Consider the following 114,250-nt stretch of genomic DNA (forward strand, 5'->3'; position numbering starts at 1 on the left):
GCCTTCGACAGGATGCTGCAGGATCCGATCCCGCTCGATCTCGTCCGCACCATCAAGGATGTCGGCAAGAGCGAGAACGAAGCGCCCAAATCGGGTTTCGCCGCCATTCCGGTCTCGGCCGCCGCCCCGCGCCGCCCGCCGGCGTTCTGGCCGAAGGCACTGGCCGCATCGCTGGTGATCTTCATTGCCGGTGGCGCCGCCGGATATCTTGTCTCCGAACAGCAGGATGCCGCGGAAGCACCGCTCCAGATCGCCGCCGCCCGCACCTGGCTCGACGACATCGCCGACTATCACCGCATCTATTCGCGCCAGACGCGCCATCTCGTCGAAGTGCCGGCAAGCGAACAGGAGCACATTGCCGAATGGCTCTCGGCGAGCACCGGCGTAACCTTCACCCCGCCCGACCTTTCGGACAAGAACCTTACCTTCCAGGGCGCACGCCTGCTCGTCGCCGGCGGCAAGCCAACCGCACAACTGCTCTACCGCGATGCCGAAAACGAAATCTTCGCCATCTGTTTCCTGAAGAGCGACCCGGTCGAGGGCACGACGGCCCTGACGGAGAGCATGCGCAACGATATCGGCCTCATCTCCTGGCAGAAGGGCAACGCCTCCTTCGTCGTGGTCGGGCCTTCGGCGGACCCGGACCTGGAGCGTATCGCGGAAGCGGTTTCCGCGAGTATCTGACCCGCCGCCTGGCTACGAACGGACGCAAGCGCCCGTTCGTGCCGAAAACATCTTAGCCGCGCCGGGCCGCTTCGATCGCTGCCACGTCGATCTTCTGCATCGTCATCAGGGCGTCAAAGGCACGCTTCGCCTCGCTACCGCCTGCCTTGAGCGCTTCCATCGCGACGCGCGGCGTGATCTGCCAGGATACGCCCCATTTGCCCTTGCACCAGCCGCATTCACTTTCCTGCCCGCCGTTTCCGACGATCGCATTCCAGTAACGGTCGGTTTCCTCCTGATCCTCCGTCGCGATCTGGAAGGAGAAGGCTTCCGTCTGCTTGAATGTGGGGCCGCCGTTCAACCCGATGCACGGAATGCCTGCAACCGTGAATTCAACGACCAGGACGTCTCCCTGCTTGCCATCCGGATAGTCGCCGGGGGTGCGGATGACGGCACCGACGGAACTGTTGGGAAAGGTTGCCGCATAAAAGCGGGCAGCGGCCTCGGCGTCCTTGTCGTACCAAACGCAGATGGTGTTCTTTTCCATGACGGGATCCTTTCGACTGTGGTTTCGCTTCCAATACGTAGAAGACGAACCAACGGTCTCCAGTCCGACACGCCCCAAAACAAAAAAGCCCGGCAACATTGTCGCCGGGCTTTTTCATTCCGTCGGCGCGCAATCAGCCGCGCGCGGCCAGCACACGATTGGCGGCTGAAACGATCGCTTCGAGCGAGGCCGTAACGATATTGGTGTTGATGCCGACACCGAAGATCTTTCCACCCGGATGTTCGACCTCGACATAGGCGATGGCCGCTGCATTGGAGCCGTGCTGGAGCGAGTGCTCGGAATAGTCCGCCACCGACATCGGAATACCGAGATAGATCGACAGCGCGTTGATGAAGCCGTCGATCGGGCCGGTGCCCTTGCCTTCGATGCGCTTCGTCTCGCCACCGTCGGTCACTTCCGCAGCGACGATGCGCGTGCCCTTCTGGCCGGCATCATCGGGATAGGTGTGGTGGTCGACGAAGCGCAGCCGCGTGCCCGGCTGCGTCACGTAGCGCTCCATGAAGCTCTCATGGATGCGCTTCGAGGGCAGCTCCACGCCTTCCTCGTCGGTGATGCGCTGGATCTCCTCGCGGAACTCCACCTGCAGGTTGCGCGGCAGGTTGATGCCGTAATCTTCCTGCAGGATATAGGCGATGCCGCCCTTGCCGGACTGCGAGTTGATGCGGATGATCGCCTCGTAGGAGCGACCGACATCCTGCGGGTCGATCGGCAGATAGGGCACTTCCCAGAGCGACTTGTTGGCCTGTCTGATGGCCTTCATGCCCTTGTTGATGGCGTCCTGGTGCGAGCCGGAGAAGGCCGTGTAGACCAGTTCGCCGACATAGGGGTGGCGCTCCGGAATGGCCATCTCGTTGGAATATTCGTAAACGGCCTTGACGCGCTCGATATCCGAGCAGTCGAGCTTGGGGTCGATGCCCTGCGTGTACATGTTCAGCGCCAGCGTGACGACGTCGACATTGCCGGTGCGCTCGCCATTGCCGAACAGCGTGCCTTCGACACGGTCGGCGCCGGCCATCAGCGCCAGTTCCGTCGCGGCAATGCCGGTGCCACGGTCGTTGTGCGGATGCAGCGAGATGATGACGTTCTCGCGGTTATCGATGTTGCGGCACATCCACTCGATCTGGTCGGCATAGATGTTCGGCGTCGCCATCTCGACGGTAGACGGCAGGTTGAGGATCAGCTTGTTGTCCGCCGTCGGCTTGACGATCTCGACGACCGCGTTGCAGATTTCCAGCGCCACTTCCAGTTCGGTGCCGGTAAAGCTCTCCGGCGAATATTCGAAGCGGTAGCCACCACCGGCCTTGGCGGCCATGTCGGTGATCATCTTGGCGGCATCGGTCGCAATCTGCTTGATGCCGGAGACGTCCTTGGCGAACACCACGCGGCGCTGCAATTCGCTCGTCGAATTGTAGAAGTGGATGATCGGGTTATAGGCACCTTCCAGCGCCTCGAAGGTGCGGGTGATCAGCTCCGGGCGGCACTGCACCAGCACCTGCAGGGAGACGTCCCGCGGCACGTTGCCCTCTTCCACGCACCAGCGGGCGAAGTCGAAGTCGGTCTGCGAGGCCGAGGGGAAACCGATCTCGATTTCCTTGAAACCCATGTCGAGCAACAGCTGGAACATCCGGGCCTTGCGGTCGTGGCCCATCGGGTTGATCAGCGACTGGTTGCCGTCGCGCAGGTCCACCGAACACCAGATCGGCGCCTCGGTGATCGTCTTGCCGGGCCAGGTGCGGTCCGGAATGTTGATCGTCGGATAGGCCTGATACTTGACGGCCGCGTCGGGCATGCCCTGCTTGGGGGTGTGGGTCTTCAAAATCATCGTCTTCGTCTCTTCGTCGTCCCGGCATTCGCGAAAGCGTCTTAGCGCAAACATGCGCATTTTGCGACGGCGAATGGAGGCCACAGGCGGCCAGAACCGGAATTAATGCATAGGGTGAAACGAGGAGCTATTGCCGGGCGGGCTTTGTCGGCCGCCGGGCGCTCCTCAACGAACCCGGCAACCGCGCGTAAGGCCGAGAAGAAGAAGCGAGGAGAAGCCGCGCGAACGCTCTGCAACAGCTGCGCTGCCGCGAGAAACCCGTTCGATGATCTGTGCGCTGGTCTTCAACATAGGGCCGTCTATACCGGCGGGATGTCGAAAGCGCAAGCACCAAAGAGAAAGCCCTCCGCAATGGGAGGGCTTCATCCTGTTCAAAAAGGCTAAAAGGCTCAGATATCGCCCTGCGAGGTCACGATGCGCGAGACGAGGCCGTAGCCCTTGGCTTCTTCGGCGGAAAGCCAGTAATCGCGGTCCGTGTCCTTGGCGATCTTCTCGATCGGCTGGCCGGTGGCGTCAGCGAAGATCTTGTTCAGGCGCTCGTTCATCTTGATGATTTCGCGCGCCTGGATTTCGATGTCGGACGCCATGCCGCGGGTGCCGCCCGACGGTTGGTGCAGCAGGAAGCGGGTGTTCGGCAGGCAGATGCGGCGCTCTTTCGGCGCGGCGACATAGATCAGCGCGCCGGCGGAGGCGACCCAGCCCGTGCCGATCATCCAGACCTTCGGCTTGATGAACTTGATCATGTCATGGATCGAATCGCCCGATTCGACATGGCCGCCCGGCGAATTGACGTAGATGCGGATATCCTCGTCACCGGCGGCGGCAAGCGCCACGAGCTGCGAGCAGACCTTCTGCGCCAGTTCCTGGTTGATCGGCCCGTAGATGAAGATCGAACGCGACTTGAAAAGGTTCGCCTCCGTTTCCTTGCCCAGGGGCAGTTCCGTCTTCTTGTCGTCCTCGTCGCTCATCCAAAGTCTCCGGATTTGTCGTCAGAATGGTCCTGTCGCTGTCAGATAATGCGACTCACTGGCCAAGACAATGCAACAAAACCGATAAGCGGCGATAGAGGCCGTGCGCGACACCGGAAAACAGGGTAAACGCGCCCGCTGCCGCACCACGCCGCTCCCTGTCCATACGCAATTTGCGTATGGACTTGGCTTCGGGCGCGCTCCTAGTATGCGGTTCTCATTGACGGAATACGCTGGTGCGCTCCCGGCACCGGCGGAACAGGGGACCTCATGTTCAGACGCATCACGCTGGCACTCGCGGCACTTGCCGCCACGACGGCACCGGCCTTCGCCCATCTCAACCCGGACGAGCATGGCTCCTTCATGGCCGGCTTCTCACACCCGCTGTTCGGCCTCGATCACATTCTGGTCATGGTCGCCGTCGGCCTCTGGGCCGCGCAGATCGGCGGCAAGGCGCTCTGGGCGGTGCCTGCGGCCTTCGTCACCACCATGGCTATCGGCTTCGGCCTCGCGCTTGCTGGCATCGATCTGCCCTTCGTGGAACCGGCGATCCTCGCCTCGGTGGTCGCGCTCGGCCTGCTCGTCGCCATGGCGGTGAAGCTGGACACCATCATGTCGGCCGCAATAGTCGCCGTCTTCGCCCTCTTCCACGGCCATGCCCATGGCGGCGAACTCGGCTCGGCGGGTGCACTTTCGTTCGGCGTCGGCTTCGTCATCGCGACGGCCCTGCTGCACGGGTCCGGCATTGCTCTCGGGCTTGGCATCGCCCGGCTTTCTGGCGGGGCGATTGCAGCGCGCATCATCGGCGGCCTGACAACGATCGCCGGCCTGGTTCTCGCCTTCGGCTGAACCCGTCAAGGCGGCGGTCAACCCGCCGCCTTATCCGCGACCGCGATAGGGCTGAACACCCTGCTCAGGGATCCAGACACCCTTCGGCGCATCTCCCGTCTGCCAGAACACGTCGATCGGAATGCCGCCGCGCGGATACCAGTAGGCACCGATCCGAAGCCATTTCGGCGAAAGCAGATCGACCAGGCGCTTGGCGATGTCGATGGTGCAATCCTCGTGGAAGGCGCCGTGGTTGCGGAAGGAATGCAGGTAGAGTTTTAGCGATTTCGATTCGACCAGCCATCCATCCGGAATGTAGTCGATGACGATATGCGCGAAGTCCGGCTGGCCGGTCATTGGGCACAGCGAGGTGAATTCCGGCGCCGTGAAGCGCACGACAAAATCCGTACCCGCGTGATTGCTCGGCACTTTTTCCAGCACGGCCGTTTCCGGATTGGCCGGCAGATCAACCGCCTGCCCCAGTTGCGACAGTCCCGATACGTCAGTCTTGCTCATGATCACGCCTCCTCGATCTTCACACGGATGCCATGCGCCTTTTCCGTCTCCGGCTCAACATGGATGGCGATCTGCGCGCCGGGCTGCACGGTGCGGATGGCATCCTCCAGCCGGTCGCAGATGTCATGCGCCTGTCCAACCGGCATGGATGCCGGCACGACGAGGTGGAAATCGACGAAGGTCGCCGATCCGGCCCGCCGCGTCTTGAGGTCATGCACACCGAGCGACCCTGCGCCATGGGCGGCGATCGCCGCCTGAATGGCATCAGCCTCCCCCGGCTCCACCGCGTGGTCCATCAGCCCATCGACGGAATGCGCAATGACCTTCCAGCCCTGATAGAGAATGTTGAGCGCAACGAGCACGGCCAGCAGTGGATCGAGCACCGCATACCCCGTCACAATCGCCAGAACGAGGCCGACGAGCACGCCGATCGAGGTGACGACGTCGGAGAGAATGTGCTGGCCGTCCGCCGCAAGGGCCGGCGAACGATAGCGCCGACCGGCACGGATGAGCACGAAGGCCCAGATCGCGTTGATGGCGCCAGCGAGGAAGTTGATCGCGAGGCCGAGCGCCGGCGCTTCCATCGGCGTCGGTGCGAAGACGGCGGGAAGCGCCTCCTTCACGATGAGCAGCGCCGCAACGACGATCAACACGCCTTCGAGGACTGCCGACAGATATTCCGCCTTGTGGTGGCCGAAAGGATGCGTCTTGTCGGCGGGTTTCGCCGCATAGCTGATCGCCGCAAAGGCGACGATGGCAGCCACCACGTTGACGCTCGATTCCATGCCGTCCGAAAGCAGCGCCACCGAGCCCGTCACCCACCAGGCGACGAGCTTGAGGCCCATCACCCCCAAGGACAGCGGGATGCCCCAAAGGGCGAGCCGCTTGACGGTGTTGCTATCTGAGTTTTCCATACCGCTCTCCATGCGTATGCAACCGAGTTGCAAAAAGCCTGGCCATCAACGCAAAACCGCGCGCACGGGGACGTGCACGCGGTTTTTCTCTGTGGTTCCTATCGGCCAGTTCGGCCGGTTTGTCAAAGCATCAAGCGGCTTTTATCTTGGCTTTTTTGGACAGGTGCGCCACCACGTTTTCGATCATGCGCATGCCGGCATCCTGGCCGAGCGTCATGATCGATTCCGGATGGAACTGCACGGCGGCCACCGGCTCGCTGGCATGCTCGATGCCCATGATCGTGCCGTCCTCGCTTTCCGCGGTGATGATGAACTCGCGCGGCAGGGTGGAGGGATCGGCGAAGATCGAGTGGTAACGGCCGACCGTCACCTCCCGGCCGAGACCGGAGAAGACGATGCCGGGCTCCAGCACGCGAATGCGCGAGGGCTTGCCGTGCATGGGAATGGCGAGCTGGCGCAAGTCCCCGCCATAGGCTTCGGCCAGCGCCTGAAGCCCCAGGCAGACACCGAAGATCGGCAGGTTGCGGGCGCGCGCCTTCTTGATCGTCGCCTTGCAGTCGAAGTCCTTCGGCGTGCCCGGACCTGGCGACAGCACGACGAGATCCGGCTTGATGCGGTCGAACACCTCTTCCGGCACCGGCGTGCGCACGGTCGTCACAGTCGCGCCCGTCTGGCGGAAATAGTTGGCGAGCGTGTGCACGAAACTGTCCTCGTGGTCGACGAGCAGGATGTTGACCCCTGCCCCGACGGAGGCAACGTCGCGCTGCACCTTGGCGGCGTTGCCGGACTTCGCGTCACGAATGGCTGCAATCATGGCGGATGCCTTCAGTTCGGTTTCGGCTTCTTCTTCTTCGGGGTTCGAATCGTAGAGCAGCGTGGCGCCCGCGCGGACTTCCGCGATACCGTCCTTGATGCGGATGGTGCGCAGCGTCAGCCCCGTGTTCATGTCGCCGTTGAAGCCGACCATGCCGATCGCCCCACCATACCATGCGCGCGGGCTCTTCTCATGCGCCTCGATGAAGCGCATCGCCCACAGTTTCGGCGCGCCGGTGACGGTGACCGCCCAGGCATGCGAGAGGAAGCCGTCGAAGGCATCCATGTCGTCGCGCAGGCGCCCTTCGATGTGGTCGACCGTGTGGATGAGGCGCGAATACATCTCGATCTGCCGGCGGCCGATGACCTTGACCGAACCCGGCTCGCAAACGCGGCTCTTGTCGTTGCGGTCGACATCCGAGCACATGGTGAGTTCGGATTCGTCCTTCTTCGAATTGAGCAGCTTCAGAATCTGTTCCGAATCGGCGATCGGATCCTCGCCGCGCTTGATCGTGCCGGAGATCGGACATGTCTCGATGCGGCGACCCGACACGCGCACGAACATTTCCGGCGAGGCGCCGACGAGATATTCCTGGTTGCCGAGATTGATGAAGAACGAATAGGGCGACGGATTGATCGCCTTGAGGCGACGCGAGATTTCCGAAGGCTTGCTCTCGCAGCGCTCGAAGAATTTCTGGCCGGGCACCACCTCGAACAGATCGCCGCGGCGAAAGCTTTCCTTCGCCTTGACGACGAGTTCGGCATATTCGCCCGGACGGTGATCCCCGTGCGGCGGAATGACGTCGACGGTCTCGAAGGGTTCAGGGGCGATCGCCTCGCCCTTGCCCTCGGTCGAAAGCCCGTCCTTGGCGAAATCGTAGCGGTCGATCCAGGCCTTGGCGGCATAGTGGTCGACGACGAGGATTTCGTCCGGCAGGAAGAGCACCATGTCGCGCTGGTCGTCCGGCCGCTTGAGCTTGAGGTCGATTGCGTCGAACTGGAAGGCAAGGTCGTAGCCGAAGGCGCCGTAGAGGCCGAGGCTCGCATCCTGATCCGAATGGAAGAGATCGGTAATTGCGCGCAGCACCGTGAAGACCGTCGGCATCTTCGAGCGCTCTTCCTCGGTGAACACCCGATCGGGCAGTTTCACATCGAGATCGAGACGACCCGCGGTGCGGGCGCCGAGCGCTAGCTCGGGAACGGCGGCCAGACGGTCGGCGATCAGAGACAACAGCACTTCGCCGCGCGCATTGTAGGCTTCGATCCAGACGGCCCGGCCGAACGAGGAGATGCCGAGCGGCGGATCGACGACGGCGGTATCCCAGCGGGTATAGCGGCCCGGATACTCGTAGTTCGATGAGAACACGGCGCCGCGCCGTTCGTCGAGCTTGTCGATATAGGCGGAAATCGCGTTTGCGTAGTCTGCCGCGCGCCGACGGCGGGTGACGGTGACCCCGCCCCTCGTCTCGTAGGCTTCGCCGCCGTCTTCCAGAATTCTCGTGGCCATTCCCCAACTCCGTTTCAGGCCCGGTCTCCACAAGGCGGCCAAACACAAAAAAGCCGCCTCGAAGGTTCCGGGCGGCTTGTCGTCTCAATCACGCATGACTGGTCAAGGCCGCCTCAGCGAACCCACCACCAGCCGGCAATGTTGATCATCTTTTTCATGGAAGCGAGTGTTAGCGTGAAGTGCGGGCGCGCGCAAGACCGATTGCAAGCGCTTACGCCCGACTTTCGGGATGTTGCGCGGCCGCCTCACTTCCTGTTCCGCTTCATGCATTCCGCCATAGAGCGACGAAACAATCTGTCAATATCACGAAATTTCACCATGTCTGGACATTTGCCCCCTTCTTGAGCATGTGCTAATGGCACGCCTCGAATAATATTGATCCCAAGGCAAATACCCATGGTCGCCGGCATGGTGGAACAGTTTCGAAGCCTGCAGCTTCGGCTCGCAGATACGCTCGAACACTACGAAACGCCCGAGTTCAAAGCGCTGGATGGCAAGATCGCCAACGTGTTTGAGGCTATTTATCGTCACGAACCACAGGACGCCATGGAAGCGCGCGTGATCGTTGATCTGTTCCTCGACATCATCGAAAACAACGATGCAGGCGACAACATCCATCTCATCGGGCGTGTGCGCACGATCATCGACGATTGCGCCAATCGCTGCCCACCGGCCATGGAAATCATCCACGGCGCGGGCATCTAGGCCCTCAACGGCAACCAAATCCGTTCTCCGGCGTTTCCCTGCTGATTTTTTCAGCCGGGAGACGGACCGATCGCCATACTCCGCCACATAGCTCTCCTCGCCGCCGCCCTCGTGCTGGCCAGTGCCGCCGATCTGCCCAAAGAGGGCCCCCTTCCCGATTCCCGGCCCGAACAGCAGGCCGGAGAGGATGCTGGAAAAGCCACGAACAAGGCTGCCAAGGAGACGATTGACAGCGAAAAGGCCGAGGCCGAGCGCAGGGCGAAGGACGACGAAGTCAAGGCCAAGGAACGCCCCCACGAAGACGACAAGGAACAAGCCGCCTGCCGAACGGAACTGAAGGCCATCGGCGCGACCTTCGAGGAAGCCGCCGCCGTCAACGATGGCAAGGCCTGCGGCATCGACAAACCGGTCCTGCTCACGGGTCTGGCGGGCGACATCAAAGTCGAACCGCAAGCGACCATCCGCTGCGATACGGCGTTGCAGCTTGCCCGCTGGATGGACGGCGCGGTGAAACCCTCGCTCGAGGCTGCCATGCCGGGCGAGACGATCACCGGTGTGGCGCAGGCCTCCGCCTATGTCTGCAAGAACCGCAATGGCGCCGAGGAGGGTCGGATTTCCGAACACGCTTTCGGCAACGCCATCGACATTGCCGGTTTCTCGCTGAAGAGCGGCAAGACCATCACCGTTCGGCCGGCGGACAAGGATTCCAGCATCGAAGGCGCCTTCCAGCGCGCCATCACCGAAACCGCCTGCCTCTACTTCACCACCGTGCTCGATCCCGGCAGCGACGCGGCACACCAGAACCATCTGCATCTCGATGTGAAGGAACGGCGTGGCGGCTACCGTTACTGCTGGTAGACGCCGTTTATTTCAGACCACGCCTGAAAAGGCAGCACGGCGACACCTATCTGTGGGGCGGCCACTTGCGGCCCCATCATTCCGTTTTCAAAGGCCCCACCATGTCGATCTCCCCTTACGAACTCTCGATTCCCACCTTCCAGCGTGGCTTCGCCGTTTTGTCTAAACTGCTCGACAAGGCCGAGGCCTTTGCCGAGGAAAAGAAGATCAAGCCGGAAATTCTGGTGAATGCACGCCTGTCGCCCGACATGCTCTCGCTCGCCGGCCAGATCCAGCGCCTGAGCGACACCGCCAAGGGTGCGGCCTCCCGTCTCACCGGTACGGATGCGCCGAGCTTTCCCGATGATGAAACGACGCTTGCCGACCTGCGGGCGCGCATCGAAAAGACGACCACCTATCTCGCCTCCGTGCCGGAATCCGCCTTCGAGGGTGCTGCGGAACGCACCGTCGTGCTGAAAACGCGCGGAGGAGAGACGACATTCACCGGCAAGGACTATCTCCTGACCTTCGCCCTGCCGAACTTCTACTTCCACCTCACGACTGCCTATGCGATCCTGCGCCACAACGGCGTTGCCGTCGGCAAGCTGGATTTTCTCGGCCGGACGTAAGCGAAAAAGACTTAAGCGAAACGGAAGGGGCGCCGAAGCGCCCCTTCCTCGTTATCAGAACAATCCCTCGATATAGCCCTGCTCGTTCAGGAAAATCTTCTCCGACGACGGCACTTTCGGTAGCCCCGGCATGGTCATGATCTCGCCGGTGATGACAACGACGAAGCCCGCTCCGGCCGAGAGCCGTACCTCGCGCACCGGCACGGTGTGGCCGGAGGGCGCGCCGCGCAGATTGGGGTCGGTCGAAAACGAATACTGCGTCTTGGCCATGCAGACCGGCAGGTTGCCATAACCCTGCTCTTCCCAGATGCGCAGCTGGTCGCGCACCGATTTATCGGCGATGACCTCGCCGGCATGGTAGATATCCTTGGCGATCGTCTCGATCTTCTGGAACAGCGGCATCTCATCCGGATAGAGCGGCGAAAACTGCGAAAGGCCGGACTCGGCAAGCTCCACAACCTTGCGTGCCAGGGGCTCGATACCGGCCGAGCCTTCCGCCCAATGTTTGCAGAGAATGGCTTCGGCCCCGAGCGTCGCCACGAAATCCTTCACCGCCTGAATTTCCGCATCGGTGTCGGAGGTGAAATGGTTGATGGCGACGACCACAGGCACGCCGAACTTCTTGACGTTCTGCACATGCCGGCCGAGATTGGCGCAGCCCTTCCTGACCGCCTCGATGTTCTCCTTGCCGAGCTCGTCCTTCTTGATGCCGCCATTCATCTTCATGGCGCGCACCGTGGCGACGATGACCGCCGCATCCGGCTTCAACCCGGCCTTGCGGCACTTTATATCGAAGAACTTTTCCGCACCGAGATCGGCACCGAAGCCGGCTTCCGTCACCACATAATCAGCAAGCTTCAACGCCGTGGTGGTGGCGACCACCGAGTTGCAGCCATGGGCGATATTGGCAAACGGACCGCCATGCACGAAGGCCGGATTGTTCTCCAGCGTCTGCACGAGGTTCGGCTGCATGGCGTCCTTGAGCAGCACCGTCATCGCGCCATCCGCCTTGATATCGCGGGCAAAGACCGGCGACTTGTCGCGGCGATAGCCGATGATGATGTTGCCAAGGCGCTTTTCGAGGTCCTTGAGGTCCATCGAAAGACACAGGATCGCCATGACTTCCGAGGCAACGGTGATGTCGAAGCCCGTCTCACGCGGATAACCATTGGCGACACCGCCGAGCGAACCGACAATGTGACGCAGCGCCCGGTCGTTCATGTCCATCACGCGCCGCCAGGCGATGCGGCGGATGTCGATGTTCTGCTCGTTGCCCCAGTAGATGTGGTTGTCGATGAGCGCCGACAGCAGGTTATGCGCCGAGGTGATGGCGTGAAAGTCGCCGGTAAAATGAAGGTTCATATCCTCCATCGGCACGACTTGCGCATACCCGCCGCCGGCCGCGCCACCTTTGACACCGAAGCATGGCCCGAGCGAGGCCTCGCGAATACAGGTAATGGCCTTCTTGCCAATTCGGTTCAGGCCATCACCGAGCCCGACGGTCGTGGTCGTCTTGCCCTCGCCGGCCGGCGTCGGGTTGATCGCTGTGACGAGGATCAGCTTGCCGTTCTTCTTGCCCTTCTGCTCGGCAATGAACTCGGCGCTGATCTTTGCCTTGTCATGGCCGTAGGGCAGCAGATGCTCGGCGGGAATGCCGAGCTTTGCACCGATCTCCAGGATCGGTTTCTTTTTTGCAGCGCGGGCGATTTCGATATCGGATTTCACGTCGGCCATGCAGTGTCGCTCCCTCTTGGCGTGGTCACCGCGCCAGGTCTCCTCTCCCGGATACGGTGTTTCGCCTTATGTGTTGGCACCCCATTTCAGCGTGAAGCCGAACGCCGCGCCACGCTGGAATTTGCCGCATGCTAGATCAAAAACGACACGGGAGGATAAATTTGCGTCTGAAATGAAAACGGCGCGTGTTTCGCGAACACGCGCCGCTTTAGAAGCTTTTCCTGAATTACCGTGCCAGCACGTCGCGCATCTCGACGAGGTTCGAGCGCACGCGCAGGATATAGAAGCCCATCGTGGCGAGATGCGTCGGCATGATCCAGCCGTCCTCGCGTCCGTTCGAGATGATGGCAGGCTGGATGTTCAAGGCGGACCGGAGCTGCTTGATGGTCTCGACCCAGAGCGGCTCAATGCCGCGCGCCTTGATCACCGCATCGAAATCCGCTCCGGCCGCCGACAGAATGCCGTAGTAGCCGTAGAGCTGGCCATAAGCGAACCAGAAGCGATCGTCCGCCCGCGTGTCGAACCAGCCGCCATTGTGGAACTCCGAACGCTCGCGAATAATGGCCGACGTGGAGCCGATATCGTTGGCGATGCGGTCGAGGAACTCGATCAGGTTGTCTGAGCGGCCATCGAAGATCGCCTCGCAGGATTCGAGCGAGGTATTGAACTTGCGCAGGTCCACCATCGCCGTGCGATAATAGTTCGGTGTCGGTGTCTTCGGCAGCAGCGAATCCGAGCCGAAATACCAGGTCTCCTCATCGAACTGGATATTGCCGCGGGCGCGCTGGAGATCCGCATTGATGCCGGACGTGCCGCGCACGCGACCGAGCGAATCGACAAGCTCCACGGAGGTGCGCCGGATCGCCTGGTTGACGCCACGCTGGAACGACGCCTTGTTGTCGAACCACGGTGTGCTGTCCCAATCCAGCCCGAAGAGGCCGAGCTTGTAGAGCAGCATCGAGGAAATCCAGGCGTTCTGGTTGACGTTATAGTCAATCAGATCGGCCGTGACATCGACGATCGCCGAGCGAACGCAGGTCTTCGGCTCCGGCTCGGCTATCTCACCCGCCGCAGGCGTGGTCGCCGCGGCCCCCGTCGTGGCGGTGCCGGCATCCTGCTTGCGCTGGGCGAGGTTGTAGCGGTTTGCATAGTCAGGATCGAAACCGCTCCACGCCTGGGTCTGCCAGATGAAGTAGGCATAAAGGCCGAAGAGGACGAGGAGCCCGATGCCGATCGGCCCTTTGATGATCCAGCTACGCGCGCGATACCAGTTCGCCGCCGTGATGAACGGCCACAGGATCCAGGCGATCACCAGACCTATACCTCGGCCGATGGCCGCGAAGATGCGCTGGAAAAACGCGACGATCGGGTCAAGCATTGGTGTCGTCCTCTCTGATGCCGTAAAGTTTCCGGCGGAAGCCAGCCTTGTCTTGCAGATAAGCCCGCGTCAACGTCGCGACAACATAGGCGCGGAACTTTTCGCTGTATTGCTCGTAAGCCGCGTAGAAACCCTGCTTGTCGAAGACGAAGCGGGACACGAAGTCATAGGGAACCATTTGTGAAATCAGGCGGTTGACCAGCCACTGGTCCGGATGGTCGGGTGCCGCCCGCACGAGCTGGAAACGCCGCTCCGGCGCCACCTCGTTGATCTTGATCTCGCCCGTCGCCGCCACCGCGCGGATCGCCTCCTGCAGGAAGGGATAGGTGCCGTCGCGCGCGACCAGGGCTGCGTTGCGGTGCATCCATGTCTGCAGCCAGATGCGGTCCACCGTCTCGAGGTCCGTCGTCGGGTCACCCTGGTTGACGAGGTTGAGGATGGTCATCTCCGCCCGGTGCTGGAACAGGCCGGACTGCTCCACCCAGGAGGCGCGCGGCAGTTCCAGCCGCTTCGTCGATGCTAGGAATTCGAAGATGCGCTTGTGATCGTCGAGCGCGATATAGCTCACCTGCCATGGCCGCGAGCGCCGGAAACCGGGCACGGTCGGATCGCAGATCACCGTCGTCGTCTTGTCGTCGAGGAAGACATAGACGCCGCCGAAATGGTTTGCCCAATAGGCCTCGTGCCGGAAAACCAGTTGGTCGGGCACCAATGCGTTCTGGCGGATGTCACCCGTCTGCTTGGCAAGCTCGACCATGCGGTTGAGCATGACATCGTCCGACCAGGCATTCGGCACCGTCTTCAAGCGGTCGACAAGGCTGCGCAGTTCTCCCGCCTTGCCGAGCATGTCCTCAGCCGACAGCACCTTGAAGCGCACCTCGTTGATCGACAACAGGTCGTCGATATCGTTGACGACCGACACCGAGTCCTCGATCTCGCCATAGAGCGCATCGCGGATGGTGATCGCATTGATCGCCCGCGCATTGGCCGAAAAGAACTCATGCATCAGCGCGGCAGTGTTGGAGAAGCTCGTATGCACGACGGGCAGGTTCACCTGCTCGGGCGTCATGATGACGAAGCGCCGGTTGACCCGGTTCGGATCGAGATAATCCCGGTCGCCGAGCTCATCCGCGATCTCCGGCGAAAACCCGGTCATGTCGATGCGAAAGCTGGCGAGCGCCGTCCGCCGCATGCCAAACCCGTCCAGCGCCTTGTTGTAGCGCTCGACCAGATGCGGCTCATCAACCGGCAGCAACCGGCCATAAATCAATTCGGCTTCGAGGAGGCGTTTCATGCGTGCTCTTTCACCACCGCCCCTCCGCCTTCATCGTCTCCATCTCGCGGATCGCCTTTTCGCGCTGGCGTTCGCGGCGGATGATGTCGGTGACGGCAGCGTCGTCGGATTTGTCGGTGTAGCGGAATTCCGAGTCGGCATAGCGATTGATCTCCTGGAGAACCATCTCCATCGAGATCGGTCCGCGCAGCTCCTCGATCATCGCCTTCTTCTCGTCGTAGCCCTTGTGCATGAAGGCTTGCGGCGTGGCGAACCAGTCGTCCGGCAATTCCACATCCATGGCGCGCATCTTGATCGCGTCGGTGATGTTCTTGATGGCGCGGCCGGTGAAGCGCGGCTCGGCGATCTTGATGCGGTGAAGGTATGCGCCGACATCGGCAAGCGACTTGACCGCACCATGCTCCTTCTCATGCGCCTCCCAGACGGCGAGCAGGCCGTCTTCCTGCGGCTTGGCATGCTGCTCGTAGGAGGTGGACACCGCGCGCTTGATTTCCTGGCCCTCGAACAGTTTGTGCTCGCCGAGCGGGATCGAATGGTTCTTGCCCACCAGCATGGCGAAGATGTCGATATAGTCGTCCTCGGTCTGCGGCCCGTCCACCAGCCAGCGAGCGCCGGCGCGCTGGCGAAGCGCATCGTCGACATTTTCCGGATAGTTGGAGAACATACCGAAGGTGCAGTTGCCGCGGATCACCGTCGAGGCGCCGGCGAAGCTTTCCATCAGCACCGCCGTCACCTCGTGCTGGCCGGCGGAAGCACGATCGTCTGAGCGCTTGGCGGCGACCTGGTCCACATCGTCGATCGTGCCGAAGCCGATTGCCTTCGGATTGATGACATTGTTGACGAATTCCTTGCAGTTCTGGCCGGACTTGCCCTGGTAGGAGGAAATCTGGTCGACGCCGAAATTCTCGTAGTGGAAGGCGTAGCCGGCGATCTGGCAGTAGTCGTTGACGAGGCCGGCAAGCATCTGGATGAGGATGGTCTTGCCGGTGCCGGGCATGCCGTCGCCGATGAAGGTGAAGAGGAAGCCGCCGAGCTCGACGAAAGGGTTGAGCTGCCGCTCGAAATCATAGGCGACGAGCATCTTGGCGAGCTTCATCGCCTGATACTTGGCGATGTGGTTGCCGATGATCTCTTCCGGCTTCTTGAAGGTCATCACCAGCGGCTTGCGCTTCTGCCCGGGCGCCACGTCGAAGCCGGAGAGCGTAAAATCGTCCTGCTCGATGCGGATATGGGCATTCTCGAAACCGGCAAGGCCGGTAAAGCGCGCACGACGGCCGATCAAGCCCTCGATGGCGACCCGCGAAAAAGCACGGGCCCGGCTGACGAGCGCCGCATCATCAGGCGCGCCGGCAATGGTGCGGTCAAGGCCGGCGACCATGCTCTTCAGCGCATCCTGCGGCGTATCGAACAGGTAGTCCGGCTCGCCGCCATCCTCCACCGGCTCCCCCTCGCCCGGCAACGTCGCACCAAGATAGGCGGCGAAGGTGAAGGCGGCGATATAGGCGGAGGCAGAAAGCAGCGCCTTGAACTGGTTGGCCTCGTCGCCCGTCAGCGGCGAGGCAAGATTGCGTGATTGCAGGCCTTCGAGATTGGTCTGGCGGGAAAACGCGTCCGTCACCGCCAGCGCCACCTGCACCCCGCGCCGCGCGCGAAACAGCACGGCATGCTGCTGCGGCGAGAGCAGCGGATCGGCCGCCCGCACGGACTGGATGGTCCTTGCCAGCTCCACTTCGCGGGTACGCCGCGCGCCGGCGGTCGAAACCGTCGAGACGAATCGCCGGCCGGTGCCGGCAAGCGCCGTACCGCTCTTTCCGTCGTCGCTTTCGAGAATGACGAGCTTGGTGACAAGACTCTGCGCCGTCGCCTGATGCTTGGCGATGTCGTCTTCGTGGATCGTCGTCAGTCCGGCATTGAGGCTCATGGATTAGCCCTCGCTGATCACCTGGTTTCCGGAAATCACATGCACCTTGTAGGCGCCGAAGATGCCCGCTGTTTCGCCGGCCGCATACAGCGCCTGATAGGCATCGTGCGGCACAAGCGCGTGTTTTTCATAGGCGCTGACGCCCATGCGGGCGGCTTCGAGGTCGTCGGTCTCGATGTGGAATTCCTCCTGCGCCGGGGTGGAACTCCAGAAACCTTTCTGCGCCGGGCGCTCCGCCTTGGAGAACACCTCCTGCACCGTCCAGGTCAGCAGCCAGGCATTTTCCGGCTTGCGCACCTTGGAGAGGATTTCGTTGATGCGCGCGTTGTTCTCGGTGATGCCGGCCGAATAGAACGGGCCGAGCACGATGCGGCGCAGCTGCTTGGGATGCAGCGTTGGGAAATCCTTGTCGAGATTGGTGGCGATCGTCGCTGGCGTCAGCGAATAGGCGCTGTTCTTCAGCGTGAAATCGTCGAAGCGGCTGGCAAGCTCCGGGTTGAGCAGGCCACCAACGGGCAGCGGGATATCCACGTCCGGATTGAGCTTGCCATCCTGCCCGACCAGCATCTTTAGGACGTTGTCGCTCGAATCCTCGATCGTCGCCATGTAGACCATCGGCAGCGTCGCCGTGCCATCGAAGGCACCCCAGCAGACGACGTAATAGGGCCGCATGGTCTTGGGGTTCACCGCGACACGGATCGTCTCCGGCAGCACGAACGGCGAGAAGATGTCTCCCTTGCCGATCTGCTCCAGATAGAGCCGCTCGGCCATGCGCGTCTGCAGATCGGTCGGGAACGCCTTGTGGCGGAGAATGAAATCCGCCATCTCCGTCCGAAGCTGGTCGGCGTTCGGAATGGCCGCGAGGCGTTTTTCCGCGCTCTGCCGGTCGTTTTCCAGCTCCAGAACGTTCTGGAACACCGGAAAACCGCTTTCCGCCCGCGAGACACGGAACTGCTGGACGAAGCCGATGCGGTTTTCCCAGCAGGCAAAAGAAGCCTTCAGCCGCGCCAGATAGGGCACGACGACCTCGCCCACCACGCTGTTGCGGTAAAGCGGCGAGTTGCGATCAGCCAGGAAGATTTCGAGGCCGCCGAGGGCGGAGCGGATGGTGGAGAAATACTGCGCGACGGCGCTGTCTGCGGGGACGTTCATTGGGCATATACCCCGTTACCCGTGTGTGCGGGGAGTACCCCCCTCTGCCCTGCCGGGCATCTCCCCCACAAGGGGGGAGATTGGATGGGGCGAACGCCTCGCCGATGATTGACGTCGCGCTGGATGCAGTGCCTGCGCCTCCTGCCGATCTCTCCCCTTGTGGGGGAGATGCCCGGCAGGGCAGAGGGGGGTGACACGATACGCGACCTCGGCATGCAGACTATCACTGCTTCACGTAATTCGCAGTGTTGTGCTTGTCCATGACCGCCTGGAACCGCCGCGCGAAGGCATCGTCGGCGAGCTTCTTGCGGCGCTGGATATCCTGGGTCGACAGCATGTTCTTCTCGTGCATTTCGAGAAGGTCGCCGATATGGCGCTGGGCTGCCGAGCCGATGCCGGCCATGGTCTCTTCGGCAGCGGTATCGACCTGCGAACCGAGCGTATTGATCTTGTGCGCCACATCCTGCTGGGCGGCCGTCTTCAACGAATCCTCCAGCGCCTTGTAGAGCACGATGCGCTGTTCGGTATCGATCGTCAGCTTGTTGATCAGCGTGTTCTGCGCGGCGATCTGGTTGTTGAGCGAATCGACGAAGGTCTGGAACATCGAGGTGTAGCGCTCCAGCGTCTGGCTCTCCGCCAGAAGCTCCTGCTCCTTCGCCTGCATCTGGTTGTATTCGGTCGCCAGCGCCGAACGCTCGCCTTCCAGGTCGGTGCGTGCCTTCTGGTCGGTCGAGGCGGCAATGCGGTTTTCGAGGTCCATGAGAAGCGGGTTCAGCTCCTCGATGCGCTTCTGCGTCGCCTCCAGGTTCACCATCGTGCCCTTGCGGCGCTCGATCACCTGCACGAGGCTCGCCTCGGAGGTTTTGTAACGCTGGTCGAGGATCGACTTCTGTTCCTTCAGGATGCCGACGATCGTATCGGACTTCGACAGCAACTCCTGAAGATTGCCGGCAAGCGACATGTTGCGCACGCGGTCGGTGCGCATGCGCTGCATCTTCTGCTTGGAAAAGATACCGATGAACTTTTCGTAGCCCGTATAGCTCTTCATGCTCTCGAATTCGGTGCCGAAGATGTTGGTCGCGTCTTCGAGGCCGATGATGAGATCGGCAATATTGCCTTCCATCACCTTCTGTTGGTTGATGACGTCAGAGATACGGGCGTTCTCGATGTCGAAATTGACGTCGCCAAGCTTGGTGTCCGCCTTGGCGAACTGGTCGAGCACGGTGCTCGACTGATCCATCTTGGTGCGCATCTGGTTCACGACGCTGCGCGTCTTCTCGATTTCCGCATCGAAGTTCTGAAGTGTGGCCATGCCTTGTCCCCTTAAAACTCTCCACGGCAGACGTCTGCGTCGTCCGATTTATTCCATCGCGGCAACATTATACAATTTCAGACAGATAGGAACCTGCCCCGCACAAGATGTGGGACGCGCGGACACGCCCGCAAGGCCGGGCGTGAAATTTTCCACAAGCCGCTAGTAGCCCGCCGGTGCCCTCAGATAGGCGATGAGATTGGCGATATCCTCGATCTTCCTGAGGCCCGCGAAGGTCATGCGCGTACCCGGCACCATCGCCTTGGGCGACATCAGATATTCGGCGATCTGCGCTTCGCTCCAGATCTTGCCGTCCTCGCCGAAGGCCCGCATCGCGGGAGAATAAGTATAGTCCTCGATGGTTGCGACCGGCCGGCCGACAATGCCGGCAAGCGTCGGCCCGACACGATTGACCGGCTCGGTCGAATGGCAGGGCGCGCATTTCTTGAAGACAACCTTGCCGGCCACCGCGTCGCCCTCGGCAAAAGCCGGCGCAGCAAGACAGAGGAAGGCGGCAAGCGTCAGAAGCTGTTTCATCGTTCGTCCCCTCGCCGCCCGTCTCGCCTTAATCGGCGTTCATGATGTCGTCCCAGTGGCGGCGGCAGTAGGAAACGTACTTGTCATTGCCGCCGATTTCCACCTGGGCGCCGGACTTCGCCACCTTGCCGTCCGCGCCGAGCCGGACGACCATCGTCGCCTTGCGGCCGCAATGGCAGATGGTGCGCACCTCGCGCATTTCGTCGGCGATGGCAAGCAGCGCCTTCGAACCCGGGAAGAGCTTGCCCTGAAAATCCGTACGCAGGCCATAGGCCATGACGGGAATGGACAGCCGGTCGGCAACACGGGCAAGCTGCCAGACCTGCTCTTCGGAGAGGAACTGCGCCTCGTCGACGAAGACGCAGGCGATATCTCCCCCACCATCCCCCTTCAGCTCTTCGATATGCCGATAGAGGTCGTCTGTGTGGTCGAAGGCGATGGCATCGGAGGTCAGCCCGATGCGCGAGGAGATGCGGCCCTGTCCGGCGCGATCGTCGAAAGAGGCGATGAAGATCGCCGTTCGCATGCCGCGTTCCCGGTAATTGTAGGACGCCTGCAACAGCAAGGTGGACTTGCCGGCGTTCATCGTCGCGTAACTGAAATAGAGCTTGGCCATGATTTTCTCCGTCTCCGCCTCATGACGCGGCAGGAGGCGATTTTCCAGCCGAAAAGGGCGGAAAACCACAGAAAACAGCGCGGCCCATCCGTTGCGACATCCATGTGCACAATTGCGAACCGACGGGAAATTTATTGGACGATTCAGCAGCTTCCGGCTACGCCAAGGCGCTTGAAAGCATATCGTTTTGATGATTGGCTAAACGACCAGTTATAAGGGGAGCTATAAAATGAAGACTGCATCACCATTGAAGACCCTTCTTGCCGCCGCCGTATCCGTCCTGGCGCTTGGCGTCGCCCATGTCTCGGCCGCCGAAGCGGAGAGCTGTGGCAAGGTCCGTTTTTCGGATGTCGGCTGGACGGACATTACCGCCACGACCGCGACCGCGTCCGTCGTCTTGAAGAATCTCGGCTACGAAACGGAAACCACCGTGCTCTCCGTTCCGGTCACCTACACCTCGCTCAGCAACAAGGACATCGACGTCTTCCTCGGCAACTGGATGCCGACCATGGAAGCCGACATCAAGCCGTTCCGCGAGGACGGCTCGGTCGAGACCGTGCGCGAGAACCTGGAGGGCGCGAAGTACACGCTCGCGACCAACGCCAAGGGCGCCGAACTCGGCATCAAGGATTTCGCCGACATCGCCAAGCAGAAGGAAGCGCTCGGCAACAAGATCTACGGCATCGAGCCGGGCAATGACGGCAACCGCCTGATCATCGACATGGTGTCCGGCGACAAGTTCGGCCTCACCGGCTTCGAGGTCGTCGAATCCTCCGAACAGGGCATGCTGGCGGAAGTCGCGCGCGCCGAGCAGGAAGGCACCCCGGTCGTCTTCCTCGGCTGGGAGCCGCACCCGATGAACGCCAACTTCAAGCTCACCTACCTGACCGGCGGCGACGATGTCTTCGGCCCGAACTTCGGTGGCGCGACGATCTACACCAACGTTCGCAAGGGCTACACGACCGAATGCCCGAATGTCGGTAAGTTCTTGGCAAACCTCAAGTTCTCGCTGGAAATGGAAAACCAGATCATGGGCAAGATCCTGAACGACGGCCAGGATCCGGAAACGGCAGCGACCGAATGGCTGAAGGCCAACCCGGCCGCCATCGAGCCCTGGCTTGCCGGCGTGACGACCAAGGACGGCAGCGGCGAGGCCCTGCCGGCGGTAAAAACCGCGCTCGGTCTCTAATAGGCCAAAATAGGGCGGGGAGGAAACTTTCCCGCCCTTCTTGCCTCCGGATACTGCAAGTCCAGCGAAAGTGTGCGACGCTTTCGCTTGTCGCAATTGCAGAGCTAGCCGTGCATCGTCGAACTCCAGCCAGGGGCATATTCTCGTGGATTGGCTTACCGTCTCAAAAATTCCGATCGGCCCGATCGCCAAGGAAGTCGTCAGCTGGCTGACGACGAATGGCAAGGGACTGTTCGATTTCCTGAAAGTCTTCCTGCAGGCCGGCATCGATGCCGTGCTCTTCGTGCTGCAAGGCCCCTTCTCCAGTGCCGGCGGCAAATTCGGTTACGCCATCGCCCTCATCCTGCTCGTCACGGGCGCAAGCTGGTACTTCCGCCGCTCCGTCGGCGTCGCGGTCTTCACCTTCCTCGGCCTGCTGCTCATCGTGAACCAGGGCTACTGGAAGGAAACGACGGAAACGCTGGCGCTCGTGCTGGCGGCGACCGGCGTCAGCATGATCGTCGGCGTGCCGCTCGGCATCGCCGCTGCGCGCCGGCCCTGGTTCTACTCGATCCTGCGGCCGATCCTCGACCTCATGCAGACGATCCCGACCTTCGTCTACCTGATCCCCGCGCTCATTCTCTTCGGCCTCGGCATGGTGCCCGGCCTGATCGCCACGGTGATCTTCGCGATACCCGCGCCGATCCGCCTCACCCGCCTCGGCATCATTTCGACACCACCCTCGCTTGTCGAAGCGGCGCAAGCCTTTGGCGCGACGCCGAGCCAGGTGCTGCGCAAGGTGGAACTGCCCTTTGCCACGCCGCAGATCATGGCCGGCCTCACCCAGACCATCATGCTCTCGCTGTCGATGGTGGTCATCGCCGCCCTCGTCGGCGCCAAGGGCCTTGGCGTTCCCGTGGTGCGTGCACTCAACACCGTGAACATCTCCATGGGTTTCGAGGCCGGTCTCTGTATCGTGATCCTGGCGATCATCCTCGACCGCCTCTTCCGCTCCTCCGACGATGGAGACGCATGATGACTGACGCCGTCGTCTTCAAGAACGTTTCCATCATCTTCGGCGATAGCCCGCAAAAGGCGCTTGCCATGGCCGATGCCGGCAAGAGCCGCGACGAGATCGGCGCGGAAACCGGCCTCGTGCTCGGCGTCGCCGATGCTACCCTGTCGATCACCGAGGGCGAGATCCTCGTGCTGATGGGCTTGTCCGGTTCCGGCAAATCGACGCTGCTGCGCGCCGTCAACGGGCTTGCCCCCGTGGTGCGCGGCGATGTGCAGGTGAAGGCCGGCAGCGGCAGCGTGAACCCCTATACGGCGACCCCCAAGGCGCTGCGCGATTTCCGCATGCACACCGTCTCCATGGTGTTCCAGCAGTTCGCGCTGCTGCCCTGGCGCACCGTTGCCGACAATGTCGGCTTTGGCCTCGAGCTTGCCGGTGTGCCGGACAGCGAGCGCAAGGCACGCGTTGCCGAACAGCTCGAACTCGTCAACCTCGCCAAGTGGGCGGACCGCAAGGTGAACGAATTGTCGGGCGGCATGCAGCAGCGCGTGGGCCTCGCCCGCGCCTTTGCGACGGGTGCGCCGATCCTGCTCATGGACGAGCCGTTCTCGGCCCTCGACCCGCTGATCCGTACGCGCCTGCAGGACGAGCTGCTGGAGTTCCAGCGCCGACTGAAGAAGACGATCCTCTTCGTCAGCCACGATCTCGACGAGGCCTTCCGCATCGGCAACCGCATCGCCATCATGGAAGGCGGACGCATCATCCAGTGCGGCACGCCACAGGATATCGTGAAGAACCCCGCCAACCAGTATGTCGCGGATTTCGTGCAGAACATGAACCCGATCACCATGCTGACGGCGCAGGACGTCATGCAGCAGGGCGCGTCCGCCAATGGCGGCGTGACGGCAACCGCGGCACGGGAGACACCGCTCGTCGACATCCTCGACGCCATGTCCCGCACACCCGGCAATGTCGGCGTCGTCGAAAACGGCACGGTGATCGGCACGATCAGTGCACAGGATGTCGTGACCGGATTGACGCGGCACCGCCGCCGCGGCTGACAGACCGCTCCGTTCGCATTAGATAAGGCAGCGCCCCGAACGGGCGCTGCCTTTTTCATGAGAGCAATTTCGGCAAAAGTGCGCAGCGGTTTTGCATCCGAAATTGCGCAAAAACAAAGAGATGGAGCGTTTTCGCGATTCGAAGAAAAGCGAAAATGATCTAGGAAGACGACCGGAGCAAGCATGATGGCCGAGAAGGACAAACCAAGCGTTCTGCGCGAAACCGACGACGACGCGCGCCGCCTCGCCCGCACCCTGCTGCGCTCGGCCCGGAGCTGCGCTCTCGCCGTCATCGAGCCGGAGAGCGGCGCGCCCTTCGCCAGCCGCACCCTCACCGGCACGGACACGGACGGCACGCCCGTCATCCTCGTCTCGGCACTTTCAGTCCACACCCAGGCGTTGCGGCGTGACCCGCGCGCCTCGCTGCTCGCCGGCGAGCCCGGCAAGGGCGATCCGCTTGCCCATCCGCGCCTGACGGTCATCTGCCAGGCCGAGGAAGTCGCGCGGGACAGTGCCGCGCATGCGGCACTGCGCGAACGTTTCGTGCGCCGCCACCCGAAGGCGAAGCTCTATGTCGATTTTCCCGACTTCGCCTTCTTCCGGCTCGTGCCGCTGCGCGCCCATCTCAATGGCGGCTTCGGCAAGGCTTTCGTGCTCACCGCCGACGACCTGCTGATTCACTCGGCCGCCCGCGGCGCACTCGCCGAAATGGAAACCGGTGCCATCGAACATATGAACAGCGACCACGCGGAAGCCGCCGGCATCTATGCCCGCCACTATTGCGGCGCAAAAGACGGCGAATGGGTGATCGTCGGCCTGGATGCAGCCGGTATCGACCTTGCGAGCGGTGATAAATTAAGGCGCCTGGAGTTTTCACGCGAACTTGATCAGGCCGTGGAACTTCGCAGCGAGCTTGCGCGTTTGCTTAAAGAAACCCGGGCGGCCGGCTGAATAACCGGCACTTCCGCAACCGTCTGCTTGGACGCTTTCCGGGATTGGGGCTGCTATTTATCGCTATGCGTGCAGCATACCCCCATTTCTGGCTCTTGATGAGAGGTATTTTGTTTATATGCTAACAAGCGGATTGACATAAAATCATATGATTTGAAGCGGAAACGCCCGAAGGAGTTTCAGATGGACAAGATTTCAGACGCAGAACATGCGCAGGCCGAAGTTGCATCCGACTTTCTTTCCGCGATGGCGAACCCGAAGCGCCTGCTCATTCTGAAGGTTCTGGTCGAGGGCGAGATCGCCGTCGGAGCCCTGGCGAATCAGGTGGGCCTCAGCCAATCGGCGCTGTCGCAGCACCTGTCGAAGCTGCGCGCGCAGAATCTCGTGACCACGCGCCGCGACGCCCAGACGATTTACTATTCGAGTAAATCGGACGCCGTGCTGACGATCCTTGATTCGCTCGATCGCATCTACAAGGCGGCTGCCGGCCACAGCAATGCGGAAAAGAAGCTCCGTATCGCCTGAGACAGAACGCAATCTCTCTGATTCGCAACGCCGCCCCGGATGCCCATCCGGGGCGTTTTGCATGGAATCATCGCCTTGACGGCGTGGGGCACCTTGATAGTTTGACCGCCGGGTAAAATTTCCCATCGATTGCCAGCCGGGACGCCCGCAACGGCCCCGCACTTCAAAGAATCTGGAGAGACCGCATGTCCAACCGCCTCAACACCCCCAACGATCTGCGTGCCTTCTGGATGCCGTTCACGGCAAACCGGCAGTTCAAGAAGGAGCCGCGCCTCTTCGTCGGCGCCAAGGACATGTATTACACGACGCATGACGGCCGCCAGGTGCTCGACGGCACCGCGGGTCTCTGGTGCGTCAATGCCGGCCATTGCCGCCCCAAGATCACCGAGGCGATCCGCGAACAGGCCGGCGAACTCGACTATGCGCCCGCCTTCCAGCTCGGCCACCCCAAGGCGTTCGAGCTCGCCAACCGCCTCGTCGACATCGCGCCCGAGGGCATGAACCACGTGCTCTACACCAATTCCGGCTCGGAATCGGTCGAAACCGCGCTAAAGGTCGCGCTCGCCTACCACCGCGCCAAGGGCGACGGCTCGCGCTTCCGCCTGATCGGTCGCGAGCGCGGCTATCACGGCGTCAATTTCGGCGGCATTTCCGTCGGCGGCATCGTCTCCAACCGCAAGATGTTCGGCACGCTGCTCACCGGTGTCGATCACATGCCGCACACCCATTTCCCCGACAAGAACGCCTTCACCCGCGGCGAGCCGGAGCATGGCGGCGACATTGCCAGCGAACTCCAGCGCATCGTCACCCTGCATGATGCCTCGACCATCGCCGCCGTCATCGTCGAGCCGGTCGCAGGCTCCACCGGCGTGCTCATCCCGCCGAAGGGTTACCTCCAGAAGCTGCGCGAAATCTGCACGCAACACGGCATCCTGCTGATCTTCGACGAGGTCATCACCGGCTTCGGCCGCCTTGGCGCGCCGTTCGCCGCCCAGTATTTCGACGTGAAGCCGGATATCATCACCACCGCCAAGGGCCTCACCAACGGCGTGATCCCGATGGGCGCCGTCTTCGTGACCTCCGAGATCCATGATGCCTTCATGAATGGCCCGGAGCACATGATCGAGTTCATGCACGGCTATACCTATTCCGGCAACCCGATCGCCTGCGCCGCGGCTCTTGGCACGCTCGATACCTACAAGGAAGAGGGCCTGCTGACCCGCGCCAGCGAACTCGCCTCCTACTGGGAAGACGGCCTGCATTCGCTGAAGGATTGCCCGAATGTCATCGACGTCAGAAATGTCGGCCTGATCGGGGCGATCGAGCTTTCGCCCATCGCCGGCGAGCCGACCAAGCGCGCCTTCAACGCCTTCCTCAAGGCCTACGAAAAGGGCCTGCTCATCCGCACGACGGGCGACATCATCGCGCTGTCTCCGCCGCTCATCATCGAGAAACACCATATCGACGAACTGTTCGGCAAGCTGCGCGAGGTGTTGCAGAACAATATCTGACCCGGTTACGCGGCAGATTGCGAATGGCGGCCCTGGCCGCCATTTTCGTTTGCGCGGGTCAAATCCGCCGCAGGCGACCGGAATAGTGCACGACCGTGCCGATGCCCGGCAACGCGATCGGCACGTCGAAGCAAAAATCCTCCCCCTCCGCCCATTCCCGCGCTTCACTGCGGGGCGCGAGCCAGAGCGGCATTGGAACGCCGAATATGGACCAGCCCCGCATCGCCATCCTCAGGCCGGACGTATCCGCCGGCAGATCGAAGGAAAACCGCATCGGGCCGAACCGCTCGACCAGGCGCTCGCCGCGCTGGCTCAATTCGCTCGTGAAGGCATGGCCGGCAAAATCCCGCGTCCAGCGTTCGGTGCCGTCGCGTTCCTCGAAGGACACGTGCAGGTCGTGCGCGCCTTCCGGCGGGAAGCGCATGACGGTGCAGACGATACGGGCGGGGAGCGACCGGCCTCGCCGCACCGTTGCTGTGCCACGAGCGCCGGCGTCGCCGACGAGGTCGTGCATGGCACGGACCGGTTTTGGCATCGCCGCATAGGCAGGCCCGATGACACGACGATAGAGCGGCAAATAGGGCAAGCTTTCAACCGCCCGGAAAATCGCAAGCCTATCGAAATGCGGATCGAAGTCCCGCAACGCCACCTCGCTTGCCGCATGGCGCGCACCTGGCGCCAGGTGGTCTGCTGCAAGCGCGTTCGCCAGCACATGAGCGGCGATGGTCGGGATTTCCGGCCCGTCGCCGTTTTCCGCAACCAGCGTCCAGCGGCGCACCACCGGCTCGCCATCCGCTATGCCCTTGACCGCGATCGTCATGGCCGACCGGTCGGTTCCGAAGCGCGCGCTCAGCCTCTGCAGCGGCAGCAGCCATCGGGCAAAGGGTGAAAGCGAACGCACCCAGCCCCATTTCACCAGCCAGCTCAAAAGCCAGAGCGTCAGAAGCTGGAAAGCAAATTCCGGCCCCGCACGAAACGTGGTGGCCGGTTTGCCGGGAACGGTGCCCGGCACGATATCGTGGTCCGGCACATCCGCCAGCGCCACCAGCCGCCGGATCGGCAGACGGCCGGGGACGCGATAGGTCTCATGGTGCAACCGATGCCAACCCGTTTCCTGCCGCCAGCGCCGACCGCGCCAGAGCCGGACAGGTTTGCCGACGTAACTGAGGATCGCCGCTGCGACGGATGCGCCCGCCGTCGCCCGGTTGGACGCGCTGATCGACGTTTCAACCGAGCAGACCTCCGCCATGCCCTGCGCCAATTCCGCAATCACGGCACCGGAGAGCGCCGGCACGCTGGAGCCACCGGAAACGACAGCAACACCTGCCGCCAGCGCCGCCGCATCCAGCCGGCCGATGCCGCAGACGAAATCCCGCGCATCGGCAAGGTCGATATAGTGCACGCCGCAGGCAATGCAGGCTTCGGCGACCTGATAGCCGCTTCCTTGAAACGGTCCGGCCGCATCAATCAGCAGAAAAGGGCGATGTACCTCGAGAACAGGGCGAAGGTCGGCGGTGCGGTCGACGACGAGCGGGCGGGCATTGGGCAACTCCGCCGCAAGGTGTTTAGCCGCAGCACCATTCCGGCCGGCGACCAGCACCGCCCAGCCATCCGCCGCCAGCCGTTTCGAGAGCCGCGCGCCGAAACCACCATATCCGCCAAGCACGATAACGCTGTTCACAGCATCCGATCCGCATCGCCCGACGACGGCACCCAGCAGGCGTCGCGCCGCCCGAAAAGGCGATAGCGGTTGCGCGCAAGCCAGCGGTAAGCGGGGTCGCGCAGGACGCGCGGAATGAAGCGGAGTGCTGCAACGGCTTTCCAGGGCCAGCCAAGCCCGGCATAGATCGCCAGCACCGCGTCGCTGTCCTTGAACAGCCGATCGCCCGCAACGACGATCATCGATTCCGGATTGGCTGGATCGATGCCGAAGCGGCGATAAAGCGCTGCCCCCACCTCCTTCTGCATGGAGGCAAGGCGGAAAGTCCTGTTATGATCGTGTTTGAGAACGAATTGGGCATTGGCCGTGCAGAGAATGCACTCCGCATCGAAGACGATGATCGGGCCTGCCGCGTCATTCCGGTTCATGCGCCCAGCATAGGGCGGCACCCGCTCACCAGCAACCATTAAGCTGCTGGCAGAAGCGTCTTTTCATAGCGCCAGATTTCCAGATCGAACGGCCCCTCGATCGTGTCCAGCCGGTTGATCACGGTGCCGGCAAGCGTCCACCCGCATTTCTCATAGAAGCGCGCGGCCCGGTGGTTGCCGATCGCGCAGGCAAGCCAGGCCGTCGTCACGCCGTCGGCGGCAAGGCGCCGTTCGGCATCCGCGACAAGTGCTGCCGCCACGCCCGCGCCCCGCCCTTCCGGCGCAACGAACAACTGGTCCAGTTCATCGTGCTTGACCGCACAGAAGCCGATTGGCGCGCCGAGATCGCCGACAACACGCACTGTGGGGAGCATATCCTGCAGGCGCTCCGCAAAACTCTGGAGCGTGCGCAGGCGGGCAAGTGCCGCCGGCAGCACTGCCGCATGCGCGTCTTGCCAACCGGCATGCCATAGCTGCGCGAGGGCGCTGATCTCGGAGGCCTCGGCCGGCCGTATGATGGGGGATATGTGCATCCGTTCCTCTATTCGCGACACGACTGCCGAAACTAGCCGCGCCGGGATAGGGCTTGCAAGCCCGGCCGGTTTCGGCGCAATTGTGCCGCACAGAAACCATCGGGGTCAGGACCATGCCGACCATCACCCGCATCGCGAATGACGTGCTTTCGATCGAGATTTCCTCGCTCGGCGCCGAAATGCAGGCCGCGACCACCCAAGATGGCGCGAACTGGCTTTGGAACGGCGATGCCGCCTTCTGGACCGGGCGCTCGCCGGTGCTCTTCCCGATCGTCGGCAAGGCGCCGGACGACACGCTGCTGATCGATGGCAAACCCTATTCCATGGCGCAACACGGCTTTGCCCGGCGACGGGAGTTTTCGCTTACCGCTGCGACGGCGACCCTCTGCCGCTATACGCTGGAGGCAACCGCCGAAACCCGGGCTGCCTATCCGTTCGATTTCCGACTGTCCGTCGAGCACAGCCTCGACGGCCCGACCCTCACCGTTGCAGCCGAAGTCGAGAATCGGGGCGATGTGTCGATGCCTTTCGGTTGCGGCTTCCACCCGGCCTTCCTCTGGCCGCTGCCCGGCGGCAACGGCAAGACGCATGTGGTGACGCTCGATAACGGCGCTGAGCCCAAACGCCAGCCGCTGGAAAACGGCCTTCTGTCCCGGCATCGGGAAGCCTCTCCCTTCGACAAGGGCCGGCTCGTCCTTGCGCAGGGCCAGTTCGACAACGACGCCCTGGTGTTCCCCGACGACGCGGGCGACGGCCTGACCTACGAAGCCGAGGGTGGCCCGGCGCTGACATTCCGCTTCGAGAACCTGCCGAACCTCGCGCTCTGGAGCAAACCCGGGGCGCCCTTTCTCTGCATCGAGCCCTGGCACGGCACGGCGGCGGAATTCGGCGGCGCGCGCGAATTGAAGGATCGCCCCTACGCGACCGTGCTTCCCGCAGGAGAAAGCCGCCGTTTCGCCTTTTCCGTGACATTCCCGGTCTGAAGTTTCACCGCATCGGCCCTTCCCTCTTCCCGTGACCCCGCTAGAGTCTCCGGAAAGGATTCGGAGATTTTTGCCATGACCGACTTGGAACGCTTCATCGATCAGGGAACCGGCCGCGAGCCGGCCGATATCGTGCTGAAGGGCGGGCAGTTCTTCGATCTCGTGACGGGTGAGCTCGTCGCCTCGGACATCGCCATTTCCGGCGACCGCATCGTCGGCACCTGCGGCGACTACAAGGGCCGCACCGAAATCGACATTTCCGGCCGCATCGTCGTTCCCGGCTTCATCGATACCCATCTGCACATCGAATCCTCGCTGGTCACCCCGCATGAATTCGATCGCTGCGTGCTGCCCTATGGCGTGACGACCGTCATCTGCGATCCGCACGAGATCGCCAATGTGCTCGGCACCGAGGGCATCGAGTTCTTCCTCGACAGCGCGCTCGAAACCATCATGGATATCCGCGTGCAGCTATCGAGCTGCGTGCCGGCAACCCATCTGGAGACGTCGGGCGCCGACCTGCCGATCGAACGCCTGTTGCCCTTTCACGACCATCCGAAGGTCATCGGGCTTGCGGAATTCATGAATTTCCCCGGCGTCATCCACAAGGACCCGATCTGTCTTGCCAAGCTGGAGGCCTTCCAGGGCGGCCATATCGATGGCCATGCACCGCTGCTCTCCGGCAACGATCTCAACGGTTATCTTTCCGCCGGCATCCGCACGGAACATGAATGCACGACCGCCGAGGAGGCGCTGGAGAAGATCCGCAAGGGCATGCACATCCTCGTGCGCGAAGGCTCGGTCTCCAAGGACCTGCTGGCGCTGCTGCCGCTCCTGACCGAACGCCTCTCGCCCTTCATCGCGCTGTGCACGGACGACCGCAATCCACTCGACATCGCCGAACAGGGCCATCTCGACTACATGATCCGCACCGCGATCGGCCATGGCCGCGCGCCGCTCGCCGTCTATCGCGCCGCGTCGATTTCCGCCGCCAAGGCCTTCGGGCTGCGCGATCGCGGCCTCGTCGCCCCCGGCTGGCGGGCCGATCTCGTCATCATCGACACGCTGGAAAACTGCAAGGCGGAGATGGTGTTTTCAGGTGGGCGGAAGGTCGATGATGCACTCTTCGCGACACGCAGGCCCGTGGCACCCGTCGGTCTCGACAGCGTCAAGGCGCGGCCGGTCAATGCCGCCCATTTCGCAGTCCCCGTCGCGGACGGTGAAACGTCGGTCATGGGCGTGCTGCCGGGAAAGATCATCACCGAGCACCGCCGCTACCGCCTGCCCGCCAAGGGCAACCAGACCACCGTCGATCTTGCACAGGACATCATCAAGGTCGCCGTCATCGAGCGACACGGCAAGAACGGCAATCATGCCAATGGCTTCGTCCAGGGATTCGGCTTGAAGAAGGGCGCCATCGCCTCGACGGTCGGCCATGACAGTCACAATATCTGCGTCGTCGGCGTCGACGAGGACGACATGGCGCTCGCCGCCAACCGCCTGGGTGAAATCAAGGGCGGCTTCGTCGTGGTGGAGGACGGCAAGGTGACCGGCGAAATCGCGCTGCCCGTCGCCGGCTTGATGAGCCTTGAACCCTACGAGATCGTCCGCGACACGCTGCACCACCTGCGCCACGCTGCTTTTGCATTGGGTGCGACGCTGGAAGAACCCTTCCTGCAACTCGCCTTCCTGCCGCTCCCCGTCATCCCGCATCTGAAGATTTCGGACAGGGGAATGGTGGATGTCGATCGGTTTGCGCTGATCGGGTGAGGTTATTCAGGCCGGAAATCACCCTCGTCGATATCGAGGTATCGGCTGAGAACGCGCACGACGACGAGTTGCGATGAGTCGGATACGTAGAACAAAATGTAGTTCCCGATGATGAAGCTGCGGAGGCCCATCGCCAATTCAGGCCGGGAACGACCAGCTTCCGGATGCGCCGCAAGTTTTCGCGTGACGTCGGAAACGCGATCGAGAAGACGGTCGGCTGCCGCTTCACTATCCTCGGCGATGTAGCGCCAGATCTGGATCAGGTCCTCTTCCGCTCGCGGAAGCCGAACGACCTCAAGCACGCTTGGCTTTCGCCTGCTCCGCACGGGCGCGTGCCTTGATGGCGTCGATATCCAATGGCGCGGCAGGGCCGCTCTCCAGCCCCTCGCGAATGGCCTCCCTCAATGCGGTGAGCTTGGCCTCGCGTTGCTTCTCCCGGTCCTCCAGCAGGCGCAGCCCATCCCGCATCACTTCGCTCGCGCTGGCATATCGGCCAGTCGCCAGCAGATCGCGAACGAAGGTCTCGTAATGACTACCGAGTGTATAACTTGAGGCCATGGGGAACTCCGGAATATCACTTTATGATATCGCGAGAGCGAAATCGCCGCAACCTCACACCCGCACGCACGCCATATCCAACCCATCCAGCTCGATCGTCCCGTCCTTCAGCTTCGCGCCGAAGCCGGGAACCGGCAGGGGCTCGCCGAGCTTCAACGATTTCGCCGGCACGAACTCGGCCTTTTCCCGCGTCAGGTTGAAGACGAAGAGCAGCTTTTCGCCGCCCTTCTCGCGGGTGAAGGCCAGGATATCCTGGTTGGAGTGCAGGAAGGCCATGTCGCCGTCGTGAAGCGCGTCATGCGCCTTGCGGAAAGCGAGCGTCGCTCGGTAGTGATTGAGCACGGAGCCGGAAACCTTTTCCTGCGTGTCCACCGCGTGACGGGCGTGATCCTCCGGCACCGGCAGCCAGGGTTTGGCGGTGCTGAAGCCGGCATGGGCTTCGTTGTGCTGCCAGGGCATCGGCGTGCGGCATCCGTCGCGCCCCTTGAAGGCCGGCCAGAAGCGAATGCCATAGGGATCGCGCAGGTCCTCGAAGGCGAGGTCGGCTTCGGTCAGGCCGAGTTCTTCGCCCTGATAGAGGCAGATCGAGCCGCGCAAGGCTGAAAGCAGGGTAATCGCCAGCTTGGCGACACGCTCGCGCTCGTCGGCTGTCTTGATGAAGCGGCTGACATGGCGGTTGACGTCATGGTTGGAGAACGCCCAGCAGACCCAGCCGTCCGTCACCGCCCTTTGAAAACTCTGCACGCATTTGCGCACGTGATCGGCGGTGAAATCCGGCCCGAGCAGGTCGAACGTGTAACACATGTTCAGCTTGTCGCCGCCGCTCGTATAGTCGGCAACCGTCTTCAGCGAGCGGGCGCCGTCACCCACCTCGCCGACCGTCATGCGCCCCTCATATTCGTCGAGCAGTGCCCGGAAACGTTTGAGGAAACCGACATTCTCCGGTTGCGTCTTGTCGTAGCGGTGCGTCTGCATGCCGTAGGGATTGACGTCCGGCGCATCGAGACCGGTCGCGTCGGGATCGGGCTCATGGGGCGGGTTGTCGCGCAGCTTCTTGTCGTGGAAGTAGAAGTTCACCGTATCGAGGCGGAACCCATCCACCCCGCGGTCGAGCCAGAAGCGCACGGTCTTCAGCAGCGCGTCCTGCACATCCGGATTGTGGAAATTGAGATCCGGCTGCGAGGTCAGGAAGTTGTGCATGTAATATTGCTTGCGCACGCCGTCCCATTCCCAGCCGGGGCCGCCGAAGATCGACAGCCAGTTGTTGGGCGCCGTACCGTCCGGCTTGGGATCGGCCCAGACATACCAGTCCGCCTTGGGGTTCGAACGGCTGGAGCGGCTTTCCACGAACCACGGATGCTGGTCGGATGTGTGCGAAATCACCTGGTCGATGATGATTTTCAGGCCAAGCCGATGGGCCTCCGCCAGCATGGCGTCGAAATCGGCCAGCGTTCCGAACATCGGGTCGACATCGCAGTAGTCCGAAACATCATAGCCCATATCCCCCATCGGCGATTTGAAGAAGGGCGACAGCCAGATCGCATCGACGCCGAGCGACGCGATATGCCCGAGCCGCTTCGTGATGCCGCGAAGATCCCCCATGCCATCGCCGGTCGTATCCTGGAAAGAGCGGGGATAGACCTGATAGATCACCGCGCCGCGCCACCAATCCTCGGCCTTCTTGTGGGACTTCGCCATGCGTTTTCGCTCCGGCTCCTGTTTCGATAGGGCAAGATGTAACGCGCACCCCGGGGAGCGTAAACGGGCGAGCGACGATTTTCCGGACGAGCGGCGCAGCGGTCCACTCGGAGGCAAGATCAACCGGGCGGGACGCCAAACCAATACGGGCGTGTTCCGGCTGAAAGCCCCCGCATTCTCCCGTCATGAGAAAACGGATTGAGATCAGAATGATCTGCCATGAATGGAATTATACGAACGTATAACAATCCCCTTGCCTGACTGCACGTTCCCGATATCCTGCCGATCATCCAAACGCAGCTTCTTTCAGGATGGCAGGCCATGGCCCGAGACCCCCGCTTCGATATTCTCTTCGAACCCGTCAAGATCGGCCCGGTCACGGCGCGCAACCGCTTCTACCAGGTGCCGCACTGTTCCGGCATGGGCTACCGCTATCCGAATGCGGAAGCCCAGTTGCGCGGCATGAAGGCGGAGGGCGGCTGGGCCGTCGTCTCCACCCAGGAAGCCGAAATCCATCCCACATCCGACCTGACGCCGGCCAACGAGGCCCGGCTTTGGGATGATGGCGACCTGCCGGCGCTGGCCGCCGTCACCGAGCGCATCCACGCCCATGGCAGCCTCGCCGCCATCCAGCTCGTGCACAACGGCCTGCATGTCGCCAACCGTTTCAGCCGCATGATCCCGCTTGCCCCCTCCCACGCCATCACCGACAGCCTGGACCCCGTCCAGGCCCGCGCCATGGACAAGGCGGACATCGCCGACATGCGCCGCTGGTATCGCAATGCCGCCGTGCGCGCCAAACGGGCGGGCTTCGACATCGTCTATCTCTATGCCGGCCATGACATGAGCGTGCTGCAGCACTTCCTGTCCCGCCGCCACAACGACCGCGGCGACGAATATGGCGGCTCCTTCGAGAACCGGCTCCGCCTGTTTCGCGAAATCATCGACGATACGCGCGAGGCGATCGGCGATAGCTGCGCGCTCGCCGTGCGCCTGGCCGTCGATGAACTGATGGGCCCGTCCGGCATCACCAGCGAGGGAGAAGGCAAGGACATCATCACAGCCCTTGCCGAGCTTCCCGATCTCTGGGACGTCAACCTGTCCGACTGGTCGAACGACAGCCAGACGGCCCGCTTCGCCGAGGAGGGTTATCAGGAGCCCTATATCCGCTTCGTCAAATCCGTCACCAGCAAGCCGGTGGTCGGCGTCGGACGCTATACGTCGCCGGACAGCATGGTGCGGGTGGTCAGGCAGGGCATTCTCGATTTCATCGGCGCCGCGCGCCCGTCGATCGCCGATCCCTACCTGCCGAAGAAGATCGAGGACGGCCGCATCGACGACATCCGCGAATGCATCGGCTGCAACATCTGCACCTCCGGCGACAACACCAACGTGCCGATGCGCTGCACACAGAACCCGACGATCGGCGAGGAATGGCGCAAGGGGTGGCACCCGGAGATCATCGCAAGGGCCGTATCCCCCGAGCCAGCCCTCGTCATCGGCGGCGGCCCGGCCGGTCTGGAGGCGGCACGGGGACTCGCCGAGCGCGGCGTCGATGTGGTTCTGGCGGAAGGCGGCAACGAATGGGGCGGCCGCGTTGCGCGCGAATGTCGCCTGCCGGGGCTTGCGACCTGGGGCCGTGTGCGCGACTGGCGAATCGGCCAGCTCAGCACCCGCGTCAACGCCGAACTCTACCTGCAAAGCCCGCTTTCCGCCGATGACGTGCTGCAATATGCCATTCCCCATGTGGCGATCGCCACCGGTGCCCGCTGGCGCACCGATGGCGTCGGCCGCACCCACCGCACGCCGCTGGAGTTTCTGGCGGAGGGCAACGTCGTCTCCCCCGACGCCCTTCTTTCAGAAGGGGCCAAGGCAGTACCCGCCGACGGCCCTGTCGTCGTCTTCGACGACGACTGTTTCTACATGGGCAGCGTGCTTGCCGAATTGCTCGCGAAGGCTGGTCGCGCGGTGATCTTCGTGACCCCCGAATCCCAGGTATCCCCCTGGAGCAAGAACACGCTGGAGCAGGGCCGCGTGCAGCGCCGCCTCATCGATCTCGACGTCGAGATCATCACTGCAAATGCGCTGGGCGGCCGTACGAAGGAGCGGCTGGACCTATCCTGCATCTACAGCGGCAAGACCTGGTCGGTCGACTGCACCACGCTGGTGCCCGTCACCGCCCGCCTGCCGGACGAGACGCTCTGGCTGGCGCTCAAGGCGCGGGAAGACGAATGGGCCGATGCGGGCATCAAGACCGTGACCCGGCTCGGCGATTGCCTCGCACCGGGCCTGATCGCCGCCGCCGTCTATTCCGGCCACCAATATGCCCGCACCTATCAGGAGCAAGCCGACGTTGATCAGGTTCCGTTCCGGCGCGAGGACATCGCCCGGCTGATTGGACAGTGTCCGGCGTAAACCGCGGCCGACGAACCAGCTCTGATTCGTCCGTCTTTACGCGCGTTGCGGCAACTTCCCGCCCGGCATCACGTCGGCGGGGATCGGGCAGACATAGGGCTTTCCCTCTGTCTTCTCGCGCCATTCGGCTTTCGCCGCGGCAAGCAGATCCGGTGTGGTCAGCAGCGAAAGCCCGGTCGCGGCCAATGCCTTGGCGGCGTGCGCCATCGCCTTGTGCGCGGCGGGGCTCCTGCCCTGCGCCACCACCTGCCAGGTATGCGGATTGGTGCCGATCGCCCAGGCGGGCGTCCAGCATTGCGCCGTCGGCGTCACCCAACTGACATCCCCCACATCGGTCGAGCCGGCGCGGAAATGGGATTCGCCCTCGAAGGCGCGCAGGCCGAGATGCAGCGGCGTCGAGCCATCGATCCAGGCGTTGGAGAAGACGTCGTCCTTGATCCGGTAGAGCCGGATGCTGCTGCTGATCGCCTCATCCGTAAAAGTCTGCTGGATCGACTGGGCAAAGGCAATGTCCCGCTCGTCGAAGGCGATCGGGCCGAGCGCCACCAGATTGTTATGCAGCGCCGTTTCCAGCGCGAGATTGGGCAGGAGGTTCGTCGAGGCGGTATCGAAGACGATCTCCACCTCCGTTTCGGTCATCATCGCCGCCCCGCGCGCCACCTTGTCCACCCGTGCGGCCAGCGCCAGCGCCTGCGCCATTTCCGGCGCGCGGATCAGATACAGCACCTCTGCTTTCGCCTGCACGACATTCGCCGCCTTGCCGCCCGCATCGGTGATGGCATAGTGCACGCGGCAGTCCTGCGGCATGTGCTCGCGCAGGAAATTGACGCCGACATTCATCAGTTCCACCGCATCGAGCGCCGAGCGGCCAAGATGGGCGGCATTGGCCGCATGGGCGGCGATGCCCTTGAACCGATAGAAATATTCGAGCACGGCGAGATTGTTGGTTGAGCGCACGCCGTTGAAGGGCGCCGGATGCCAGGTCAGCGCGGTATCGACATCGTCGAACAGGCCGGCCCGCACCATGAACGTTTTGCCGGAACCGCCCTCCTCGCCCGGGCAACCGTAGTAGCGCACCGTGCCGGGCAGGTTGTGTGTCTTCAAATGACGGGCAAGCGCGATGGCCGCCATCAGCGAACCGACGCCGAGCAGATTGTGGCCGCAGCCATGGCCGGTCGCGCCATCGGCCGCCGGCTTCGCCTCGGCAATGCCGGCCAGCTGGCTCATCCCGGCCAGCGCATCGAATTCGCCGAGGAACGCGATGATCGGCGCACCGCTGCCGGCCTCACCGATGAACGCCGTCTCCATGCCGGCGACGCCACGGCGCACGGCAAAGCCGTTGTCCTCCAGCGCCTTCGCCAGAAGCGCCGAGGATTGCTGCTCCTCGAATTTCAGCTCGGCGAAATCCCAGATGCTGTCGCTGATCGTCGTAAAGTCAGGCGCCATCGCCTCGATTGCTGCGGAAAGTGCCGCCACGGCATCCCGATCCATAATCCGTCCTCGCTTCTATCCACCCGCAGACAACAGCGGGCCAGGCGCCCGGCGGATAGGCCGCCGGGCCGCAATGATGATGATCAAACTGGTCCGCGCCGGGTCCGTCTGCGGCGCGGAAACCGGCCTATTCCTCGACAGAGACTTCCCAGAGACGGGCGTTCGACTGCCAGACCGGCTGGCCCTTCAGCGCCTTGGTCGCGCCCCAGACGTCGACCATGTCGTAGAGGAAGATGCCGGGCATCTCCTTCAGCATCAGCGCGTGGAATTCGTCGAAGATCGTCTGGCGCTTGGCCGGGTCCGCCTCGACATAGGCCGCCTTCATCAGCTCGATCGCCTTCGGGTCATCCCACATCAGCGAAGCGTTCTCGTCCTTGTTGCCGACATAGAAGGCGTACATCAGCGCCGGGTCGAGACGCGGCGATACCGACTGGGAGATGACCTGGTAGTTGCCCGAGCGGCGGCGATCGACCTGGGTCGCGTAGTCGAGCACCTCGATCTGCACGTTGAGGCCCGCCTGCTGCATCATCGCCTGCGCCATGACGGCGGCCGGGAAACTCGGCACATTGCCGCGCTTGTTGGCGATGATCGAGATCGGCTCGCCATTATAGCCGGCATCCGCTAGCTCCTTCTTGGCGGCCTCGATATCGTAGGGCAGCCGCTTCTTCTGCGTTTCGCTGAAGTAGACGGAATCCTGCGAGACCATCGAGCCGTTCGCCTCGCCCGTGCCATTGGAGGCCGCAGCGACGAGCTGGTCGAGGTCGAGCGCCATCGCCATGGCGCGGCGCACGCCGGGCTTGCTCAGCACCTTGTCGCGCGTCTGGATGTAGAAGAGGTTCTTGCCGTTGTTGCGCGCAACAATGAGCTGGGTCTTCTCGCTTTCCTTGAATTCCGGAATGAGGTCCGGCGAGATTTCCGCCGTGTCGAGCACGCCGGATTGCAGGCCCGCCTTGATGGTGGAGGCGTCGGGAATGATCATGAACTTGACGCCATCGACGAGCGGACGCTTGGAGCCGACCATGCCGTCCGGCTGGCCATTGTTCTCTGGCGAAACGTAATCGGCAAACTTGTTGAGGTGGATATATTCCCCCTTCTTCCATTCGCCCCACTGGAACGGGCCGGTGCCGATCGGCTTGTCAAAACTGCCGTCCGCAGCAACGGAGTCCGGCGAAATGATGCCGGTAAACCCGCATTCGGGCCGTGACATCAGGCCGAGGAAGACGGCGGACGGTTTCGCGAGCTTGATCTCGACCGTCGCCGGATCGACCGCCGTGACACCGGTCACAGCCGCGGCACCACCTTCGGCGAAATCCTTGAGGCAGGTCCATTTGGTGTCGGGCTTCAGGTATCGCGTCCAGTTCCACACCACGTCATCGGCCGTCAGCGGCTTGCCGTTGTGAAATTTCACGTCAGTGCGCAGCTTGAACGTATAGGTCAGGCCATCAGCCGAGGTCTCGAAGCTCTTGGCAAGCAGCGGCTTCACCTCGCCGCCATTGTTGTAACCGACGAGGCCCTCGACGATGTGCAGGATCACGCTGTCCGTGTTGCCATCGCGGTTGACGCCGGGATTGCTGCTGCGCAGGTCCGAGCTCAGCGCAACGGTAACGTCGCGCGCCGTGGCGATCTGCGTTGCCGCAAGCAGCGCCACGCCCGAAAGAAGAAGCTTTTTCATTGTTCCACCCTTTGTTCTGTCGTTGGTTGTCATGTGTTGAATCCGTCCCAGCAGGCGCGTGAGAGCCTGCCTATGGTCTCGAGCGCCATCGTGTATCCCGGCGTGCCGTCGGGCATGGCCTGCGGCACCGCGTCGGTGAAGGCGGCGATGATGTAGAAGGGCGCGCCGTCGCGGTAGACGATGCCGGCATTCATGCGACCGCGTTTGCCCGTGCCGCCCTTGTGCGCCACCACCGTGCCGAACGGCAGGCGCGAGGGGATGGCGTAGCGCAGGATCTGGTTCTTCAGCGTCTGCAGGGCATAGGCGCAGAGTTCCGGTGAGCTACCGAGCCGCGCCACGGCCTCGGCAGAGGTCTGCGCGTCAAGAATCGTCTGGAGAAGAAACAACTGGTCTCGCGCCGTCGTCGTGGTGACGGAGGTCAGCGCATGGTCCGGCGACAGCGCCAGCGGCGGGATGAGGAAACGATGGTGCGTGCCCTCCATGCCGATCGCCTTGCAATAGGCATCGACCTCCTCCAGCGTCAGGCGCTCGAACACCATCTTGGTGCAGACATTGTCACTCAGCACCATCATGCCGGTAATGGCATCGCGCAGCGAGATGACGATGCCGGGCGTCAGGTAGCGGAACATGCCGCTCGCCACTTCCTCGGCAAAACGCGCCTCGTAGGTAATCTCCTCTTCGAGGTCGAGCCGGCCCTCGTGCACCGCCTTCAGCGCGGCCATCATGATGGAGGTCTTGCGCGTGCTGGCCGACGGCGTTTCCGCGCCGGCGCCGCGTTCGATCGTCTCGCCGGTCCGGAGATTGCGGATCGCGAAACGTGTCACGAAAGGCTGCGCGTCGCAGATCCCGGCAAGCTGCCCGGCGACGGAAGAGGCGTTCGAAGACAGGGTCACATCAATTCTCCAGGCGCCATTTCAGGGTCACGCCGCCGCGCTCGTTCTGGTCGAGCGCGGGAATGGCCGAGAGAAGCCGGCGCGTATAGGCCTCCTTCGGACTGTCGAAAATCGTGTCGCGGTCGCCCTGTTCGATGATCCGGCCGTCCTGCATGACGACGACGCGGTCGGCGACCTGCTCGACCACGCCGAGGTCGTGGCTGATGAAGAGGCAGGAGAAGCCGTAACGGCGCTGCAGATCGGAGAAGAGATCGAGCACCTGCGCCCGGACCGTCACGTCGAGCGCGGAGACCGGCTCGTCGGCGATCAGGAAACGCGGGCGGCGGGCGATGGCACGAGCGATCGCCACGCGCTGGCGCTGGCCGCCGGACAATTCGTGCGGATAGCGTTCGGCATAGTCGGCGCCAAGGCCCACCTCCTCCAGCGTCTCCAGCGCGCGCTTGCGCTTGGCCGCCGCGTCGAGATCCGGCACGAGCCGCAGCGCCTCCTCGACCAGCGCCAGGATGGTCATACGCGGATCGAGCGAGGAATAGGGATCCTGGAACACCATCTGGCAGTTCAGGCGGTAATCGGTCCAGTCGGCATCACGCGCCCGCCCCTGGAAACGGATTTCGCCGCCGCTTTCCTTGACGAGGCCGGCAATGGTGCGGCCGAGCGTCGTCTTGCCCGAGCCGGAACCGCCGACGAGCGCGACCACTTCGCCCTCGTGAATATCGATGCTGACGCCATGCAGCGCCCGTTTCGCCTTACCCTTGCGGAGCAGCGACTTTCGGCCCGCATAGTCGACGACGATGTCGCGGGCCGACACCATCGGCGCCTTCGCCATGTCGATCGCCCGCACCTCGCCACGGAAGGGCAGCGAGGAGAGCAGCTTCTTGGTATAGGCATGCTGCGGCGCTTCCAGCAGGTCCTCCGTGCGGCCCTGCTCGACGATCGCGCCCTGCTCCATCACCACGATGCGGCTGGTATAACGCGCCACCATGGGAAGGTCGTGGCTGATCAGCAGCACGGCGGTGCCCTCGGCCCGCGTCAGTTCCACCATCAGTTCCATCACGTCGCGCTGGATGACGGCGTCGAGTGCCGTGGTCGGCTCGTCGGCGATCAGCAGCGCCGGCTTCAGCAGCATGACGGAGGCCAGCATGATGCGCTGGCGCATGCCGCCGGAGAACTCGTGCGGATAGGCGGTCAACGCGCCTTCCGGATCGCGGATGCCAACGCGCTTCAGCATGTCGAGGATGCGCGCGCGGCGCTCTTCCGGAGACGCTTTCGTGTGGAGGATGAGGCCCTCCTCCAGCTGTCGCCCGATGGTCATCGACGGGTTGAGCGAGGTCATCGGCTCCTGGAAGACGACACCGATCTCCGCACCGCGCAGGCTGCGCAGCTCGCGGTTCTTCATTGCCAGCACGTCCCGGCCCTTGTAGAGCACCGAGCCGCCCGTCACCTTGATGGCCGGCGGCAAGAGCGAGATCAGGGCACGCGTCGCCAGCGTCTTGCCGGAACCGCTCTCACCGACGATCCCGAAGATCTCGCCCGGCGCGATGTCGAAGGAGACGGCCTTGACGACCTTCCGGTGGTTATGGGCAACCGCCAGGGAGAGGTCGCGAACGGTCAGCAGCGTATCCGTCATTTCAGACCTCTCATGCGCGGGTCGAGCCTGTCGCGAAGGGCGTCGCCCAGAAGATTGATGCCGAGCAGCGTCAGCGCGATGCAGAGGCCGGGAAACAGGCCGAGCCAGACGGCCTGCTCGATGAAGGGGCGGCCGGCGGCCAGCATGTTGCCCCAGGTCGGCGCCGGCGGCGGCACACCAAGGCCGAGGAAGGACAGCGCGCTTTCCGAGAGGATCGCCCAGCCGAACATGGAGGTGGCGAGCACGGTGATCGGCGCCAGGCAGTTCGGCAGGATATGGCGGGCCATGGTGTAGAGTTCGCCATTGCCCATCACCCGCGAAGCCTCGATGAACTCCCGCTCGCGCAGCGACAGCACGGCGCCGCGCACCACGCGTGCCATGGAGGGTGTATAGGCGATGCCGAGCGCAAAGATGATGCCGTACTGGTTGGCGCCGAACACCGCGAGCAGGCCGAGCGCGAGCAGGATGCCCGGAAAGGCGAGCAGCGCATTGTTGACCGCCATGATGACGCCATCCACCCAGCCGCGCGCACAGCCGCTGACAAGGCCGATCAGCGTGCCGCAGACGGTGGCAAAGCCGACGGTCAGCAGGCCGATCCACACGCTGGCACGGGCGCCGACCATCAGGCGGCTCAGTACGTCGCGGCCGAACTCGTCGGTCCCGAGCAGGTGGCTCGCATCGGGCGCGGCAAGGCGCGCGGTGAAGGAAAGCTGCATCGGATCGAACGGTGTCCAGACGAGGCCGAGGGCGGCGGTGGCGAGCAGCAGGGCGATAAGGATGCCGCCGATGAGCGCGTTGAGAGAGACCTTTTTCATTCGGCAACAACCCGCGGATCGAAGAGGGGATAGAGAAGGTCGATGACGAGGTTGACCAGCACGTAGGAGAGCGAAACGAACAGCAGGCAGCCCTGGATGACCGGGTAGTCGCGGGCAAAGATGCTATCGACCATCAGCCGGCCGAGGCCCGGAATGGTGAACACCGTCTCGATGACCGCGATGCCGCCGAGCAGGTTGCCGAGGATGAGGCCGATCATCGTCCAGGTCGGGCCGAAGGCGTTCTTGAAGGCGTGGCGCCACAGAACGGCGCTTTCGGAAAGCCCCTTGGCGCGGGCATGGGTGATGTAGTCGAGGCGCAGCACTTCCAGCGTCGAGGCGCGCGCCATGCGGATCAGCACGCCCGCCTCGTGAATGACCAGCGTCATGATCGGCAGCACAAGATAGAGCAGGCCGCCGGCAAAATTCTCGCGGATCGACACGTAACCCAGCACCGGCAGCCAGCCGAGCTTCAATCCGAAGAACAGCAGCAGGAGCAGGCCAAGCCAGAAGGTGGGGATCGACAGCAGAACCGTCGCCGTTCCGACCAGAGCCAGGTCCGTCAGACTGTTCTGGCGCCAGGCGGCGATCACGCCGGCCGGTACGGCGATCAGGCTGGCGAGAAGCACGGCGACGAAGACAATCTCGGCGCTCACCATGAAGCGCGACACGACCAGCGGCAGCACAGCCTCGTCATTGACGATCGACTGGCCGAAATCGCCTTGCAGCACATTGCCGGCCCAGATCAGGAACTGCTGCGGCATCGGTTTGTCGAGGCCAAGCTCGGTGCGCATGGCGGCGATCTGGGCAGGCTCGGCCATGTCGCCAAGCATCAGCGCGGCGGGATCGCCTGGAATGAAGCGGATCAGCGCAAAAACCGTGATCGACACGAGCGCGATTGTCGGAAGCGCCATCACCAGGCGGCTCAGGATGAATCTCAGCATTGTTTCCCCACGATTGACGGTCGTCTTTCCCGGCGACCATCATCGGTTTCGTTAGGAATGACTATGAGTGATTGAACAAAAACGCGCAATATTATGCGTTTTTGTCATATATCTATGCAGACTCAGCCCCTGCCAGCCCCGACACCGGAGCACGAAAAACGGCGCTCAATATTTTGATTTCATTCGCTGTTCTGCGAAAGCAGAATCTGTTTCTTAAGAGCATCGCTCAGTGCTTGAGCAGCGATGGACAATGGCACACCATCGGCGCGGGCGAGGCCGAATTCCTGTGTGCTACGCGGCACGAACGGCCGGTGCACGACAGGAAGGTGGCGATAGAGATTCGCATAGAAACTGCTGATGATCGTGACGCCCAGCCCGTGCGCCACGTAGGAACAGGCGGAGCTGTTGGTGTGGGTCTCGATCTTGACCAGCTGTTTGACCCCTGCCCGCTTGAAGGCCTGGTCGAGCGCCATGCGGTTCGGCCTCTGCCGGCCGATGAGGATGAGCGGCACGTTACGCAAATGTTTTGGGGTGATTTCTTCCAGCTCGGCGAGCGGGTGTCCCTTCGGAATGACACAGACGCTCTGGCCGCTCGCCACCTTGTCGACCACGATACCTGGCCCGACCTCCCCTTCCATGCGCAGGAAACCGAGATCGATGGTCCGCTCCTCGACGAGCTTGTTGATCGCCGTCGTCGTTTCAAAGAAAGTCTCGATACGCACGCCGGGAAAGGCGGCAATGTAGTCGAGCAGCATGGCCGGCGCGAAATTCTCCCACATGCTGCTTGGCAGGCCGATCCGCACGGTTTCCGGCCCAGAGGCACCGTTGCGCAGATCCTCCGCATGGCCGGACATGCGGTCGACGGCGAGCAGGACATTCTCGGCGTCCCGCGCCAGGATCGTCGCCTCCGGCGTCGGGATCAGCCGCCCCTTGTCGCGGGCAAACAGCGTCAGCGCCAGATCGGATTCGAGCTGCGCCAACAGCCGGCTCACACCCGACTGGCTGAGCCCCATGGCCTTGGCCGTCGCAATGGTCGAGCCCGTGGCGAGAAGCGTGCGCAACACTTCGAGCTGCTTGATGTTCATGAGACCGGCACCTTTGGCGCGTGAGAGTTGATCGCGATCAGTTGGACGCCCTGATGATCGCGGGCTTGCTGGTTACGGATGGAGCAATGGACCGCCGCGCGTCAAGGTTCGCCTCGCATCGGCGCGCTCAAACAGGACGCGTCGGGTCAGGGCGCAGAAAGCGCCGGCACAGCCTTGCCCCGCCAACTCTTTGATCGTATTTCCTCTTTCCGGCGGAGTGAACCGGAGGATTTCAGGACATGGCAGGACGGCTGCTTTCGATCGGCGAGTGCATGGTGGAACTGATGCAGGCCGAAGGCGGCCTGCTGCGCAAGGGTTTTGCCGGCGACACCTTCAACACCGCCTATTACGCCCGCCAATACCTGCCGGCGGACTGGAGCGTCGACTATTTTTCCGCCGTCGGAACCGACATGATCTCCGACGAAATGCTCGCCTTCATGGAAGGGCATGGCATCGGCACTGGCCACGTTGCCCGTATCGAGGGTCGCTCGCCCGGCCTCTACATGATCCACCTGAAGGATGGTGAGCGCAGTTTCTCCTACTGGCGTTCCGTCTCCGCGGCAAAGCTTCTGGCCCGTGACGGCGACCGGCTGCGCGCGGCGATCGAAGCTTCCGGCATCATCGTCTTCTCCGGCATCACGCTGGCGATCGTGCAGCCGGAGGATGTCGATACGTTGCTTGCGGAATTGCGCCGCGCCAAAGCCGCCGGCAAGCACGTCGTCTTCGATCCGAACATCCGCCCGCGCCTCTGGGACGATGCCGAACGCATGCGCGCAACCATCACCGACGGCGCGCGCGCCGCAACCCTGGTCATGCCGAGCCTCGACGACGAGACGACCCATTTCGGCGACGCCTCGCTGGAGGAAACGATCGCCCGCTACCGGGCGCTCGGCGTCGAAAATCTCGTCGTGAAGGATGGTGAGAAGGGCGCAACGCTCATCTTCGGCGACGAACGCAGCCATGTGCCGTCTGCCGAAGTCAGGACGATCGTCGACACGACGAGTGCCGGCGACAGCTTCAACGGTGCCTTCCTCGCCCGCCTCGCAACGGGTGCAAACCCGCAGGACGCGGCGCGCTTGGCTGCGGACGCCGCCGCCGCCGTCATCCAGCATCACGGCGCGCTGGTCGCCAGGGACAAGCTGCCGAAGGGCTGAGGCTCAGCGCCGCTTCTTCGCCTTCGAGGCGAACGGATTGTCCGCCGCCTTGAAGTGGATGCGGATCGGCACGCCCGGCAGGTTGAAGTCGTTGCGCAGGCCGTTCGTCAGGTAGCGGATATAGGATTCCGGCAGCGCATCGGGGCGCGTGCACGAGATCATGAAACCCGGCGGACGGGCCTTCACCTGCGTCATGTATTTCAGCTTCAGGCGGCGGCCGGAAACGGCCGGTGGCGGATGCTGCGTCTGCTGTGCGTCCAGCCAGCGGTTGAGCTTGGCGGTCGAGATGCGGCGGTTCCAGGTGCGATCCGTCTCAATGACGGACTGCATCAGCTTGTCGAGGCCGCGGCCGGTCTGGCCCGAAACCGGCACCGCGCGGATGCCGCGCGCCTGCGGCAGAAGCCGCTCGGTCTTCTCGCGCAGCTCCGCCAGCACGGCCTGCGGGTCCTCGATCAGGTCCCACTTGTTGAAGGCGAGCACGGCGGCGCGGCCCTCGCGCAGCACGAGGTCGACGATCTGCAGGTCCTGCTTCTCGAAGGGAATGGTCGCGTCGAAAACGATGACCACAGTCTCGGCAAAGCGGATGGCGCGTAGGCCGTCGGCGACGGAGAGCTTTTCCAGCTTCTCCTGCACTTTCGCCTTGCGCCGCATGCCGGCCGTATCGAACATCTTGATCGTCCGGCCCTTCCAGTCCCATTCGACGGAAATGGAATCGCGCGTGATGCCGGCTTCCGGGCCGGTCAGCAGTCGGTCCTCGCCGAGGAAACGGTTGATCAGCGTCGATTTTCCGGCGTTCGGGCGGCCGACGATGGCGACGCGCAGCGGCTTCGTCTCGTCATATTCCGGCTCGTAGTCGTCGTCCTTCTCCACGCCTTCGGCAGCCGCCTCATCGCGCAGGTCGACATCGGTGACGGCCTCGTCTTCTTCCGGATAGGCGCGTTCCTCACCGATCGCCGCGACGATCGCGTCGCGCAGATCCAGCATGCCCTGGCCGTGTTCGGCGGAGATCGCCGTCGGTTCGCCAAGGCCGAGCGTGAAGCTGTCATAGAACCCGCCATCGGAGCCACGCGCTTCCGACTTGTTGGCGACGAGCACCACCGGCTTGCCCTTGCGGCGCAGCATGTCGGCCAGCGCCTGGTCGACCGGCGTCAGGCCCATCTTGGCATCGACGACGAAGAGCGACAGGTCCGCCTCGTCGATTGCCGCTTCCGTCTGGGCGCGCATGCGGCCCTGCAACGTCTCGGGTGCCGCCTCTTCGAGACCGGCAGTATCGATGATGCGGAATTTCAGGTCGATCAAGCGGGCATCGCCCGGCCGGCGGTCGCGCGTGACGCCGGGCGTATCGTCAACGAGCGCGAGCTTCTTGCCCACAAGCCTGTTGAACAGGGTGGACTTGCCGACATTGGGGCGTCCGACAATGGCGACGGTGAAGCTCATGATGTGTTCCGTTTCTAAGAGCGGTCAGAAAACCGATCAGGAGGACAGCTTGCCGCTTGCGGCAATCAGGTCAAGCAGCATCTGCGCGCGGTTGGCAACGTTGCGCGGGCTTTCGCTGTCGCTGATGATGGCGTCGAACCATTCCTTGGCACGCGCATAGTCGTCGTGCTTGTAGGCGGCAAGCCCGAGAACCTCGCGGGCAGAATGGCGCAGCGCGTTCTGCGGCGTCGCAAGCTGCTCGGCTTCCGCCGAGACCTGCTCGTAGGTGCCGGTATCGACAAGCAGGTAGGCGGCGCGCAGGCGGGCTGCATCACGCACCGCTTCCGGTACCGAAGTATCCTTGGAGATCGCGGTGAAAGCATTGACGGCACCCTGCGCGTCCGTCTCGGCAAGAAGCGAAGCGGACCGCATGCGGGCGAGCACCGGATAGGAGCCGAAACCGTCCTTCTCAAGTGCGGTCAGCGCTGCAAGCGCCTCGTCCTTCTTGCCTTCCCGGGCGAGGGTGAGGGCTGCGAGGAACTGGTCGCCGGCGGCAGAGGCCTCGCTGTCGCGCCAGTATTCGTAGCTCACCTTGCCGATCGTGCCGAGGACGACCAGCACGGCAATGCCGATCAGGATGCGACCGAAACGCTTCCAGACCAGACGCATCTGGTCGGAGCGGAGTTCATCGTTGACCTCGCGGATAAAGCTGTCGTCCTGATTTACCATTCCCTGCCCGGCTCTTGCTGACGATTGGAGTTTGCGCCTTCTACTCCATTTTGGCTGCAAAGTAAGGGGGCAGCCGCGAAAAGCCGGGGATCAGGAGCGGATCAGGCCCGGATCAAGGCAGCGGCGCCACGCCGATCAACCACTCGTGAAGCCAGAAGACGATGGCGACATAGAGCGCGAGGCCGACAACGACCGAGATCAGGTCATACTTCGCCGAGACGAAAACCGGCAGTTTGGTCTCGCCGGCGGCGATGCGCTTCTTCAGCGTGATGCGCAGGATGACCGCCCAGGCAAGGATCGTCACGAAGAGCAGCACCGAATAGCTCTCGCCGTTCGCCAGAAGATGCGCCAGCGCCCAGATCTTGATCGCGACCAGGATGGGAAACTTCATCTTCGTGCGGATATGACCGGCCGGCAGGAAGCCGGCGACGAGACAGATCGAGGCGATCAGCATTAGCGTCAGCGCGATATGCGCCATGAAGGTCGGTGGAGAATAGAGCATCGAACCGCCATTTTCGCGCGCATCGACAAAGCCGTAGGCGATGAGGGCGAGGCTGACGAGCGACAGCACGCCATGCAGCGCCATCCAGCCGGGCTTGCCAAGTGCTGCGATGCCCGCATTGCGAAGGCCGGGCGCGAAGGGCCGCAGCAGATGGGTGACGATGAAGAGAACGAGACCGGCGATGAGCAACGTCATGAAAAAGCCCCTTGAAGAAATGGCGGCCGCTGGCCGTTTCCCTTTGGAATAGCCTTCACCGGGCGACAATTCCAGCCCGATCAAAGGATTGCCGCATTCGGAACCGATGACAGACCCTTTGCAAATTGTCGCGGGTGCCCATCTTGTCTCAACGATCGTCTCGAATTCTCCTCCTCTCTCTCGCCGCCGCCCTCGGCGCGAGCCCGGCATTCGCCAAGGATGACGCGATCGAGACACCAAAACGCAAGCAGCTCGTCATCGTCTCCTTCGACGGTGCGCACGACAACCTGCTCTGGGAAAAGAGCCGCGCCATGGCCAAGCGCACCGGCGCGCATTTCACCTATTTCCTCTCCTGTACCTTCCTCTTTCCGCGAGAGGAGCGCGCCACCTACCAGGCGCCGCACGAAAAACGCGGCCGCTCCAATGTCGGCTTTTCGCCGGACAAGGAGGACACGATCCTGCGGCTTGGCGAAATCTGGCTGGCGAAGCTGGAAGGCCACGATATCGGCAGCCATGCCTGCGGCCATTTCGACGGCGGCAAATGGAGCGCGGACGACTGGAAAGCCGAATTCACCTTCTTCCACGAGGCCTTGAAGAACGCCTGGCAGAATGCCGGTGTGGGCGAGCGCGAGCCCGCCGACTGGCAGCGCTTCGTCAAGGAGGATATCAGGGGTTTTCGAGCGCCCTACCTCTCCGCCGGAAACGGCCTGATGAAAGCGCTGGAAGACAACGGTTTCACCTACGACGCCAGCCTCGTCTCCAAGGGTCCGGCCATGCCGGTGGCAAGCGGCAAGCTCGCCCGCTTTGCCCTGCCCCTCATCCCGGAAGGCACGTCGAAACGCCCGGTCATCGCCATGGACTACAATCTTTATGTCCGCCATTCCAAGGGCAAGGAGAAGCCGGAAAACAGCACGGCCTTCGAGGAAAGCACACTGAAAGCCTACCGCGATGCCTTCGCCAGACAATATGACGGCGAACGCATCCCCCTCCAACTCGGCTTCCACTTCGTCGAAATGAACGCCGGCGCCTACTGGCGCGCGCTTGACCGGTTCCTCACGGAGACCTGCGGACAAAAGGATGTCGCCTGCGTGAGCTATGCCCAGGCGATGGACATTCTCGCAAAAGAAAAGAGGGCGACTGGCGCCGCCCTCTGATGTCTCATTTGGCAATCGGCTGATCAGGCCGGCCGGCCCTCTTCTTCCATCTGCGTTTCCAGATAACGCTGGTCGATCTCCGGCAGCGGCTTGTCGTCGATTGCCGCCTCGAATGCCTTCAGACGTTTATGGATCGACAGCAACTCGATAATGGTCGACCAGTAGCTGACGAGATACTGGAAGGAATTGCTGACCTCGCCGAAGGCGGTGGCGATCTGCTGCCAGACACCCATGGTGATGCGGCCCGCTGCAACGGTGGGAATGAGAATGAAGGTCAGCAAGGTCGCATCGAGCTGGTTGTAGGTGAAACGCGCGACGTTGAAATAGCAGTAGTGCCAGTACATGCGGAAATAGTTCCGACGCACATTCGCAAACAGTTCGCGCACGGTGATGGGGTCGGCACGATCTGCATCGTCCTCACCATAGACGAGTTCTTTTCGGTAAGCCGCTTCCACACGCTGGTTGCGGAACTGGAGCCCCGGAAGCTTGATACCGGCGAATGCCAGCAAAGCGGTACCAAACAGCGACCAGCCGATCGCCAGCCAGAACAAGGAGTGCGGCACCGCGCCGAGGATCGGCACATCGCCGACATAGTCCGACATCTGGAAAAGCAGCGGCAGGAAGACAACGAGCGTCATGATCGAGTTGATGAAGGCAACGCCAAGACCCTCGAGAATGTTGGCGAAACGCATCGTATCTTCCTGCACACGCTGCGAGGCACCCTCGATGTGACGCAGTTTCGGCCAAAGCGACATATAGTAGTCGTTCATGGCTGTTCGCCAGCGGAAGACATAGTGGTTGGTGAAGAAGGCGGTAATCACGTTGACCACAACGAATACGATACCGATTTGCAGGAAGTACAACTGCAATCCCCAAAGCGCTTCAGCCGTGACGCTCTTGTCACCTGACAGACCCTTCTGGAACATGTCGAAGAACGGGCCGCGCCAATTGTTGAGCGCCACCTGCAGCTGCACGGCGAAATAAGCAATGAAAACAATGAACGCCGAACCCCAGATGGACCAGCTGGTCCAAGGATGGTCACGCGCGATAACTTTCCATGCGAAGCCGAAAGTCAGCACAAAAATCAGGAAGTAAAGATAGAACCAAAGATTGTCGGGAGAGGTGAAGTAGGCAAGCCCGAGCGGGGCTTTTTCCCCCGGCGCAAGCGGCGGCAACCCGATCGCGGCACCCATTTGAGGTCCGACCGTGTACCAGACGGCGATACAGATCGCTGCCCATACGGCGGCTGAGGTGAAGAACAGCTTCGGCTGTGGAAAGAAGGAATGGAACAAGGTGCGAAACTCTCGTTTGCATGGGGCAGCTAAGCTGCCGGTTCGCGCTGAAACTAAAGGAGTTTGCGCAGCGCAACAATCGCTGCGGCCTTGTATTACCGAGATTTAATGGAAAGCGCGCCGCCTGCGACGGTGATGGCGGCGGCGAGAAGCAGCACACCGGCGGCGGCGAGGCTGGGCAGCACGTAGCTTCCCGTGCGCGCCGCCAGGAAGCCCGCGCCGAGCGGCCCAAGGATCTGCCCGACGCCGAACGCCGCCGTCATCAGCGCCAACACCTGCCGGGGGCTCTCGCTGGCCAGCACCCGCCCGAGCTGCAAGCCATAGGCCGTGATGACGATGAAGGTGAGGCCGAGCAGCACGCCGCCGATCAGCGCCGAAGCCGGGAACGGCAGCGTGACTGTGACAGCGACGCCCACCATCTCGACGAGGATCGCCGCCAGATAGGCCCGCGCCACGCCATAACGCTGCGCCACCGGTTTCCAGACCACGACCGAGATCGCCGCGGCTGCACCGGTGAAGAGCCAGGTGAGGCATTCGAGCAGCGGGCTATGGCCGCCTTCCCGCGCAATAGCGACAATGAAGGTGGCCGTCACGACGTAACCGATGCCGAACAAACCATAGCTCAGCGTCAGGGCGGCAAGCGGCCGGATCCAGACGATCGACGGCTCGCGCACGCCCGCGGCGCCGCCCTCCGGCCGTGGAAGCAGAACCATGACGACACCGAGACCGACGGCACCGAGCACGGCGCCGGCAAGCCAGTCGACGCGCCAGGCAGCGATGGCCGGGATATCCACGAACGACAGCAGATAGACCAGCAAGGCCGACACCGCGATACCCACGCCGACACCGGAAAAATGCGCCATCTGCACACGCGGATCGTGATGCCTGAGCCCGATGGAGAGCACGATGCCGGAGGTGAAGATCATGGCGAAGGCGCTGGCGAGCCCGGCGAGGAAGCGCACGACGGACAGCGCTGCGACCCCTGAGAGCAACCCCATGGCGACAAGCAGTAGGACGGTGGACATCAAAGCCCCGACGGCGAGGCGTCGTTCGAGACCAGCAGCCCAGCCATAGGCGGCGAGCACCGCACCCAGCAGGTAACCGGCAAAATTCGCCGCCGCGATGATGCCGGCATCGGCTGCATTCAGGCCGAGCCCCGCCATCATGCCGGGCAGAACGGGCGTATAGAAGAAACGGCCGAGCCCCATGGCCACGGCCATGGCGACAGCACCGGCGATGGCCGCCCGGACGGGCTCGCGCGACAGGGCGGGAATGCGTTGCATCATGGCGCGACCATCGCACTGCAACATGGCCGCGACAAACAAGATTAATTGATCGTCGGATCAGCGCCGGTGAAGGCTCAGCCGGGCAGCGTCACCACCAACGGCCCGTTGCGCGTCGCCACGACCGTGTGCTCGAACTGCACCGTCGGCGCGCTCGGCTCGCTGTAGAGCGTCCACTCGTCGTTCTTGCCGCCTTCCGCCCAGTTGGCGCCGAGCGACAGGAACGGCTCGACGGTGAAGACGAGACCCTCCGTCATGCGGCGCTTTTCCTGCGGGTCCGGCCAGGTGGCGATTTCCGTCGGCTCTTCGTGCAGCGAGCGGCCGACGCCGTGGCTCGCGAGGTTGGCGATCAGCGTGTAGCGGTTCTTGCGCGCGAATTCGCCGATGGCAGTGCCGACCTGCGCCAGCGGCTTGCCGGCCTTGACCTCCTTGAGACCGACCCAGAGCGCCCGCTTGCCATCGCGGCACAGCCGTTCCACCGCCGGCGTCGAGCGCCCGACCGTGAACGACGCGCCGGTATCGGCAAAATAACCGTCGAGCTCGGCGGAGACGTCGATATTGACGAGGTCGCCGTCCTTGATCACCCGGTCACCCGGAATACCATGCGCCACCTCTTCGTTGACGCTGATGCAGGTCGCGCCCGGAAAGGCATAGCAGCTTTCCGGCGCCGAACGTGCGCCCGCCGCCTCCAGCATGCGCCGGCCGATCAGGTCCAGTTCGGCCGTGGTCATGCCCGGCTGGATCGAGGTCGACATGTGCTGGAGCACATTGGCGCAGATTCGGCCGATCGCCTTCAGGCCGTTGAGGTCATCATCATTCTCGAGGGTCATCGCATCTCTCTTTCGCGGGCGTCCTGGAGCAATTCCAGCAAAAGTGCGCAGCGGTTTTGCGTCCGGAATTGCGCGAAAATAAAAGGTTAGAGCGTTTTCGCGATTCGAAGAAAAGCGGAAATGCTCTACCACGCCCGCGCGCGTCTGTCAGGCAGAAGCGATTGCTGCGTCCCTGGGTTCCGCCGCCAGCATCTCGCGCACCAGCGGAGCAACCTTGGTGCCGTAAAGCTCGATGCCGCGCAGGATCTGGTCGTGCGGCATAAGGCCGATCGCCATCTGCAGCAGGAAGCGATCGTTGCGGAAGATCCGCTGATGATCGACGATCTTCTTCGCCACCGTTTCCGGATCGCCGAGGAAGAGGTGCCCCGTCGGCCCGATCGACTGGTCGAACTGCGCCGGGCTCGTCGGCCCCCAGCCGCGCTCGTGGCCGATGCGGTTCATCACCTCGGCCTGCGGTCCATAGAAGGCATCCGCCGCAGCCTGCGTGCTGTCCGCAATGAAACCGTGCACGTTGATGCTGGTCTTCAGCCTGGCCTCGTCCTGCCCTGCCCGGCGTGCCGCCTCACGGTAGAGATCGAACAGCGGCGCATAACGCGACGGCGTGCCACCGATGATGGCAAGCGCCAGTGGCAGGCCATAGGCGCCCGCGCGCGCCACCGATTGCGGCGTGCCGCCAACGGCGATCCAGATCGGCAGCCTGCCATGCGCCGGACGCGGATAGACGCCGAGCCCCGACAGCGGTGCCCGCATCGTGCCGGTCCATGAGACTTTTTCGCTCTCGTTCAGCGCAAGCAGCAGGTCGAGTTTCTCCTCGAAAAGCTGATCGTAATCATCGAGCGCATAGCCGAAGAGCGGAAAGGATTCGATGAACGAGCCCCGTCCCGCCATGATTTCCGCCCGCCCGCCGGAAAGGAGGTCGACGGTGGAATATTGCTGGAAGACCCGCACCGGATCATCCGACGACAGCACTGTCACCGCACTCGACAGCCGGATGTTTTTCGTGCGCGCAGCCGCCGCCGCCAGCACCACGGCCGGCGCCGAGGCGGCATAATCCGCCCGGTGATGTTCACCGAGCCCGAAGACATCGAGCCCGACCTGATCGGCGAGTTCGATCTCTTCAAGAAGGTTTTTCAGCCGCCGCTCCCCTTCCCGCCCCTTGTCGGCGGCATTGGGATCGACATCGGCAAATGTATAGAGGCCAAGTTCCATGGGATGTTCCAGATGTGAGGGATTTTCCCAGAGATATGGCCGGCCGTGGCCGGTTGAAAGGGCGGATCGGGAAACAGTGTGTTTACAGGACGATCGCGACCACGCAAAAACGGGGCGGTTTCCCGCCCCGCTCATTGCCTCAAAGCCTGGAGGCAACCTCTTCGAGCTGGCCTGCCACCTGGCCCCAGCCCTCGTGGAAGCCCATCTTCTCGTGCGCCTCGCAGTCCTCGACGTTCCAGTGACGGGCGATCGCGGTGTAGCGGGTCTTTCCGTTGCCGAGGTCGTCGAAGAGGATTTCGGCGCTGAAGAAAGCCTTTTCTGTCGGCTTCCAGTCCGGGCCGAAGGCGTCCGTGGTGATGATGCGCCTGTCCTTTTCCACCTTCAGGAACACGCCGGTTGAGTCCATGTGAAAGCCGTCCGGGCCGGTCATGACGGTGCGGAACTTGCCGCCGTCGCGCGGCTCCATGTCGACAAGGGCAAGCGCATAGGGCTTCGGCATAAACCATTCCTTCAAGATCTCCGGCGTCGTCCAGGCCTTGAAGAGCTGGGCGGGCGTGGCATTCAGCACGCGGGTCAGCACCAGCTCGCGGTTGTTGGCGGGCTTGATGTCGGCGGTGTCGGTCATGTCTCTCTCCTCGGCAAGTGTGATCATCAGGTTCGTATCAAGGACGCCCGGCGGCCGGCCAGTCCGACATCGGATCTGGTTTATTTTTCGGCGCTCGCCATCTCGCGCTGCAGGCTATCGAGATGCTGGCGGATATGCGCCGCTTCCGCCGACGTGGTGGCAAGCGCGATGGCACGGTCGAAGGCCTCGTGCGCCTCGCGGTAACGGCCAAGCTGTTTCAGCAGGCCGCCGCGCAGGCCATGAAAATAGAAGTAACCATTGAGCTTTTCCGCCAGTGGCTCGATCAACGCCAGCGCCGCCTCCGGCCCTTCGCGCTTCGAAACCGCGACGGCCCGGTTGAGCCGCACCACCGGTGACGGCTGAAGACGCTCCAGCGTCTGGTAGAGCAGGTCGATCTGCAGCCAGTCCGTTTCCGCCGCCGTCGCGGCGCGCGCATGAAGGGCTGCGATTGCCGCCTGGATCTGGAAGGCGCCGGGCGTGCGATGGCGGATCGCCTTGTCGATCAAGACCAGCGCCTCGTCGATAAGAGCACGATCCCACAGCGTGCGGTCCTGGTCTTCGAGCAGCACGATCTGACCGTCCTTGTCGAAGCGGGCGTCGAGCCGCGAATGCTGGATGAGGATGAGTGCCGTCAGCCCCATGATCTCCGGCTCCGACGGAAACAGCTTCAAAAGCAGCCGTGCCAGCCGGATCGCCTCCGCGCAGAAAGGCGTATCCGCCTTCTCGGGCATGCCGGCCGAGTAGCCCTCGTTGAAGACGAGATAGATCATCGCCGCGACGACACCGAGCCGTTCGGCGCGCGCCACGGCATCCGGCGTTTCGAAGGGAATGCCTGCCGCCGCCACCTTCGCCTTCGCGCGGGTGATGCGCTGCTCCATCGCGGCTTCCGAAACGAGAAATGCCTTGGCGATCTGCCTGACCGAAAGTCCGGAGACGATGCGCAGCGCGAGCGCGATCTGCTGTGTGGCCGGCAGGTCCGGATGGCAGCAGACGAACAGCAGGCGCAGGATATCGTCGCGGTAATGTGCGCCATCCAGCCGGTCCACGAGGTCGCTTTCCGTATCCTCCAGATCGGACAGCACCTCCTCTGGCGGAAGCGGCTGGTGCTTGGCGCGCTTGCGCACCTGGTCGATGCCGCTGTTGCGGCCGACGAAGATCAGCCATGCTGCCGGATCGCGCGGCGGGCCCTTGTCGGGCCAGGTCTTCAGCGCGCGAAGGCAGGCCTCCTGAAAGGCCTCCTCCGCGAGGTCGAGGTTGCGGAAGTAGCGCAAAAGCGCCCCCATGGCCTGCGGCCGTGCCGAAGTCAGCGCCAGATCGATCCAGGCAAGCTCTGTCATGTTATGGGTACTCCCGGATTGAAGAACTGCAACGGCCTGACTTCATAAGTGCCATTGGCCGGATTGACCGCGGAAAGCTCGCGAGCAAACGTGATCGCCTCCTCCAGCGTTTCCACATCGAGCACGAAGAACCCCAGGAACTGCTCCTTGGTTTCGGCAAAGGGCCCATCCATGATGATGTCATCAGTCGCGCCCTTGCGAACCGTGACCGCCGCCGTCGTCGGCATCAGCCGCGCAACGGGTCCCAGCTTGCCGGCCTCCGCATAACGCTGGTTGACAGCACCGAGATCGGCCATGACCCTGTCATCCAGATCCTTCGACCAGGCGTTGACTTCATTTTCGTCATCGTAACAAAGAACGGCATACAGCATGGTGAACTCCCGTTGGCTGAAAGACGTAGGAGTAGCGTCTCAGCCGACAGGACGCACCGGAATATTTTTGATGATCGGCAGAAACAGTCGGCAGCGCCAGCCAACAGGCCGGCTTGTCTGATATCTGCGCGACGGAGCAGAAAATATCTTAATTCCGGAATGTTAGGAAAGGTCGAAACGGAGGCCCCTCCCATGACGGTGGACAGCGAACGCGCAAGGCTCATCGAGGCGTTCCGCGCCTGGAAATCCGAGATCTTCGCCCTCACCCGGGAGATCGTCGCGCAACGCGCCTTTTCGAGCGGCAAGGATGAGCTCGCAGCAATCCTGAAAGACCTGCCCGTCAGAAATTTCGATCCGGTTCTCGACCTCCGCATCAGCGATGGTGCGGGCGAGATCCAGCGGACGACCAATGCAGCCTTTCGCCACGCCGGCTACCAGCCGGGAACGCCAGAGACCTTCACCGGCCTTGGCTTCGACCTCTCCGCGCACGAGCGCGCCGTCGATACGGCGGGGCGCTTCCACCAGGGTATCGAGGTCAGCCTCTACAACCGTGGAGTTTATGATTTCCTGGCGAAGGCCGATGCCGAGATCGCGGATGAGTGCAACGCCGTCGGTAGCGCATGGCAGGGCGCGTTTGATACAATCGAATCCGCCCCGATCGACGGCATGCACGACGTACTGGCACTGGCAGCGACGATCCCGCGCGGCGACCACTACCATTATGGCTTTGTGACCGAGGTCACGCCGACAGGCACAAGCACAGCCGCCCACGAACCGCTGGCCTATGCGGAGGTGGTTTTCAACGCGCTGATCGCCGTCGAGTTTCACCGCTTCATGCGCGACTGCCTGCAGAAGCTCGACCTGCCGCACAGCATGGTCGTGATCGTCGCAGAACACGATCTTATCTATGTGCCGCACACCCATTATCGCTTGCCGGGATCGGCAGCACGCGAACGCTCGCCGACGCCGCCATCGATCCGGCAGGTCGCCTCCACCCCGGGAAAAACCGCTGTCTTCGGGCGTCGCCCCCAAAGACCATGACGGTGGCTGCCGGCGCGGATCAGAGCTTGAACACGTCGTCACGCCAGAAGACGATGACATAGCCGCCAGCCGGTTCGGCCTTGCGAGCCCATCGATGCAATTGCGCGTGATACGGTTCGCTTCGCCAGATGTCCGGGTAGTCAGGATCGACAAGCACTGTGATCTGCGGCCCCTGCCGGTAGATCATCATATGCGAGCGGGACGGCGCCCATGCCTCGTCGAGCGCCTCATCGGTCATCCACAGGCAGAGGAAATCCCGGCAGACCGCAGGCCGGTCCGCATAGATCGAACAGCCCTTGTCCGCGATGCAATGCCGACACCAGGCATTTGCGGGCTTCTCGAACAGGTCGATATCCGGCAGCCGGCAACAAAGAGTGCATGTGCCACAGGATCGGCCGGCGACGATGGTCGGGGATACGTGCATGGGCGCCCATACCATCCAATGACGCCGCCTTGAAGAGGGAACGGAAAGCTACTCCGCGCTCAGCGTCCGCCGCACGGCATCCTTCCAGCCCTTGATCTTCACCGCCCGCGTCTTCTCGTCCATCTTCGGCTCGAAGCGCGTATCGCGGGCCCAGGATTTGGCAAAGCCCTTGCGGTTCGGCCAGACACCGGCGCGCTGGCCGGCGAGCCAGGCGGCACCGAGCGCCGTCGTCTCCAGGATGGTCGGGCGGTCGACGGGGGCGTCCAGAATGTCGGCGAGGCGCTGCATGGTCCAGTCGGAGGCGACCATGCCACCGTCGACGCGCAGCACCGTTTCCTTGCCGTTGGCCTTCCAGTCCTTGTGCATGGCGTCGAGCAGGTCGCGCGTCTGGTAGCAGACGGCTTCAAGGGCGGCGCGGGCGAATTCCGCCGGTCCCGTGTTGCGCGTCATGCCGTAGATGGCGGCACGGGCATCGGGGTCCCAGTGCGGCGCGCCCAGGCCGGTGAAGGCGGGCACGAGGTAGACGTTCTGCGTCGGATCGGCTTGCGCCGCGAGATCGCCGGTGTCGGGGGCGGCCTTGATAACCTTCAACCCGTCGCGCAGCCATTGCACGGCGGCACCGGCGATGAAGATCGAGCCTTCCAGCGCATAGGTCGTCTCGCCGTCGAGCCGGTAGGCGATGGTGGTGAGCAGGCGGTTCTTCGAACGCACCATGTCGGGACCGGTGTTGAGCAGCGCAAAGCAGCCGGTGCCGTAGGTGGACTTCATCATGCCCGGCTCGAAGCAGGCCTGGCCGATGGTGGCCGCCTGCTGGTCGCCGGCAACGCCGAGGATCGGGATTTCCGCGCCGAACAGCGCCTTCTCCGTCACGCCGAAATCGGCCGCGCAGTCCCGCACCTCGGGCAGCATGGCCTTCGGCACGCGCAGGATGTCGAGCAGCTCGTTGTCCCAATCGTTCGCCGCGATGTTGTACATCAGCGTGCGGCTGGCATTGGTGGCGTCGGTGACGTGCGACTTGCCGCCCGTCAGCCGCCAGATCAGGAACGTGTCGATCGTGCCAAAGCAGAGGTCGCCCTTGGCAGCCCGTGCGCGCGCGCCCTTCACATTGGAGAGCATCCAGGAGAGTTTGGTGCCGGAGAAATAGGGGTCGAGCAGCAGGCCGGTCTTCTTGGTGAAGGTCTTTTCGAGATCCTGCTTCTTCAGCTTCTCGCAATAGGAGGCGGTGCGGCGGTCCTGCCAGACGATGGCATTGTGGATCGGCTTGCCGCTCTCGCGCTCCCACACGACCACCGTCTCGCGCTGGTTGGTGATGCCGATGGCCGACATGTCCGACGCCTTGAGATCGGCCTTCTTCAGCGCGGCCTTGACCGCCCAGACGACACTGTCCCAGATTTCCTCCGGATCGTGCTCGACCCAGCCGGATTGCGGAAAGTGCTGGGTGAATTCCTTCTGGCCGGACCCGACGACCTTCTGGTTGCCGTCGAAGACGATCGCCCGGCTCGATGTCGTGCCCTGATCGATCGCGAGAACATATCCGCCCATGCTTTCCTCCCAGCTAAGGGCCGCTCCCAGGCCCTTCGGAATCTTCAATACGACATCAAAACGAATGTCAAAGGAAAATAAAACGCAAGTCGCGCTCTGCCCTCACCGCCACTCTACCGCGCGGAAAACGCAATTGTCATCGCTCGACTTTTAGGCGTAGGCTACCGCAAAGCAGCATATCGGAGATGAAAAACATGAAGAGTGTCGTCGTAACCGGCTCCACCAGCGGCATTGGCCTCGCCATCGCCACGGCCTTTGCCGAAGGTGGCGCCAATGTCGTCATCAACGGTTTTGGCCCAGCAGAGGAAATCGAGGCGACACGCGCCAAGCTGGACGGTCTCGGTAAGGGCCGCGTGCTCTATCATCCGGCTGACATGACGAAACCGCACGAGATTTCCGACCTCATCCAGACGGCGGTGGAAGAGTTCGACGGCGTCGATATCCTCGTCAACAATGCCGGCATCCAGCATGTCGAGAAGATCGAGGACTTTCCGGTCGAGAAGTGGGACCAGATCATCGCGATTAACCTCTCCAGCTCGTTCCACACCATCCGCGCCGCCATTCCGCACATGAAGCGCAAGGGCTGGGGCCGCATCATCAACGTCGCTTCGGCGCACGGCTTGGTCGCCTCTCCCTTCAAGGCCGCCTATGTGGCGGCAAAACACGGCATCATGGGGCTGACGAAGACGGTCGCGCTGGAGATCGCCGAAAACGGCATCACCGCCAACGCCATCTGCCCCGGTTATGTGCTGACGCCACTCGTCGAAAAGCAGATCCCCGATACGGCGAAGGCGCGCGGCATCAGCGAGGCGCAGGTGAAGTCCGACGTCATGCTGAAATTCCAGCCGACCAAGGAATTTGTCGGCGTCGACGAGGTCGCGGCCATCGCCCTGTTCCTCGCCAGCGATGCGGCAAAGTCGATCAACGGTACGCATATCTCGGTCGATGGCGGCTGGACCGCGCAATAATGGACGCGGACAGCACGGGGACCGTCTTCGGGATACCTCACTCGCCCGGTACCGATCGCGTGTTGATGCTCCCGAACGGCTGAAGGCCCAAAAAGAAGCGTAAAAATGAACTTTCTGCAGGACAGTCTCGAGGGCTTTCTCGCCCGGGAACACCGTGTCGTCATCGTCGATGTCATCGCCGTCAGAGGCTCCGCACCGCGCGACGAAGGCACGTTCATGCTGGTGGCACCGACGGAAATCCACGGCACGATCGGCGGCGGACAGCTCGAATATGTGGCAATCGAAAACGCACGAAAGATGCTGGGCGATGCCGGCGGCGAGGCGAAACTTGACATCCCCCTCGGCCCCGACATCGGCCAATGTTGCGGCGGCCGCGTCGAGCTGAGCTTCACCTTCGCGGACGAGCCGGCCCGCCAGGCCCTCGACCAGCGGATCGCGACTGAAGAGCGGGAAAAGCCGCAGGTCTGGGTGTTCGGCGCCGGCCATGTCGGGCGTGCACTTGCCGAGTCGCTGACGCTGCTGCCCTTGAAGGTGTTCGTCGTCGAGGCGCGCGAGAGCGAACTGGATCGCCTCACCTCAGAGGTCCATCACCGCCTGAACGCCATGCCGGAATCGCTGATCGCCGATATCCCGGCCGGCTCCGCCGTGGTCATCGTCACCCATGACCACGCGCTCGACTTCCTGATCGCCCGCGAAGCACTTGCCCGCACCGACCTCGCTTATATCGGCATGGTCGGCTCGAAATCGAAACGCGGCACCTTCCTCCACTATCTCGAAGAGCAGGGTGCGGATCGCGCCGAGGCCGACCGGCTGGTCCTGCCGATCGGTGGCACGACGGTCAATGACAAGCGGCCGGAGGTCATCGCGGCAATGACCGCCTCCGAAGTGCTGCTCGCCTTCGCCGCCTGGAAGGCGAAAAACTAGCAGCCGCGCCCCTCGAGAAACCCGAGATCGCGTTTCATGTGATCGGACAGCTCCTTCGGGTCGAGCCGCGGCAGGCGCTGCCGCGCCCGCCGGCGAAAGACGAGAGAGAGTTTATGCCAAAGGCTCGGCTCACGAAACTTGAGGGCCTCAACCGGCCCGTGATCGGCGATGCATGTCATGGCAAAACCTCGAAAATTCAATCCATTGCTTGCAGGGTGCGCCGAAAAGTGATGAAATTCCAATCGAACCTTCGTCTGTATCCATAAAGAGAACTCAGCCTTGAAGATGTCGCGCAACTTCCCGCTCAATGCGCTCCGCGTCTTCGAGGCGGCCGCCCGGCATGCAAGCTTCACCCGCGCCGGTGACGAGCTCGGCATGACGCAGACCGCCGTCAGCTACCAGATCAAGCTGCTCGAAGAGACGCTCGGCGAGACACTGTTCCTGCGCCAGCCGCGACAGGTGGTGCTGAGCGAAGCGGGCGAACGGCTGGCGCCCAAGGTGGCCGAAGGGCTTGCCAAGCTCGCGGAAGCGGTCACAGACCTGCGCGGCGCGACCGAGCAGAAGCTGCACATCCACTCGACGCCCACCTTCGCCACGCAATGGCTGAGCCGCACGCTCGGCGATTTCCAGCTCAAGCACCCGAACATCGCGGTGCGGCTTTCGACCTCGCAGGAGGTGATCGATTTCGCCCGTGAAGAAGCGGATATCTCGATCCGCTGGGGCAAGGGCGACTGGCCGGGCCTCGAGTGCCACCGCGTCATGCGCATGGATTTCGCCCCCTTGCTGAGCCCGGCGCTCGCCGAAACGATCGGCGGCGTCAGGGAACCGGCCGACCTCTTGAAACTGCCGATCATCAGTGCCCCGGATATCTGGTGGCCCATCTGGTTCTCCGCCGCCGGAATCGACAATCCGGGCCTCGAACGCTACCCGGCCAACGAACTCGGCGTTCAGACGATCGACGCGCAGGTGGCCATGAACAGCCAGGGTGTCGCGATCCTCAACCCCGGCCATTTTCGTGTCGAGATCGCGGCCGGCCTGCTCTACCAGCCCTTCGATATCACCTGTAACGATGGCCGCGACTATTGGCTCGCCTATCCGGAAAACCGTCGCAACATTGTGAAAATCCGCGCGTTTCGCGAATGGATTCTGGCGACGATGCCGAAGGAAGCCTAGATTGGTCGGCAAGATCCCCACGGCACCCGTCGGAGGTGAGCCGCATTTGAATGGAGTGGTACGGTGAGCGTTGCGTTCGTGAAGGAAGAAAGCGCCGAAGCGGCATCGGAAACCCTGCTGCCCGACCGGCCGATTTCTCCCCATCCCAATCTCGTCACGCAGGCGGGTCTGACGGTACTCGAAACGCAGCTCGCCGCGGCGCGCACGGCATTCGAGGCCGCAAACACGATCGAGGACGTCAACGAACGGCGACGCCAGTCGGCCGGCCCGCTGCGCGACCTGCGTTATCTCGCAGAACGCATCCGCACGGCGCAGGTCATGGCCGAGCCAGCATCAAACGACACCGTCGCCTTCGGCAACACGGTCACCTTCAGCCGCGATGACGGCCGGGTGCAGACCTACCGCATCGTCGGCGAAGACGAGGCAGACCCCAAGACCGGCTCGATTTCCTATGTTTCGCCGGTGGCACGGCTGCTGATGGGCAAGGCCGTGGGGGACGTTGTGACCATGGGCGGACATGAACTGGAGATCGCCAACATCCGCTAGAACCGACTGATACGCACATGCTTGCGGCTTCGCCTTGAGGAGGTAGAAAAAACCTACTTCGCGCCTTCCTTGATAATTCGCCGGATCTCGGTCGCTTCCTCACTGCCGACTTCGAAAAGAAAAGCGTTGGCACACGGCGCCTGAAGCACCGTGAGGAGATCCGGTTCGCGATTGGGAAAGATCGTTGCGCTGGGCGCACGAAGCGGCGCCATCCGTGATTTGGGGTCGCGCAACGCGATGAGGAACGGCCCCGGCCCCAGTTTTTCCGGTTCGCCGAAAGTGGAGTTGTCCCACGTCGCGGAAAACGATTCTTGTGACTTACCGAACAGAGCCTCGTCGACAATCACGTCGAACCGTGCGTAGTCCGTCAGGAACCCCTTCTGATTTGTCAGTATTTCCCGTACCTTCGGGGGCGTGTCCTTGCTTTCTGCAAGCCATTTACGTCGATCCTTGCGAACGGCTTCGTCGAGCACGATACGATAATTTTCAATCCTGCCGACGACCACCGTATCCGCATACTGCACATCCCTCAGATCGAGCTTGGCCCGCGTGACGCAGGCCTGCGCGGAATGTCCCGTAAAAAGAAGACTCATCGTCAGCAAAAGAGCGTAGGTACGTTGTCGCATCGGTCCTCGCGAGATCACATCCGTCCTATAAACCAAAGCGCGCAAAGGTGGCGGACTGGTGACCGATCGCGCAAGATTACCAAAGAAAATCAGTAAAAATCCGCTCCAAAATCCCCGCTCTCCAGCCATCACTTATCCTGACCGTCCTTCCGCCGCCGGACGGATCGCGAAACGTGTCGATGCGGGCGGGAGGAGGCGCTTTCGTCTCCTGCCGAAACGTACGGCAGGGGCGAAAGAGGCGTGGAGCGCCCGGGCGTGACGTCCCCGGCGGGCGAGGTTTCCCCCTTCCCCGGGTCGCGGGGTCGGCTTGGGTCCGCCATGCAAGCAGGACGGCAGCGCATGTCCCCGAAAAATGCGGAACGCGGTTTTCGGAAAAGGCATAGGCGCCAGCCAGACTGCGCAGCGAAGCCTTGCCATGCCTGAAGGAGGACTAGACCGCCTCCGAAGAACGCCTGGGCCGCGCGAAAGCGAAGCCACCATTACCCATACTCCAGAGGCAACGCTTTCGCGCGGCTCTCCGGACTGACCTTTCCAACCCGGCGGTGCATCGTGCGGGATAGCGTGACATGCGCGCGCCTCGCCCTTCCCTCGCCTGCGAATATTGCGCAATGTGCGGTTCGGAAGACAAGATGGAAGGGGACGCGCCCACATGTACGAATATGCCATCGCCTGGGAATGGCTGACCTTCGCGGTCCGCTGGCTGCATGTCATTACCGCTATCGCCTGGATCGGCTCGTCCTTCTATTTCATCGCGCTCGACCTCGGCCTGGTGAAGCGGCCGCACCTGCCGGCCGGCGCCTATGGCGAGGAATGGCAGGTACATGGCGGTGGGTTCTATCACATCCAGAAATATCTCGTGGCACCCGCCTCGATGCCCGAGCACCTGACCTGGTTCAAATGGGAAAGCTACATGACCTGGCTTTCCGGCTTCGCGCTGCTCTGTCTGGTCTATTATGGCGGCGCCGATCTGTTCCTGATCGACCGCAATGTGCTGGACGTCTCGACGCCGGTGGCGATCCTCATCTCGCTCGCCTCGCTGGCTGTGGGCTGGATCCTCTACGACCTGCTCTGCAAGTCGCCGCTCGGCAAAAACACCTGGGGGCTGATGATCGTCCTCTATTTCATCCTCGTCGCCATGGCCTGGGGCTATACGCAGGTGTTCACCGGGCGCGCCGCCTTCCTGCATCTCGGCGCCTTCACGGCGACCATCATGTCGGCCAATGTCTTCTTCATCATCATGCCGAACCAGCGCGTCGTGGTCGCCGACCTGATTGCCGGGCGCGTGCCGGACCCGAAATACGGCGTCATCGCCAAGCAGCGCTCGACGCACAACAACTACCTGACGCTGCCCGTCATCTTCTTCATGCTGTCGAACCACTATCCGCTGGCCTTCGCGACGGCCTTCAACTGGATCATCGCGGCCCTCGTGTTCCTGATGGGCGTGACGATCCGCCATTGGTTCAACACAACCCACGCCCGCAAGGGTAAACCCACCTGGACCTGGCTCGTCACGGCCCTGCTCTTCCTCATCATCGTGTGGCTTTCCACCGTGCCGAAGGTGCTGACCGGCGAAAGCGCCGATGCGGGCCTCGCGCCCTCCGCCCAGCGCTTCGCCGCCAACAGCCATTTCCCGGCGGTACGCGATCTCGTCTCGACGCGCTGTTCGATGTGCCATGCGGCCGAGCCGGCGTGGGAGGGCCTGCGCGCCGCGCCGAAAGACGTTGTGTTCGAAAGCGAGAAGCAGATTGCCCTGCACGCCCGCGAGATCTATCTGCAGGCAGGCCGCAGCCACGCCATGCCACCGGGCAATGTCACCGGCATGACGGCGGAAGAGCGCGCCCTCATCACCGCCTGGTTCGAAACCGCCGCAGAAGGAAGCTGACCGCCCATGACCCAGACCCTCATCCGTGGACGCCTGCTCTCCTTCCTCCGCCGGCCGGAAGTGATCGACGATGCGGCGAGCTATCGCTACGAGGAGGATGGCGGGCTGCTCGTCGAGGATGGAAGGATCGCGGCGGTCGGTCCCTATGCCGCCATCCGCGCCGCCGCGCCGGACGATGTGGATGAAATCGACCACCGCCCCCACCTCATCCTGCCCGGCCTCATCGACACGCACCTGCATTTCCCGCAGATGCAGGTCATCGGTTCCTATGCCGCCAATCTGCTGGAATGGCTGAACACCTATACGTTCCCGGAGGAATGCCGCTTCGTCGAAAGCGCGCATGCCGCCCGCATCGCGCGCCACTTCTACGACGAGATGATCCGCCACGGCACGACGACGGCCGTTGCCTATTGCTCCGTGCACAAGGCCTCGGCCGACGCCTATTTTGCCGAAGCGCTGAAGCGCGGCATGTGCATGGTCGGCGGCAAGGTGATGATGGACCGCAATGCCCCACAGGGCCTGCTCGACACGCCCCAGATGGGCTATGACGAGACCCGCGCTGTCATCGCCGAGTGGCACGGCAAGGGCCGCAACCATGTCGCCATCACCCCGCGCTTTGCCATCACCTCGACGCCGGCGCAAATGGAGATGGCTGCGGCACTGGCCCGCGAATTCCCCGACCTGCACATCCAGACGCACCTGTCCGAAAACCACGACGAAATCCGCTTCACCAGCGAACTCTACCCGGATGCGATCGACTACACCGACGTCTACGCAAAATACGACCTGCTCGGCCCCAAAAGCCTGTTCGGCCATTGCATCCATCTCTCCGAGCGCGAGTCGGATGCGATGAACGAGGCCGGCGCCGTGGCTGTGCACTGCCCCACCTCGAACCTCTTCCTCGGCTCGGGCCTGTTCCCGCTGAAGGCCCTGTCGCGGCGGGGCAAGCCCGTGCGCATCGGCGTCGCGACCGATATCGGCGGCGGCACGAGCTATTCCATGTTGAAAACGATGGACGAGGCCTACAAGATCCAGCAGTTGCTCGGCGAGCGGCTGAACCCTTATGAGAGCTTCTACCACATGACGCTCGGCAACGCCGAAGCCCTGTCGCTCAGCGACCGCATCGGCACGCTGGAGGCCGGCACGGACGCCGACTTCGTTGTCCTCGACGCCGCCGCAACACCCGCCATGGCGCTGAAGATGGAAGTCGTGCGCTCCCTCACCGACGAACTCTTCCTGCTCCAGACGATGGGCGATGATCGTGCGGTGCGCGAGACCTATGTGGCGGGCAGGCCGATGAAGGCGGTGCTTTAGCTGCCGCGATAGGTCGAATAGCTGTAGGCCGAGAGCAGCAGCGGCACGTGGTAGTGGCTCGACGGATCGGCGACGCCGAAACGGAGCGGGATCCGGTCGAGGAAAGCGGGTTCGGTGGTGACGGCACCCGTCGCCCGCAGGTAGTCACCGGCGTGGAAGACAAGCTCGTAGACGCCGGCCATGAACCCGACGCCTTCGACCAAAGCGCCGTCCACCCGGCCGTCACTGTTGGTCGTGACGGTCGTGATGTGCTGGCGCTCCTCGTTCTCGATCCAGTAGAGATCGATCTTCAAATCCGCAGCCGGCGTGCCGAGCGCGGTGTCGAGAACGTGGGTCGTGAGGCGGCCGGGCTTGTTCATGGATCCCTCTCAGGGCTGTTCGATGATGAACGGTTCGTCGAAGAAGAACTCTTCCAGATTGACGCCGCCACCGAGGCGGTCGACCACGAGGAAATCGCTGACGGCACCCATCGCGATCAGCGGATGATGCCAGACATTGCGGCGATAGTTGACACCCTGCCGCCCGCCGGCGCGAAAGACCTGCGGCCGACCCGGCTTTCCATCCTCATCCGCCGCCACCACGACCAGCCAGGGCCGGTCGTCGATCGGCGAAAAGCTCTGGCTGCCGAAGGGATGGCGCTCCATCATGTCGACCGCATAGGGAAAGGCGCGCGGCGCTCCACGGAAGAGGTTGATGATGACCCGCGCATCCTCGCCGGTAGCCTCGGCTTCGGCGAGCGCGTGATAGCGCTCCGTCGTGCCGCCATTGATATGGCGCATCGACGCGGGGTCGGCCTCGATGACCGTACCGAAGGACGCAAAAGCCGCCTGGGTCAAAGGTTGGATCGTGAGTTTGTCAGCCATCGGACAGCCCTCCTGGGGAGAGGAAGGGCGGTCTTTGGTAGTCGGGCATTGTTAATCTCCGGGGAGCAGAGCATTCAACCGGAGGAGCGCGATGCGCTCCACCTGGCCTTTCGCAGTTTCGAATTCTTCATCGGCCGTATTGCCTATGCGCCTCTCGAAAGCCGCGAGGATGTCGCCCTTGTCAAGGCCTTTGACCGCGATGATGAAGGGGAAGCCGAACTTTTCCGTATAGGCCGTGTTGAGCTCGGTGAAGCGCACGTGCTCGGCCGGGCTCAGCCGGTCGAGACCGGCCCCCGCCTGCTCCTTGCGGCTATCCTCGGTCAGCCCGCCGGCAATCGCCAGCTTGCCGGCAAGGTCGGGATGGGCCGTGAGCACGCCAAGCTGCTCCGCCTGGCTCGCCTTGCGGAAGGCGGCAGTGAGCGCGGCATGCACGCCGCCTGCCGTCAGTGGTTCAGAAACCGCACCGGCATCGAGCGCCCGCTCTGCAATGAACGGCGAATGCTCGAAGACACCGCCGAAACGGTCGAGGAAATCGGCCCGGTCAATCATGCCTTAGCCTTCGACGGGTGGTGGTTTTCGATCCAGTGGCGGGCAATGTCGATGCGGCGCGGGATCCAGACCTTTTCATGGCCAAGCACGTAGTCGACGAAGCGGGCGAGTGCCGCAACACGGCCCGGGCGGCCGACGAGGCGGCAGTGCAGGCCGATGTTCAGCATCTTCGGGCTGCCCTCCTTGCCCTCCTGGTAGAGCACGTCGAAAGCGTCCTTCAGATAGGTGAAGAACTGGTCGCCGGTGTTGAAGCCTTGCGGCGTCGCGAAACGCATGTCGTTGGTTTCGAGCGTATAGGGGATGATGAGGAAGGGTTCGCCATCGAGGCCCGGCACCCAGTAGGGCAGATCGTCGGCATAGGAATCGGAGGAATAGACGAAGCCGCCCTCTTCCATGACGAGGCGTAGCGTGTTGGCCGAGGGCTTGCCCTGGTACATGCCGAGCGGGTGCGAACCGGTCAGCTCCTTGTGCAGGCGCACGGCCTCGCGGATATGCTCGCGTTCCTGCTCTTCCGAAAAATCCTTGTATTCCAGCCAGCGGTAGCCGTGGCTGGCGATTTCCCAGCCCGCTTCCTTCATCGCGGCAACGGCTTCCGGGTTGCGCGCCATGGCGAGCGTCACGCCATAGACCGTGGTCGTGACGTTGCGGCTGGTGAACAGCCGATGAAGGCGCCAGAAGCCGGCGCGCGAACCGTATTCGTAGATCGATTCCATGTTGAGGTTGCGCTGGCCAGCCCAGGGCTGCGCGCCGACGATTTCCGAGAGCAGGTTTTCCGACGACGCGTCGCCATCGAGGATGCAGCTTTCCGCGCCCTCTTCATAGTTCACCACGAACTGCACGGCGATATTCGCATCGCCCGGCCAGCGCACGTGCGGCGGAGTGCGGCCGTAGCCGATCAGGTCACGCGGATAAGTCTTCTCGGTCATTGCTCACCTCGGAAATGGCGGAAGCCTTCGCACGGGCGGGTTCGAGCCGGTGCAAACGCCCTTGAAAAGGAACCATTAGCGCCTTGGCCCGTTTCCTGTCCATGACAAGCAAGGAGAAACACCTATGGCCATGCAAGATGCAAATATTCGCGAAACCCAGGACCTCATCGCCAGCGACAAGGTGGAAGGCACCAGCGTTTACGGCGCCGACGGCAAACATATCGGCGCGGTGGAGCGCCTGATCCTCGACAAGCGCAGCGGGCATGTCTCCTACGCAATCTTGAGTTTCGGCGGCTTTCTCGGCATCGGCCAGGACCATTATCCGTTGCCTTGGGGCAAGCTGAACTATGACGAAGGGCTCGGCGGCTACCGCGTCGACGTGACGAAGGAACAGGTCGAGAAAGCGCCGCACTATGAAAGCGACGCCGAATACGACTGGAACCGTCGCAACGGCAAGGTGATCCACGACTATTACGGCGTGCCGCCCTACTGGATGTAAGGGGCTATTAAACCCGCCCTGCTTCCTGAAGGTGGGCCTGGACAGTGAACGAGGGCGGCACGCCAAGCGAGCCGCCCTTGATTTCGTTCAGCACTTCGCGCGCCAGCTTGTGCGCGATGCCGAAACTGATCTTGAAGCCACCGGTCATCAGGCTAAGCTTTGCGTGATCGGGATGCCGCCCGACCATCGGTTCGCGGCCGATCGCTTTCGGCCTCACGCCGGCCCACCGCTCCACCACGGGCGCGTCGACAAGAACCGGCGCCATTGCCCGCGCCTTGTCGATCAAGGCGTCGAGGAGATCGTCAGTGGTCGTCGGCTCCGCGAAACTGTTTTCGCTGGTGCTGCCGACTGCCACCAGACCGTCTTCGTGCGGCACGATGTAGAGGCCATCGGCAAAAATCACCGGAAGCGTCGGGTCGATGGCGGCCTTGAGCAAAGCCGCCTGCCCCTTGACCCCGGTGCCTGTCGGCCGGGTGAGCGGTGAATTGAAGGCCGCCAGCAGCGAGAAGGTCTCAACACCCGCCGCGAGCACACAGGTTCCAAAAGCCACATCGCTTCCATCGTCCAGTCGCGCAAGGCCAGCAACCGGGTCGACCGCCTCGAGCCCGACACCCTCCGTGATCGCGACGTTCGGGTGACGGTCCAGCGCAACTCGCAAGGCATCCAGCAAACGACGCGGCGCAAGGCGGGCAGCAAGATGATCGTGCACCAGCCCATGCGCCATGGCCTCCTCCGCCGGCCAACCGGTCAACGGTGCTGCCCCCAGCACCTCGAAAGCAAAGGAACGGCCCGGCGCCGTCCAGACAGCAAGCGCATCCTGCGCTTGGCCGAGCGCAAGGTCTCGGTTGTGCGGCTTCGCCAGCGGGATGAGGCGACCGGAACGGCGGTATCCGACGGAGAGGCCGGTTTCAGCCTCCAGAGTGGCGATTTCCGCCTCGAGCGAAACGAGCGCGTCGAACTGAAACGCCTTCTTGCTGTTCCAGCGATCCGGCAGGTGCGGCATCAGCGCGCCGAGTACGCCGCCGCTGGCACCGGCGCCGATGGTCCGTTTTTCGACAAGGCGCACCGAAAAACCGTCGCGGGCCGCAAACAGGGCGGTCCAGAGCCCCATGACCCCACCGCCGACCACGAGCAGGTCTACAGCCGGTTGACCGGCGGCCTTCGCGCGACTATCGGCATATGCCATGGCTGAACACGTTCCTGAAAAAGCCCCGTCGACCGAAGCAGTCCTCGACTGGCACGAGGGCGATATGCCCTATTCCCGCGCCTTTGACGATCATTTTTATTGCCGCAGCGACGGGCGGCTGGAATGCGGCCATGTCTTTCTTTCCGGCAACGACCTGCCGACGCGCTGGCAGCGCGCAACCCCGTTCCGCATCGCCGAACTCGGCTTCGGCACCGGCCTCAATCTCTGCGAGACCTGGCGGCAATGGCGGGAGACGGCACCGGACGACGCAAGCCTGCACTTCACCTCCTTCGAGCGGTTTCCGATGGCGCGCGCCGATATCAAGCGGGCGCTCGCCCATTGGCCGGAGATCGAGCGGGAACGCGCGATCCTGGCCGAAAAATGGCCGGATGCACCGGCAGGCCGCGTCGAGATCAACCTCGAGCCGCGTGTCCACCTCACCGTCGTCTGCGGGGTGGCGCTCGAAAGCCTCGGCCAGGAAACCACACCCGTCGATGCCTGGTACCTCGACGGTTTTGCACCGTCGCGCAATCCGGACATGTGGTCAGTGGAGCTGATGGGCGAAGTCTTTCGCCTGACCGTCCCCGGCGGGCGCTTCGGCACCTATGCGGCGGCGGGCTTCGTGCGCCGCAACCTTGCGAATGCCGGCTTCATTGTGGAACGCCGACCCGGATTTTCCGGCAAGCGCGAAATGCTCTGCGGGCAAAAGCCGGAGTGAGGCTCAGTCCGCGTTATGAACGATTGGCCGCCAGCGCCCGGTTGCGCTTCAGCCAGTGGTCGAGCTTTTCCTCAAGCTTCTCGATGCTGATCGGCTTCGCCAGATAGTCGTCCATGCCGGCAGCAAGGCATTGCTCCCGGTCGCCATCCAGCACATGGGCCGTGACGGCAACGATCGGCACGCGGTGGCCGGTGCCGCTTTCCATGTCGCGGATCGCCCGGCTGGCCTGAAGCCCGTTCATCACCGGCATGGACATGTCCATGAGGATCATGCCCGGGCGGACGTTACGATAAACCTCGACGGCCTCCGCGCCATTGTCCACCAACCGGAAGCTCACGCCCGCGGCCGTCAGCATCTGGGTGAAAAGGATCTGGTTGACCTCGTTGTCCTCGGCGACCAGCACATCCAGCACGTCGCCATCCGCCGCAGCGACGCTGGAGGCGGCAACGAGCGGCCGAAGCGACAGCACCTTGGTTTCTTCCGCCGCAGGCGTTGCTGCGGCCGTTCTGGCACTGCGCATCACGCGCAGCACTTCGGATACGGTCTCGCGCAAAAGCTCGGCGCGAACCGGCTTCATCAGATGGGCGTGAACATCGTGGGACGACAGCAGTTTGTCGTCCGCCGGCAGGTTCATCGACGTGAGCACGATTAGCGCAATGCCGGCAGTCGAAGGGCCCTGTCGCAACGCCCGAACGAAGTCCGCGGAACGATCCGGCCGGTAATCCAGCAGGATTGCATCGACCGAGACACCCATATCCCCGGCGGCGGCGAGCACGGCGAGCGCTTCTGCCTCCGACCCGACCGCCGTTGCGTCGAACCCCCAGTCGAGCAGCATGTCATGCGAGGCTTTGCGGGAGAGATCATGCGCATCGACGACAAGGATACGCGCACCCGGCATATGGGTGGGAACGATACGGGCGGGCATCGAGGCGACCGCCAACGCCATCGGCAGGCGCAGGGTGAAGACGGACCCTTTGCCGATCTCGCTTGCCGCCTCCAGCGTGCCGCCAAAAAGGCGTGTCAGTCCATCGGTGATGGCAAGGCCGAGCCCCGTGCCCTCGTGCCGGCGCGTCGAGGAACTGTCGACCTGCGAGAACTTCTCGAAGATCGATTCCATCTTTTCCGTCGGAATGCCGGCGCCGGTATCCTCCACACGGATGACGAGCTCGACACCGCGCTCGACCGCCCGGGAAGCCAGGTCGATCAGCACATGGCCGCGATCGGTAAACTTCACGGCATTGCCGACGAGATTGGTGACGATCTGGCGGAAACGGCCGGCATCGCCCATGACGGCCGATGGCATGTTTGCCGCCCCGCGCACCACAAGCTCGATATCCTTCTCGGCCGCCTTGGCCGAAAGCAGCGTCGCGACGTCCTCGATCGCCTCCACGGGATTGAAGGCGATGTCGCGCAGCGTCATCTGGCCAGCGTCGATCTTCGAAAAATCGAGAATGTCGTTGATGATGGTCAAGAGCGCGTTGCCGGACTTCACCATGATGTCGATGAAGGTCTTCTGGCGCGTGTCGAGGTTGGACTTGGCCAGCAACTCGGCCATGCCGAGCACACCATTCATCGGTGTGCGGATTTCGTGGCTCATATTGGCCAGGAATTCCGACTTCGCCTTGTCGGCCGTCTCGGCCCGCGTGACGAGCCGGCGCAATTCGTCCTCGCGGTTCTTCAGATCGGTGATATCGGAGAACACCATGACAGAGCGCCCGCGGCCCGTCGGCGTCACATCGAGCCGCAGCCAGCGCTGGTAACCGCTGAACACGGTCAGCGTCGCCGGCTTGCCCGTGAAGAGGATTTTTCCGAACGCGCTTGCATCGACGGGCGCCTCGTCGGCGAAGCCGGCGATCTTGCGATCGACGCAGCTCTGGAGAACATCCTTGATCAGCGCACCGGATTGCAGCAGGTGCGCCGGCATGGCGATCATGGTGGACAGCGCCTCGTTCGAAAGCACCACCCTGTCGTCTTCGATGATCAGCAGGCCCTGGCTCATCGAGGACACGGCGTCCTTCATCAGCGTGCCGACATCCTCGAGCGCGCTGCGGGCTTGCAGCACTTCGCGCTCGCGCTCGCGTCGCTCGGTGATGTCGATATAGGTCAGCAGGCAGCGGCCGCCGGAAATCGCGCAGCCGGCTTCGATCACCGCCCGCCCGTTGGCATAGGCAACCTCGCGCACCGGCATCTCGCCGGCCCGGATGCCGGCAAGGCACTGCTCGGAACCTTCGGTGTCGGGGCCGCCCTCGCCGCAAACGCCGCCCTGCGCCTGCTGAAAGGCGAGAAGGGCGCCGAGAGGCTGTCCCTTCATCGGCGGCAGCGCACCATCCCAAAGGGTTTCGAAGGCGCCATTGACCAGTTCGATGAGACCGTCCTCATCGACCACGACGATCCCGACCGGAAGCGACTCGACGACACTTTCAAGGTCGGAGCGTGCGGCTTCGGCCTGACGCTGCGCCTCGATCAACTGCGCCTCGCGCTTCTTCAGCACGGTCGTGTCGGTGATCGAGCCGATCAGGTAGCTCTTTTCATCGAGCGTCGTGACGCGATAGAGCCGCGAGATCGTCGGCAGTACGGAGCCGTCGGGGCGAAGGTACTCGATTTCGGATTCCAGCAGTTCCCCGGTGTCGAGCACGAACTGGTTCTGCTGGTGGAATTCCTCTCCCTGCTCGGGATACATTTCAAGCGTGGTGAGGCCGAGCAACTGTTCCGGCTGCCGTCCCGTCATCTCGACATAGGCGCGGTTGGCAAAGATCATGCGCTGGTTTTCGTCGCGCATGAAGCTGGCGACCGGCAGTTCATCAAGCAGCGCGCGGTAGAGGCTGATCTCCTGCGCGTGCTGCTTCAACTGCCCCTCGCTCTCCTTGAGCGCCGTCGCGTCAAGACGCAACGCGACCAGCACGCCATCCGGTCGGCGCTGCGTGACGAGACGCGTCCAGCCGCCGGCGGGGTGGCGGGCGGCGGATTCGTAGAGTGGCAGGTCGTAGCTGGCGAGCCGGGCGGCCGTCCAGCGCTCGCGCTCGGCCTGTGGCTTGTGCCCGACCTCGAAGTCGTGCAGCGCCTCGACCACGGTTGCAAGGCTGACCGGCCCCTCTGCCAAGTCGCCAATGAGCACCCGGTAGAATTCCCGCATGCCCGCATTGGCATAATTCAGCCGGTTGTCCGCGCCGAAGACGGCAATACCCGCGCCGAGCGTATCGAGCGCGTCTTCGATCGGAGCAACGGCATGCGTCTCGTTCGTCGCGGCCCGGCCGACGGACGCGAAGTTCGCGACCTGTGGCGGGTCGCCATTGCCGTTCGCGACGCCGCGCACCGTCGTTGCCAATGCCTCGATCGAGGGGGTGAACAGGCCGATGAGAATGGACAGCGTGTGGGAAATCCGTTCACGCTTCAGTGCAATATCGAAGCTGCCGCTGCCGAAGGGATGGACGTAACGGGCGCGCTCGGGATTGCCGAAGATCAGACAGCGGCGCTCGGGGTCGTCCCGGTCGCCATGGCCAAGCGGCTCGCCCACCTCGTCGCTGCGCAGGCCGACCATCTCGGAGGGCCGGTGATCGAAAAGGCGCGCATAGGCTTCGTTCACCGCGAGATAGCGCAATTCGCTGCTCTTGACGTAAGCTGGGTACGGGTGTTCGCAAACGCGCGCACAGGCCGCCACCAGCAATTCGTCTTGAGATTCAGCCACGCCATGTACTCCCCGAAGCGGGACAGAAGGAGGGATTCGTACCCCTTGGGGAGTACCAGCAATCCTTGAACGGATGGTTAAAAGTTCGTTGCCGGAAATGCCGCATGCAGGTCGCTTATCCGAGAGAGCACTTCCCTGTCGCAAATGATGGGCCATGGCGTCGCAGGATGTGCGAAAAGAAATGAAGGCAAACCAGACCGGGGCTGCACTGCACATGGGCGACGTGATCAAACTCGAAAATCACCTCGAACAACCGGAGGCGGACGCCGCCGACACGCCGGTCGAACGCCGGCGACGCGGTGGCGGGCGGGGTGCCGAGCGCACCCGCCGCGCGCCTGCCACGTCGAAATATCTCAATCTCGTCAACACGACCGCCAAGTCCACCGTGCTGTCGGAGGATGCTCTGGAAGCCGTGCACCAGGCGTCACTGACCATCCTCGAAGAGATCGGCATGGACGTCATCCTGCCGGAGGCACGCGAACGCATGAAGGCCGCTGGCGCGGACGTGACGCCCGGTACCGACCGCGTGCGTTTCGACCGTGGCCTCATCCTCGATATGATGGCCTCCGTGCCGCCAGCCTTCACCCTGCATGCCCGCAACCCGGTGCGCAACGTGGAGATCGGCGGCAACAACCTGGTTTTCGCGCAGATCGCCTCCGCCCCTTTCGTCGCCGATCGCGACGGCGGCCGACGCGCCGGCAATCAGGAGGATTTCCGCAAGCTGGTGAAGCTGGCGCAATCCTATGACGTCATCCACACCACCGGTGGCTACCCGGTCGAGCCCGTCGACATCCACGCGTCTGTGCGCCATCTCGACTGCCTTTCGGATATGGTGAAGCTGACCGACAAGGTCTTTCACGTCTATTCGCTGGGAAAACAGCGCAACATCGACGGCATCGAGATTGCCCGCATCGGCCGTGGCATTTCGATGGAGCAGATGGAGCGCGAACCCTCGCTCTTCACCATCATCAACACCTCGTCGCCGCTCCGCCTCGATGGCCCCATGCTGCAAGGCATCATCGAAATGTCCTCGCGCAACCAAGTCGTGGTGGTGACGCCGTTCACGCTGGCCGGCGCGATGGCGCCCGTGACGATCGCCGGCGCCGTGGTACAGCAGAATGCCGAGGCGCTGGCCGGTATCGCCTTCACTCAGATGGTGCGGCGGGGCGCGCCGGTGATGTATGGCGGCTTCACCTCCAATGTCGACATGAAGACGGGGGCGCCGGCCTTCGGCACGCCGGAATATATGAAGGCGGTGGTGGCCGGCGGCCAGCTCGCCCGGAAATACAACATTCCCTACCGTACCTCGAACACCAATGCCTCCAACACGCTCGATGCGCAGGCGGCATACGAATCCGCCTTCTCGCTGTGGGCGCTGACCCAGGGCGGCGGCAATTTCATCATGCATTCGGCGGGTTGGAGCGAGGGCGGCCTGACGGCCTCGTTCGAAAAATTCATCCTCGATGTCGACATGCTGCAGATGGTGGCGGAATACCTGACGCCGCTCGATGTCAGCGCCGATGCGCTCGGGCTGGATGCCGTGCGCGATGTCGGTCCCGGTGGCCATTTCTTCGGCACGCCGCACACGCTGGCGCGCTACGAAACCGCCTTCTATTCACCGATCCTGTCGGATTGGCGAAACTTCGAAACCTGGACCGAAGCCGGGCGCCCGACGACCTACGACCACGCCAACCGGGTCTTCAAGGAAAAGCTCAACAGCTACGAAAAGCCGCCGCTCGACCCGGCAATCGAGGACGAACTGGATGCGTTCGTCGCCAAGCGCAAGGAAGAGGGCGGCGTTCCGACCGACTTTTAAGGGTTAAGCATCGAACATGATCGAGCGGACGGAGGAAATCAGCTTCTCCGTCGGCAGGTTGGAAAAGTTCTTGTCGATCTCGGCCATGGTCAGCGTGCGCGACTTGTCGGAAAGTTTCGTGCGCAGGTCGCCGAGCGTCTGGGGTGCCGCACACACGACGAGACGGTCGAAGGCGCCTTCGGCGGCGTAGTCATCGATGCGGCCGGCGACTTCGGCGGTGAACTTCTGCTGTTCTTCCCGCACCGGATCGCTCGAATATTCCATGGCGGAACGACCGCGACCGACGGAGGAGTGGCTGCGGCCGGGCTTGTCGGCCATGATGTCCTGCGCCTTTTTCGGCTCCCAGCGAAAGACTTCCTGCTCCGGGCTCTGCTGGCCATCGATCAACAGGTTTACCCCCTTGAGCAAGCGGGCCTGATTGCCGTCGGCGGCGAGAATCCAAGTCGTAGCGGTCATGTTTCACTCCCGTAGCGAGATTGCGGATGCGCAGAAACGAATCTGCGTCGGTCAACATCCAACAGTAATGTGGCAGGATGCACGTTGATCGAACGCAACAGGCCGCTCGCATGTTCCGGGTGGCGAACATCACGAAGCTGTTGGAAAGGCATGTCCGCCCCTATCGCCGCGCCCGCAAGGCTCGCTAGGGTGCCGCAAACGACTGGAGAAACCCGTGGCTGAACCGTTGAAAAATTTGCTGCACCCCGGACTGGTGACGGACATGGCAAGCCACATTTCGGTCGCTGCGCCGGACTTCGACGCTACCCGCTTCAGCCGCCTTGCCACCGATGGCATGGAGGCGCTGGAATTGATGCAGCGGTCGGAACGGATCCGCGATGCGCTGACCGAAACACTGCCCGCCGACTATGCCGTTGCGGCAAACATCCTGCGACAAGCCCTGCCGACCGGCGACAAGCCGGGCCTTACCGGCTGGGCGCTGCTGCCGGTCAACCAGTTCGTCTCCCAGCATGGCCTTGGTCATTTCGACCTGTCGCTCGCTCTGCTGAAAGCGCTGACGCCGCATTTCACGGCGGAGTTCGGTATCCGCCGGCTCGTACATGCCGAGCAAGACCGCGCGCTTGCCGAAATCTCCGGCTGGACCACCGACGCCAATCATCACGTCCGCCGGCTTGCCAGCGAAGGCACCCGTCCGCGCCTGCCCTGGGCGATGCGCCTGCCGGCGCTCGTCAAGGACCCACAGCCGATCCTGCCGATCCTCGTCGCCCTGCTCGACGACCCGGAGGATTATGTGCGCCGCTCCGTCGCCAACAGCCTCAACGACATCGCCAAGGATCACCCGGCGCTGGTGGCGGATTTCGTCGAACGCCATATCGAAGGCGCCTCCAGCGAGCGGCGGCAATTGCTGCGGCATGCCTCGCGCACGCTGCTGAAGAAGGGCGATGCCAAGGCGCTCGCCAATTTCGGCTTTGCTGCCGCGCGCGGCATCGAGACGTTGCTGATCGTCACGACTCCCGTCGTCACCTTCGGCGACAAACTCGGCTTCTCCATCAACGTGAGCAACGAGGACGCGGAACCGCAGCGGCTGATGATCGACTACGCGATCCATCATGTGAAGGCGAACGGCACGCTGGCGCCGAAAGTGTTCAAGTGGAAGACGCTGGACCTGGCGGCCGGCGGGCGCCAATCGATCGACAGGGACCATGCCATCCGCGCGATAACCACGCGCGTCTACTATCCCGGCACGCACCGCATCGATATCCTCATCAACGGCAGGGTTTCGGCGTCCCTCGACTTCGAACTGCACATGGATTGACGCCTCATCCTTTCGCACCTGCGAAAACTAGGGCTTGACTTTTTACCGCAAAACAACGACATGACCCCCAGCGTCGCCCTTCGGCCGCCGCGTGAGCGAGCCACCGACGTCCCTGCAACGGGATGCTAAGAAGGACTAGCGCAAGAGACGATCCGCCTCCCATTTGCGGATGACTGCGCAGACGACTGCCAACCAACCCACAAGTTCCCAATTCACGCGGGGTTCTTGACGCCGAACGAAACCGGAAACGCATGGTGCGTTCCGGGCAATTGCGTTTGGCGCCCCGAAAGGTATGCACTTGACCACTTTTCACGACCTCGGCCTCTCGAAGACCATTGTCGATACCCTTTCCACCCTCGGTTTCGCCACCGCTACCCCCATCCAGGAAAAGGCCATTCCGCTTGTCATGGAAGGCTCCGACCTGATCGGCCTCGCCCAGACCGGCACCGGCAAGACGGCCGCCTTCGGCCTGCCGATGATCGAAAAGCTGCTGGCTGATCCGCGCCGTCCCGACCCGCGCAACATCCGCGCCCTCATTCTCGCCCCGACCCGCGAACTGGTGAACCAGATCGCCGACAACCTGCGCGGCTTCGTCAAGAAGACCCCGCTGCGTGTCGTCACCGTCGTCGGCGGCGCGTCCATCAACAAGCAGTCGGAAATGCTTTCCCGCGGCACCGATATCCTCGTCGCCACGCCCGGCCGCCTGCTCGACCTCGTCGCCCGCAAGGCCGTGACGCTGACGCAGGCCCGCTACCTCGTGCTCGACGAAGCCGACCAGATGCTCGACCTCGGCTTCATCCACGACCTGCGCAAGATCTCCAAGATGGTGCCGAAGAACCGCCAGACGCTGCTCTTCTCGGCCACCATGCCGAAGCTGATCGCCGAGCTTGCCGGCGAATACCTCGTCAACCCGAAGAAGGTCGAAGTCTCTCCGCCCGGCAAGGCGGCCGACAAGGTGGAGCAGTATGTCCACCATGTTCCGGGCAAGGACCAGAAGGCACAGATCCTGCGCAAGACGCTGACCGACAATCCGGATGGCCTGTCGCTCGTCTTCTCGCGCACCAAGCATGGTGCGGAGAAGCTGATGAAGCACCTCGACCATATCGGCTTCAAGGCTGCCTCGATCCATGGCAACAAGAGCCAGGGCCAGCGCGAGCGCGCCCTCAAGGCTTTCCGTGATGGCGAAATCCGCGTTCTCGTCGCGACCGACGTCGCCGCCCGCGGCATCGACATTCCGGGCGTCACGCACGTCTACAACTACGACCTGCCGGAAGTGCCGGACGCCTATGTGCACCGTATCGGCCGCACGGCCCGCAACGGCCGCGACGGCATCGCGATCGCCTTCTGCACGCCGGACGAAGCACACTTGCTGCGCGACATCGAAAGGCTGATGGGCATCCAGATCACCGTTGCCAGCGGCGAAGCACCGGCCGTCATCACGGCAGGCCCCGGTGGCAAGTCGCGCAAGCCGCGCAGCGGTAGTGGCCATCGCGCCAGCCAGGGCCGCGCAGGCCAGCGTCCGCCGCGCAAGCCTTTCGGCGAGGGTGCGCAGGCCGATGGCGGCGCACCGGGCGCCGGCAAGCGCCCGCACGGTGGTCGCCCGCCGCAGAAGCAGGGCGAGCGCCAGAACCGCAACCACGGTGGCGGCAACGGCCAGGGTCGTCCGAACCACAACGGCAAGCCGCGCCGTTCGGAAGGCCAGCGCCGCGAACAGGCATAATCATCACCAAGTCGAATGAGGAAACGGCGGGCTTCGGCCCGCCGTTTTCGTTTGCTCACTCCGCCGGCGCCGGGTCCTTGCGGTTGGTGAGGTAAACGCCGACCACAACGATCAGCGTGCCGACGATCATCGGCATCGTCAGCTCCTCGCCGAAGACGGCGGCGGCCTGGAGGGCGGCGATGGGTGGCACGAGATAGATGAGCGAGGCGGCGCGCGAAACCTGCCCGCGCCGCAACAGATACAGCAGCAGCAGGATCGCGCCCATCGAAATGCCGAGCACCGACCAGGCGAGCAGCGCGACAAAGGCGAAGCCGAAATCGACATGCAGGTTTTCCAGGGCGAGCGCGAAAGGCACCGTGACGATCAGCGCGCCGATATATTGCAGGGTCGCGATGGCGCGGATGTCGCCGGTCGGCAGATATTGCTTCTGATAGATCGTGCCGTAGGTGACGGCGGCCATGCCCAGCATGTTGACGACGATGGCGAAGACCGGAATTGCGTCCGCGCCATGGCCGAAGAATTTCGGCAGCACGGCGAGCAACACGCCCAGAAAGCCGAGGCCGAGGCCGATCTTCTGCGTGCCGCTCAGCCGCTCGCCGATGAAGAAGGGAGCGACCAAAGCTGTCATCAACGGCTGGAGGGCCGCGATGATCGACGACAGGGCCGCCGGCACCCCCTGCCCGATCGCCCACCAGACAGCACCGAGATAGATGCCGTGCAGGAAGGCGCCCGAGACAATGGCATGCATGATGGTGCGCCTGTCACGCGGCCAGACGGCACGGGTGACGAGACAGAACCCGGTGAAGAGAATGGCCGCCGTCAGGTAGCGGATGCCGAGAAAGGTCAGCGGCTCGGACACGAAGGTGGCGTATTTGGCGACGACCCAGCCGGTGGACCAGAGCAGGACGAAGATGGCCGGAGCCAGGCGATCAAGGGACATCGGACTTCCGGCAGGATGACAAGCAGTGCGCGAGCGATAGGCGCTGCCATCATGATGGTCAAAGGAATTTCCTTGATGCTTAGGTTCAGCGGAAGGCGCGCCGACCATGCTTTCGGCACCTGCCTATCTTTTCGGCAGGCCGGGTCTGGCACTCTCTTCGCCGGTGTAGGACCTGCCGCAAAAAACCGTCGCCACGGCCGGTTTCATGACATTCAAAGCGGTGTGAGAATTCTTTCCCGCTAATTGAGCATGGTTCTTGCATTGCCTCTGATGTTGTACTCAAATGGCGAAAAATGGGGAACACGCCTTTGGCATTTGATGAAATGATGAACGCGGATACCAACCCGCGGCAGCCATATGAAAACTACCATGAATGGTACGAAGGACAGGATCGGGCTCGCCTGATCGCCAAATCAAGGGACGCCGAAAACCTCTTCCGAAAAACCGGCATCACCTTCGCAGTCTACGGACACGAAGACAGTTCTGAAAAACTCATCCCCTTCGATATCATCCCCCGCATCATTTCCGGCCGCGAATGGCGCAAGCTCGCCCAGGGCATCGAACAGCGGGTCATCGCCCTCAACGCCTTCCTCGACGACATCTACCACAAGCAGGAAATCATCAAGGCCGGCCGCGTGCCGCGTGAGCTCATCGAGCGCAACGTCGCCTTCCTGCCGCAAATGATCGGCTTCAAGCCGCCGGGCGGCGTCTATACCCACATCGTCGGCACCGACATCGTGCGCACCGGCGAAGACCAGTTCTATGTGCTTGAAGACAATGCCCGCACGCCTTCCGGCGTCAGCTACATGCTGGAAAACCGGGAAACCATGATGCAGATGTTCCCCGAGCTGTTCCACCTGAACAAGGTGCGCCCGGTGGAAGACTATCCGAAGACGCTGCGCCAGAGCCTCGCGTCACTTGCACCGCCCGGCTGTTCCGGCAAGCCGCGCGTCGCCGTATTGACGCCCGGCATCTTCAACTCCGCCTATTACGAACATTCCTTCCTCGCCGACATGATGGGCGTGGAACTGGTCGAAGGCTCGGACCTGCGCGTCGTCGACGGCAAGGTGAAGATGCGCACGACCCGCGGCTACGAGGCGATCGACGTGCTCTACCGCCGCGTCGACGACGACTTCCTCGATCCCCTCACCTTCCGGCCGGATTCGGCGCTTGGCATTCCGGGCATCATGGATGTCTACAAGGCCGGCAACATCACGATTGCCAATGCTCCGGGTACGGGCATTTCCGACGACAAAGCGATCTATTCCTACATGCCAGAGATCGTCGAGTTCTATACCGGCCGCAAGGCGCTCCTGGAAAACGTGCCGACCTGGCGCTGCTCGGAGGAAGACAGCCTCAAATACGTGCTCGAGCATCTGAGTGAACTCGTCGTCAAGGAAGTGCACGGTTCGGGCGGCTATGGCATGCTCGTCGGTCCGACCGCGTCCAAGAAGGAATGCGCCGCCTTTGCCGAAAAGCTGAAGGCCCGGCCGTCGAACTACATCGCGCAGCCGACGCTGTCGCTCTCCACAGTCCCTATCCTCGTCAACAAGGGCATCGCGCCCCGGCACGTCGACCTTCGGCCCTACGTGCTCGTTTCCGACAAGGTACAGATCATTCCGGGCGGGTTGACCCGCGTGGCGCTGAAAGAAGGCTCGCTGGTGGTGAACTCCAGCCAGGGCGGCGGCACGAAGGACACCTGGGTACTGGAGGACTGATGCCGATGCTGGGAAGAACTGCCAACGGCCTTTACTGGATGTTCCGCTATATCGAGCGGGCTGAAAACATCGCCCGCCTGATCGATGCGGGCCTGCGCATGGCGCTGACGCGCAGCGGCTCCACCGACGAGGACTGGGACGGCGTGCTGCAAAGTGCGGGCGTGCGCGAGGACTTCGACGAGGTGCACGAGAAGCTGACGAGCGCCGACGCCATCGACTACCTGCTGCGCGACCGGGCCAATCCGTCGAGCGTCATGTCCTGCATCGATTTTGCGCGCAACAATGCCCGCATGGTGCGCACGGCCCTGACCCGGGAAACCTGGGAAGCGACGAACGAGTGCTGGATCGAGTTGAAGCTGGCGCTCTCCAAACGCGTGAAGCCCGCCGATATGCCGGAGGTGATCGGTACGATCAAGCGCTGCACCGCCCTCATCCGCGGTGCCTTCCACGGCACGATGCTGCGCGACGACATCTACAACTTCTCGCGTATCGGCACCTTCATCGAGCGGGCGGACAATACCGCGCGCATTCTCGACGTGAAGTACTACGTGCTGCTGCCGGCGATCGCCAAGGTGGGCTCGTCGCTCGACAACAAGCAGTGGGAATCGATCCTGCGCTCGGTTTCGGCGCACCGCTCCTATAGCTGGGTCTATGACGGCGACTATTCGCCGGCCAACATCGCCGACTTCCTGATCCTCAACGATCGCATGCCGCGCTCGCTCGGCTACAGCTACGACAAGATCGTCAGCAACCTCGGCTATCTTGCCAAGCTCTACGGCGACAACCATGCAGCGCACGAGACGGCGTCCGCCACGCTGATGCTGCTCAGGAGCCGCACCATGGATGACATCATGGAACAGGGGCTGCACGAGTTCATCGAGGAGTTCATCGTGCACAACAACCGCCTCGGAGAGGAAATCTCCGAAGGCTACCGCTTCTATCGATAGGGCTGGTACGGGGGCGACCATGCGACTGAAGATCAGCCACACGACCGAATATCACTACGACGATCCGGTGCAATATTCGCTTCAACGGCTGCGGCTGACGCCGAAGAGCCAGCCGGGACAGATCGTGCGCGCGTGGAAAACCACGGTGCACGGCGCGCGCCTGGAAGCGGGCTACACCGACCATTTCGGCAACCATGTCGATCTTGTCAGCACCAATGCCGAACAGGTGTCGATCCGCATCGTCGCCGAAGGCGAGGTGGATACCGAGGATCGGGCCGGCGTGTTCGGCCCGCACCAGGGCTTCGTGCCGCTCTGGCTCTATCTGCGCGAGACGCCGCTGACCAAACCCGGAAAGCTCATCCGGGAATTTGCGAAAGCATCCAGCGGCGATAACGAGCTTGCCCGCATGCATGACCTGATGGGAGCGATCCACGCCACCGTCGCCTACAAGCCGGGTGAGACCGGGTCGGAAACGACCGCCGAGCACGCGCTCGAGATGAAGCACGGCGTCTGCCAGGATCACGCGCATATCCTTCTGTCCGCGGCGCGCTATCTCGGCATCCCGGCCCGTTATGTCTCGGGCTACCTGCTGATGGAAACCCCCGAGCAGACGGCAAGCCATGCCTGGGCAGAAGTCCATCTTCAGGGCCTCGGCTGGGTCGGTTTCGACGCGGCGAACAATATCTGCCCGGACGGCCGCTATGTCCGGCTGTCGACCGGCCTGGACTACAAGGATGCGGCGCCCGTGTCCGGCATGGTGATGGGCACGGCCGCGGAAACGATGAGCGTGTCCATAACCGTCGCACCGGCTGGACAGAGCCAATCACAAAGCCAGAGCTGACAGCGGCGGACATGGCCGCCGCCCCCAGCTATTGCCTCATCGCGAAGCCGTCTCCAGCAGACGGCAAAGTTTCACCAGCGCCGCATCATAGCCACCGCCATTGACGCTGCGGCAGCGTTTGATGAGCTGAAGGCGCTCACTGCCCGGGAGCTGCGTGAATTCCTGCACGACGCCATCAGCGTCCGGCGCCACGCGGCCGTCATCATCACCCGGATTGTGCGGCCGCGGATCGACACGATCCGGCCGGGTGACCACGTCGTCATCACCAATGCTGACATCCACGCCGACATCGACCAGGTCACGGCCACCGACTGTTGCGTCGATATCCGCCGAAAGACCATTGCGGCCGCCGACCGTTGCCCGCACATCCGCATCCGCAAGTCCGTTGGCGCCGCCGACATTGGCCTTCGCGCGCGCATTCACGCCGTTGCGACCGCCGAGCGCTGCCTTCACATCCGCATCGGCAAGACCGCGGGCGCCACCGACATTAGCCTTGGCGCCGGCCCGCAAGCCATTCGCGCCACCAACCCTCGCCCCCACCTTCGCGTCGACCAGCCCCCTGCTGCCACCGACCCGGGTATCAACACCGGCTCTCACGTTGCCGACGCTGACACCGACGCCAAGGCCGAGACCATCCCGCTTGCCGCGCTCCGCCGCATGCGCCGGCAGGAAGAGAACCGCCGCGGCCAGCACGGCTGCTGAAAGCGTGGAAATCGATAGGCTGTTTGATGACCTGAACATGGAAACCTCCCATTCAGCGACCAGCCCGGGAGTGGACCGGTATCGCAAAATGGAAGGTTGAGTGGATGGCCGCGGTTCCACCTGATCCTGTATGAAGGAAAAGGAAAGATTGCACTGCGTCCGGCAAGCAGAAGAATCTGTGCTGAAACGAAGCAAATCCGGGCACGGCAGGATCGCCGCGCCCGGAAAAGTTCAGTGGCTGTCCTTGCCGACCGCGCTGCCGCGGCAGCCCTTGAGGAAGTCGAGGTCGGCCCCGGTATCAGCGCCCTGAACGTGCTGCTGGTGCAGCCAGGCATAACCCGACGTCGGCAGGTCGTGATTCGGTTTCCACGCGGCGAGCCGGCTTGCCAGTTCCTCCTCGGAAATATCGAGATGCAGGCGGCGGTTCGGCACGTCCAGCTCGATCATGTCGCCGTTCTTCACGACCGCGAGCGGACCACCGACGGCGGCTTCCGGCGAGGTGTGCAGCACGACAGTACCGTAGGCGGTGCCTGACATGCGTGCATCGGAGATGCGCACCATGTCGGTGATGCCCTTCTTCAGCACTTTCGGAGGAAGACCCATATTGCCGACCTCCGCCATGCCCGGATAACCCTTCGGCCCACAGTTCTTCATGACCATGACGCAGGTCTCGTCGATATCGAGACTGTCGTCGTTGATCTTGGCCTTGTAGTCGTCGATATCCTCGAACACCACAGCACGACCGCGATGCGTCAGCAGGTGCGGCGAGGCGGCGGACGGCTTCAGCACCGCCCCCTTCGGCGCAAGATTGCCGCGCACGACGACGATGCCACCCGACTGCGTCAGCGCCTTTTCCGCGGGCAGGATGACGTCCTCGTTCCAGTTGACGACGTCCTTGACCTCGTCCCAGACGGTTTCGCCGGACACCGTGATCGCATCCTTGTGCAAGAGGCCGGCTTCGCCGAGACGCTTCAGCACGACGGGCAGACCGCCGGCATAGAAGAACTCTTCCATCAGGTACTTGCCCGACGGCATCAGGTTGACGATGGTCGGCACGTCGCGGCCGCAACGGTCCCAATCGTCCAGCGTCAGGTCGATACCGACGCGGCCGGCCATGGCAAGCAGATGGATGACCGCGTTGGTCGATCCACCGATCGCCGCATTGGTGCGGATGGCGTTCTCGAAGGCCTGCTTCGTCATGATGTCGGACGGCTTCAGGTCGTCCTTGACCATCTGCACGATGCGCCGGCCGGTGAGCTGCGCCATAACCTTGCGGCGGGAATCGACGCCCGGGATGGCGGCATTGCCGGACAGAGCCATGCCGAGCGCTTCGGCCATCGACGCCATGGTGGAGGCCGTCCCCATGGTGTTGCAGGTACCCGACGACCGGCTCATCGAGGCTTCGGCCTCAAGGAATTCGGCCTGCGTCATCTCGCCGGCCTTCACCATTTCGGAGAACTTCCACAGATGCGTGCCGGAACCGACGCGCTCGCCACGGAAGTACCCGTTCAGCATCGGGCCGCCGGTAACGACGATCGACGGCAGGTCGACCGAGGCGGCCGCCATGATCAGCGACGGCGTGGTCTTGTCGCAGCCGACCATCAGCACACAGCCATCCATCGGCTGGCCGCGAATGGTTTCCTCAATCGCCAGTGCCGCGAGGTTGCGGTACATCATCGCCGTCGGGCGGAAGGTGTTTTCGGAGGCCGAGAAGACCGGCACTTCCATCGGGAAACCGCCCGCTTCCCAGATGCCGGCCTTCACCTTTTCGGCAAGCTCGCGCAGATGGCCGTTGCACGGCGTCATATCCGACCAGGTGTTGAGGATGCCGATGACAGGGCGCCCGTCGAACAGATCGTGCGGATAGCCCTGGTTCTTCATCCAGCCACGGTGATAGATCACGTCGCGGCTGGTGCCGCCGTACCATTCCTGCGATCTCAGCCTGCGCGGCCATTCCGCTTTCTTCGTCATCTTTCCAGTCCTTCAAGGGACCGCCCGCAAAAGCCGGACGGCCTTTGTCTCACGCCAGGGTGTAGGCGGTCTTGACGGTTGTGTAGAATTCGTTGGCGTATCGTCCCTGCTCGCGCGAACCATGCGACGAGCCCTTGCGGCCGCCAAAGGGCACATGGAAATCGACGCCCGCCGTCGGCAGATTGACCATCACCATGCCGGCTTCGGCATTGCGCTTGAAATGCGTCGCGTGCTTCAGGCTCGTCGTCGCGATGCCGGAGGACAGGCCGAACGGCGTGTGGTTGGCGACGGCAAGCGCCTCCTCATAATCCTTGACGCGGATGACGGCGGCGACCGGGCCGAAAATCTCTTCGCGCGAGATACGCATGTCGTTCGTCGCCTCGGTGAAGAGCGCGGGCGCCAGATAGAAGCCGGGCGTGTCGCGCTTCAGAAGCTCGCCGCCGAAGGCGAGTTTTGCACCCTCTTGTCTGCCGATCTCGATATAGTCCGTGTCCTGCTTGAGCTGGCTCTCGTCGACCACCGGACCGATATGGGTGCCGGCCTTCAGGGCATCATCAACGACGACGCTCTTCAAGCGTTCACCGACGGCGGCGACGAACCTGTCGTGGATGCCTTCTGTGACGATGACGCGCGAGGAGGCCGTGCAGCGCTGGCCCGTCGAGAAGAAGGCCGAATTGACTGCAGCCTCGACGGCGACGGTGAGGTCCGCATCGTCGAGCACGACGAAGGGGTTCTTGCCGCCCATTTCGAGCTGGTATTTGCGGTTATGTTCGACGGAAGCGGAGGCCACACGTTTGCCCGTGCCTGTCGAGCCGGTAAACGTGATGGCATGCACGTCGGGGCTGTCGAGCATGGTCTGGCCGACGACCGAACCCTTGCCCATGACGAGGTTCAACACCCCCTTCGGCAGGCCGGCGCGCACGAGGATATCGACGATCGCCCAGGAACAGCCGGGCACCAGTTCGGCCGGCTTGAAGACCACCGTATTGCCGTAACAAAGCGCCGGCGCGATCTTCCAGGCGGGAATGGCGATCGGGAAATTCCACGGCGTGATGATGCCGACGACGCCAACCGGCTCGCGGGTGATCTCGACGCCGATATTCGGGCGCACCGACGGCAGCACCTCGCCGGCAAGGCGCAGACACTCACCGGCGAAGAAATCAAAGATCTGGCCGGCGCGCACGGTCTCGCCGATTCCTTCGGCCAGCGTCTTGCCCTCTTCGCGTGACAGCAGGCGGCCAAGCTCGTCCTTGCGGGCAAGGATCTCGTCGGCGGTTTTCCGCAGGATCGCGTGACGCTCGAGGATGCCGGAGCGCGACCAGGCCGGGAAGGCCGCCTTCGCCGCCGCAATCGCCGCCTTGGTGTCCTCGACGGAGGCGCGGGCATATTCGCCCACCACGTCGTCGGTATTCGACGGGTTGATGTTGCGGATCGCGTCCGAGCCGACCCATTCGCCGGCAATCAGGTTCTGGTGGATGGTCATGGGCTCTCGAGCCTCCTGTCTGTCGCGCACCGCCCGAAGGCGGCACATCCATTACAATTGGCGGATTTCGATCTCTTCTTCCTTGGCGATGGCCAGCGGGTTGCGCAGCGGCAGACCGAAACCATCCGCGCCGATCTCGAACACATCGCCCGCCTCCGTGCGGATGCCGTCACCGAACGACAGCGTCGCGGTGCCGAACATATGCACGTGGATATCGCCCGGCGCGCGGAACAGGCCGTACTTGAAATGATGGTATTCGAGGTTGGCGAAGGTATGGGACATGTTCGCTTCGCCCGAGACGAAGGGCTTTTCCCAGAGAACTTTGCCGCCACGCAGGATGCGCGAGAAGCCGCGGATATCGTCCGGCGCCGCGCCCACGCGGATTTCCGGGCCGAAGCTCGCCTGGCGCAGCTTGGAATGGGCGAGATAGAGATAGTTGATGCGCTCCGTCACATGGTCGGAGAACTCATTCGAGACGGCAAAGCCGATACGGAACGGCGAACCGTCGGTGGCGATGATGTAGATGCCGGCCATTTCCGGCTCTTCGCCGCCATCAAGCGCAAAGGAGGGCGACGTCAAGGCTGCACCCGGTGCGACGGCCTGGCTGCCATTGCCCTTGTAGAACCATTCCGGCTGCACGCCCTTTTCGCCGGCCTTCGGCTTGCCGTTTTCGAGACCCATGCGGAACATCTTCATCGAATCCGTCAGCGTCTCTTCGGCCGCTTCCGAGGTCTTCTTGTGCATGGAATCGCGCGTCGCGGCGGAGCCGAGATGGGTAAGGCCCGTACCGGTCAGATGCAGATGCGCGGCATCCGGATGGGTGATCGGCGACAGCAGGCGGCCGGCCGCATAGGCCTCCTCCAGATCGACCGCATCACCAAGCCCCTTGGCATCGATGACCGCTTTCAGCGACTGGCCGCCATTGGCCGCCTCCATGGCAAGCGCATAGACGCTGCCGGCACCCTTGACCGCGCGGCCGGCACCGCCCTCTTCCCGCACGACCACGGTGATCGAACCGTCGGTATTTGCTACCTGCGAAATCAGCATTTCCTCGTCCTTCCTGGAGCCGGCTTGCGCCAAGGCTCCGCACCTGCGGTGGACGGACGCCACCACACCGGCCGCCTCAGGCAGCCCGTCAAACACGCATGCAATCCAGATGGCTGGCCGGTGACCCGATCAGCCCTTGTTCTTGTTGTAGACGTCGAAGAACACGGCAGCGAGCAGCACCAGACCCTTGATGAGCTGCTGGTAGTCGATGCCGATGCCCATGATCGACATGCCGTTGTTCATGACGCCCATGATGAAGGCGCCGATGACCGCGCCCGTGATTTTTCCCACGCCGCCCGATGCCGAGGCGCCGCCGATGAAGCAGGCCGCGATGACGTCGAGCTCGAAGCCGACACCGGCCTTCGGCGTTGCCGAGTTGAGGCGGGCGGCGATGATCATGCCGGCCAGGGCCGCAAGCGCGCCCATGTTGACGAAGGTGAAGAAGGTCAGCCGCTCGGTGTTGATGCCCGAGAGTTTCGCCGCCTTCTCATTGCCGCCCATCGCGTAGATGCGCCGGCCGATCGTCGTGCGCGTCGTGACGAAGGTGTAGAGCGCAATCAGCACGCCCATGATGACCAGCACGTTCGGCAGGCCGCGATAGGTTGCAAGCTGGAAGCCGAGGAAGACCGCCACGGCACCGATGATCGCCATCTGCACCGCGAAGAAGGTGAAGGGCTCGTTTTCGGTTTCATGCAGCGCGTTCATGCGCCGCTCGCGCAGACCCGCATAGACCGCGTAGACGACGAGCAGGATGATCATCACCAGGGCGAAATAGTTCTTGATGAGGCTCGTCGCCGGGTCGGTGAGCGGCAGCAGATCCGGAACGAAACCCGTGGAGAGGATCTGGAAGTCCTTCGGGAACGGGCCGACCGGACGGCCGCCGAGCACGACATAGGTCATGCCGCGGAAGACCAGCATGCCGGCAAGCGTGACGATGAAGGACGGGATCTTCTGGTAGGCGACCCAATAGCCCTGCGCCGCGCCCATCAAGGCCCCGACGAGGATACAGGCCGGTACGACGATGATCGCCGGCACACCCCATTTCACCAGCATGATCGCCGATATGGCGCCGATGAAGGCGACGATCGAGCCGACCGACAGGTCGATATGCCCCGCCACGATGATCAGCAGCATGCCGAGCGCCATGATGACGATGAAGGAGTTCTGCAGCACCAGGTTGGTGATGTTGACCGGGCGGAAGAGCACGCCGTTGGTGATGACCTGGAAGAAGATCATGATCACGACGAGCGCGACCAGCAGGCCATATTCGCGGATGTTCTTCTTGAGGTAGTCTCCCACCGAAGGCTGGGTCGTCTTGGTCGCGGTATCGGTGGACATCAGTGTTTCTCCCCGGAGCGCATGATGGCGCGCATGATGGATTCCTGGCTTGCTTCCGCCTTGGAGAGCTCGGCCACGATGCGTCCTTCGTTCATGACATAGATGCGATCGCAGGTCCCGAGCAGTTCCGGCATCTCCGACGAGATCATCAGGATGCCCTTGCCCTCGGCGGCAAGCTGATTAATGATGGTATAGATTTCGAACTTGGCGCCGACATCGATGCCGCGCGTGGGTTCATCGAGGATCAGCACCTCGGGATTGGTGAAGAGCCATTTCGACAGCACGACCTTCTGCTGGTTGCCGCCCGAAAGATTGACCGCTTCCTGATAGATCGAATGCGAACGGATGCGCAGCTTCGAGCGGTAGCCCGCCGCGACCTTGGCTTCCTGATGATTGTCGATCACCGTCGCATTGGACACGCCCTTGAGGTTGGCGAGCGTCGTGTTGTGCATGATGTTGTTGATCAGCACGAGGCCGAGATGCTTGCGGTCCTCGGTGACATAGGCAAGACCGGCCTTGATCGCCTTCTGGATCGTGCTGACATCGACGGGTTTGCCGCGCATCAACACATCGCCGGTGATCTTGTGACCCCAGGACTTGCCGAAAATGCTCATCGCCGTTTCGGTGCGGCCGGCGCCCATCAGGCCGGCAATGCCGACGACTTCACCGGCGCGCACATTGAAGCTGACATCGTGCAGGAACTGGCGGTCGCGGTGGTGCTGGTGGAAGACGTTCCAGTTCTTCACTTCCAGCAGCGTCTCGCCGATCTTCGGTTCGCGCGCCGGATAGCGGTCTTCCATCGCGCGGCCGACCATGCCCTTGATGATGCGGTCTTCGGAAATATCCTCGTTGTGACAGTCGAGCGTCTCGACCGTGCCGCCGTCGCGCAGGATGGTGATCTGGTCGGCGACCTTTTTGATCTCGTTCAGCTTGTGCGAGATGATGATCGAGGTCATGCCTTGCGCGCGGAATTCCGTCAGCAGCTTCAGGAGCGCGTCGGAATCCTTCTCGTTGAGCGAGGCGGTCGGCTCATCGAGTATGAGCAGGCGCACCTTCTTCGACAGTGCCTTGGCGATCTCGACAAGCTGCTGCTTGCCCACACCGATATCGGTGATCAGCGTGCCGGGCGGCTCCTTGAGGCCGACCTTGTTCAGCAGTTCCTGCGTGCGGCGGAACGCCAGTTTCCAGTCGATGATGCCGTTTGTCGCCACCTCGTTGCCGAGGAAGATGTTTTCAGCGATCGACAGAAGCGGCACGAGCGCCAGCTCCTGGTGGATGATGATGATGCCCAGATGCTCGCTGTCGGAGATCGTGGAAAAGCGGCGGACTTCGCCGTCGAAATGGATTTCGCCCTCATAGGAGCCGGCCGGATAGACGCCGCTCAACACTTTCATGAGGGTGGACTTGCCGGCGCCATTCTCGCCGACAAGGGCGTGGATCTCGCCTTCGCGGACCTTCAGGTTGACGTTGTCGAGCGCTTTCACGCCCGGGAACGTCTTCGTGATGCCACGCATTTCGAGAAGGGTTTTGCTCATGTATCAGTTTCCAGCAGCCGGTCCTCCACCATGCGGCGGTAAACCGAGCCTATTCGCTCTGCGATCCGGAGAAAAGAGGGTTCGCGCGGCTTGGCGCGAACCCCGGAGAGTGGAAAGAACGATCAGTTCTTCAGCTGGTCGGCCGTGTAGTAGGCCGAGTCCGTGACGAGGATCTTCTCGGCATTGGACTTGTCGACGGCAACCGGCTTCAGGAGGTAGGACGGGATGACCTTGACGCCGTTGTCATAGGTCTTGGTGTCGTTCACTTCCGGCTCCTTGCCTTCCAGGATGGCGTTGACCATGCTGACGGTGACCTTGGCCAGTTCGCGCGTGTCCTTGAAGACCGTCGAATACTGCTCGTCGGCAAGCATCGACTTGACGGACGGCAGCTCAGCGTCCTGGCCGGTGACAATGGCCATCGGCTGGTCGCCCGAGCCGTAGCCGACGCCCTTCAGGGCCGACAGGATACCGATGGAGAGACCATCGTAGGGCGACAGGACGCCATCAACGCGGCCGTCGGTGTAGGTCGAGGAGAGCAGGTTTTCCATGCGGGCCTGGGCAACGGCACCGTCCCAACGCAGCGTGCCGACGGTTTCCATGCCGGTCTGGCCCGACTTGATGACGATCGCGCCGCTGTCGATCAGCGGCTGGATGACCGACATTGCGCCGTCATAGAAGAAGAAGGCGTTGTTGTCGTCCGGCGAACCGCCGAAGAGTTCGACGTTCCACGGCTTGGTGTCCGGGAACTTCGCCTTTAGGCCGTCGACGAGGCTGGTCGCCTGCAGAACGCCGACCTGGAAGTTGTCGAAGGTGGCGTAGTAGTCGACATTGCCCGAGTCGCGGATGAGGCGGTCATAGGCGATGACCTTCACGCCGGCATCGGCAGACTTCTGCAGGATGTCGGACAGCGTTGTGCCGTCGATGGCGCCGATGACGAGAACCTTGGCACCCTTGGTGACCATGTTTTCGATCTGGGCGAGCTGGTTCGGGATATCGTCGTCAGCAAACTGCAGGTCCGGCGTGTAGCCAGCTTCCTTGAACAGCTTTTCCATCGTCTCGCCGTCGGAAATCCAGCGGGTCGAGGTCTTGGTGGGCATGGAGATGCCGACCATGCCCTTGTCCTGGGCAAAGGACGGCGCCACGAACGACGCGACGCTGATGGCAGCGGCGGCGAGAAGCGAAGTGATCATTTTCATTGAAAGGTCTCTCCCTTGTGCGCACTGACCGGAATTGCGGCCAGGCATTGTTCTGTGCACGGGCGGGGTCGCTTTCAGGCGACGGCCTGGACTGGTGGGCCAGAAAAACCCGCCGATCCCCACTCCCAAGGACCCCAGCGCACATCGTCGCAACGTCGTACGAATTGCCATAACTGTCAAATGCAATAAACTTCTAAAGTGATATCAGATTTGATATACAATGAGGCAAATGTATTATTTTATGAAACGAGGTAAACATGCGCTTGCCAGATGACCGGGACGAGCCGCTTTTTCCAGGCGAAGATGGCGACAACCTTCAGGGCGTCGCCCTGTTGCGCAGCGGCCTGAAGCTCAGCCATCTCCGCATGATCGTGGCGATCGAGGAGCACAGCCAGGTGAGTGCGGCAGCCGATGCGCTGAACATCTCGCAACCTGCCGCCTCCCGCATGCTGACGGAAATGGAGACGATCCTCAAGGCCCAGTTGTGTGAACGCGTGTCGCGGGGCGTCGCGCTGACGGCTTTCGGCCGCGCCTTCGCGCGCCGCGCCCGCACCATCCTGCTCGAGCTGCGCGAAGTCGATCGCGAGCTTTCCGCGCTGAAATCCGGCACCGGCGGTTCGGTCTTCCTCGGGTCGGTGACGGCGCCGGCGATCAGCCTTGCCGTGCCGGCCATCCAGCAGGTGAGTGCCGCCTATCCCGGCATCGAGGTGAACGTGCGCGTCGAGACAAGCAATGTGCTCGCCCACGAACTGCTCGCGGCCCGGCAGGATTTCATCATCGCCCGCGTGCCAGACGACCTCAATCCGCGCCTGTTCAATGTCACCGAGATCGGCATCGAAAAGGCCTGCCTCATCGTGCGCAAGGGCCACCCGCTGACGGAAAAACCCGTCGTCGGCCTTGCCGACCTGCCGCACTATGACTGGGTGTTCCAGCCGGCGGGCACGCTGCTCAGGCGGCGCATCGAGGAACTGTTCATCGCAGCCGGCGTGGCGCTGCCCTCCACCGTGGTCAACACCTCGTCCATCCTGTTGACGACGGCCATTGTCTGCGGCTCGAACGCCATCGCCCCTGTCGCCCGCGACATGGCGGTCTTCATCGCCGATGTCGGCGCTCAGGCGGGCGAAATCAGCATCCTCAACACCGATTTCGAGATTGACATCAAGCCATACAGCCTCATTTCCGTTAAAGGCAGGGCGCTGCCCCCGAGCGCCAAACTGCTTTATGACCTGATCCTGCAACGCAGCCGCACGCTTTCCACTGGCTGATCGACGGAGACACCATGTTCGGCCTGACCGTTTTCGAATCCGTTCTGGAGAGGCTGAAGGCCGAGGCGCGCGAGGCAGCGGAGCAGGATGACGAACAGGAGATCAAGGACGACGAAGGCCCCGGTGAAATCCGCGGACTGACATCGGGCTTTGCCGGTATCGGCACCGGCAGCACCTTCGTTTCAGGCTCGCAGGCTGCCGCAGCCTACCTGGATCTCTATGAAGAACCGCCCGCCCTTCCACCGGAGCCACAGCGTCCGGTCGCAGCCGAGCCGCCTCCTGCCCCACCGCCGCATCTCCTGCGCATCGCGCCGGAAGAGGTTGCCGAAGATCTGGCTCTCAATGGCAAGGAAGGCGTCGACGATCTGCTTGCCCGCCGGCGCAGCTTTGCGCGGGAAAATCACCCCGACCGTGCGCCCGAAGATCTGCGCGTCAACGCGACCGTACGCATGAAGATCGCCAACATGCTGATCGACGAGACGATCCGGCGCATCGCTGTCGAAAAGAGCCTGGGCCTTCGTTAGCTCTTCGTCTCGCCGCCCTCTTCCGGCGGCTTGGCGGCCGGATCGGAGGGCTTGAAGAACAGGATGAGGTTGGCGAAGGCATAGGCGGTCACGACGAGGAAGATCGTGCCCCAGGTCTGCTCGTTGTTGTAGAACTCGACGCCCGTCCAGACCGCACAGACCCCGACCAGAAGCAGCCGCCGCCAGAGCGGACGGTAGAACGGATGGTCGGTGTCGATGATTTTCATGAACGTCTCCTCAGGCCTTCGACCGCCTACATAGGTGGTTTTCCCGCCGGAGGGAACCGGCATTAGGCGTCGAGACGATCGAGGAACGCGGCCAGCTCCGCGGGTTCGATCCCGACGAGATGCCCCTTCTGCGGATAGACGCCGGAGCGCACGTCGTCGGCATATTCCCGGAAGGCCGCAATGCGCTCCTGCTGGAGCCGATCATACTCGATAGCAAAGTTGCGGTAGACCTTGGCGTGGCGTGGATAGTGGCCACGGTTCTGGCCGAGCACGTCGTCGGCGAAGAGATATTGCGCATCGCATCCGGTGCCGGCGCCCATGGAGAGCATGACGAGCGAGGTTCTCGCGCTGATCGCAGCCGCGACGTCGCCCGGCACGACCTCGATTTCGGCGGCAAAGGCACCGGCCTCTTCCAATGCCTTGACCTGGCGCCAGATCTCCAGCGCACTCACCGCCGTCTTGCCGACGGCCTTGAAACCGCCCGTCCATGTCGCCTTGGAGGGAATGAGGCCGACATGGCCGCAAACCGGGATGCCTTCTTCCCGCAGGCGCCGCACCGTCGAAAGGCCGGCCGCGCAATAGACGGCGTCGCCACCCGCCTTCATCGCCTGGAAGGCGCCACGCAGATAGTCATCCGCCGTAATGAAATCACCGTATTCGAGGCCGGGAAAGGCGAAGACCGTCGGCGCCGCCTCGCGAAAGGCGGGGCCGAGCAGTGCGGGCGGCACGGAAACGAGGTCGATGCCTGCCTGCTCGGCGGCTGCCGCCTCTTCCAGCGTCACGACGCGCAGCATGGTGAGCTGGCGCCTGCCCTTCATCGCCTGAAGGTCTGCTACCGTCGGTCTCTTGGTTTTCACGGATCATCTCCCAGGCTTCGCCGATCAGGCGGCAAGCAGCTTCTTGAGTTTGGTTTCGGGTGCCGCAAGTTCGGCCGGGTCTGGATGAACGCGCGCCGCGATCAGCATTTCGGCAAGCCGGATGTCGCGGGCGACCACATTGCCCGGACCGATGCCGCTTGCCGCGATCAGCCGGCCACCGGCATCGAGGTGGAACAGGATGAAGGCGCCTTCGCCCACCTCACGCCGCACGGTCGTGGCTGCACCATCGGCAAGACCGGCAATCTGCAGCGTCATGTCATACTGGTCCGACCAGAACCACGGCACGGCGGAATGCGCTTGCGTGCCGCCAAGCATGTTGGCTGCGGCGAGCTGGCCCTGCTCCTGCGCATTGCGCCAGGATTCGAGGCGGATGCGGCGCTCGCCGTAGAGCGGCAACGGATAGGACGTGCAGTCGCCGGCGGCAAAGATATCGGGATCAGAGGTGCGCAACCGGCCATCCACCGAAATGCCGTTCTCGACCACAAGGCCGGCCGCTTCCGCCAGTTCCGTGTTCGGCACCGCGCCGATGCCAACGACGAGCAGGTTTGCCGAGACGATCCGCCCGCTTTCGAGCGTTAAACACACCTCGCCCGGCAATTCCTCGACCCCGGCGACCTTGGCGCCACACAGGATTTCCACCCCTTCGGCGGCATGCCGATGTGCGACGATCTCGGCGATCTCCGCCGGCACGCCACGGCTCAGCACGCGCGGCAGGCCCTCGATGAGGGTCACGGTCGCGCCGAGCTTGCGGGCGCTGGCGGCAAGTTCGAGGCCGATGAAACCGCCGCCGAGGATGGCGATATGGCTGCCCTCGACCAGATGCGCGCGAATACGTGCGGCATCATCATGACTGCGTAGCGCTGCAATGCGACCGCCATGGCGCGTGCCCGGCAAGGCGCGCGGCCGGGCACCAGTGGCGAGCAGCAGCTTGTCATAGGGGAGTGCTGCGCCGTCATCGAACAGGATGCGGTTACCCGCGCGGTCGATTTCCACAACGGCGCGACCGGTGAGCACGTCGATCCGCGCCTCGGCATAGCGTGTCGCTTCGGCAACGAGCTTCGGACCGGCTCCGGCAACCAGGGCATCCTTGGACAGCGGCGGGCGCTCGTAAGGCAGATGGGCTTCGCTGCCGATCAGCGTGATCGCGCCATCGAACCCTTTTTCGCGCAGGGCAAAAGCCGCGCGCGCGCCGCATTCGCCGGCGCCGACGATGACGAAATTCGCCATGAAACGATCCTCCCGAAAGGCTCTAGAGCCCGATGAAGACGGTGCCGCCTTCGACCTTGACCGGATAGGTCCTGAGATCGACGCAGACGGGCGCGCCCTTGGCCTCGCCGGTCTTGTAGTTGAAGCGGCCGTTGTGTTTGGGACATTCGATGACGTGATCCATCACAAGCCCATCGGCGAGGTGGATTTTCTCATGGGTGCAGAGGCCGTCGGTCGCGTGATAGGTGTCTTCCGGGCTGCGGTAGATCGCAAAGGTGCGACCGGAATGGTCGAACCGGATGACGTCTTCTTCGTCGATCTCGTCCGCCGCGCAGACCTCGACCCAGGTGTCGCTCATGATCTTTCCTCCAGTATGATGGTTATTCGGCAGCCACGACGGCCGGCTCGGCGTGAAACTCTTCCTTGTAGGGCCGCGCCGTCGCGGGCAGGTCACGCTTCAGGAAGTAGTCCTCGTTGCGAAGCTGGCGCAGGAACGCGGGGATCATTTCCCGGTAGCCGTTCCACATCGACGGGTTCGGCGCCGGCAGGTCATGCTTGATCATGGCGTGCAGCCGCGGCAGCGCGTGGTAGGGGATCATCGGGAACATGTGGTGCTCCACATGGTAGTTCATGTTCCAGTAGATGAAGCGGCTGAAGGGGTTCATGTAGACCGTGCGACTGTTCAGCCGGTGGTCGATGACATTGTCCGCAAGCCCGCCGTGCTGGAGCAGGCCGGTCAGCACATGGTGCCAGGCACCATAGAGCCGCGGCAGGCCGATGAGCATGACCGGCAGGATCGAGCCCATGGCGAAACAGAGCGCGATGGTGGCGACATAGATTGCGAGCCAGATGCGCGCGATGCGTATCGCCTTCGGCTGTTCGGATTCGGGCACGAAGGTCCTTTCGGCAGCGCTCATCCTGCCCGACGCATTGCGCAGCATATCGACGACGGCATGCCAGGCATCGAGCAGGCCGAAGAAGTTGAGGACGAGGCGCAGAAGATCCGGTGGGCGCATGACGGCGATTTCCGGGTCGCGGCCGACGATGACCGTGTCGGTGTGGTGGCGCGTGTGGCTCCAGCGCCAGGTGACGGGATTGCGCATGATCATGAAGCAGGCGATCTGGTAGACCGCGTCGTTCATCCACAGCGTCTTGAAGGCCGTGCCATGACCGCATTCATGCCAGCGGGAATCCGACGCCGAACCGTAGAGCACGCCATAGACCAGGAAGAACGGCACCGCCCACCAGGTTCCCCAGAACCAGATGCCGGCAGCCGCCATGACGAGCATGGTGCCGAGCCAGATCGCGGTGTCGCGGAGCGCCGGCCCGTCGCTGCGCTGCATCAGCGCCTTCATCTCCTTGCGCGGAATGTCGGTGTGATACCACTCGGCGGCAGCCAGCCCATTGGCAACGGCAGCTTCGGCATCGCGGCCAAGAAGGCTGTAGTCCCGCTTCGTCGGCTTCATCGCTCTCTCCTCCTCGCGGAACGCTCTCCAGCGGCCCCGCCTCGTCTGATGCACAAACGATAGCGCCGCTGCTTGCGTCTCTCAATCCTGCCATGATAGAATGCGTCAAATTCCATCATTCGCCATCATCAAGCTCTGATGGAAACTTTCAGGGAGGAAACCATGGCGGCGCGGCCGACGATAACGGACCTTGCGAAGGCGGCGGGCGTCAGCGTGGCGACGGTCGACCGGGTGCTGAACGGTCGCCACAAGGTGCGCGAGGAAACCGCGCGCCGCGTCTACGACGCCGCCAATGCGATCGGCTACCACGCCATTGGTCTCATACGGCAGCGGGTGTTCGAGGACCTGCCGCAATATCGGCTGGGCTTCAGCTTCCAGCGTCCCAGCCAGGCCTTCTACCAGAACTTTGCCCGCGAGATCGAAATCGCCTGCAATGCCTGCACCACCGCCCGCATCATTCCGCAGATCGACTTCATCAACGCGCAGACCCCGGCCGCGATGACGGAAATGCTGCGCCAGCTTTCGGCGCGCAATCAGGCACTCGCCGTCGTCGCCCCCGACTATCCGGCGACGACAACCATGGCCGAAGAGCTGAAAAACCGGGGCATTCCGCTGTTCTGCCTACTCTCTGACTTCGCCATGGATGTGCGCCAGGGCTATATCGGCCTCAACAACATGAAAGTCGGGCGCACGGCGGCCTGGATGATCGCCAGGGGTGCGAAGCGGCCGGGCAAGGTGGCGATCTTCGTCGGCAGCCACCGATTCCACGGCCACGAACTGCGCGAAATGGGCTTCCGCTCCTTCTTCCGTGAAAAGGGCCAGGATTTCGAGGTGCTCGATACGCTCGTCAACCTCGATACCAGCGAAATCACCCACGAGGCGACCGCCAACCTGCTCGCCCAGCATCCCGACCTCGTCGGCCTCTATGTGGCCGGCGGCGGCATGGAGGGGGCGATTTCCGCGATCCGCGAGGAGGGATTTGCCGGCAAGGTGCAGCTCATCGTCAACGAGTTGACGCCGGAATCGAAGGCTGGACTGGCGGACGATACCGTCACCATGGCGATCAACACCCCCCTGCCCGCCCTCTGCCGGGAACTCGTTTCACTGATGGTCGGCGCCATAGAAAAGGGCCCGAGCGCCGTGCCGGGGCAGACGTTTTTGCCCTTCGACATCTTCCTGCCGGAAAATATCTGACGCGGTGAATGATGGTTTTCCGTCATTCGCAAGACTAATCTCTCAGCAATGAGGGCAGTCTTTTCGCCTTCGCCTTTGACGCCTGCAAAAGCCTTCCCGATCCTCATGCGTGCATGCGAGGCGCCCGTCGGCGGCCTCGACGACCGGAGGATACCCATTCCATGCCCGCCCTGACATTCGCCCTCAACCACATGACCGCCCCTGCCCTGACACTAGACGCCTTTTTCGCCCTCGCCGTCTCGCTGGGCATGACATCCGTCGAAGTCCGCAACGACCTGGACGGCAACGCCATTCTCGACGGCACCACGCCCTCCGAGGTAAAGTCCCTTGCCGAACGCCACGGCGTCACGATCATCTCGATCAATGCGCTCCAGCGCTTCAACGAATGGACGCCGGCGCGCGCCGCCGAGGCCAAAGAACTCATTGACTATGCGAGCGCCTGCGGCGCCCGCGCGCTCGTGCTGGTACCGAAGAACGACGGGACCGGCCAGGCGGAGGGCGAGCGTCAGGCGAACCTTCGCGAGTCGCTCACGGCCCTCAAGCCTCTTCTGGAGGCCGCCGGAATCATCGGCCTCGTCGAGCCGCTCGGCTTCGAGATCTGCTCGCTGCGCTCGAAGCGCGAAGCCGCGGACGCCATGAAGGCGGTGGGCGGGGAACAAACATTCCGCCTCGTGCACGACACGTTCCATCATCACCTTGCCGGCGAGCCGGATCTCTTTGCCGAGCTGACAGGTCTGGTCCACATTTCCGGCGTCGAAGACCCCGCCGTCGCCGTTTCCGACATGCGCGACGGCCATCGCGTTCTGGTCGGGCCGCAAGACCGGCTTGGAAATACAAACCAGATCAAGGCCTTGCTCTCGGCCGGTTATACCGGCCCGCTTTCCTTCGAGCCCTTTTCGCCAGCCGTACACGACGTTGCCGACCCCAAGGCAGCCGTTGCGCAGAGTGTCTCCTATATCCGCGAGACCGTCTGATCTCCCTTGCCGGCGGCTGGTCCGTCAGCACTTTTCCCCAAGCGCACCGCAAAGGCCCGCCGGAAAAAATGGAACGGGCTTGACGTTGTATCGAGAAAATGGAATAAACATTCCGTAAGACGGAATTCGCGGTTTGTTTATTCTGTTTTGGCCTCTGCCTCCCGGGAGGAGCAAGGGCCGGCTGCCCCAAGGGGCAGCTTTCCGGTCAAGTCGGTGGCGCCGCCGGACGCCACGTTGAGGAGGAGACGACATGAAAAAATTCATTCTGAGCTCGGCGCTTGCCGTGATGATGTCCACCGCCGCCCATGCCGAGACGATCGGCGTTTCCATGGCGCTGTTCGACGACAACTTCCTGACCGTTCTGCGCAACGGCATGACCGACTACGCCAAGACGCTCGACGGCGTTGAACTGCAGATCGAAGACGCCCAGAACGACGTCGCCAAGCAGCAGAGCCAGATCCAGAACTTCATTGCGTCCGGCGTCAGCGCCATCATCGTCAATCCGGTCGATACGGATGCGACGGCCGCTCTCTCGAAGGCCGCTGCCGATGCGGGCATTCCGCTCGTCTACGTCAACCGCGAACCGGCGAACATCAACGAACTGCCGGAAAAGCAGGCTTTCGTCGCCTCCAACGAAGTGGAATCCGGCACGCTGGAAACCAAGGAAGTCTGCCGCCTGCTGAATGGCAAGGGCAAGGTCGTCGTCATGATGGGTGAACTGTCCAACCAGGCCGCCCGCGTTCGCACCCAGGACATCAAGGACGTCATCGCGACGGACGAATGCAAGGGTCTCGAAATCGTCGAAGAGCAGACGGCCAACTGGCAGCGCACGCAGGGCCAGGACCTGATGACCAACTGGCTCTCCGCCGGCCTGGAATTCGACGCCGTCATCTCCAACAATGACGAAATGGCGATTGGCGCCATCCAGGCTCTGAAGGCTGCCGGCCGCTCGATGGACAGCGTCGTCGTTGCAGGCATCGACGCCACGCAGGACGCGCTTTCCGCCATGGCCGCCGGCGACCTCGACGTGACGGTGTTCCAGGATGCCGCCGGTCAGGGCAAGGGCTCGGTCGATGCCGCGCTCAAGCTCGCCAAGGGCGAAAAGGTCGACACAAAGGTCTACATCCCGTTCCAGCTCGTGACGCCGGCCAACATTGCCGACTTCCAGGCCAAGAACTGACCGGCTCACCGGTCTCTTGAAAGCCAGCTAGACTATGAAGGACGCGCGCACGCCTGCGTGCGCGCGTCCGACCCGTTTCAGGTTGCTCCGGGAGGGAGGGGACGATGGTCAGTCCGACCACCATGGCCGCGGTTCGTGCAAGCGGCGCCATTCCGAATGCCGAATATCTCTTGTCCGCCGAAGGTGTGCGCAAGGAGTTTCCGGGTGTCGTCGCGCTTGACGATGTCCAGTTCAAGCTGAAGCGCGGCTCCGTGCATGCCCTAATGGGCGAGAACGGCGCAGGCAAATCGACACTGATGAAAATCCTCGCCGGCATCTACACGCCCGACCAGGGTGAAGTGCTGCTCAAGGGCCAGAAGATCCGGCTGAAGTCGCCGCTCGACGCGCTGGAGAACGGCATCGCCATGATCCATCAGGAGCTGAACCTGATGCCCTTCATGACGGTGGCGGAGAACATCTGGATCCGCCGCGAACCGAAGAACCGCTTCGGCTTCGTCGATCACGGCGAGATGCACCGCAAGACGGCGGAACTCTTCAAGCGCCTCAACATCGCGATGGACCCGGAAACGCAGGTGCGCGACCTGTCCGTCGCCAACCGGCAGATGGTCGAGATCGCCAAGGCCGTATCCTACGAGAGCGACGTGCTCATCATGGACGAGCCGACCTCGGCGCTGACCGAGCGCGAGGTGGACCACCTCTTCACCATCATCCGCGACCTGCGCTCGCAGGGCATCGGTATCGTCTACATTACCCACAAGATGAACGAGCTGTTCGAGATTGCCGACGAGTTCTCGGTGTTCCGTGACGGCAAATACATCGGCACCCACGCCTCCACCGACGTGACGCGCGACGACATCATCCGCATGATGGTCGGACGCGAGATCACCCAGATGTTCCCGAAGGAAGAGGTGCCGATCGGCGACGTCGTTCTGTCGGTCAAGAACCTCAACCTCAAGGGTGTGTTCCGCGACGTCTCCTTCGACGTGCGCGCCGGCGAGATCCTGGGCATTGCCGGCCTCGTTGGCTCGGGCCGCTCGAATGTCGCCGAGACGATTTTCGGCGTGACGCCAGCGACCTCCGGCACGATCTCGATCAACGGCAAGCAAGTCAACATCGACAGCCCGAACACGGCGATCAAGCACCGCATGGCGTTCCTGACGGAAGACCGCAAGGACACCGGCTGTCTGCTGATTCTCGACATCCTGGAAAACATGCAGATCGCCGTGCTCCAGGACAAGTTCGTCAAGAACGGCTTCGTTTCCGAGGGCGCGCTGACCAAGGTCTGCGAGGAGATGAGCAAGAAGCTTCGGGTGAAAACGCCAAACCTTTCGGAGCGCATCGAGAACCTGTCGGGCGGCAACCAGCAGAAGGTGCTGATCGGCCGCTGGCTGCTCACCAATCCGCGCATCCTGATCCTGGACGAGCCGACCCGTGGCATCGATGTCGGCGCCAAGGCGGAAATCCACCGCTTCGTCACGGAACTCGCCCGCGACGGCGTGGCGGTCATCATGATCTCGTCGGAAATGCCGGAAGTACTCGGCATGAGCGACCGCGTCATGGTCATGCACGAAGGACGCGTCACCGGCTTCCTCGACCGCGCGGAAGCGACACAGGTCAAGGTGATGGAACTGGCTGCCCAGTAACGCGGGCACTGAGATTTAAGGCCGCCGAGCGGCCATCAGGGAGGTAATCATGAGCACGAATTCCGCCGCGCAGGCCCAAGCCGCTGCGCAGAAATCTGCCCGCCGGCTCCCGCCGGAACTCAACATCTTTCTCGTCCTCGTCGGCATTGCGCTAGTCTACGAAATCCTCGGCTGGATCTTCGTCGGCCAGAGCTTCCTGATGAACCCGCAGCGCCTGACGATCATCATCCTGCAGGTCTCGGTCATCGGCATCATCGCCGTCGGCGTCACGCAGGTCATCATCACCGGCGGCATTGACCTCTCGTCCGGCTCGGTCGTCGGCATGACGGCGATGTTCACCGCCTCGCTGGCGCAAGCCTCCACATGGCCGCGCGCCCTCTACCCGTCGCTCACCGACATGCCGGTCATCGTGCCCGTCACTCTCGGCGTCGGCGTCGGCCTGCTGGCGGGCTTCATCAACGGCCAGCTCATCGCCAAGACCAAAATCCCGCCCTTCATCGCCACCCTTGGAATGATGGTGTCGGCGCGCGGCATTTCGAAGTGGTACACGAAGGGCCAGCCGGTCTCGGGCCTGACGGAACAGTTCAACTTCATCGGCACCGGCATCTGGCCCGTCGTGATCTTCCTCGTCGTCGCCGTGATCTTCCACATCGCGCTGCGCTACACCCGCTACGGCAAGTTCACCTATGCGATCGGCGCCAATGTGCAGGCCGCCCGCGTCTCCGGCATCAACGTCGAATCGCACCTCGTGAAGGTCTATGCGATTGCCGGTGCACTTGCTGGCCTCGCCGGCGTCGTTACCGCGGCGCGTGCCCAGACCGCACAGGCCGGCATGGGCGTGATGTACGAACTCGACGCGATTGCCGCGACCGTCATCGGCGGCACCTCGCTTGCCGGCGGCGTCGGCCGCATCACTGGCACGGTCATCGGCACCGTCATCCTCGGCGTCATGACATCGGGCTTTACCTTCCTGCGCGTCGATGCTTTCTACCAGGAGATCGTCAAGGGCGTGATCATCGTCGCCGCCGTCGTCGTCGACGTCTACCGGCAGAAGAAGCGTAAGACGTGATCAGGCAGTAGGCAGTAGGCAGTAGAAATACGGGCTTCGTCAGCAGCTTACTATCGCCTATTGCCTACTCCCTATTCCCCAACCACACACAACGAGGACAACATGACTGTAAGATTTGGTCTTCTCGGCGCAGGCCGCATCGGCAAGGTGCATGCCAAGGCCGTGACCGGCAATCCCGATGCCGTGCTCGTCGCCGTCGCCGATGCTTTCCCGGCAGCCGCCGACGCCATCGCCAAGCAATATGGCTGCGACGTGCGCACGATCGAGGCGATCGAAGCCGCCAAGGACATCGACGCCGTCGTGATCTGCACGCCGACCGACACCCATGCCGACCTCATCGAACGCTTCTCCCGCGCCGGCAAGGCGATCTTCTGCGAAAAGCCGATCGACCTCGACGTCGACCGCGTGCGCGCCTGCATGAAGGTGGTGGAGGAGACCAAGGGCAAGCTGATGGTCGGCTTCAACCGCCGCTTCGACCCGCATTTCATGGCCGTGCGCAAGGCCATCGACGACGGCAAGATCGGTGACGTCGAAATGGTCACCATCACGTCCCGCGATCCTGGTGCCCCGCCGGTCGACTACATCAAGCGTTCGGGCGGCATCTTCCGCGACATGACGATCCACGACTTCGACATGGCCCGCTTCCTGCTGGGCGAAGAGGTCGCCTCGGTGTCGGCCACCGCCGCCGTGCTGGTCGATCCCGAAATCGGCAAGGCCGGCGACTATGACAGCGTCTCGGTCATCCTCCAGACCAAGTCTGGCAAGCAGGCGATCATCTCCAATTCGCGCCGCGCCACCTACGGCTACGACCAGCGCATCGAAGTGCACGGCTCCAAGGGCGTCGTCTCCGCCGAAAACCAGCGCCCGGTCTCGATCGAAATCGCCAACGGCGACGGCTACACCCGCCCGCCCCTGCACGACTTCTTCATGACCCGCTATACCGAAGCCTATGCCAACGAGATCGCAGCCTTCATCGCAGCGATCGAAAAGGGCGCCACCATCTCGCCGTCGGGCGCCGATGGCCTCGCAGCTCTGGCACTCGCCGACGCGGCCCTGAAATCGGTCGAAGAAAAGCGCCAGATCTCCGTCGCCTGAACGGACACTTCCTCCCAAGCAACTGGCCGGGCGATTTTGTCGCCCGGTTTTTTTATCCGGGCATGGTCGATGCAAATACATGTGGTCGAGCACCCGGATTTGCGCTGGACGCGTAGTGGATGACGTGAAGGTTGCCGACTAAGAATGAAGGAACGCCTCTCAATCCCGCAGCCCATTCTCGCTGGAGACTTGACTTCGATAACACCTTCTAATTGAAGTCTGATTTGATCGTGTCAAAGTGACTCTCATTAGCGAGAGAGAAGATGTCGCAAGAACATTCTGACGACAAAGTTAAAATCTGGCTTAACCAGATAACACGATGGCCGATTGTTGCGGGCATGATCGTTTCAGCTACGGCACTCGGCGGTGCAGTGACTCTGTACGATTCTATTAAGAACGCTGCGGAACGCGCCTCAAGTCTTTTGAGTGTGCCTGAGGTCGTGGGCATAGCTGTAAGCACGCGCGCCACTGGAATGTCAGAGCTTTATAGAATTGGGCAGACTTCAGGACTCGGACGATGGACGTTCAAGCCGAACGATGTTCAGGTTGGGTCTAAAACTGCTATCCTAACATTCACGCTTTCGAATCCGTTGAATGAGGGCATCGTGCTCACCGAAGTGATCTACGACGTTAGCGAAATCCAAAAACACCAAATGCGCGGCACGGCATCCGGCCCGCTGACGCCATTGACTACCTACGTCCATGACATCGAGCACCGAATTGGTTCACAAAGAAAGAAACTTTCACCACCCTTTGTGATCGATGGGAAATCCTCAGCGTCATTTGACATCCAAATAATATCTTCCGCCGCGGACTACGTTGCGAATTTTGAACTGAAAATGGGCTTCGTCAGTCAAGAATACATAACCATTACGCCAAACTTCGGTTTGACGCTTCCCAAGGGCCAAATTTGATCGACGTAAAGGCTATTACATTCGGCAGCATTCAGACCGAAGCTTTTGAATTGGACTCATCGCATTAGCCGCCTTCCTCGCACCACTCACATAAACCTTACTCGTCAGTCCTCCCTGCCGAAATAATATCATGATCCATCTCCGCCAGCGCGCGGTCGAGATGTCCCTCCAGCACCAGCGTCGCCTCCTCCGGCACGACGGAGATCGGTGGGGCGCCGAACAGGCGGACCTGCTGTGATTGCGCCAGGCCCTCCTCCAGGCCGCGCTGGATCAGGTCGAAATAGCGCGTGCCGGGGCCGGTGATGGCGATCGGCATGTTTTCGTAGAGGCTGACGACGCGCGACAGCCCCTGCCCCAACGCAAGCCCGGCCTGGCGGAAGGCATATTCCGACATGCGGTGACCCTGGCGGGCGCGCAGCGCGATCTTGTCCATTTCCGCAAGCGGCACGAATTTCGCGGGGATCGTATCCGGCGGCACTTCGAAGGCGGTGCGCAGGATGCCGTAGAAGCCGGCCGATGCCTCGATGCAGCCGTGCGAGCCGCAGCGGCACAATTTGCCATCCGACGAATTCAGCATGTGCCCGAAATTTGGCGCCGTGACGGATAGTTCGCTGGTGCGGTCGAACCGCGCGATGCCGAGCCCGATGCTGTGGCCGAGCGAGAGCGCCGCAACCGCCTGCAAATTCTTGGCACCCGCCTTCTCCATGCGTTGCGCCATGGCATGCGCCACGAGCAGGGTCTCGTTGTTGAGCAGAATCTTGGCCCGCCAGTGCGGCTGCAGCAGGGCTGCGAAATCGACCTGCTGCGAACCGAAGACCGGCGACCAGACAAGACGCGCCGTCGCGGGGTCGACGAGGCCCTTGCTGCTGATCGAGACGATGAGCACCTGCGCGCGGTCGATTTGCGAGCGGCTCACCAGCTTGTCGAGGGCCGCCACGAAGGCTTCGCCAAACGGCCGCGTCGCGCTATCCGCATGATTGCGCGCCTCCTCGAAGCGGTCGAGCAGCGTACCGCCATAGTCGGCAAGCGAATATTGCACGATGTCCGAGGCGATGCGCACGGCGATGAGGTAACCGGCATCGCGCCGCTGGCCGAAAATGACGCGCGGCCGCCCGCGCGAAACGGACGCCTGCTGCTCGCGACGCTCCAGCACGTCGGCCTTTTCGAGATCGGCGGTGATTGCCGAAACCGTGGCCGATGCAAGGCCGGTGTGATGGGAAATATCGGTATGGGCAAGTGGCCCGTGACGGCGCAACGAGGCGAGCACGAGGGCACTGTTCTGCTGACGCACAAGCTCCGTGCTCGACTTGGTCAGCATCCCCGGATTCCACTCGCTCTTACATGCTGCAACACATGCCCCTCCCAAAGCATCTGTCGTGCCGTCATTCAAGGCCTTTCGAGCCGTGTTGACAGCCTGCAAAAGTTCTGACATTTATTTTCTCGACTGTCGAGAAAAAAGTCCCGGCACCGTCGGGAGGGGTATCGAGACAGTAAGATCGTGGCCGGTCGTTGATTGGACGGGAGGTTCGTCCAGGCGGCCGGTGTTCACTTGGGAGGATATTATGAAGTTCGTTCTGAAGCTGATGGCAGGGGCTGCCATCATCGTTTCCCTGCATTCCGTCGCGCACGCCAAGGACCTCGTGGTCGGCGTTTCCTGGTCGAACTTCCAGGAAGAGCGCTGGAAAACCGACGAAGCCGCCATCAAGGCAGCGCTCGAGGCCTCCGGCGACAAATACATTTCGGCTGATGCCCAGTCGTCCGCCGCAAAGCAGTTGACCGACGTTGAATCGCTGATCGCCCAGGGCGCCAACGCCATCATCGTCCTCGCCCAGGACTCGGAAGCCATCGGCCCGGCCATCGAGAAGGCTGCCGCCGAAGGCATCCCGGTCGTCGGCTACGACCGCCTGATCGAAAACCCGGCGGCCTTCTACATCACCTTCGACAACAAGGAAGTCGGCCGCATGCAGGCCCGCGAAGTGTTCAAGGTGAAGCCGGAAGGCAACTACGTCTTCATCAAGGGCTCCTCGTCCGATCCGAACGCCGACTTCCTCTTCGCAGGCCAGCAGGAAGTGCTGAAGGAAGCGGTCGACGCCGGCAAGATCAAGAACGTCGGCGAAGCCTATACCGACGGTTGGAAGCCGGAGAACGCCCAGAAGAACATGGAACAGTTCCTGACGGCGAACGACAACAAGGTTGACGCGGTCGTCGCCTCGAACGACGGCACGGCCGGCGGCGCGATCGCCGCCCTGGCAGCCCAGGGCCTCGCCGGCTCTGTTCCGGTTTCCGGCCAGGACGCCGACCATGCCGCGCTGAACCGCGTGGCGCTCGGCACGCAGACGGTTTCCGTCTGGAAGGATAGCCGTGAACTCGGCAAGCGCGCTGCGGAAATTGCAGCCCAGCTCGCCAGCGGCAAGACCATGGATGAAATCGAAGGCGTGACCACCTTCAACGGCGGCCCGAAGGGCGTCGAAATGAAGTCGGTCTTCCTCGCTCCGCTGCCGATCACCAAGGACAACCTGAACGTCGTCATCGACGCCGGCTGGATCCCGAAGGAAACGGCGTGCCAGGGCGTCGCCGCCGGCTCGGTCGCGGCCTGCAACTAAGCGGCCATGAACCACCAATGACCTGACCATCGCCGAGCGCCGCAACGTCAAACGTTGCGGCGCTTGCGCAAGATGGACAGCGGGCGGAGGATGCGGCGGCGACACATCCTCAAGAAGCGCCCGAAGGACACGTCAACAAAAGTGGGGGGACGGCAAAGCCATGGCCGACATCACAACTACCGCACATGCCAACCGCGCGCGCTCGGCGGGCGAGAACCCGGTGAAGCGCTTCTTCCGCGCCACCGAGATCGACACGCGCCTGCTCGGCATGATCGGCGCCATGCTGATCATCTGGATCGGCTTCAACATCCTGTCCGGCGGCCTGTTCCTGACGCCGCGCAACCTGTGGAACCTCTCCGTCCAGACGGCCTCCGTCGCCGTGATGGCGACGGGCATGGTGCTCGTCATCGTCACCCGCAACATCGACCTCTCCGTCGGCTCCATCCTCGGCTTCGTGGGCATGAGCATGGGCGTGCTGCAGGCTGAACTGCTGCCGCAGCTGCTCGGCTTCAATCACCCGGCCATCTGGGTCATCACGCTCATTGCCGGCATCACGCTGGGCGCTGCCATCGGCGCGCTGCACGGCTCGATCATCGCCTTCCTCAACGTGCCCTCCTTCATCGTGACGCTCGGCGGCCTGCTGATCTGGCGCGGCGCCACCTGGTTCGTCACCAGCGGCCGCACGGTCGCGCCGATGGATTCGACATTCCGCCTGATGGGCGGCGGCACGGAAGGCTCGATCGGCGCCACAGCGAGCTGGATCGTCGGCGCGCTCGCCTGCATCGCCATCGTCGCCACCATCATCAACGCACGAAAGCAACGCCAGCGCTTCGGCTTTCCGCAGCGACCGATGTGGGCGGAATACTTCTTGACCGCCGTCGGCTGTGCGCTGGTGCTCGGCGCGATCGCCGTCGTCAACAGCTATCCCTGGCCGGTCGCCATCGCCCGCAAATATGCCGATGCCAACGGCATCGCCTGGCCGGAGGGCGGTCTGTTCATCCCGCACGGCATCGCCATTCCGGTGCTGATCGCCATCGTCGTCGGCATCGTCATGACCTTCATTTCGACGCGCCTGCGCTTCGGCCGCTATGTCTTCGCCATCGGCGGCAACCGGGAGGCCGCAGAACTCGCCGGCATCAAGACCCGCTGGGTGACGGTGAAAATCTTTGCGCTGATGGGCATTCTCTGCGCCATCGCCGCGGCCATCTCCACCGCCCGCCTCAATGCCGCGACCAACGCGCAGGGTGAGCTCGACGAGCTCTACACCATCGCCGCAGCCGTCATTGGCGGCACGTCGCTTGCCGGCGGCATGGGCACAATCGCTGGCGCCATGCTCGGGGCGCTTGTCATGCAATCGCTGCAGTCAGGCATGGTGCTGGTCGGCATCGATACCCCGTTCCAGCGCATCGTGGTGGGCATGGTCCTTGTCGTCGCCGTCTGGCTCGACACGGTCTACCGCGCCCGCGCCAAGTAAGAGGAGCCACCCCAATGACGGACACCCGTACGCCCCTCGTGGAGCTGAAGAACATCTCCATATCCTTCGGCGGTATCCACGCCGTGGACAATGCCTCGGTCGACCTTTATCCCGGCGAAGTGGTGGCGCTTCTCGGCCATAACGGCGCCGGCAAGTCGACGCTGATCAAGATCCTCTCCGGCGCCTACAAGCGCGATGGCGGTGAGATTCTGATCAATGGCGAACCCGCCGATATCAACAACCCGCGCGACGCCAAAAAATACGGCATCGAGACGATCTACCAGACGCTCGCCGTCGCCGACAATGTCGACGCCGCTGCCAACCTCTATCTCGGCCGCGAGCTTCGCACCCCCTGGGGCACGCTCGACGACGTGGCGATGGAAGCGAAGACGCGCGAAGTGATGGGCCGCCTCAACCCGAACTTCCAGCGCTTCAAGGAGCCGGTAAAGGCACTCTCCGGCGGCCAGCGCCAGTCGGTGGCGATCGCTCGCGCCATCCTCTTCAACGCGCGCATCCTCATCATGGACGAGCCGACCGCAGCCCTCGGCCCGCAGGAGACGGCGCAGGTCGGCGAGTTGATCAAGCAGCTGAAGAAGGAAGGCATCGGCATCTTCCTGATCAGCCACGACATCCACGACGTCTTCGACCTCGCCGACCGCGTCTCGGTGATGAAGAACGGCCAGGTCGTCGGCCACGCCCGCACCGAGGACGTCACCAAGGACGAGGTGCTCGGCATGATCATCCTCGGCAAGGTCCCCGAAAAAGCCATCCCCGGCCCCGGCGCCATGCAGACCGCCTGATCGGTTCAAGCCGAAAACAAAGAGCCGCCCGCGACCCCGCCGGCGGCTCTATTCTTTCAAGACGACCGCAAACGCCGATTTCCGCATTTTCCCGATTGATGCCCGCCCCCAGCTAGGCTAAGACCCTCTCATCGGACAGGCGAGTCATCGCCCAGGGCAAGCACCCGTAGCTCAGCTGGATAGAGTGTTGGATTCCGATTCCAAAGGTCGCAGGTTCGAATCCTGCCGGGTGCGCC

General features: G+C 63.0%; 105 protein-coding genes and 1 tRNA gene (2 of these 106 cut by a window edge). 44 read left to right on the top strand and 62 right to left on the bottom strand.

What is annotated here, in order from left to right:
• Positions 1-684, top strand: partial view of an anti-sigma factor family protein gene (locus GR138_RS03725; protein WP_202402481.1) — the 3' portion only. Its footprint begins 168 nt before the window's first position; 684 of the gene's 852 nt are visible here — the last part of the coding sequence; the start codon falls outside the window, past its left edge; it ends in the stop codon at positions 682-684.
• Between the two features lie 52 nt (positions 685-736).
• Here the strand turns inward: GR138_RS03725 and GR138_RS03730 are convergent, their stop codons facing one another.
• The 3 genes from GR138_RS03730 to GR138_RS03740 all read right to left on the bottom strand — a co-directional run bounded on the left by GR138_RS03730 (position 737) and on the right by GR138_RS03740 (position 4,021).
• The gene (locus tag GR138_RS03730; protein WP_160857245.1) at positions 737-1,210 is read right to left on the bottom strand and encodes a VOC family protein; all 474 of its coding nucleotides are present in this window, start codon (positions 1,208-1,210) and stop codon (positions 737-739) included.
• Between the two features lie 133 nt (positions 1,211-1,343).
• Positions 1,344-3,053 (bottom strand): 2-isopropylmalate synthase, encoded by a 1,710-nt coding sequence (gene leuA / locus GR138_RS03735; RefSeq protein ID WP_160857246.1) that lies wholly within the window; start codon positions 3,051-3,053, stop codon positions 1,344-1,346.
• Positions 3,054-3,442: 389 nt separating this feature from the next.
• Entirely contained in the window at positions 3,443-4,021 is a 579-nt protein-coding gene (locus GR138_RS03740) for an ATP-dependent Clp protease proteolytic subunit (RefSeq protein WP_160857247.1), read from the bottom strand.
• 270 nt (positions 4,022-4,291) lie between these two features.
• On the opposite strand from GR138_RS03740, the gene GR138_RS03745 reads away from it, so the two are divergent.
• Positions 4,292-4,870, top strand: a complete 579-nt coding sequence (locus GR138_RS03745) for a HupE/UreJ family protein (RefSeq protein ID WP_160857248.1) — start codon at positions 4,292-4,294, stop codon at positions 4,868-4,870.
• Positions 4,871-4,900: 30 nt separating this feature from the next.
• Here the strand turns inward: GR138_RS03745 and queF are convergent, their stop codons facing one another.
• From queF to GR138_RS03760, 3 genes are all read right to left on the bottom strand, one after another.
• Positions 4,901-5,365, bottom strand: coding sequence for a preQ(1) synthase (gene queF / locus GR138_RS03750; protein WP_160857249.1), 465 nt, complete (start codon positions 5,363-5,365; stop codon positions 4,901-4,903).
• A 2-nt stretch (positions 5,366-5,367) separates the two neighbouring features.
• Positions 5,368-6,279 (bottom strand): cation diffusion facilitator family transporter, encoded by a 912-nt coding sequence (locus tag GR138_RS03755; RefSeq protein WP_160857250.1) that lies wholly within the window; start codon positions 6,277-6,279, stop codon positions 5,368-5,370.
• Positions 6,280-6,409: 130 nt separating this feature from the next.
• Positions 6,410-8,599, bottom strand: a complete 2,190-nt coding sequence (locus GR138_RS03760) for an anthranilate synthase (RefSeq protein WP_160857251.1) — start codon at positions 8,597-8,599, stop codon at positions 6,410-6,412.
• A gap of 396 nt (positions 8,600-8,995) precedes the next feature.
• Between GR138_RS03760 and GR138_RS03765 the strand changes: the two genes are divergently transcribed.
• The 3 genes from GR138_RS03765 (at position 8,996) to GR138_RS03775 (ending at position 10,770) form a co-directional block, all read left to right on the top strand.
• The gene (locus tag GR138_RS03765; protein ID WP_160857252.1) at positions 8,996-9,304 is read left to right on the top strand and encodes a hypothetical protein; all 309 of its coding nucleotides are present in this window, start codon (positions 8,996-8,998) and stop codon (positions 9,302-9,304) included.
• Between the two features lie 111 nt (positions 9,305-9,415).
• Positions 9,416-10,162: an extensin-like domain-containing protein gene (locus GR138_RS03770; protein ID WP_338091032.1), complete on the top strand. Its 747-nt coding sequence runs from the start codon at positions 9,416-9,418 to the stop codon at positions 10,160-10,162.
• Positions 10,163-10,263: 101 nt separating this feature from the next.
• Positions 10,264-10,770: a DUF1993 domain-containing protein gene (locus tag GR138_RS03775; RefSeq protein WP_160857253.1), complete on the top strand. Its 507-nt coding sequence runs from the start codon at positions 10,264-10,266 to the stop codon at positions 10,768-10,770.
• Between the two features lie 54 nt (positions 10,771-10,824).
• Here GR138_RS03775 and GR138_RS03780 read toward each other — a convergent pair whose 3' ends face one another.
• From GR138_RS03780 to GR138_RS03815, 8 genes are all read right to left on the bottom strand, one after another.
• Complete coding sequence (locus GR138_RS03780) at positions 10,825-12,504, bottom strand: formate--tetrahydrofolate ligase (protein WP_160857254.1); 1,680 nt, start codon at positions 12,502-12,504, stop codon at positions 10,825-10,827.
• 226 nt (positions 12,505-12,730) lie between these two features.
• Positions 12,731-13,882 (bottom strand): DUF2333 family protein, encoded by a 1,152-nt coding sequence (locus GR138_RS03785; RefSeq protein WP_160857255.1) that lies wholly within the window; start codon positions 13,880-13,882, stop codon positions 12,731-12,733.
• On the bottom strand, positions 13,875-15,176 hold the full coding sequence (locus tag GR138_RS03790) for a DUF6638 family protein (protein WP_160857256.1): 1,302 nt from the start codon (positions 15,174-15,176) through the stop codon (positions 13,875-13,877). Before GR138_RS03790 ends, GR138_RS03785 begins: the two co-directional genes overlap by 8 nt.
• Positions 15,177-15,186: 10 nt before the next feature.
• On the bottom strand, positions 15,187-17,097 hold the full coding sequence (locus GR138_RS03795) for an AAA family ATPase (RefSeq protein ID WP_160857257.1): 1,911 nt from the start codon (positions 17,095-17,097) through the stop codon (positions 15,187-15,189).
• A gap of 3 nt (positions 17,098-17,100) precedes the next feature.
• Complete coding sequence (locus tag GR138_RS03800) at positions 17,101-18,249, bottom strand: hypothetical protein (RefSeq protein ID WP_160857258.1); 1,149 nt, start codon at positions 18,247-18,249, stop codon at positions 17,101-17,103.
• Between the two features lie 223 nt (positions 18,250-18,472).
• The gene (locus tag GR138_RS03805) at positions 18,473-19,561 is read right to left on the bottom strand and encodes a hypothetical protein (protein WP_160857259.1); all 1,089 of its coding nucleotides are present in this window, start codon (positions 19,559-19,561) and stop codon (positions 18,473-18,475) included.
• A 162-nt stretch (positions 19,562-19,723) separates the two neighbouring features.
• Entirely contained in the window at positions 19,724-20,098 is a 375-nt protein-coding gene (locus GR138_RS03810) for a c-type cytochrome (RefSeq protein ID WP_160857260.1), read from the bottom strand.
• A gap of 28 nt (positions 20,099-20,126) precedes the next feature.
• Positions 20,127-20,714: a thymidine kinase gene (locus GR138_RS03815; RefSeq protein WP_160857261.1), complete on the bottom strand. Its 588-nt coding sequence runs from the start codon at positions 20,712-20,714 to the stop codon at positions 20,127-20,129.
• A gap of 229 nt (positions 20,715-20,943) precedes the next feature.
• Here GR138_RS03815 and GR138_RS03820 point away from each other — a divergent pair, with 229 nt between their 5' ends.
• From GR138_RS03820 to aptA, 6 genes are all read left to right on the top strand, one after another.
• Complete coding sequence (locus GR138_RS03820; RefSeq protein ID WP_160857262.1) at positions 20,944-21,903, top strand: choline ABC transporter substrate-binding protein; 960 nt, start codon at positions 20,944-20,946, stop codon at positions 21,901-21,903.
• Between the two features lie 145 nt (positions 21,904-22,048).
• Positions 22,049-22,918 carry a choline ABC transporter permease subunit gene (gene choW / locus GR138_RS03825; RefSeq protein WP_160857263.1) on the top strand — a complete coding sequence of 290 codons (870 nt, stop codon included), beginning with the start codon at positions 22,049-22,051 and terminating at the stop codon, positions 22,916-22,918.
• Positions 22,918-23,958, top strand: coding sequence for a choline ABC transporter ATP-binding protein (gene choV, locus GR138_RS03830; protein ID WP_160857264.1), 1,041 nt, complete (start codon positions 22,918-22,920; stop codon positions 23,956-23,958). Before choW ends, choV begins: the two co-directional genes overlap by 1 nt.
• Positions 23,959-24,141: 183 nt before the next feature.
• Positions 24,142-24,909 carry a HugZ family pyridoxamine 5'-phosphate oxidase gene (locus tag GR138_RS03835; RefSeq protein WP_420853606.1) on the top strand — a complete coding sequence of 256 codons (768 nt, stop codon included), beginning with the start codon at positions 24,142-24,144 and terminating at the stop codon, positions 24,907-24,909.
• A 183-nt stretch (positions 24,910-25,092) separates the two neighbouring features.
• Complete coding sequence (locus GR138_RS03840) at positions 25,093-25,434, top strand: ArsR/SmtB family transcription factor (RefSeq protein ID WP_160857265.1); 342 nt, start codon at positions 25,093-25,095, stop codon at positions 25,432-25,434.
• Positions 25,435-25,619: 185 nt separating this feature from the next.
• A complete protein-coding gene (aptA, locus tag GR138_RS03845; RefSeq protein WP_160857266.1) occupies positions 25,620-26,945 on the top strand; it encodes an omega-aminotransferase AptA in 1,326 nt (441 codons plus the stop codon).
• A gap of 58 nt (positions 26,946-27,003) precedes the next feature.
• On the opposite strand, the gene GR138_RS03850 is transcribed toward aptA, so the two are convergent.
• Genes GR138_RS03850 through GR138_RS03860 form a run of 3 tightly spaced genes read right to left on the bottom strand, consistent with a single transcriptional unit; the run spans position 27,004 to position 29,566 of the window.
• Positions 27,004-28,626 (bottom strand): saccharopine dehydrogenase family protein, encoded by a 1,623-nt coding sequence (locus GR138_RS03850; RefSeq protein ID WP_338091033.1) that lies wholly within the window; start codon positions 28,624-28,626, stop codon positions 27,004-27,006.
• The gene (locus GR138_RS03855; RefSeq protein ID WP_160857267.1) at positions 28,623-29,033 is read right to left on the bottom strand and encodes a thiol-disulfide oxidoreductase DCC family protein; all 411 of its coding nucleotides are present in this window, start codon (positions 29,031-29,033) and stop codon (positions 28,623-28,625) included. The genes GR138_RS03850 and GR138_RS03855 overlap by 4 nt, the downstream gene beginning before the upstream one ends.
• A 38-nt stretch (positions 29,034-29,071) precedes the next feature.
• Positions 29,072-29,566 carry a GNAT family N-acetyltransferase gene (locus GR138_RS03860; protein ID WP_160857268.1) on the bottom strand — a complete coding sequence of 165 codons (495 nt, stop codon included), beginning with the start codon at positions 29,564-29,566 and terminating at the stop codon, positions 29,072-29,074.
• 113 nt (positions 29,567-29,679) lie between these two features.
• Here GR138_RS03860 and GR138_RS03865 point away from each other — a divergent pair, with 113 nt between their 5' ends.
• Positions 29,680-30,549, top strand: a complete 870-nt coding sequence (locus tag GR138_RS03865) for an aldose 1-epimerase family protein (protein ID WP_160857269.1) — start codon at positions 29,680-29,682, stop codon at positions 30,547-30,549.
• A 75-nt stretch (positions 30,550-30,624) separates the two neighbouring features.
• Positions 30,625-32,319 carry an adenine deaminase gene (ade, locus tag GR138_RS03870; protein ID WP_160857270.1) on the top strand — a complete coding sequence of 565 codons (1,695 nt, stop codon included), beginning with the start codon at positions 30,625-30,627 and terminating at the stop codon, positions 32,317-32,319.
• 2 nt (positions 32,320-32,321) lie between these two features.
• Here ade and GR138_RS03875 read toward each other — a convergent pair whose 3' ends face one another.
• Genes GR138_RS03875 through bglA form a run of 3 tightly spaced genes read right to left on the bottom strand, consistent with a single transcriptional unit; the run spans position 32,322 to position 34,575 of the window.
• Positions 32,322-32,621, bottom strand: coding sequence for a type II toxin-antitoxin system RelE/ParE family toxin (locus tag GR138_RS03875; protein ID WP_160857271.1), 300 nt, complete (start codon positions 32,619-32,621; stop codon positions 32,322-32,324).
• Positions 32,614-32,877 (bottom strand): type II toxin-antitoxin system ParD family antitoxin, encoded by a 264-nt coding sequence (locus GR138_RS03880; protein ID WP_160857272.1) that lies wholly within the window; start codon positions 32,875-32,877, stop codon positions 32,614-32,616. Before GR138_RS03880 ends, GR138_RS03875 begins: the two co-directional genes overlap by 8 nt.
• Positions 32,878-32,931: 54 nt before the next feature.
• Positions 32,932-34,575 carry a beta-galactosidase BglA gene (bglA, locus tag GR138_RS03885; RefSeq protein ID WP_160857273.1) on the bottom strand — a complete coding sequence of 548 codons (1,644 nt, stop codon included), beginning with the start codon at positions 34,573-34,575 and terminating at the stop codon, positions 32,932-32,934.
• A gap of 321 nt (positions 34,576-34,896) precedes the next feature.
• On the opposite strand from bglA, the gene GR138_RS03890 reads away from it, so the two are divergent.
• The gene (locus tag GR138_RS03890; RefSeq protein WP_160857274.1) at positions 34,897-36,990 is read left to right on the top strand and encodes an oxidoreductase; all 2,094 of its coding nucleotides are present in this window, start codon (positions 34,897-34,899) and stop codon (positions 36,988-36,990) included.
• Between the two features lie 36 nt (positions 36,991-37,026).
• Here the strand turns inward: GR138_RS03890 and GR138_RS03895 are convergent, their stop codons facing one another.
• From GR138_RS03895 to GR138_RS03925, 7 genes are all read right to left on the bottom strand, one after another.
• On the bottom strand, positions 37,027-38,481 hold the full coding sequence (locus GR138_RS03895; RefSeq protein WP_160857275.1) for a M20 family metallopeptidase: 1,455 nt from the start codon (positions 38,479-38,481) through the stop codon (positions 37,027-37,029).
• A gap of 127 nt (positions 38,482-38,608) precedes the next feature.
• Positions 38,609-40,153: an ABC transporter substrate-binding protein gene (locus tag GR138_RS03900; RefSeq protein ID WP_202402483.1), complete on the bottom strand. Its 1,545-nt coding sequence runs from the start codon at positions 40,151-40,153 to the stop codon at positions 38,609-38,611.
• Positions 40,154-40,182: 29 nt separating this feature from the next.
• A complete protein-coding gene (locus GR138_RS03905) occupies positions 40,183-41,046 on the bottom strand; it encodes a serine hydrolase (RefSeq protein WP_160857277.1) in 864 nt (287 codons plus the stop codon).
• A 1-nt stretch (position 41,047) separates the two neighbouring features.
• Positions 41,048-42,673, bottom strand: coding sequence for an ABC transporter ATP-binding protein (locus GR138_RS03910; RefSeq protein ID WP_160857278.1), 1,626 nt, complete (start codon positions 42,671-42,673; stop codon positions 41,048-41,050).
• The gene (locus GR138_RS03915) at positions 42,670-43,488 is read right to left on the bottom strand and encodes an ABC transporter permease (RefSeq protein WP_160857279.1); all 819 of its coding nucleotides are present in this window, start codon (positions 43,486-43,488) and stop codon (positions 42,670-42,672) included. Before GR138_RS03915 ends, GR138_RS03910 begins: the two co-directional genes overlap by 4 nt.
• Entirely contained in the window at positions 43,485-44,429 is a 945-nt protein-coding gene (locus tag GR138_RS03920) for an ABC transporter permease (RefSeq protein WP_160857280.1), read from the bottom strand. The genes GR138_RS03915 and GR138_RS03920 overlap by 4 nt, the downstream gene beginning before the upstream one ends.
• 179 nt (positions 44,430-44,608) lie before the next feature.
• On the bottom strand, positions 44,609-45,514 hold the full coding sequence (locus GR138_RS03925) for a LysR family transcriptional regulator (protein ID WP_160857281.1): 906 nt from the start codon (positions 45,512-45,514) through the stop codon (positions 44,609-44,611).
• A gap of 239 nt (positions 45,515-45,753) precedes the next feature.
• Between GR138_RS03925 and GR138_RS03930 the strand changes: the two genes are divergently transcribed.
• Positions 45,754-46,668 carry a sugar kinase gene (locus GR138_RS03930; protein ID WP_160857282.1) on the top strand — a complete coding sequence of 305 codons (915 nt, stop codon included), beginning with the start codon at positions 45,754-45,756 and terminating at the stop codon, positions 46,666-46,668.
• Between the two features lie 3 nt (positions 46,669-46,671).
• On the opposite strand, the gene der is transcribed toward GR138_RS03930, so the two are convergent.
• From der to GR138_RS03945, 3 genes are all read right to left on the bottom strand, one after another.
• Positions 46,672-48,105, bottom strand: a complete 1,434-nt coding sequence (gene der / locus GR138_RS03935; protein WP_160857283.1) for a ribosome biogenesis GTPase Der — start codon at positions 48,103-48,105, stop codon at positions 46,672-46,674.
• 36 nt (positions 48,106-48,141) lie between these two features.
• Entirely contained in the window at positions 48,142-48,813 is a 672-nt protein-coding gene (locus GR138_RS03940) for a tetratricopeptide repeat protein (RefSeq protein ID WP_160857284.1), read from the bottom strand.
• A gap of 112 nt (positions 48,814-48,925) precedes the next feature.
• Positions 48,926-49,510 carry an NnrU family protein gene (locus GR138_RS03945; RefSeq protein WP_160857285.1) on the bottom strand — a complete coding sequence of 195 codons (585 nt, stop codon included), beginning with the start codon at positions 49,508-49,510 and terminating at the stop codon, positions 48,926-48,928.
• A gap of 164 nt (positions 49,511-49,674) precedes the next feature.
• Here GR138_RS03945 and GR138_RS03950 point away from each other — a divergent pair, with 164 nt between their 5' ends.
• The gene (locus tag GR138_RS03950) at positions 49,675-50,664 is read left to right on the top strand and encodes a polysaccharide deacetylase family protein (RefSeq protein ID WP_160857429.1); all 990 of its coding nucleotides are present in this window, start codon (positions 49,675-49,677) and stop codon (positions 50,662-50,664) included.
• A 23-nt stretch (positions 50,665-50,687) separates the two neighbouring features.
• Here the strand turns inward: GR138_RS03950 and sbmA are convergent, their stop codons facing one another.
• The 7 genes from sbmA to GR138_RS03985 form a co-directional block, all read right to left on the bottom strand.
• Complete coding sequence (sbmA, locus tag GR138_RS03955; RefSeq protein WP_160857286.1) at positions 50,688-51,956, bottom strand: peptide antibiotic transporter SbmA; 1,269 nt, start codon at positions 51,954-51,956, stop codon at positions 50,688-50,690.
• A gap of 95 nt (positions 51,957-52,051) precedes the next feature.
• Positions 52,052-53,242: a YbfB/YjiJ family MFS transporter gene (locus GR138_RS03960; protein ID WP_246200265.1), complete on the bottom strand. Its 1,191-nt coding sequence runs from the start codon at positions 53,240-53,242 to the stop codon at positions 52,052-52,054.
• Between the two features lie 74 nt (positions 53,243-53,316).
• Positions 53,317-54,069: a type I methionyl aminopeptidase gene (gene map / locus GR138_RS03965; RefSeq protein WP_160857287.1), complete on the bottom strand. Its 753-nt coding sequence runs from the start codon at positions 54,067-54,069 to the stop codon at positions 53,317-53,319.
• A gap of 147 nt (positions 54,070-54,216) precedes the next feature.
• Positions 54,217-55,278 (bottom strand): LLM class flavin-dependent oxidoreductase, encoded by a 1,062-nt coding sequence (locus tag GR138_RS03970; protein WP_160857288.1) that lies wholly within the window; start codon positions 55,276-55,278, stop codon positions 54,217-54,219.
• 139 nt (positions 55,279-55,417) lie between these two features.
• A complete protein-coding gene (locus GR138_RS03975; RefSeq protein ID WP_160857289.1) occupies positions 55,418-55,903 on the bottom strand; it encodes an SRPBCC family protein in 486 nt (161 codons plus the stop codon).
• An 80-nt stretch (positions 55,904-55,983) separates the two neighbouring features.
• Positions 55,984-57,240, bottom strand: coding sequence for an RNA polymerase sigma factor (locus GR138_RS03980; RefSeq protein WP_160857290.1), 1,257 nt, complete (start codon positions 57,238-57,240; stop codon positions 55,984-55,986).
• A complete protein-coding gene (locus GR138_RS03985; protein WP_160857291.1) occupies positions 57,237-57,611 on the bottom strand; it encodes a YciI family protein in 375 nt (124 codons plus the stop codon). Before GR138_RS03985 ends, GR138_RS03980 begins: the two co-directional genes overlap by 4 nt.
• 192 nt (positions 57,612-57,803) lie before the next feature.
• Between GR138_RS03985 and GR138_RS03990 the strand changes: the two genes are divergently transcribed.
• Positions 57,804-58,652 (top strand): hypothetical protein, encoded by an 849-nt coding sequence (locus tag GR138_RS03990; RefSeq protein ID WP_160857292.1) that lies wholly within the window; start codon positions 57,804-57,806, stop codon positions 58,650-58,652.
• A 19-nt stretch (positions 58,653-58,671) separates the two neighbouring features.
• Here the strand turns inward: GR138_RS03990 and GR138_RS03995 are convergent, their stop codons facing one another.
• Complete coding sequence (locus GR138_RS03995) at positions 58,672-59,076, bottom strand: YkgJ family cysteine cluster protein (RefSeq protein WP_160857293.1); 405 nt, start codon at positions 59,074-59,076, stop codon at positions 58,672-58,674.
• Between the two features lie 48 nt (positions 59,077-59,124).
• The gene (glpK, locus tag GR138_RS04000) at positions 59,125-60,618 is read right to left on the bottom strand and encodes a glycerol kinase GlpK (RefSeq protein ID WP_160857294.1); all 1,494 of its coding nucleotides are present in this window, start codon (positions 60,616-60,618) and stop codon (positions 59,125-59,127) included.
• Positions 60,619-60,812: 194 nt separating this feature from the next.
• Between glpK and GR138_RS04005 the strand changes: the two genes are divergently transcribed.
• Together GR138_RS04005 and xdhC are read left to right on the top strand one after the other, a co-directional pair.
• Positions 60,813-61,586 carry a 3-hydroxybutyrate dehydrogenase gene (locus GR138_RS04005; RefSeq protein WP_276508766.1) on the top strand — a complete coding sequence of 258 codons (774 nt, stop codon included), beginning with the start codon at positions 60,813-60,815 and terminating at the stop codon, positions 61,584-61,586.
• Between the two features lie 105 nt (positions 61,587-61,691).
• Positions 61,692-62,510, top strand: coding sequence for a xanthine dehydrogenase accessory protein XdhC (gene xdhC / locus GR138_RS04010; protein WP_160857296.1), 819 nt, complete (start codon positions 61,692-61,694; stop codon positions 62,508-62,510).
• Here xdhC and GR138_RS30205 read toward each other — a convergent pair.
• Entirely contained in the window at positions 62,507-62,806 is a 300-nt protein-coding gene (locus tag GR138_RS30205) for a hypothetical protein (RefSeq protein WP_202402522.1), read from the bottom strand. The genes xdhC and GR138_RS30205 overlap by 4 nt on opposite strands.
• On the opposite strand from GR138_RS30205, the gene GR138_RS04015 reads away from it, so the two are divergent.
• Together GR138_RS04015 and greA are read left to right on the top strand one after the other, a co-directional pair.
• Positions 62,796-63,683 carry a LysR substrate-binding domain-containing protein gene (locus tag GR138_RS04015; protein WP_202402516.1) on the top strand — a complete coding sequence of 296 codons (888 nt, stop codon included), beginning with the start codon at positions 62,796-62,798 and terminating at the stop codon, positions 63,681-63,683. The two genes, GR138_RS30205 and GR138_RS04015, sit on opposite strands and share 11 nt — an antisense overlap.
• A 63-nt stretch (positions 63,684-63,746) precedes the next feature.
• Positions 63,747-64,229 carry a transcription elongation factor GreA gene (gene greA / locus GR138_RS04020; protein WP_160857297.1) on the top strand — a complete coding sequence of 161 codons (483 nt, stop codon included), beginning with the start codon at positions 63,747-63,749 and terminating at the stop codon, positions 64,227-64,229.
• Between the two features lie 53 nt (positions 64,230-64,282).
• On the opposite strand, the gene GR138_RS04025 is transcribed toward greA, so the two are convergent.
• Complete coding sequence (locus GR138_RS04025; protein WP_246200266.1) at positions 64,283-64,984, bottom strand: hypothetical protein; 702 nt, start codon at positions 64,982-64,984, stop codon at positions 64,283-64,285.
• A gap of 520 nt (positions 64,985-65,504) precedes the next feature.
• On the opposite strand from GR138_RS04025, the gene GR138_RS04030 reads away from it, so the two are divergent.
• Together GR138_RS04030 and guaD are read left to right on the top strand one after the other, a co-directional pair.
• Entirely contained in the window at positions 65,505-66,737 is a 1,233-nt protein-coding gene (locus tag GR138_RS04030) for a urate hydroxylase PuuD (protein ID WP_160857298.1), read from the top strand.
• Positions 66,738-66,743: 6 nt separating this feature from the next.
• A complete protein-coding gene (guaD, locus tag GR138_RS04035; RefSeq protein ID WP_160857299.1) occupies positions 66,744-68,051 on the top strand; it encodes a guanine deaminase in 1,308 nt (435 codons plus the stop codon).
• On the opposite strand, the gene uraH is transcribed toward guaD, so the two are convergent.
• From uraH to puuE, 4 genes are read right to left on the bottom strand one after another with little or no spacing between them, the layout of a single operon-like run.
• Positions 68,048-68,410, bottom strand: coding sequence for a hydroxyisourate hydrolase (gene uraH, locus GR138_RS04040; protein WP_160857300.1), 363 nt, complete (start codon positions 68,408-68,410; stop codon positions 68,048-68,050). The two genes, guaD and uraH, sit on opposite strands and share 4 nt — an antisense overlap.
• Positions 68,411-68,419: 9 nt before the next feature.
• Positions 68,420-68,914, bottom strand: a complete 495-nt coding sequence (locus GR138_RS04045; RefSeq protein WP_160857301.1) for an ureidoglycolate lyase — start codon at positions 68,912-68,914, stop codon at positions 68,420-68,422.
• A gap of 51 nt (positions 68,915-68,965) precedes the next feature.
• Positions 68,966-69,463 carry a 2-oxo-4-hydroxy-4-carboxy-5-ureidoimidazoline decarboxylase gene (gene uraD / locus GR138_RS04050; RefSeq protein ID WP_160857302.1) on the bottom strand — a complete coding sequence of 166 codons (498 nt, stop codon included), beginning with the start codon at positions 69,461-69,463 and terminating at the stop codon, positions 68,966-68,968.
• Entirely contained in the window at positions 69,460-70,389 is a 930-nt protein-coding gene (gene puuE / locus GR138_RS04055) for an allantoinase PuuE (RefSeq protein ID WP_160857303.1), read from the bottom strand. The genes uraD and puuE overlap by 4 nt, the downstream gene beginning before the upstream one ends.
• Before the next feature lie 124 nt (positions 70,390-70,513).
• Between puuE and GR138_RS04060 the strand changes: the two genes are divergently transcribed.
• Positions 70,514-70,888 (top strand): PRC-barrel domain-containing protein, encoded by a 375-nt coding sequence (locus GR138_RS04060; protein ID WP_160857304.1) that lies wholly within the window; start codon positions 70,514-70,516, stop codon positions 70,886-70,888.
• Positions 70,889-70,895: 7 nt separating this feature from the next.
• Here GR138_RS04060 and GR138_RS04065 read toward each other — a convergent pair whose 3' ends face one another.
• A complete protein-coding gene (locus GR138_RS04065) occupies positions 70,896-72,074 on the bottom strand; it encodes an NAD(P)/FAD-dependent oxidoreductase (RefSeq protein WP_160857305.1) in 1,179 nt (392 codons plus the stop codon).
• Here GR138_RS04065 and mnmC2 point away from each other — a divergent pair.
• Positions 72,073-72,792 (top strand): tRNA (5-methylaminomethyl-2-thiouridine)(34)-methyltransferase MnmC2, encoded by a 720-nt coding sequence (gene mnmC2, locus GR138_RS04070; protein ID WP_160857306.1) that lies wholly within the window; start codon positions 72,073-72,075, stop codon positions 72,790-72,792. The two genes, GR138_RS04065 and mnmC2, sit on opposite strands and share 2 nt — an antisense overlap.
• Positions 72,793-72,805: 13 nt before the next feature.
• Here mnmC2 and GR138_RS04075 read toward each other — a convergent pair whose 3' ends face one another.
• Positions 72,806-76,477, bottom strand: coding sequence for a response regulator (locus GR138_RS04075; protein WP_160857307.1), 3,672 nt, complete (start codon positions 76,475-76,477; stop codon positions 72,806-72,808).
• Positions 76,478-76,691: 214 nt separating this feature from the next.
• Here GR138_RS04075 and GR138_RS04080 point away from each other — a divergent pair, with 214 nt between their 5' ends.
• Positions 76,692-78,293, top strand: a complete 1,602-nt coding sequence (locus tag GR138_RS04080) for a trimethylamine methyltransferase family protein (protein ID WP_160857433.1) — start codon at positions 76,692-76,694, stop codon at positions 78,291-78,293.
• 3 nt (positions 78,294-78,296) lie between these two features.
• On the opposite strand, the gene GR138_RS04085 is transcribed toward GR138_RS04080, so the two are convergent.
• The gene (locus tag GR138_RS04085; RefSeq protein ID WP_160857308.1) at positions 78,297-78,749 is read right to left on the bottom strand and encodes a host attachment protein; all 453 of its coding nucleotides are present in this window, start codon (positions 78,747-78,749) and stop codon (positions 78,297-78,299) included.
• 214 nt (positions 78,750-78,963) lie between these two features.
• Between GR138_RS04085 and GR138_RS04090 the strand changes: the two genes are divergently transcribed.
• Entirely contained in the window at positions 78,964-80,064 is a 1,101-nt protein-coding gene (locus GR138_RS04090; RefSeq protein ID WP_160857309.1) for a DNA alkylation repair protein, read from the top strand.
• A 298-nt stretch (positions 80,065-80,362) separates the two neighbouring features.
• Entirely contained in the window at positions 80,363-81,784 is a 1,422-nt protein-coding gene (locus tag GR138_RS04095) for a DEAD/DEAH box helicase (protein WP_160857310.1), read from the top strand.
• 55 nt (positions 81,785-81,839) lie between these two features.
• On the opposite strand, the gene GR138_RS04100 is transcribed toward GR138_RS04095, so the two are convergent.
• Positions 81,840-82,724, bottom strand: coding sequence for a DMT family transporter (locus tag GR138_RS04100; protein WP_160857311.1), 885 nt, complete (start codon positions 82,722-82,724; stop codon positions 81,840-81,842).
• A gap of 293 nt (positions 82,725-83,017) precedes the next feature.
• On the opposite strand from GR138_RS04100, the gene GR138_RS04105 reads away from it, so the two are divergent.
• From GR138_RS04105 to GR138_RS04115, 3 genes are read left to right on the top strand one after another with little or no spacing between them, the layout of a single operon-like run.
• Entirely contained in the window at positions 83,018-84,442 is a 1,425-nt protein-coding gene (locus tag GR138_RS04105) for a circularly permuted type 2 ATP-grasp protein (RefSeq protein WP_160857312.1), read from the top strand.
• Between the two features lie 5 nt (positions 84,443-84,447).
• Entirely contained in the window at positions 84,448-85,389 is a 942-nt protein-coding gene (locus tag GR138_RS04110; RefSeq protein WP_160857313.1) for an alpha-E domain-containing protein, read from the top strand.
• 19 nt (positions 85,390-85,408) lie between these two features.
• Positions 85,409-86,230 carry a transglutaminase family protein gene (locus GR138_RS04115; RefSeq protein WP_160857314.1) on the top strand — a complete coding sequence of 274 codons (822 nt, stop codon included), beginning with the start codon at positions 85,409-85,411 and terminating at the stop codon, positions 86,228-86,230.
• Between the two features lie 36 nt (positions 86,231-86,266).
• Here the strand turns inward: GR138_RS04115 and GR138_RS04120 are convergent, their stop codons facing one another.
• From GR138_RS04120 to chvE, 7 genes are all read right to left on the bottom strand, one after another.
• Positions 86,267-86,971, bottom strand: coding sequence for a hypothetical protein (locus GR138_RS04120; RefSeq protein ID WP_160857315.1), 705 nt, complete (start codon positions 86,969-86,971; stop codon positions 86,267-86,269).
• A gap of 192 nt (positions 86,972-87,163) precedes the next feature.
• Complete coding sequence (araD, locus tag GR138_RS04125) at positions 87,164-88,903, bottom strand: L-arabinonate dehydratase (RefSeq protein WP_160857316.1); 1,740 nt, start codon at positions 88,901-88,903, stop codon at positions 87,164-87,166.
• A gap of 49 nt (positions 88,904-88,952) precedes the next feature.
• The gene (locus GR138_RS04130) at positions 88,953-90,386 is read right to left on the bottom strand and encodes an aldehyde dehydrogenase family protein (RefSeq protein ID WP_160857317.1); all 1,434 of its coding nucleotides are present in this window, start codon (positions 90,384-90,386) and stop codon (positions 88,953-88,955) included.
• Between the two features lie 51 nt (positions 90,387-90,437).
• Positions 90,438-91,433: an AraD1 family protein gene (gene araD1, locus GR138_RS04135; RefSeq protein ID WP_160857318.1), complete on the bottom strand. Its 996-nt coding sequence runs from the start codon at positions 91,431-91,433 to the stop codon at positions 90,438-90,440.
• 129 nt (positions 91,434-91,562) lie between these two features.
• A complete protein-coding gene (gene mmsB, locus GR138_RS04140) occupies positions 91,563-92,771 on the bottom strand; it encodes a multiple monosaccharide ABC transporter permease (protein ID WP_160857319.1) in 1,209 nt (402 codons plus the stop codon).
• Complete coding sequence (gene mmsA / locus GR138_RS04145) at positions 92,771-94,306, bottom strand: multiple monosaccharide ABC transporter ATP-binding protein (RefSeq protein WP_160857320.1); 1,536 nt, start codon at positions 94,304-94,306, stop codon at positions 92,771-92,773. The genes mmsB and mmsA overlap by 1 nt, the downstream gene beginning before the upstream one ends.
• A 122-nt stretch (positions 94,307-94,428) precedes the next feature.
• Positions 94,429-95,502 (bottom strand): multiple monosaccharide ABC transporter substrate-binding protein, encoded by a 1,074-nt coding sequence (gene chvE / locus GR138_RS04150; RefSeq protein WP_160857321.1) that lies wholly within the window; start codon positions 95,500-95,502, stop codon positions 94,429-94,431.
• 257 nt (positions 95,503-95,759) lie between these two features.
• Between chvE and GR138_RS04155 the strand changes: the two genes are divergently transcribed.
• Positions 95,760-96,767, top strand: coding sequence for a LysR family transcriptional regulator (locus tag GR138_RS04155; RefSeq protein WP_160857322.1), 1,008 nt, complete (start codon positions 95,760-95,762; stop codon positions 96,765-96,767).
• Between the two features lie 14 nt (positions 96,768-96,781).
• Entirely contained in the window at positions 96,782-97,291 is a 510-nt protein-coding gene (locus tag GR138_RS04160) for a hypothetical protein (RefSeq protein WP_246200268.1), read from the top strand.
• Here the strand turns inward: GR138_RS04160 and GR138_RS04165 are convergent.
• From GR138_RS04165 to GR138_RS04185, 5 genes are all read right to left on the bottom strand, one after another.
• Positions 97,288-97,518 carry a hypothetical protein gene (locus GR138_RS04165; protein ID WP_160857323.1) on the bottom strand — a complete coding sequence of 77 codons (231 nt, stop codon included), beginning with the start codon at positions 97,516-97,518 and terminating at the stop codon, positions 97,288-97,290. The genes GR138_RS04160 and GR138_RS04165 overlap by 4 nt on opposite strands.
• Before the next feature lie 62 nt (positions 97,519-97,580).
• Positions 97,581-98,375: a 3-methyl-2-oxobutanoate hydroxymethyltransferase gene (locus tag GR138_RS04170; protein WP_160857324.1), complete on the bottom strand. Its 795-nt coding sequence runs from the start codon at positions 98,373-98,375 to the stop codon at positions 97,581-97,583.
• A 24-nt stretch (positions 98,376-98,399) separates the two neighbouring features.
• On the bottom strand, positions 98,400-99,623 hold the full coding sequence (locus GR138_RS04175; protein ID WP_160857325.1) for an NAD(P)/FAD-dependent oxidoreductase: 1,224 nt from the start codon (positions 99,621-99,623) through the stop codon (positions 98,400-98,402).
• A 22-nt stretch (positions 99,624-99,645) separates the two neighbouring features.
• The gene (locus GR138_RS04180) at positions 99,646-99,960 is read right to left on the bottom strand and encodes a MocE family 2Fe-2S type ferredoxin (RefSeq protein ID WP_160857326.1); all 315 of its coding nucleotides are present in this window, start codon (positions 99,958-99,960) and stop codon (positions 99,646-99,648) included.
• A 22-nt stretch (positions 99,961-99,982) separates the two neighbouring features.
• A complete protein-coding gene (locus GR138_RS04185; RefSeq protein WP_160857327.1) occupies positions 99,983-101,068 on the bottom strand; it encodes a fatty acid desaturase family protein in 1,086 nt (361 codons plus the stop codon).
• A gap of 162 nt (positions 101,069-101,230) precedes the next feature.
• Here GR138_RS04185 and GR138_RS04190 point away from each other — a divergent pair, with 162 nt between their 5' ends.
• The 7 genes from GR138_RS04190 (at position 101,231) to GR138_RS04220 (ending at position 109,137) form a co-directional block, all read left to right on the top strand.
• A complete protein-coding gene (locus GR138_RS04190; RefSeq protein ID WP_160857328.1) occupies positions 101,231-102,262 on the top strand; it encodes a LacI family DNA-binding transcriptional regulator in 1,032 nt (343 codons plus the stop codon).
• A 161-nt stretch (positions 102,263-102,423) separates the two neighbouring features.
• Positions 102,424-103,236 carry a TIM barrel protein gene (locus GR138_RS04195; RefSeq protein ID WP_160857329.1) on the top strand — a complete coding sequence of 271 codons (813 nt, stop codon included), beginning with the start codon at positions 102,424-102,426 and terminating at the stop codon, positions 103,234-103,236.
• Positions 103,237-103,486: 250 nt separating this feature from the next.
• Complete coding sequence (locus tag GR138_RS04200; protein WP_160857330.1) at positions 103,487-104,416, top strand: sugar ABC transporter substrate-binding protein; 930 nt, start codon at positions 103,487-103,489, stop codon at positions 104,414-104,416.
• Between the two features lie 104 nt (positions 104,417-104,520).
• On the top strand, positions 104,521-106,059 hold the full coding sequence (locus GR138_RS04205; RefSeq protein ID WP_160857331.1) for a sugar ABC transporter ATP-binding protein: 1,539 nt from the start codon (positions 104,521-104,523) through the stop codon (positions 106,057-106,059).
• Positions 106,060-106,108: 49 nt separating this feature from the next.
• Positions 106,109-107,128: an ABC transporter permease gene (locus tag GR138_RS04210; RefSeq protein WP_160857332.1), complete on the top strand. Its 1,020-nt coding sequence runs from the start codon at positions 106,109-106,111 to the stop codon at positions 107,126-107,128.
• Positions 107,129-107,230: 102 nt separating this feature from the next.
• A complete protein-coding gene (gene iolG, locus GR138_RS04215) occupies positions 107,231-108,223 on the top strand; it encodes an inositol 2-dehydrogenase (RefSeq protein WP_160857333.1) in 993 nt (330 codons plus the stop codon).
• 263 nt (positions 108,224-108,486) lie between these two features.
• Positions 108,487-109,137 (top strand): hypothetical protein, encoded by a 651-nt coding sequence (locus tag GR138_RS04220; protein WP_160857334.1) that lies wholly within the window; start codon positions 108,487-108,489, stop codon positions 109,135-109,137.
• A 97-nt stretch (positions 109,138-109,234) separates the two neighbouring features.
• Here the strand turns inward: GR138_RS04220 and GR138_RS04225 are convergent, their stop codons facing one another.
• The gene (locus tag GR138_RS04225; RefSeq protein WP_160857335.1) at positions 109,235-110,455 is read right to left on the bottom strand and encodes an ROK family transcriptional regulator; all 1,221 of its coding nucleotides are present in this window, start codon (positions 110,453-110,455) and stop codon (positions 109,235-109,237) included.
• Between the two features lie 244 nt (positions 110,456-110,699).
• On the opposite strand from GR138_RS04225, the gene xylF reads away from it, so the two are divergent.
• From xylF to GR138_RS04245, 4 genes are all read left to right on the top strand, one after another.
• On the top strand, positions 110,700-111,740 hold the full coding sequence (gene xylF, locus GR138_RS04230) for a D-xylose ABC transporter substrate-binding protein (protein WP_160857336.1): 1,041 nt from the start codon (positions 110,700-110,702) through the stop codon (positions 111,738-111,740).
• Between the two features lie 160 nt (positions 111,741-111,900).
• Complete coding sequence (locus GR138_RS04235) at positions 111,901-113,214, top strand: sugar ABC transporter permease (protein WP_160857337.1); 1,314 nt, start codon at positions 111,901-111,903, stop codon at positions 113,212-113,214.
• Between the two features lie 14 nt (positions 113,215-113,228).
• Positions 113,229-114,014, top strand: a complete 786-nt coding sequence (locus GR138_RS04240; RefSeq protein ID WP_160857338.1) for an ATP-binding cassette domain-containing protein — start codon at positions 113,229-113,231, stop codon at positions 114,012-114,014.
• 160 nt (positions 114,015-114,174) lie between these two features.
• Positions 114,175-114,250, top strand: a tRNA-Arg gene (locus tag GR138_RS04245); it runs 1 nt beyond the window's last position.

Source organism: Shinella kummerowiae, from assembly GCF_009827055.1.
Taxonomy (GTDB): domain Bacteria; phylum Pseudomonadota; class Alphaproteobacteria; order Rhizobiales; family Rhizobiaceae; genus Shinella; species Shinella kummerowiae.

Bases quoted from the DNA above. Each gene is read 5' to 3' on its own strand.
- GR138_RS04190 (WP_160857328.1), top strand. From the start codon at position 101,231: ATGGCGGCGCGGCCGACGATAACGGACCTTGCGAAGGCGGCGGGCGTC.
- GR138_RS03970 (WP_160857288.1), bottom strand. From the start codon at position 55,278: ATGGAACTTGGCCTCTATACATTTGCCGATGTCGATCCCAATGCCGCC.
- GR138_RS04205 (WP_160857331.1), top strand. From the start codon at position 104,521: ATGGTCAGTCCGACCACCATGGCCGCGGTTCGTGCAAGCGGCGCCATT.
- GR138_RS04045 (WP_160857301.1), bottom strand. From the start codon at position 68,914: ATGGCTGACAAACTCACGATCCAACCTTTGACCCAGGCGGCTTTTGCG.
- GR138_RS04110 (WP_160857313.1), top strand. From the start codon at position 84,448: ATGCTGGGAAGAACTGCCAACGGCCTTTACTGGATGTTCCGCTATATC.
- GR138_RS03795 (WP_160857257.1), bottom strand. From the start codon at position 17,097: ATGAGCCTCAATGCCGGACTGACGACGATCCACGAAGACGACATCGCC.
- araD1 (WP_160857318.1), bottom strand. From the start codon at position 91,433: ATGCTGATTTCGCAGGTAGCAAATACCGACGGTTCGATCACCGTGGTC.
- uraH (WP_160857300.1), bottom strand. From the start codon at position 68,410: ATGAACAAGCCCGGCCGCCTCACGACCCACGTTCTCGACACCGCGCTC.
- GR138_RS04240 (WP_160857338.1), top strand. From the start codon at position 113,229: ATGACGGACACCCGTACGCCCCTCGTGGAGCTGAAGAACATCTCCATA.
- GR138_RS03930 (WP_160857282.1), top strand. From the start codon at position 45,754: ATGGCAGGACGGCTGCTTTCGATCGGCGAGTGCATGGTGGAACTGATG.
- GR138_RS03775 (WP_160857253.1), top strand. From the start codon at position 10,264: ATGTCGATCTCCCCTTACGAACTCTCGATTCCCACCTTCCAGCGTGGC.
- GR138_RS03940 (WP_160857284.1), bottom strand. From the start codon at position 48,813: ATGGTAAATCAGGACGACAGCTTTATCCGCGAGGTCAACGATGAACTC.
- GR138_RS03835 (WP_420853606.1), top strand. From the start codon at position 24,142: ATGATGGCCGAGAAGGACAAACCAAGCGTTCTGCGCGAAACCGACGAC.
- chvE (WP_160857321.1), bottom strand. From the start codon at position 95,502: ATGAAAATGATCACTTCGCTTCTCGCCGCCGCTGCCATCAGCGTCGCG.
- GR138_RS04175 (WP_160857325.1), bottom strand. From the start codon at position 99,623: ATGGCGAATTTCGTCATCGTCGGCGCCGGCGAATGCGGCGCGCGCGCG.
- queF (WP_160857249.1), bottom strand. From the start codon at position 5,365: ATGAGCAAGACTGACGTATCGGGACTGTCGCAACTGGGGCAGGCGGTT.
- GR138_RS03820 (WP_160857262.1), top strand. From the start codon at position 20,944: ATGAAGACTGCATCACCATTGAAGACCCTTCTTGCCGCCGCCGTATCC.
- ade (WP_160857270.1), top strand. From the start codon at position 30,625: ATGACCGACTTGGAACGCTTCATCGATCAGGGAACCGGCCGCGAGCCG.
- GR138_RS04025 (WP_246200266.1), bottom strand. From the start codon at position 64,984: ATGGCTGGAGAGCGGGGATTTTGGAGCGGATTTTTACTGATTTTCTTT.
- GR138_RS04180 (WP_160857326.1), bottom strand. From the start codon at position 99,960: ATGAGCGACACCTGGGTCGAGGTCTGCGCGGCGGACGAGATCGACGAA.
- GR138_RS04225 (WP_160857335.1), bottom strand. From the start codon at position 110,455: ATGCTGACCAAGTCGAGCACGGAGCTTGTGCGTCAGCAGAACAGTGCC.
- GR138_RS03785 (WP_160857255.1), bottom strand. From the start codon at position 13,882: ATGCTTGACCCGATCGTCGCGTTTTTCCAGCGCATCTTCGCGGCCATC.
- GR138_RS04085 (WP_160857308.1), bottom strand. From the start codon at position 78,749: ATGACCGCTACGACTTGGATTCTCGCCGCCGACGGCAATCAGGCCCGC.
- GR138_RS04120 (WP_160857315.1), bottom strand. From the start codon at position 86,971: ATGTTCAGGTCATCAAACAGCCTATCGATTTCCACGCTTTCAGCAGCC.
- GR138_RS04080 (WP_160857433.1), top strand. From the start codon at position 76,692: ATGGGCGACGTGATCAAACTCGAAAATCACCTCGAACAACCGGAGGCG.
- GR138_RS03945 (WP_160857285.1), bottom strand. From the start codon at position 49,510: ATGACGTTGCTCATCGCCGGTCTCGTTCTCTTCATCGTCACCCATCTG.
- GR138_RS03920 (WP_160857280.1), bottom strand. From the start codon at position 44,429: ATGCTGAGATTCATCCTGAGCCGCCTGGTGATGGCGCTTCCGACAATC.
- araD (WP_160857316.1), bottom strand. From the start codon at position 88,903: ATGACGAAGAAAGCGGAATGGCCGCGCAGGCTGAGATCGCAGGAATGG.
- iolG (WP_160857333.1), top strand. From the start codon at position 107,231: ATGACTGTAAGATTTGGTCTTCTCGGCGCAGGCCGCATCGGCAAGGTG.
- GR138_RS03960 (WP_246200265.1), bottom strand. From the start codon at position 53,242: ATGATGCAACGCATTCCCGCCCTGTCGCGCGAGCCCGTCCGGGCGGCC.
- GR138_RS03765 (WP_160857252.1), top strand. From the start codon at position 8,996: ATGGTCGCCGGCATGGTGGAACAGTTTCGAAGCCTGCAGCTTCGGCTC.
- GR138_RS04185 (WP_160857327.1), bottom strand. From the start codon at position 101,068: ATGAAGCCGACGAAGCGGGACTACAGCCTTCTTGGCCGCGATGCCGAA.
- GR138_RS03745 (WP_160857248.1), top strand. From the start codon at position 4,292: ATGTTCAGACGCATCACGCTGGCACTCGCGGCACTTGCCGCCACGACG.
- mmsB (WP_160857319.1), bottom strand. From the start codon at position 92,771: ATGTCCACCGATACCGCGACCAAGACGACCCAGCCTTCGGTGGGAGAC.
- GR138_RS04195 (WP_160857329.1), top strand. From the start codon at position 102,424: ATGCCCGCCCTGACATTCGCCCTCAACCACATGACCGCCCCTGCCCTG.
- xylF (WP_160857336.1), top strand. From the start codon at position 110,700: ATGAAGTTCGTTCTGAAGCTGATGGCAGGGGCTGCCATCATCGTTTCC.
- GR138_RS03975 (WP_160857289.1), bottom strand. From the start codon at position 55,903: ATGACCGACACCGCCGACATCAAGCCCGCCAACAACCGCGAGCTGGTG.
- uraD (WP_160857302.1), bottom strand. From the start codon at position 69,463: ATGATTGACCGGGCCGATTTCCTCGACCGTTTCGGCGGTGTCTTCGAG.
- GR138_RS04165 (WP_160857323.1), bottom strand. From the start codon at position 97,518: ATGAAAATCATCGACACCGACCATCCGTTCTACCGTCCGCTCTGGCGG.
- leuA (WP_160857246.1), bottom strand. From the start codon at position 3,053: ATGATTTTGAAGACCCACACCCCCAAGCAGGGCATGCCCGACGCGGCC.
- GR138_RS03985 (WP_160857291.1), bottom strand. From the start codon at position 57,611: ATGCTGTATGCCGTTCTTTGTTACGATGACGAAAATGAAGTCAACGCC.
- GR138_RS03840 (WP_160857265.1), top strand. From the start codon at position 25,093: ATGGACAAGATTTCAGACGCAGAACATGCGCAGGCCGAAGTTGCATCC.
- GR138_RS03995 (WP_160857293.1), bottom strand. From the start codon at position 59,076: ATGCACGTATCCCCGACCATCGTCGCCGGCCGATCCTGTGGCACATGC.
- GR138_RS03880 (WP_160857272.1), bottom strand. From the start codon at position 32,877: ATGGCCTCAAGTTATACACTCGGTAGTCATTACGAGACCTTCGTTCGC.
- GR138_RS04005 (WP_276508766.1), top strand. From the start codon at position 60,813: ATGAAGAGTGTCGTCGTAACCGGCTCCACCAGCGGCATTGGCCTCGCC.
- GR138_RS04065 (WP_160857305.1), bottom strand. From the start codon at position 72,074: ATGGCATATGCCGATAGTCGCGCGAAGGCCGCCGGTCAACCGGCTGTA.
- GR138_RS03760 (WP_160857251.1), bottom strand. From the start codon at position 8,599: ATGGCCACGAGAATTCTGGAAGACGGCGGCGAAGCCTACGAGACGAGG.
- glpK (WP_160857294.1), bottom strand. From the start codon at position 60,618: ATGGGCGGATATGTTCTCGCGATCGATCAGGGCACGACATCGAGCCGG.
- GR138_RS04160 (WP_246200268.1), top strand. From the start codon at position 96,782: ATGTTCGGCCTGACCGTTTTCGAATCCGTTCTGGAGAGGCTGAAGGCC.
- GR138_RS03900 (WP_202402483.1), bottom strand. From the start codon at position 40,153: ATGAAAAAGCTTCTTCTTTCGGGCGTGGCGCTGCTTGCGGCAACGCAG.
- GR138_RS03790 (WP_160857256.1), bottom strand. From the start codon at position 15,176: ATGAAACGCCTCCTCGAAGCCGAATTGATTTATGGCCGGTTGCTGCCG.
- GR138_RS04155 (WP_160857322.1), top strand. From the start codon at position 95,760: ATGCGCTTGCCAGATGACCGGGACGAGCCGCTTTTTCCAGGCGAAGAT.
- GR138_RS04115 (WP_160857314.1), top strand. From the start codon at position 85,409: ATGCGACTGAAGATCAGCCACACGACCGAATATCACTACGACGATCCG.
- GR138_RS03865 (WP_160857269.1), top strand. From the start codon at position 29,680: ATGCCGACCATCACCCGCATCGCGAATGACGTGCTTTCGATCGAGATT.
- GR138_RS04130 (WP_160857317.1), bottom strand. From the start codon at position 90,386: ATGACCATCCACCAGAACCTGATTGCCGGCGAATGGGTCGGCTCGGAC.
- GR138_RS04100 (WP_160857311.1), bottom strand. From the start codon at position 82,724: ATGTCCCTTGATCGCCTGGCTCCGGCCATCTTCGTCCTGCTCTGGTCC.
- GR138_RS03810 (WP_160857260.1), bottom strand. From the start codon at position 20,098: ATGAAACAGCTTCTGACGCTTGCCGCCTTCCTCTGTCTTGCTGCGCCG.
- map (WP_160857287.1), bottom strand. From the start codon at position 54,069: ATGACCCTCGAGAATGATGATGACCTCAACGGCCTGAAGGCGATCGGC.
- GR138_RS03780 (WP_160857254.1), bottom strand. From the start codon at position 12,504: ATGGCCGACGTGAAATCCGATATCGAAATCGCCCGCGCTGCAAAAAAG.
- GR138_RS04060 (WP_160857304.1), top strand. From the start codon at position 70,514: ATGGCCATGCAAGATGCAAATATTCGCGAAACCCAGGACCTCATCGCC.
- GR138_RS03755 (WP_160857250.1), bottom strand. From the start codon at position 6,279: ATGGAAAACTCAGATAGCAACACCGTCAAGCGGCTCGCCCTTTGGGGC.
- GR138_RS04235 (WP_160857337.1), top strand. From the start codon at position 111,901: ATGGCCGACATCACAACTACCGCACATGCCAACCGCGCGCGCTCGGCG.
- GR138_RS03990 (WP_160857292.1), top strand. From the start codon at position 57,804: ATGACGGTGGACAGCGAACGCGCAAGGCTCATCGAGGCGTTCCGCGCC.
- GR138_RS04015 (WP_202402516.1), top strand. From the start codon at position 62,796: ATGTCGCGCAACTTCCCGCTCAATGCGCTCCGCGTCTTCGAGGCGGCC.
- GR138_RS03895 (WP_160857275.1), bottom strand. From the start codon at position 38,481: ATGGATCGGGATGCCGTGGCGGCACTTTCCGCAGCAATCGAGGCGATG.
- GR138_RS03925 (WP_160857281.1), bottom strand. From the start codon at position 45,514: ATGAACATCAAGCAGCTCGAAGTGTTGCGCACGCTTCTCGCCACGGGC.
- aptA (WP_160857266.1), top strand. From the start codon at position 25,620: ATGTCCAACCGCCTCAACACCCCCAACGATCTGCGTGCCTTCTGGATG.
- GR138_RS03980 (WP_160857290.1), bottom strand. From the start codon at position 57,240: ATGACAGAGCTTGCCTGGATCGATCTGGCGCTGACTTCGGCACGGCCG.
- choV (WP_160857264.1), top strand. From the start codon at position 22,918: ATGACTGACGCCGTCGTCTTCAAGAACGTTTCCATCATCTTCGGCGAT.
- GR138_RS04220 (WP_160857334.1), top strand. From the start codon at position 108,487: ATGTCGCAAGAACATTCTGACGACAAAGTTAAAATCTGGCTTAACCAG.
- GR138_RS03855 (WP_160857267.1), bottom strand. From the start codon at position 29,033: ATGAACCGGAATGACGCGGCAGGCCCGATCATCGTCTTCGATGCGGAG.
- bglA (WP_160857273.1), bottom strand. From the start codon at position 34,575: ATGGCGAAGTCCCACAAGAAGGCCGAGGATTGGTGGCGCGGCGCGGTG.
- GR138_RS04210 (WP_160857332.1), top strand. From the start codon at position 106,109: ATGAGCACGAATTCCGCCGCGCAGGCCCAAGCCGCTGCGCAGAAATCT.
- GR138_RS03890 (WP_160857274.1), top strand. From the start codon at position 34,897: ATGGCCCGAGACCCCCGCTTCGATATTCTCTTCGAACCCGTCAAGATC.
- der (WP_160857283.1), bottom strand. From the start codon at position 48,105: ATGAGCTTCACCGTCGCCATTGTCGGACGCCCCAATGTCGGCAAGTCC.
- guaD (WP_160857299.1), top strand. From the start codon at position 66,744: ATGACCCAGACCCTCATCCGTGGACGCCTGCTCTCCTTCCTCCGCCGG.
- GR138_RS04200 (WP_160857330.1), top strand. From the start codon at position 103,487: ATGAAAAAATTCATTCTGAGCTCGGCGCTTGCCGTGATGATGTCCACC.
- GR138_RS04030 (WP_160857298.1), top strand. From the start codon at position 65,505: ATGTACGAATATGCCATCGCCTGGGAATGGCTGACCTTCGCGGTCCGC.
- GR138_RS03860 (WP_160857268.1), bottom strand. From the start codon at position 29,566: ATGCACATATCCCCCATCATACGGCCGGCCGAGGCCTCCGAGATCAGC.
- GR138_RS03730 (WP_160857245.1), bottom strand. From the start codon at position 1,210: ATGGAAAAGAACACCATCTGCGTTTGGTACGACAAGGACGCCGAGGCC.
- GR138_RS03915 (WP_160857279.1), bottom strand. From the start codon at position 43,488: ATGAAAAAGGTCTCTCTCAACGCGCTCATCGGCGGCATCCTTATCGCC.
- mnmC2 (WP_160857306.1), top strand. From the start codon at position 72,073: ATGGCTGAACACGTTCCTGAAAAAGCCCCGTCGACCGAAGCAGTCCTC.
- mmsA (WP_160857320.1), bottom strand. From the start codon at position 94,306: ATGAGCAAAACCCTTCTCGAAATGCGTGGCATCACGAAGACGTTCCCG.
- GR138_RS03815 (WP_160857261.1), bottom strand. From the start codon at position 20,714: ATGGCCAAGCTCTATTTCAGTTACGCGACGATGAACGCCGGCAAGTCC.
- GR138_RS03800 (WP_160857258.1), bottom strand. From the start codon at position 18,249: ATGAACGTCCCCGCAGACAGCGCCGTCGCGCAGTATTTCTCCACCATC.
- xdhC (WP_160857296.1), top strand. From the start codon at position 61,692: ATGAACTTTCTGCAGGACAGTCTCGAGGGCTTTCTCGCCCGGGAACAC.
- GR138_RS04105 (WP_160857312.1), top strand. From the start codon at position 83,018: ATGGGGAACACGCCTTTGGCATTTGATGAAATGATGAACGCGGATACC.
- GR138_RS03805 (WP_160857259.1), bottom strand. From the start codon at position 19,561: ATGGCCACACTTCAGAACTTCGATGCGGAAATCGAGAAGACGCGCAGC.
- GR138_RS03910 (WP_160857278.1), bottom strand. From the start codon at position 42,673: ATGACGGATACGCTGCTGACCGTTCGCGACCTCTCCCTGGCGGTTGCC.
- puuE (WP_160857303.1), bottom strand. From the start codon at position 70,389: ATGACCGAGAAGACTTATCCGCGTGACCTGATCGGCTACGGCCGCACT.
- GR138_RS03740 (WP_160857247.1), bottom strand. From the start codon at position 4,021: ATGAGCGACGAGGACGACAAGAAGACGGAACTGCCCCTGGGCAAGGAA.